Annotated in this window: 117 protein-coding genes and 1 other annotated feature (2 of these 118 cut by a window edge); of the genes, 94 read left to right on the top strand and 23 right to left on the bottom strand. The window is 45.1% G+C overall.

Features of this window, described 5'->3' with window-relative positions; genetic code table 11:
* Both ACRRQV_RS05800 and ACRRQV_RS05795 read left to right on the top strand, forming a co-directional pair.
* On the top strand, positions 1-972 hold the 3' portion of the coding sequence (locus tag ACRRQV_RS05800) for a TrkH family potassium uptake protein (RefSeq protein ID WP_432528620.1). Its footprint begins 378 nt before the window's first position; the window shows 972 of its 1,350 coding nt (coding positions 379-1,350); its start codon lies beyond the left edge, outside the window; it ends in the stop codon at positions 970-972.
* Positions 973-1,065: 93 nt separating this feature from the next.
* Complete coding sequence (locus ACRRQV_RS05795) at positions 1,066-1,509, top strand: MarR family winged helix-turn-helix transcriptional regulator (protein ID WP_432528618.1); 444 nt, start codon at positions 1,066-1,068, stop codon at positions 1,507-1,509.
* 46 nt (positions 1,510-1,555) lie between these two features.
* Here ACRRQV_RS05795 and ACRRQV_RS05790 read toward each other — a convergent pair whose 3' ends face one another.
* Positions 1,556-2,170 (bottom strand): CPBP family intramembrane glutamic endopeptidase, encoded by a 615-nt coding sequence (locus tag ACRRQV_RS05790; RefSeq protein WP_432528616.1) that lies wholly within the window; start codon positions 2,168-2,170, stop codon positions 1,556-1,558.
* Between the two features lie 225 nt (positions 2,171-2,395).
* Between ACRRQV_RS05790 and ACRRQV_RS05785 the strand changes: the two genes are divergently transcribed.
* From ACRRQV_RS05785 to ACRRQV_RS05765, 5 genes are all read left to right on the top strand, one after another.
* A complete protein-coding gene (locus ACRRQV_RS05785) occupies positions 2,396-2,584 on the top strand; it encodes a hypothetical protein (RefSeq protein WP_432528614.1) in 189 nt (62 codons plus the stop codon).
* A gap of 24 nt (positions 2,585-2,608) precedes the next feature.
* On the top strand, positions 2,609-3,544 hold the full coding sequence (locus ACRRQV_RS05780; RefSeq protein ID WP_432528612.1) for an AAA family ATPase: 936 nt from the start codon (positions 2,609-2,611) through the stop codon (positions 3,542-3,544).
* Positions 3,545-4,699, top strand: a complete 1,155-nt coding sequence (locus ACRRQV_RS05775; RefSeq protein ID WP_432528610.1) for a DUF58 domain-containing protein — start codon at positions 3,545-3,547, stop codon at positions 4,697-4,699.
* Positions 4,696-5,910 (top strand): hypothetical protein, encoded by a 1,215-nt coding sequence (locus ACRRQV_RS05770; RefSeq protein ID WP_432528608.1) that lies wholly within the window; start codon positions 4,696-4,698, stop codon positions 5,908-5,910. Before ACRRQV_RS05775 ends, ACRRQV_RS05770 begins: the two co-directional genes overlap by 4 nt.
* 314 nt (positions 5,911-6,224) lie before the next feature.
* A complete protein-coding gene (locus ACRRQV_RS05765) occupies positions 6,225-7,085 on the top strand; it encodes an NAD(P)-dependent oxidoreductase (RefSeq protein ID WP_432528606.1) in 861 nt (286 codons plus the stop codon).
* 59 nt (positions 7,086-7,144) lie between these two features.
* On the opposite strand, the gene ACRRQV_RS05760 is transcribed toward ACRRQV_RS05765, so the two are convergent.
* Positions 7,145-7,606: a YkyB family protein gene (locus ACRRQV_RS05760; protein ID WP_432528604.1), complete on the bottom strand. Its 462-nt coding sequence runs from the start codon at positions 7,604-7,606 to the stop codon at positions 7,145-7,147.
* A gap of 146 nt (positions 7,607-7,752) precedes the next feature.
* Between ACRRQV_RS05760 and fadH the strand changes: the two genes are divergently transcribed.
* From fadH to ACRRQV_RS05690, 14 genes are all read left to right on the top strand, one after another.
* Positions 7,753-8,520, top strand: coding sequence for a 2,4-dienoyl-CoA reductase (gene fadH / locus ACRRQV_RS05755; RefSeq protein ID WP_432528602.1), 768 nt, complete (start codon positions 7,753-7,755; stop codon positions 8,518-8,520).
* 105 nt (positions 8,521-8,625) lie between these two features.
* A complete protein-coding gene (gene cbpB / locus ACRRQV_RS05750) occupies positions 8,626-9,072 on the top strand; it encodes a cyclic-di-AMP-binding protein CbpB (RefSeq protein WP_432528600.1) in 447 nt (148 codons plus the stop codon).
* Positions 9,073-9,136: 64 nt separating this feature from the next.
* A complete protein-coding gene (locus tag ACRRQV_RS05745) occupies positions 9,137-10,615 on the top strand; it encodes an MDR family MFS transporter (RefSeq protein ID WP_432528598.1) in 1,479 nt (492 codons plus the stop codon).
* Positions 10,605-11,480: a LysR family transcriptional regulator gene (locus ACRRQV_RS05740; RefSeq protein WP_432528596.1), complete on the top strand. Its 876-nt coding sequence runs from the start codon at positions 10,605-10,607 to the stop codon at positions 11,478-11,480. The genes ACRRQV_RS05745 and ACRRQV_RS05740 overlap by 11 nt, the downstream gene beginning before the upstream one ends.
* 65 nt (positions 11,481-11,545) lie before the next feature.
* The gene (gene dapD / locus ACRRQV_RS05735; RefSeq protein WP_432528594.1) at positions 11,546-12,259 is read left to right on the top strand and encodes a 2,3,4,5-tetrahydropyridine-2,6-dicarboxylate N-acetyltransferase; all 714 of its coding nucleotides are present in this window, start codon (positions 11,546-11,548) and stop codon (positions 12,257-12,259) included.
* Between the two features lie 12 nt (positions 12,260-12,271).
* Positions 12,272-13,387 carry an N-acetyldiaminopimelate deacetylase gene (locus ACRRQV_RS05730; protein WP_432529472.1) on the top strand — a complete coding sequence of 372 codons (1,116 nt, stop codon included), beginning with the start codon at positions 12,272-12,274 and terminating at the stop codon, positions 13,385-13,387.
* 38 nt (positions 13,388-13,425) lie between these two features.
* The gene (locus tag ACRRQV_RS05725) at positions 13,426-15,852 is read left to right on the top strand and encodes a hypothetical protein (RefSeq protein ID WP_432528592.1); all 2,427 of its coding nucleotides are present in this window, start codon (positions 13,426-13,428) and stop codon (positions 15,850-15,852) included.
* On the top strand, positions 15,849-16,784 hold the full coding sequence (locus tag ACRRQV_RS05720) for an ABC transporter ATP-binding protein (protein ID WP_432528590.1): 936 nt from the start codon (positions 15,849-15,851) through the stop codon (positions 16,782-16,784). The genes ACRRQV_RS05725 and ACRRQV_RS05720 overlap by 4 nt, the downstream gene beginning before the upstream one ends.
* The gene (locus ACRRQV_RS05715) at positions 16,781-17,623 is read left to right on the top strand and encodes an ABC transporter permease (RefSeq protein WP_432528588.1); all 843 of its coding nucleotides are present in this window, start codon (positions 16,781-16,783) and stop codon (positions 17,621-17,623) included. Before ACRRQV_RS05720 ends, ACRRQV_RS05715 begins: the two co-directional genes overlap by 4 nt.
* 13 nt (positions 17,624-17,636) lie before the next feature.
* Entirely contained in the window at positions 17,637-18,977 is a 1,341-nt protein-coding gene (locus tag ACRRQV_RS05710) for a hypothetical protein (RefSeq protein WP_432528586.1), read from the top strand.
* Positions 18,978-18,991: 14 nt separating this feature from the next.
* On the top strand, positions 18,992-19,984 hold the full coding sequence (locus ACRRQV_RS05705) for an AAA family ATPase (RefSeq protein WP_432528584.1): 993 nt from the start codon (positions 18,992-18,994) through the stop codon (positions 19,982-19,984).
* Positions 19,981-20,841 carry a DUF58 domain-containing protein gene (locus ACRRQV_RS05700; protein WP_432528582.1) on the top strand — a complete coding sequence of 287 codons (861 nt, stop codon included), beginning with the start codon at positions 19,981-19,983 and terminating at the stop codon, positions 20,839-20,841. Before ACRRQV_RS05705 ends, ACRRQV_RS05700 begins: the two co-directional genes overlap by 4 nt.
* Positions 20,842-20,853: 12 nt before the next feature.
* A complete protein-coding gene (locus ACRRQV_RS05695) occupies positions 20,854-22,587 on the top strand; it encodes a vWA domain-containing protein (RefSeq protein WP_432528580.1) in 1,734 nt (577 codons plus the stop codon).
* The gene (locus tag ACRRQV_RS05690) at positions 22,568-25,138 is read left to right on the top strand and encodes a VWA domain-containing protein (RefSeq protein ID WP_432528578.1); all 2,571 of its coding nucleotides are present in this window, start codon (positions 22,568-22,570) and stop codon (positions 25,136-25,138) included. The genes ACRRQV_RS05695 and ACRRQV_RS05690 overlap by 20 nt, the downstream gene beginning before the upstream one ends.
* 30 nt (positions 25,139-25,168) lie before the next feature.
* Here ACRRQV_RS05690 and ACRRQV_RS05685 read toward each other — a convergent pair whose 3' ends face one another.
* The 6 genes from ACRRQV_RS05685 to ACRRQV_RS05660 all read right to left on the bottom strand — a co-directional run bounded on the left by ACRRQV_RS05685 (position 25,169) and on the right by ACRRQV_RS05660 (position 30,811).
* Positions 25,169-26,359, bottom strand: a complete 1,191-nt coding sequence (locus ACRRQV_RS05685) for an MFS transporter (RefSeq protein ID WP_432528576.1) — start codon at positions 26,357-26,359, stop codon at positions 25,169-25,171.
* A 107-nt stretch (positions 26,360-26,466) separates the two neighbouring features.
* Positions 26,467-27,546 carry an ABC transporter substrate-binding protein gene (locus ACRRQV_RS05680; protein ID WP_432528574.1) on the bottom strand — a complete coding sequence of 360 codons (1,080 nt, stop codon included), beginning with the start codon at positions 27,544-27,546 and terminating at the stop codon, positions 26,467-26,469.
* Positions 27,543-28,352: an ABC transporter permease gene (locus ACRRQV_RS05675; protein WP_432528572.1), complete on the bottom strand. Its 810-nt coding sequence runs from the start codon at positions 28,350-28,352 to the stop codon at positions 27,543-27,545. Before ACRRQV_RS05675 ends, ACRRQV_RS05680 begins: the two co-directional genes overlap by 4 nt.
* Positions 28,336-29,160, bottom strand: coding sequence for an ABC transporter permease (locus tag ACRRQV_RS05670; RefSeq protein ID WP_432528570.1), 825 nt, complete (start codon positions 29,158-29,160; stop codon positions 28,336-28,338). Before ACRRQV_RS05670 ends, ACRRQV_RS05675 begins: the two co-directional genes overlap by 17 nt.
* Positions 29,150-30,256 carry an ABC transporter ATP-binding protein gene (locus tag ACRRQV_RS05665; protein ID WP_432528568.1) on the bottom strand — a complete coding sequence of 369 codons (1,107 nt, stop codon included), beginning with the start codon at positions 30,254-30,256 and terminating at the stop codon, positions 29,150-29,152. Before ACRRQV_RS05665 ends, ACRRQV_RS05670 begins: the two co-directional genes overlap by 11 nt.
* Before the next feature lie 15 nt (positions 30,257-30,271).
* Positions 30,272-30,811, bottom strand: a complete 540-nt coding sequence (locus tag ACRRQV_RS05660; RefSeq protein WP_432528566.1) for a helix-turn-helix domain-containing protein — start codon at positions 30,809-30,811, stop codon at positions 30,272-30,274.
* 354 nt (positions 30,812-31,165) lie between these two features.
* Here ACRRQV_RS05660 and ACRRQV_RS05655 point away from each other — a divergent pair, with 354 nt between their 5' ends.
* The 3 genes from ACRRQV_RS05655 to ACRRQV_RS05645 all read left to right on the top strand — a co-directional run bounded on the left by ACRRQV_RS05655 (position 31,166) and on the right by ACRRQV_RS05645 (position 32,826).
* Entirely contained in the window at positions 31,166-31,399 is a 234-nt protein-coding gene (locus ACRRQV_RS05655) for a hypothetical protein (RefSeq protein WP_432528564.1), read from the top strand.
* A 79-nt stretch (positions 31,400-31,478) separates the two neighbouring features.
* Entirely contained in the window at positions 31,479-32,138 is a 660-nt protein-coding gene (locus tag ACRRQV_RS05650) for a potassium channel family protein (protein WP_432528562.1), read from the top strand.
* 103 nt (positions 32,139-32,241) lie between these two features.
* On the top strand, positions 32,242-32,826 hold the full coding sequence (locus ACRRQV_RS05645) for a hypothetical protein (RefSeq protein WP_432528560.1): 585 nt from the start codon (positions 32,242-32,244) through the stop codon (positions 32,824-32,826).
* Positions 32,827-32,908: 82 nt separating this feature from the next.
* Here the strand turns inward: ACRRQV_RS05645 and rnjA are convergent, their stop codons facing one another.
* Both rnjA and ACRRQV_RS05635 read right to left on the bottom strand, forming a co-directional pair.
* Positions 32,909-34,576, bottom strand: coding sequence for a ribonuclease J1 (rnjA, locus tag ACRRQV_RS05640; RefSeq protein WP_432528558.1), 1,668 nt, complete (start codon positions 34,574-34,576; stop codon positions 32,909-32,911).
* A 2-nt stretch (positions 34,577-34,578) separates the two neighbouring features.
* Positions 34,579-34,791, bottom strand: coding sequence for a DNA-dependent RNA polymerase subunit epsilon (locus ACRRQV_RS05635; RefSeq protein WP_432528556.1), 213 nt, complete (start codon positions 34,789-34,791; stop codon positions 34,579-34,581).
* Positions 34,792-35,067: 276 nt separating this feature from the next.
* On the opposite strand from ACRRQV_RS05635, the gene ACRRQV_RS05630 reads away from it, so the two are divergent.
* Positions 35,068-35,838 carry a Cof-type HAD-IIB family hydrolase gene (locus tag ACRRQV_RS05630; protein ID WP_432528554.1) on the top strand — a complete coding sequence of 257 codons (771 nt, stop codon included), beginning with the start codon at positions 35,068-35,070 and terminating at the stop codon, positions 35,836-35,838.
* 194 nt (positions 35,839-36,032) lie between these two features.
* On the opposite strand, the gene def is transcribed toward ACRRQV_RS05630, so the two are convergent.
* Positions 36,033-36,599, bottom strand: coding sequence for a peptide deformylase (gene def, locus ACRRQV_RS05625; RefSeq protein WP_432528552.1), 567 nt, complete (start codon positions 36,597-36,599; stop codon positions 36,033-36,035).
* A 142-nt stretch (positions 36,600-36,741) separates the two neighbouring features.
* Here def and ACRRQV_RS05620 point away from each other — a divergent pair, with 142 nt between their 5' ends.
* From ACRRQV_RS05620 to ACRRQV_RS05595, 6 genes are all read left to right on the top strand, one after another.
* A complete protein-coding gene (locus ACRRQV_RS05620; protein ID WP_432528550.1) occupies positions 36,742-37,383 on the top strand; it encodes a YkyA family protein in 642 nt (213 codons plus the stop codon).
* Positions 37,384-37,638: 255 nt separating this feature from the next.
* Positions 37,639-38,751, top strand: coding sequence for a pyruvate dehydrogenase (acetyl-transferring) E1 component subunit alpha (gene pdhA / locus ACRRQV_RS05615; protein WP_432528548.1), 1,113 nt, complete (start codon positions 37,639-37,641; stop codon positions 38,749-38,751).
* Positions 38,752-38,754: 3 nt separating this feature from the next.
* Positions 38,755-39,732 carry an alpha-ketoacid dehydrogenase subunit beta gene (locus tag ACRRQV_RS05610; protein ID WP_432528546.1) on the top strand — a complete coding sequence of 326 codons (978 nt, stop codon included), beginning with the start codon at positions 38,755-38,757 and terminating at the stop codon, positions 39,730-39,732.
* Positions 39,733-39,760: 28 nt separating this feature from the next.
* A complete protein-coding gene (locus tag ACRRQV_RS05605; protein ID WP_432528544.1) occupies positions 39,761-41,155 on the top strand; it encodes a dihydrolipoamide acetyltransferase family protein in 1,395 nt (464 codons plus the stop codon).
* Positions 41,156-41,159: 4 nt separating this feature from the next.
* The gene (gene lpdA / locus ACRRQV_RS05600; RefSeq protein WP_432528542.1) at positions 41,160-42,569 is read left to right on the top strand and encodes a dihydrolipoyl dehydrogenase; all 1,410 of its coding nucleotides are present in this window, start codon (positions 41,160-41,162) and stop codon (positions 42,567-42,569) included.
* A gap of 186 nt (positions 42,570-42,755) precedes the next feature.
* A complete protein-coding gene (locus ACRRQV_RS05595) occupies positions 42,756-43,580 on the top strand; it encodes a polysaccharide deacetylase family protein (protein ID WP_432528540.1) in 825 nt (274 codons plus the stop codon).
* Between the two features lie 44 nt (positions 43,581-43,624).
* Here ACRRQV_RS05595 and ACRRQV_RS05590 read toward each other — a convergent pair whose 3' ends face one another.
* On the bottom strand, positions 43,625-45,094 hold the full coding sequence (locus tag ACRRQV_RS05590; RefSeq protein WP_432528538.1) for an aminotransferase class I/II-fold pyridoxal phosphate-dependent enzyme: 1,470 nt from the start codon (positions 45,092-45,094) through the stop codon (positions 43,625-43,627).
* Positions 45,095-45,228: 134 nt separating this feature from the next.
* Between ACRRQV_RS05590 and ACRRQV_RS05585 the strand changes: the two genes are divergently transcribed.
* The gene (locus ACRRQV_RS05585) at positions 45,229-46,194 is read left to right on the top strand and encodes an NAD(P)H-dependent flavin oxidoreductase (protein ID WP_432528536.1); all 966 of its coding nucleotides are present in this window, start codon (positions 45,229-45,231) and stop codon (positions 46,192-46,194) included.
* A 16-nt stretch (positions 46,195-46,210) separates the two neighbouring features.
* A complete protein-coding gene (locus ACRRQV_RS05580; RefSeq protein WP_432528534.1) occupies positions 46,211-46,489 on the top strand; it encodes a UPF0223 family protein in 279 nt (92 codons plus the stop codon).
* 323 nt (positions 46,490-46,812) lie between these two features.
* Here the strand turns inward: ACRRQV_RS05580 and ACRRQV_RS05575 are convergent, their stop codons facing one another.
* Positions 46,813-47,433 (bottom strand): YktB family protein, encoded by a 621-nt coding sequence (locus ACRRQV_RS05575; RefSeq protein WP_432528532.1) that lies wholly within the window; start codon positions 47,431-47,433, stop codon positions 46,813-46,815.
* Positions 47,434-47,594: 161 nt separating this feature from the next.
* On the opposite strand from ACRRQV_RS05575, the gene ACRRQV_RS05570 reads away from it, so the two are divergent.
* Together ACRRQV_RS05570 and ACRRQV_RS05565 are read left to right on the top strand one after the other, a co-directional pair.
* On the top strand, positions 47,595-47,789 hold the full coding sequence (locus tag ACRRQV_RS05570; RefSeq protein WP_432528530.1) for a hypothetical protein: 195 nt from the start codon (positions 47,595-47,597) through the stop codon (positions 47,787-47,789).
* 92 nt (positions 47,790-47,881) lie between these two features.
* Positions 47,882-48,673: an inositol monophosphatase family protein gene (locus ACRRQV_RS05565; protein ID WP_432528528.1), complete on the top strand. Its 792-nt coding sequence runs from the start codon at positions 47,882-47,884 to the stop codon at positions 48,671-48,673.
* A gap of 309 nt (positions 48,674-48,982) precedes the next feature.
* On the opposite strand, the gene ACRRQV_RS05560 is transcribed toward ACRRQV_RS05565, so the two are convergent.
* Complete coding sequence (locus ACRRQV_RS05560) at positions 48,983-49,168, bottom strand: YlaF family protein (RefSeq protein WP_432528526.1); 186 nt, start codon at positions 49,166-49,168, stop codon at positions 48,983-48,985.
* Positions 49,169-49,278: 110 nt separating this feature from the next.
* Between ACRRQV_RS05560 and typA the strand changes: the two genes are divergently transcribed.
* Positions 49,279-51,126, top strand: a complete 1,848-nt coding sequence (typA, locus tag ACRRQV_RS05555; protein ID WP_432528524.1) for a translational GTPase TypA — start codon at positions 49,279-49,281, stop codon at positions 51,124-51,126.
* Positions 51,127-51,151: 25 nt separating this feature from the next.
* Positions 51,152-51,481, top strand: a complete 330-nt coding sequence (locus ACRRQV_RS05550; protein WP_432528522.1) for a YlaH-like family protein — start codon at positions 51,152-51,154, stop codon at positions 51,479-51,481.
* 452 nt (positions 51,482-51,933) lie between these two features.
* On the opposite strand, the gene ACRRQV_RS05545 is transcribed toward ACRRQV_RS05550, so the two are convergent.
* The 3 genes from ACRRQV_RS05545 to ACRRQV_RS05535 are packed head-to-tail and all read right to left on the bottom strand — an operon-like array spanning position 51,934 to position 53,105.
* Positions 51,934-52,383, bottom strand: coding sequence for a hypothetical protein (locus tag ACRRQV_RS05545; RefSeq protein ID WP_432528520.1), 450 nt, complete (start codon positions 52,381-52,383; stop codon positions 51,934-51,936).
* Positions 52,383-52,586 (bottom strand): YlaI family protein, encoded by a 204-nt coding sequence (locus ACRRQV_RS05540; protein WP_432528518.1) that lies wholly within the window; start codon positions 52,584-52,586, stop codon positions 52,383-52,385. Before ACRRQV_RS05540 ends, ACRRQV_RS05545 begins: the two co-directional genes overlap by 1 nt.
* A gap of 12 nt (positions 52,587-52,598) precedes the next feature.
* On the bottom strand, positions 52,599-53,105 hold the full coding sequence (locus tag ACRRQV_RS05535) for a peptidyl-prolyl cis-trans isomerase (RefSeq protein WP_432528516.1): 507 nt from the start codon (positions 53,103-53,105) through the stop codon (positions 52,599-52,601).
* Positions 53,106-53,272: 167 nt separating this feature from the next.
* Between ACRRQV_RS05535 and ACRRQV_RS05530 the strand changes: the two genes are divergently transcribed.
* The 3 genes from ACRRQV_RS05530 to pyc all read left to right on the top strand — a co-directional run bounded on the left by ACRRQV_RS05530 (position 53,273) and on the right by pyc (position 58,245).
* Positions 53,273-53,554 (top strand): DUF1507 family protein, encoded by a 282-nt coding sequence (locus tag ACRRQV_RS05530; protein ID WP_432528514.1) that lies wholly within the window; start codon positions 53,273-53,275, stop codon positions 53,552-53,554.
* A 68-nt stretch (positions 53,555-53,622) separates the two neighbouring features.
* Positions 53,623-54,789, top strand: a complete 1,167-nt coding sequence (locus ACRRQV_RS05525) for an FtsW/RodA/SpoVE family cell cycle protein (RefSeq protein WP_432528512.1) — start codon at positions 53,623-53,625, stop codon at positions 54,787-54,789.
* 15 nt (positions 54,790-54,804) lie between these two features.
* A complete protein-coding gene (gene pyc / locus ACRRQV_RS05520; protein WP_432528510.1) occupies positions 54,805-58,245 on the top strand; it encodes a pyruvate carboxylase in 3,441 nt (1,146 codons plus the stop codon).
* A 35-nt stretch (positions 58,246-58,280) separates the two neighbouring features.
* Here the strand turns inward: pyc and ACRRQV_RS05515 are convergent, their stop codons facing one another.
* On the bottom strand, positions 58,281-59,198 hold the full coding sequence (locus tag ACRRQV_RS05515) for a COX15/CtaA family protein (RefSeq protein WP_432528508.1): 918 nt from the start codon (positions 59,196-59,198) through the stop codon (positions 58,281-58,283).
* A gap of 349 nt (positions 59,199-59,547) precedes the next feature.
* Here ACRRQV_RS05515 and cyoE point away from each other — a divergent pair, with 349 nt between their 5' ends.
* The 8 genes from cyoE to ACRRQV_RS05475 all read left to right on the top strand — a co-directional run bounded on the left by cyoE (position 59,548) and on the right by ACRRQV_RS05475 (position 66,518).
* Positions 59,548-60,465 carry a heme o synthase gene (cyoE, locus tag ACRRQV_RS05510; protein WP_432528506.1) on the top strand — a complete coding sequence of 306 codons (918 nt, stop codon included), beginning with the start codon at positions 59,548-59,550 and terminating at the stop codon, positions 60,463-60,465.
* A 51-nt stretch (positions 60,466-60,516) separates the two neighbouring features.
* Entirely contained in the window at positions 60,517-61,614 is a 1,098-nt protein-coding gene (coxB, locus tag ACRRQV_RS05505) for a cytochrome c oxidase subunit II (RefSeq protein WP_432528504.1), read from the top strand.
* Positions 61,615-61,647: 33 nt separating this feature from the next.
* Complete coding sequence (ctaD, locus tag ACRRQV_RS05500) at positions 61,648-63,531, top strand: cytochrome c oxidase subunit I (RefSeq protein WP_432528502.1); 1,884 nt, start codon at positions 61,648-61,650, stop codon at positions 63,529-63,531.
* Entirely contained in the window at positions 63,518-64,144 is a 627-nt protein-coding gene (locus ACRRQV_RS05495) for a cytochrome (ubi)quinol oxidase subunit III (RefSeq protein ID WP_432528500.1), read from the top strand. Before ctaD ends, ACRRQV_RS05495 begins: the two co-directional genes overlap by 14 nt.
* Entirely contained in the window at positions 64,144-64,476 is a 333-nt protein-coding gene (gene ctaF / locus ACRRQV_RS05490; protein ID WP_432528498.1) for a cytochrome c oxidase subunit IVB, read from the top strand. The genes ACRRQV_RS05495 and ctaF overlap by 1 nt, the downstream gene beginning before the upstream one ends.
* A gap of 283 nt (positions 64,477-64,759) precedes the next feature.
* Positions 64,760-65,683: a cytochrome c oxidase assembly factor CtaG gene (ctaG, locus tag ACRRQV_RS05485; protein ID WP_432528496.1), complete on the top strand. Its 924-nt coding sequence runs from the start codon at positions 64,760-64,762 to the stop codon at positions 65,681-65,683.
* Between the two features lie 24 nt (positions 65,684-65,707).
* Positions 65,708-66,169: a DUF420 domain-containing protein gene (locus ACRRQV_RS05480; protein WP_432528494.1), complete on the top strand. Its 462-nt coding sequence runs from the start codon at positions 65,708-65,710 to the stop codon at positions 66,167-66,169.
* 154 nt (positions 66,170-66,323) lie between these two features.
* Positions 66,324-66,518 (top strand): hypothetical protein, encoded by a 195-nt coding sequence (locus tag ACRRQV_RS05475; protein ID WP_432528492.1) that lies wholly within the window; start codon positions 66,324-66,326, stop codon positions 66,516-66,518.
* Positions 66,519-66,554: 36 nt separating this feature from the next.
* Here the strand turns inward: ACRRQV_RS05475 and ACRRQV_RS05470 are convergent, their stop codons facing one another.
* Positions 66,555-66,920 carry a YugN family protein gene (locus ACRRQV_RS05470; RefSeq protein WP_432528490.1) on the bottom strand — a complete coding sequence of 122 codons (366 nt, stop codon included), beginning with the start codon at positions 66,918-66,920 and terminating at the stop codon, positions 66,555-66,557.
* 141 nt (positions 66,921-67,061) lie between these two features.
* Here ACRRQV_RS05470 and ACRRQV_RS05465 point away from each other — a divergent pair, with 141 nt between their 5' ends.
* The gene (locus ACRRQV_RS05465; protein ID WP_432528488.1) at positions 67,062-68,126 is read left to right on the top strand and encodes a CAP domain-containing protein; all 1,065 of its coding nucleotides are present in this window, start codon (positions 67,062-67,064) and stop codon (positions 68,124-68,126) included.
* A 3-nt stretch (positions 68,127-68,129) separates the two neighbouring features.
* Here ACRRQV_RS05465 and ACRRQV_RS05460 read toward each other — a convergent pair whose 3' ends face one another.
* Positions 68,130-68,615 (bottom strand): PaaI family thioesterase, encoded by a 486-nt coding sequence (locus tag ACRRQV_RS05460; protein ID WP_432528486.1) that lies wholly within the window; start codon positions 68,613-68,615, stop codon positions 68,130-68,132.
* Positions 68,616-68,689: 74 nt separating this feature from the next.
* Here ACRRQV_RS05460 and ACRRQV_RS05455 point away from each other — a divergent pair, with 74 nt between their 5' ends.
* A complete protein-coding gene (locus ACRRQV_RS05455) occupies positions 68,690-69,136 on the top strand; it encodes a YlbF family regulator (RefSeq protein ID WP_432528484.1) in 447 nt (148 codons plus the stop codon).
* 105 nt (positions 69,137-69,241) lie between these two features.
* On the opposite strand, the gene ACRRQV_RS05450 is transcribed toward ACRRQV_RS05455, so the two are convergent.
* Entirely contained in the window at positions 69,242-70,153 is a 912-nt protein-coding gene (locus ACRRQV_RS05450) for a glycerophosphodiester phosphodiesterase (protein ID WP_432528482.1), read from the bottom strand.
* 206 nt (positions 70,154-70,359) lie between these two features.
* On the opposite strand from ACRRQV_RS05450, the gene ACRRQV_RS05445 reads away from it, so the two are divergent.
* Positions 70,360-70,632, top strand: a complete 273-nt coding sequence (locus tag ACRRQV_RS05445; protein WP_432528480.1) for a YlbG family protein — start codon at positions 70,360-70,362, stop codon at positions 70,630-70,632.
* Here ACRRQV_RS05445 and ACRRQV_RS05440 read toward each other — a convergent pair whose 3' ends face one another.
* Positions 70,633-71,013, bottom strand: coding sequence for a DUF7147 family protein (locus tag ACRRQV_RS05440; protein WP_432528478.1), 381 nt, complete (start codon positions 71,011-71,013; stop codon positions 70,633-70,635).
* Positions 71,014-71,099: 86 nt separating this feature from the next.
* Here ACRRQV_RS05440 and rsmD point away from each other — a divergent pair, with 86 nt between their 5' ends.
* Genes rsmD through ACRRQV_RS05425 form a run of 3 tightly spaced genes read left to right on the top strand, consistent with a single transcriptional unit; the run spans position 71,100 to position 73,228 of the window.
* Complete coding sequence (rsmD, locus tag ACRRQV_RS05435) at positions 71,100-71,675, top strand: 16S rRNA (guanine(966)-N(2))-methyltransferase RsmD (RefSeq protein ID WP_432528476.1); 576 nt, start codon at positions 71,100-71,102, stop codon at positions 71,673-71,675.
* Positions 71,668-72,147 (top strand): pantetheine-phosphate adenylyltransferase, encoded by a 480-nt coding sequence (coaD, locus tag ACRRQV_RS05430; protein ID WP_432528474.1) that lies wholly within the window; start codon positions 71,668-71,670, stop codon positions 72,145-72,147. The genes rsmD and coaD overlap by 8 nt, the downstream gene beginning before the upstream one ends.
* Before the next feature lie 55 nt (positions 72,148-72,202).
* The gene (locus ACRRQV_RS05425; RefSeq protein ID WP_432528472.1) at positions 72,203-73,228 is read left to right on the top strand and encodes a SepM family pheromone-processing serine protease; all 1,026 of its coding nucleotides are present in this window, start codon (positions 72,203-72,205) and stop codon (positions 73,226-73,228) included.
* On the opposite strand, the gene ACRRQV_RS05420 is transcribed toward ACRRQV_RS05425, so the two are convergent.
* On the bottom strand, positions 73,201-74,415 hold the full coding sequence (locus tag ACRRQV_RS05420) for a nucleotidyltransferase (RefSeq protein WP_432528470.1): 1,215 nt from the start codon (positions 74,413-74,415) through the stop codon (positions 73,201-73,203). The genes ACRRQV_RS05425 and ACRRQV_RS05420 overlap by 28 nt on opposite strands.
* A gap of 126 nt (positions 74,416-74,541) precedes the next feature.
* On the opposite strand from ACRRQV_RS05420, the gene ACRRQV_RS05415 reads away from it, so the two are divergent.
* From ACRRQV_RS05415 to pyrE, 40 genes are all read left to right on the top strand, one after another.
* Entirely contained in the window at positions 74,542-75,075 is a 534-nt protein-coding gene (locus ACRRQV_RS05415) for a YceD family protein (RefSeq protein WP_432528468.1), read from the top strand.
* 24 nt (positions 75,076-75,099) lie between these two features.
* The gene (gene rpmF / locus ACRRQV_RS05410) at positions 75,100-75,273 is read left to right on the top strand and encodes a 50S ribosomal protein L32 (RefSeq protein ID WP_432528466.1); all 174 of its coding nucleotides are present in this window, start codon (positions 75,100-75,102) and stop codon (positions 75,271-75,273) included.
* A gap of 79 nt (positions 75,274-75,352) precedes the next feature.
* A complete protein-coding gene (locus ACRRQV_RS05405) occupies positions 75,353-76,111 on the top strand; it encodes an enoyl-CoA hydratase/isomerase family protein (protein ID WP_432528464.1) in 759 nt (252 codons plus the stop codon).
* Positions 76,112-76,273: 162 nt separating this feature from the next.
* Entirely contained in the window at positions 76,274-77,179 is a 906-nt protein-coding gene (locus ACRRQV_RS05400; protein ID WP_432528462.1) for a hypothetical protein, read from the top strand.
* Between the two features lie 240 nt (positions 77,180-77,419).
* A complete protein-coding gene (locus ACRRQV_RS05395) occupies positions 77,420-78,769 on the top strand; it encodes an acetyl-CoA carboxylase biotin carboxylase subunit (RefSeq protein WP_432528460.1) in 1,350 nt (449 codons plus the stop codon).
* Positions 78,766-78,981, top strand: coding sequence for an acetyl-CoA carboxylase biotin carboxyl carrier protein subunit (locus tag ACRRQV_RS05390; RefSeq protein ID WP_432528458.1), 216 nt, complete (start codon positions 78,766-78,768; stop codon positions 78,979-78,981). Before ACRRQV_RS05395 ends, ACRRQV_RS05390 begins: the two co-directional genes overlap by 4 nt.
* A gap of 30 nt (positions 78,982-79,011) precedes the next feature.
* Positions 79,012-80,562 carry an acyl-CoA carboxylase subunit beta gene (locus tag ACRRQV_RS05385; RefSeq protein ID WP_432528456.1) on the top strand — a complete coding sequence of 517 codons (1,551 nt, stop codon included), beginning with the start codon at positions 79,012-79,014 and terminating at the stop codon, positions 80,560-80,562.
* An 86-nt stretch (positions 80,563-80,648) separates the two neighbouring features.
* Positions 80,649-81,506: a 2-dehydropantoate 2-reductase gene (locus ACRRQV_RS05380; RefSeq protein WP_432528454.1), complete on the top strand. Its 858-nt coding sequence runs from the start codon at positions 80,649-80,651 to the stop codon at positions 81,504-81,506.
* A 3-nt stretch (positions 81,507-81,509) separates the two neighbouring features.
* The gene (locus ACRRQV_RS05375; RefSeq protein ID WP_432528452.1) at positions 81,510-81,899 is read left to right on the top strand and encodes a DUF3397 family protein; all 390 of its coding nucleotides are present in this window, start codon (positions 81,510-81,512) and stop codon (positions 81,897-81,899) included.
* A 164-nt stretch (positions 81,900-82,063) separates the two neighbouring features.
* A complete protein-coding gene (gene bshC, locus ACRRQV_RS05370) occupies positions 82,064-83,683 on the top strand; it encodes a bacillithiol biosynthesis cysteine-adding enzyme BshC (RefSeq protein WP_432528450.1) in 1,620 nt (539 codons plus the stop codon).
* Between the two features lie 146 nt (positions 83,684-83,829).
* On the top strand, positions 83,830-84,261 hold the full coding sequence (gene mraZ, locus ACRRQV_RS05365; RefSeq protein ID WP_432529470.1) for a division/cell wall cluster transcriptional repressor MraZ: 432 nt from the start codon (positions 83,830-83,832) through the stop codon (positions 84,259-84,261).
* Between the two features lie 22 nt (positions 84,262-84,283).
* A complete protein-coding gene (rsmH, locus tag ACRRQV_RS05360; protein WP_432528448.1) occupies positions 84,284-85,222 on the top strand; it encodes a 16S rRNA (cytosine(1402)-N(4))-methyltransferase RsmH in 939 nt (312 codons plus the stop codon).
* 12 nt (positions 85,223-85,234) lie between these two features.
* On the top strand, positions 85,235-85,594 hold the full coding sequence (gene ftsL / locus ACRRQV_RS05355) for a cell division protein FtsL (protein WP_432528446.1): 360 nt from the start codon (positions 85,235-85,237) through the stop codon (positions 85,592-85,594).
* Positions 85,591-87,945 (top strand): penicillin-binding protein, encoded by a 2,355-nt coding sequence (locus tag ACRRQV_RS05350; RefSeq protein WP_432528443.1) that lies wholly within the window; start codon positions 85,591-85,593, stop codon positions 87,943-87,945. The genes ftsL and ACRRQV_RS05350 overlap by 4 nt, the downstream gene beginning before the upstream one ends.
* 24 nt (positions 87,946-87,969) lie before the next feature.
* The gene (mraY, locus tag ACRRQV_RS05345) at positions 87,970-88,938 is read left to right on the top strand and encodes a phospho-N-acetylmuramoyl-pentapeptide-transferase (protein WP_432528441.1); all 969 of its coding nucleotides are present in this window, start codon (positions 87,970-87,972) and stop codon (positions 88,936-88,938) included.
* The gene (gene murD, locus ACRRQV_RS05340; RefSeq protein ID WP_432528439.1) at positions 88,939-90,303 is read left to right on the top strand and encodes a UDP-N-acetylmuramoyl-L-alanine--D-glutamate ligase; all 1,365 of its coding nucleotides are present in this window, start codon (positions 88,939-88,941) and stop codon (positions 90,301-90,303) included.
* A 19-nt stretch (positions 90,304-90,322) separates the two neighbouring features.
* Entirely contained in the window at positions 90,323-91,099 is a 777-nt protein-coding gene (locus tag ACRRQV_RS05335; RefSeq protein WP_432528437.1) for a cell division protein FtsQ/DivIB, read from the top strand.
* Positions 91,086-91,811: a DUF881 domain-containing protein gene (locus tag ACRRQV_RS05330; protein WP_432528435.1), complete on the top strand. Its 726-nt coding sequence runs from the start codon at positions 91,086-91,088 to the stop codon at positions 91,809-91,811. The genes ACRRQV_RS05335 and ACRRQV_RS05330 overlap by 14 nt, the downstream gene beginning before the upstream one ends.
* 16 nt (positions 91,812-91,827) lie before the next feature.
* Positions 91,828-92,544 carry a DUF881 domain-containing protein gene (locus ACRRQV_RS05325; protein WP_432528433.1) on the top strand — a complete coding sequence of 239 codons (717 nt, stop codon included), beginning with the start codon at positions 91,828-91,830 and terminating at the stop codon, positions 92,542-92,544.
* A 2-nt stretch (positions 92,545-92,546) separates the two neighbouring features.
* Positions 92,547-92,912 carry a small basic family protein gene (locus tag ACRRQV_RS05320; RefSeq protein WP_432528431.1) on the top strand — a complete coding sequence of 122 codons (366 nt, stop codon included), beginning with the start codon at positions 92,547-92,549 and terminating at the stop codon, positions 92,910-92,912.
* 102 nt (positions 92,913-93,014) lie between these two features.
* Positions 93,015-94,301, top strand: a complete 1,287-nt coding sequence (ftsA, locus tag ACRRQV_RS05315; RefSeq protein WP_432528429.1) for a cell division protein FtsA — start codon at positions 93,015-93,017, stop codon at positions 94,299-94,301.
* Between the two features lie 53 nt (positions 94,302-94,354).
* Positions 94,355-95,536, top strand: a complete 1,182-nt coding sequence (ftsZ, locus tag ACRRQV_RS05310; RefSeq protein WP_432528427.1) for a cell division protein FtsZ — start codon at positions 94,355-94,357, stop codon at positions 95,534-95,536.
* Positions 95,537-96,255: 719 nt separating this feature from the next.
* Complete coding sequence (locus ACRRQV_RS05305) at positions 96,256-96,897, top strand: YggS family pyridoxal phosphate-dependent enzyme (RefSeq protein ID WP_432528425.1); 642 nt, start codon at positions 96,256-96,258, stop codon at positions 96,895-96,897.
* Positions 96,894-97,370: a cell division protein SepF gene (locus tag ACRRQV_RS05300; protein WP_432528423.1), complete on the top strand. Its 477-nt coding sequence runs from the start codon at positions 96,894-96,896 to the stop codon at positions 97,368-97,370. Before ACRRQV_RS05305 ends, ACRRQV_RS05300 begins: the two co-directional genes overlap by 4 nt.
* A gap of 20 nt (positions 97,371-97,390) precedes the next feature.
* Positions 97,391-97,654, top strand: coding sequence for a YggT family protein (locus ACRRQV_RS05295; protein ID WP_432528421.1), 264 nt, complete (start codon positions 97,391-97,393; stop codon positions 97,652-97,654).
* A gap of 62 nt (positions 97,655-97,716) precedes the next feature.
* The gene (locus ACRRQV_RS05290) at positions 97,717-98,502 is read left to right on the top strand and encodes an RNA-binding protein (protein WP_432528419.1); all 786 of its coding nucleotides are present in this window, start codon (positions 97,717-97,719) and stop codon (positions 98,500-98,502) included.
* A gap of 95 nt (positions 98,503-98,597) precedes the next feature.
* Positions 98,598-99,110 (top strand): DivIVA domain-containing protein, encoded by a 513-nt coding sequence (locus tag ACRRQV_RS05285; RefSeq protein ID WP_432528417.1) that lies wholly within the window; start codon positions 98,598-98,600, stop codon positions 99,108-99,110.
* Between the two features lie 79 nt (positions 99,111-99,189).
* Positions 99,190-99,405, top strand: a binding site (T-box leader).
* Between the two features lie 45 nt (positions 99,406-99,450).
* On the top strand, positions 99,451-102,213 hold the full coding sequence (gene ileS, locus ACRRQV_RS05280) for an isoleucine--tRNA ligase (protein ID WP_432528415.1): 2,763 nt from the start codon (positions 99,451-99,453) through the stop codon (positions 102,211-102,213).
* Positions 102,214-102,670: 457 nt separating this feature from the next.
* Positions 102,671-103,147: a signal peptidase II gene (gene lspA, locus ACRRQV_RS05275; RefSeq protein WP_432528413.1), complete on the top strand. Its 477-nt coding sequence runs from the start codon at positions 102,671-102,673 to the stop codon at positions 103,145-103,147.
* Positions 103,147-104,058 (top strand): RluA family pseudouridine synthase, encoded by a 912-nt coding sequence (locus tag ACRRQV_RS05270; protein ID WP_432528411.1) that lies wholly within the window; start codon positions 103,147-103,149, stop codon positions 104,056-104,058. The genes lspA and ACRRQV_RS05270 overlap by 1 nt, the downstream gene beginning before the upstream one ends.
* A gap of 188 nt (positions 104,059-104,246) precedes the next feature.
* Entirely contained in the window at positions 104,247-104,786 is a 540-nt protein-coding gene (gene pyrR, locus ACRRQV_RS05265) for a bifunctional pyr operon transcriptional regulator/uracil phosphoribosyltransferase PyrR (protein ID WP_432528409.1), read from the top strand.
* A gap of 21 nt (positions 104,787-104,807) precedes the next feature.
* A complete protein-coding gene (locus ACRRQV_RS05260; RefSeq protein WP_432528407.1) occupies positions 104,808-106,094 on the top strand; it encodes a uracil-xanthine permease family protein in 1,287 nt (428 codons plus the stop codon).
* Positions 106,095-106,219: 125 nt separating this feature from the next.
* Positions 106,220-107,089 carry an aspartate carbamoyltransferase catalytic subunit gene (locus ACRRQV_RS05255; protein WP_432528405.1) on the top strand — a complete coding sequence of 290 codons (870 nt, stop codon included), beginning with the start codon at positions 106,220-106,222 and terminating at the stop codon, positions 107,087-107,089.
* Between the two features lie 2 nt (positions 107,090-107,091).
* Positions 107,092-108,369: a dihydroorotase gene (locus tag ACRRQV_RS05250; RefSeq protein WP_432528403.1), complete on the top strand. Its 1,278-nt coding sequence runs from the start codon at positions 107,092-107,094 to the stop codon at positions 108,367-108,369.
* Complete coding sequence (locus tag ACRRQV_RS05245) at positions 108,369-109,463, top strand: carbamoyl phosphate synthase small subunit (protein WP_432528401.1); 1,095 nt, start codon at positions 108,369-108,371, stop codon at positions 109,461-109,463. Before ACRRQV_RS05250 ends, ACRRQV_RS05245 begins: the two co-directional genes overlap by 1 nt.
* Entirely contained in the window at positions 109,456-112,644 is a 3,189-nt protein-coding gene (carB, locus tag ACRRQV_RS05240) for a carbamoyl-phosphate synthase large subunit (protein ID WP_432528399.1), read from the top strand. Before ACRRQV_RS05245 ends, carB begins: the two co-directional genes overlap by 8 nt.
* The gene (locus ACRRQV_RS05235; RefSeq protein WP_432528397.1) at positions 112,641-113,408 is read left to right on the top strand and encodes a dihydroorotate dehydrogenase electron transfer subunit; all 768 of its coding nucleotides are present in this window, start codon (positions 112,641-112,643) and stop codon (positions 113,406-113,408) included. Before carB ends, ACRRQV_RS05235 begins: the two co-directional genes overlap by 4 nt.
* Positions 113,405-114,319: a dihydroorotate dehydrogenase gene (locus ACRRQV_RS05230; RefSeq protein WP_432528395.1), complete on the top strand. Its 915-nt coding sequence runs from the start codon at positions 113,405-113,407 to the stop codon at positions 114,317-114,319. The genes ACRRQV_RS05235 and ACRRQV_RS05230 overlap by 4 nt, the downstream gene beginning before the upstream one ends.
* Positions 114,316-115,005 (top strand): orotidine-5'-phosphate decarboxylase, encoded by a 690-nt coding sequence (pyrF, locus tag ACRRQV_RS05225; protein ID WP_432528393.1) that lies wholly within the window; start codon positions 114,316-114,318, stop codon positions 115,003-115,005. Before ACRRQV_RS05230 ends, pyrF begins: the two co-directional genes overlap by 4 nt.
* Positions 115,002-115,343: the 5' portion of an orotate phosphoribosyltransferase gene (pyrE, locus tag ACRRQV_RS05220; RefSeq protein WP_432528391.1), read on the top strand. It continues 288 nt past the right edge of the window; the window shows 342 of its 630 coding nt (coding positions 1-342); the start codon lies at positions 115,002-115,004; its stop codon lies off the right edge, out of view. Before pyrF ends, pyrE begins: the two co-directional genes overlap by 4 nt.

Here is a 115,343-nt window from a genome sequence, read left to right as displayed (position 1 = left end):
ATGCTGATTCGCAACATCATCACCATTTTATTGGTGATAGAAGCGATTGGCGCACTCATCCTGACGCTTTATTTTACTCAGTATTACGACAGTTTTAGCGAAGCTTTGCTGCATGGGATTTTCAGTTCCGTTTCCGCTACAACCAATGGCGGGTTCGATATTACGGGGCAATCAATGGCACCGTATTTCAATGACTATTTTGTGCAAATAATGAACATGCTCTTAATTATTCTTGGGGCCATCGGATTTCCGGTGCTCATTGAATTGAAAGAATTTCTTTCCAACAAAAACAAAAGGTTTCGCTTTTCGTTGTTTACAAAAATTACAACTAGTACATTCGGCCTCTTACTGGCCGTTGGGACGTTGGGGATTTTTCTTCTTGAAGCCGCCAATTCGTTAAAAGGAATGAACTGGCATGAAAAACTTTTTGCATCCATGTTCCATTCTGTTTCCTCACGTTCAGGAGGCATGACTACCTTTGACATCACTACATTTAACGATGCCACGAGTGTCTTCTTAAGTGCATTAATGTTTATCGGAGCTTCTCCAAGTTCAGTAGGAGGCGGAATCCGGACAACGACATTTGCGATTGCCATTCTCTTTTTAATCAACTTCGCAAGAGGAAAAAACACGATCCAGATTTTCAAGCGAGAAATCCAGCTGATTGATGTGTTTCGGTCGTTTGCGGTGATCATTCTAGCAATTTTCATGGTGTTGGTGGCAACGATGGCTTTATTGATCACCGAGCCTCAAGCCACTTTAGTGGAAATTATTTTTGAAATCACGTCAGCATTCGGAACGTGCGGCATGAGCCTTGGCCTTACTGCTGATTTATCAACAGTTGGCAAAGTGATCATTATGATTCTTATGTTTATTGGTCGGGTAGGGCTAATTTCCTTCCTCTTCACAATTGGCGGAAAAACAGATCCAACGAATTTCCATTATCCGAAAGAACGCGTCATCATTGGCTGATCAAGAGTCCCGAGGAGATTTGCCGTGCCATTTTATCGGAATAAGACTATAATAAGAATATTGAAGGTTACCAAGTGGAAATGAGTGGTTGCAATGAATGAAGAAGTAAAACAATCCTTAAAGCTTTTTATTGTCCTGTCCCGAGCTCACAAAGCCATTTCAGAACAAACCAATCAGTTTTTTCAGGAGCACGGCGTAAATCCGACTGAATTTGCTGTTTTGGAACTGCTTTATCATAAAGGCAAACAACCGCTGCAAAAAATAGGCGGAAAAATCTTGCTGGCAAGCGGATCGATTACATATGTAATCGACAAATTGGAGAAACGCGGGTTTATTACACGAGTCAATTGCCCAACCGACCGGCGCGTGACATATGCAGAGATTTCTGAGCTTGGAAAAGAATTTATGGGCTCAATTTTTCCGGAGCATGAAAAGAAATTGCATGAACTGACTGGCGTGTTGTCGAATGAAGAAAAAGAACAAGCGATTGAATTGATGAAAAAACTTGGTCTTTCCATTAAAGACTTGTCTTATTAAAAAAAGGGCTAGCCGTAATTGGCTAGCCCTTTTCTATAGAGAGAAATTAAAGCGGCAAAGGCAAGACGAGAAACAGCAGGACGATCAACACTAAATGGGCAATAATGATAAGCGGCATACTGCGCTTCCATTCATAAAGTGTGCCAAGCACAATGCCCGCGAAGGCGCCGGCAAATCCACCTAGTACAAACTCGCCAAGCGACAAGGCCAGCCCGAACAAACTAGCCGAGAACAAAATTGCAAGAGAAGTGGGCGCGTATTGCTTTAATTGCTGCTGGACAAAACCGCGCCAAAAAATTTCTTCACCCGGCACGATAATAAGCATCAACAACAAGAAATGCCAAATCGAGGTTGGAGAAAAGGCGGAAAAAAATCGGGCAACGTTCTTCTCGTCAGCAATTGGGAAAATGGCCAAAAGTTGAAAACCAATAGCGATAGCCCCGTAGATCAACGCTCCAAATGTTAATCCGAACAAGACAGATTTCCAAGTTGCCATTTCATCAAAAATTTTGCTGAACATAATTGCAAGCGACATCAGCACAAGAATTGCAAAAGTATACATATACCAAAAGACAGCTGTGTTTTCAAATACCCAATTATATAGATAAAAAGCTAAAGGAATAAGCAAAAGGAGCTTATGGCTTTTTAAAAATCGCAACATGAAAAAATCCTCCTAAAAATTAAACCCAAGTTCTTGTATAAAAGAACTTTTTCAACAAGATGGCAGTCTTTTTCCATTGTTGTATAATGGAATTAAACATCTTATAAAAATCCTGCTGCATCACTCATGAGGAGCGATTTTTGTTTTTTAAAGCTGAATTCTATTCATCCTTTTACGATTATAACAGAATAGACAAGTTAAAATGAAGAGAAAGGGGAATAAGGCATGCCAGACTACGAAAAAATGCTGGATCAATTAAGACATGGAGAAATCGCCTTCATTCGGATAGAAAAAGAAGATTTTCTGGAGTTTCGAAAAGTATTGATCAGCCAAAGCGATTTCAAACATTTCCGCGGAGCAGCTTTTCATCATGGATTGACGATTTATACATATACAGAAGAACCATCAAAATAAGAACAGCAGAAAATGGAGGGACTCATGGGAACTTTAACAGACGTGAAAGCTCATTTGAACGAATTGATTGTGGGACGGGAAAAGGAAATTGACTTTATGCTTATTGCGTTATTGCAAGAAGGGCATGTCCTGCTTGAAAGCGTGCCTGGATCCGGGAAAACCTGGATGGCAAAAGCCTTTGCGGGCTCGTTTCAAGGCCTATTCAGACGTTTGCAATTCACACCGGACGTGTTGCCGTCCGATGTCACAGGCATCCGTTTTTTCAATCCAAAAACTCAAGAGTTTGAACTTCGTCCAGGGGCGGTCATGTCGAATTTGCTGTTGGCAGATGAAATCAACCGGGCGACGCCGCGGACCCAGTCCAGCTTGCTAGAAGCGATGGAAGAAAAACAAGCGACGATTGACGGCGAAACGCTGCAGTTGCCGAATCCGTTCATCGTCATTGCCACTCAAAATCCGGTAGAGTCCCAGCAAGGCACATTCCCTTTGCCAGCGGCACAATTGGACCGCTTTTTGTTTCGTTTGGAAATCGGCTATCCGGATTACGAAGAAGAAATGGCCATCATCCGCAATTTCCGAGACAACGTTTCCCATAAAAAAGAAATTCGGGCAATTGCTTCAATCGATGAAGTGCGTGAATGGTCTCGCGATGCAAAAAAAGTCTCCATCCATCCAGACATTGAAACGTATATTTTAGCGCTTGTGCGTGCGACGCGCGAGCATTCAATGATCGAACTCGGTTTAAGTTCCCGGGCTGCCCTTGCTTTGGTCCACGCGGCTCAAGGAAAAGCATTTGTGGATGGCCGGACTTTTGTTACGCCGGATGACGTCAAATACATATTTGAACCGGTAGCAGTCCACCGTGTTTTATTGACAGCTGAAGGCATGCTGGTTCAAGATGCTGCAGCGGTGCTTCGTGAAATTGCGGAATCCATTGCATCGCCGGTAGAGGCATTTTAAATGGAATGGCTGCGGCACGATTACGACATGAAAGGAACGAGAGGGCTTATGGGCTTGCTGTTGGTTTTCTTCGTGATTGCTTTAGCGATTTTGCAATTCGAAGCAGCAGCTGTGCTCGCCTTTATCGGCGTGATAGCGTTATTGCAATGGCTTTACTTTGAAAAAGTCGGAAATCAACTTGTTTTTCACAATTTCAAGAATCGCAAGCGTGTTTTAAACGGCGGAGACAGTTCATGGGATCTGCAGTTTGAAAACAGCGGTTTGCCAATTTGGGGAGGAACGTTGAAAATCACATTTCAAGATTCGGTCTTGCCGAAGGGAAATGAAGCGACCAATTTCACCGAAACCATTGAGCTGGACATTCCGTTTACGATCGGCTGGAAGCAATCAGTGCTGATTAAAGTGCCTTTGACCGGCAAACGGAGAGGCTTGTCGCGCATTTTAAAAATGGAACTGGTTGTTCCGCATCTATTTGCCGAAGGCAGCGCCGTTCTGGAATACAAGCCCATGGTTTTGCATGAACAGCTCGTCTATCCGAGGCTTCAAAAATTTCCGTTCCGTACGGTTCCAACACGACAAAAACCGGGGCATTTCGATTTAAAGCATTCGTTGTTCGACGATGTGTTCCAGCCGATTGGCACGCGGGATTACGTGCCGACCGATCAATTCAATCAAATCCATTGGAAAGCAAGTGCGCGCTTGCAGTCGTATCAAACGAAAGTTTATTCAAAAGTCACCAACGAATCGCTGCTATTTGCACTGGATGTCGCGAGCGGCTATTCGACGATTTACAATTTGGAAGACCGCATTGAAGAACTGGCGGCATACGTGGAACAGTGCTATAAGGAAAACGTGCCTTATGCGATCGCCATCAATATCCGTTCTGCCGGAAAAATGCCTTATTTTTACTTGGCAACGGCATCTGGTCAAATGCAGCGCCAAAAAGCGTTGGAACTGCTGTCGGTGGTGTCTAAAAACCATTCTGCTTTGCCGTTTCGTTCAATGCTGGCTCATATCGATATTCATTTGGAATTGCCTTTTACAACGTATTTATTGACGGATGAAGCGAAAGACATTCAGCGCTTTATCGGAAAATGGAGCCGACAAACCCATTTAAGCATTCTTAAAAGCCGGAACGGAGGGATCAGTGCATGACGTCCCGTTTCGTTTCAGCAGGAAACTATTTGCTTGATGTCTTAGTTCTTTCGTTATTGCTCGTCTTTATTGATGTAGAAACGGTTCTGCCATTTGCCTTTATGTGGATTGTGCTAAGCTTTATTGCTGGAGTCGCTTCATTCGCAGTTTTCATAAAACGTCCTTACGAACCAAAGTGGTCAGTGATTATTGCCGTTATTGTGATGGGTTCGGGTTTGGCTTTCGGAGTGGAAGTGTGGCAAGTAGGCATTTTTGCAGCCTTTACTATTTATCGGCTGCATATGAGGTTTTCAGTATCTGACAGCGATCAGGAATCCGATAAAATTTATTTATTGAAGTTCATGATGGTCTTTATCACTGTTCTTTTTATAAGTTTACTTAATCCATCGGGCGGTAAAACTTCAGTTATTTATGCCATTGCAATTTTTACCGTTTCGTTTTATGTGGCCATCCGTCTTTTGCAGCGCTACATTTCAGCTGCAGAGCAAGGAGCGAAGCTAAAACTGGTGTTCACAAGTTTAGCGGGCATCTTAGGGGGAGCAGCAGCTTCTAGCGCGTTGGTGTATTGGGTAGCGGATGATGCCCGGCATTTGGTTGGATCAGCCCTTGGAGGCATACTGAATATTGTTCTTTGGCCGTTTGCACAGCTCATGGACAAAGTGCTGGTTTTCTTAACTGGCCTTTCCACTGAGCAAGAAAAACAAGAAACGATGGACAAATTGCAAGTGGGAGAAGCGCCTGAGCAAACTGGCGGCTACCAGTCCACCACTCCGGATTTTCCAATTGAGTGGTTTGTGTGGAGTGGGTTGATCGTCGCAGCCGTCTTGCTGGTCATGTGGTTCCGCAAAAGCAAACTGGAAAAAGAAGAGCAGAAAAAACAAAGTCTAGTCGATATTCAACATTTTTCCGCCGCAACTGCCGAAAAGCCGAGCAAAAAAACGGCAATTCGGTATGAAGACGTGGATTTGCATCTTATTCGTGAAACGTTCCGTGACTTTGAGAAGCTTGCAGCCGAGTTGAACCAAGGCCGAAAAGAACACGAAACTGTCCGGGAATGGATTAGGCGGATGAAGTGGTCGGCATCGGACTCTTTTTATAAGACGTACGATTTGGTCCGCTATGGAAACAGCCAAGTTTCCCACTCACAAGCGGCACCCTTTTTAAATGAAATCCAAGAATTAAAAGAAAAATATTTGAAAAAAGATGTTTAAAGTGAATTTGAGAAGGGCATAGTATACTTGAACACAGCAACATTCTCATTTCCCCCTTTTGTGGTCGGTCCGTACAGCGGATCGGCTTCTTTTTTTTGCTTTTTTCAGTTGAGATGGTTCATTTTTTTAAAAAATAGAGAATCCCGTTCGTACATTTTTTGAAGAGAATGCTGCTGGCAACAGATTGTTTTTTGCAGACAAATGCTCAAAAAGCACAACGAAATAAGTTGCCTCATGAGTTCTTTTATTAATTGCAGTGAATTATCAGAAGATTTTTGATAAACTGAAGGTGAGAACATGAAGGAGGATTCCAAATGAAATTAGGATTTATTGGTACAGGAGTAATGGGCAATAGTTTGGTGAAGCATTTGCTAAATAACCATCACGAAGTTGCGATTTACACACGGACGGCAAAAAAAGCGGAAAACTTAGTGGAACTTGGAGCGAAGCTTGTCGAATCGCCCAAGCAAGTGGCGGAGCATGCGGACGTGATCTTTACGATGGTCGGCTATCCAAAAGATGTTGAAGAAGTTTATTTTGGCGAAGCGGGCTTGCTGCAGAACGCAAGAGAAAATGCAGTTCTCATAGATTTGACGACTTCCAAGCCAATGTTGGCACAGCGCATTGCAGAAGCCGCAACGGAAAAAGGGCTTCATGCTCTGGATGCACCGGTTTCAGGCGGAGACATCGGGGCGCAAAAAGGCACATTGTCGATTATGGTCGGCGGAGAAGAGCCGACGTTCATGAGCGTCTTGCCATTGCTGGAGCTGCTCGGCGAAAATATCATCTACCAAGGCCCAGCGGGATCCGGCCAACATACAAAAATGTGCAACCAAATCAACATCGCGTGCAATATGATCGGCGTATGTGAATCGCTAATTTACGCGAAAAGAGCCGGATTGGATCCGGAAACGGTGCTTCGCTCCATTTCTACAGGAGCTGCAGGTTCGTGGTCGCTGTCGAATTTAACACCTCGCATGATAGCAAATGATTTTCAGCCGGGCTTCTACATAAAACACTTTATTAAAGACATGAAAATTGCAGCCGAAGAGGCGGATGCATGGGGTTTGGATTTGCCTGGCCTGCGGTTATCGCTCAGCATGTATGAAAGTTTAGCTGAACAAGGCTTTAACGAAGACGGCACTCAAGCGTTGCTCAAATATTATGAAGCATAACAATAAACGCTAGGGCAAAAAAAGCCGGAAACCTTTTACGGTTTCCAGCTTTTCAATCATCAGTCGAAATAAGATTTTTTTGGTGAATAAAAACGGTCTAGTTGGCGAGGACTGTATGTTTTTGTTGCAGAACGTGTAATGGGTGCTGGTTTTTCTGGAAGCAATCCGGTTAAATCGCTTAAAATGTCCTTCGCCACTTTTAAATTCATGCGGCTTGGGGGATTGCGGTAAGACTCGTCTAAATGGCCTAAATGATCAAGGTGTTCGAAGTCTTCTTTTTTCGGCAGCATGTGAAAATAATAATCGCCGCATTTTACGAGGACAGAAGATTGTTGTTGGCTTTTCCGAGGATTTTTGCTGAAGTGAAGACCGATTTTCTGAGCACGATTTTGAAGAATCATCGTCAAAAGCGCTTCTTTTTTCAACGCATAAAGGTATTGGTTTTCGGGCGCGGTTTTGGCATGCCTATTTACTGTAAAAATTGCCTGCGCAATTTCCGTATCCGATTTCCTGTTGGTCATGAGCTCATTCCTTTCTAGATTAAATTTAGATTTTTCACTCCTTTATCATAGCAAAATTAGCGGGTCCTGTATACAAATCCAAAGGCAGAAAATTGCAATTGCGATTTTTAAAAATTTTTAACCATTACTCAAAGGGGGATTTTACGATGTTTACAGACAAAACAATTATTGTGACTGGCGGATCAAGCGGAATGGGATTACATATGGCCAAAAAATTTGCTTCAGAAGGAGCGAATGTTGTCATTACTGGCCGGGATATGGAAAAACTAAACGATGCGGTCGTTCAAATTCGGGGAGACCGCGGCCAAGTGGAAGTGTTCCAGATGGATGTCAGAGAACCCGAACACGCAAAAGCGATGGTCAAATTTGCGCATGATACGTTCGGCAGCGTGGATGGATTGGTCAATAACGCTGCCGGCAATTTTATTGTCCATGCGGAAAAACTTTCTCCTAACGGCTGGCGCTCTGTTATTGATATAGTCTTGAACGGCACCTTTTTTTGTTCACACGCTGTGGGGAATTATTGGATTGAAAATGGCAAAAAGGGGAATATTGTTAATATGTTGGCCACCTATGCGTGGAATGCAGGAGCAGGCGTTGCCCATTCAGCGGCAGCCAAAGCTGGCGTCATGTCGTTAACGCGCACATTGGCAGTGGAATGGGGCACTCAATACGGAATTCGTGTAAACGGCATTGCCCCAGGGCCGATTGAACGGACAGGCGGAGCCGATAAATTATGGGAATCAGAAAAAGCAGCCAAACGCACTTTAGAGTCGATTCCGCTAGGGCGTCTAGGGAAGCCGGAGGAAGTTGCGGAGCTTGCCGCGTTTATTATGTCGGATAAAGCTTCATATATGAATGGGGAAATCGTAACGTTAGATGGCGGCCAATGGCTCAATAAGTTTCCTTTCTAAGAAAATTTACACAGAGAATCGGTCGTTTCACTTACCATGTTGTGTTATGATGAAATGGAATAAGAGCTAGTTATTTTATCAAGGGCAACAGAAGGAGTAATGCACATGATTTCATTACCGAGCAGAGATTTTCTTGAAACTCGAATTGAAGACTACATCATTTCATCTGAAAAAGTTGCTCATGTTCAATTAGGCAATAGTGCTGAACATGCCTTGCTCGTATTAACCAAAACAGGCTATTCAGCGGTTCCTGTTCTCGATTTGAAATATCGGTTTTGTGGATTAATAAATGCCCAGCGGATAACCGAATCAATTTTAGGGATGAATCATATCGAATATGAGCGTTTACCGGAAATACGAGTGGAAGAAATCATGCAGACTGATCTTCCATTAATTCAAATCACCGACCGCTTCCAGAGAGCTTTAGACTTGTTGATCAACCAAAACTTCTTATGTGTTGTGGATGAAGACAGCATGTTTATGGGAATACTGACCCGGCGCGTCATCTTAAAACAATTGAAAAAACAAATTTACCAAATCAGAAATACTTAATAATGAATGACTGAAGGTCTCGTAAAAGAGGCCTTTTTTCTATCGGTGGAAAGCAGGGATTTTGATGAAAAAAACAAATCGGCCACTGGTCTTGGCTTCAGTCATGCTTGCCATGTTTATTGGTGCCGTGGAAGCTACGATTGTTTCAACCGCGATGCCGAGCATATCCGCGGACCTTGGCGGATTCTCCAAATACAGCTGGGTATTTTCTGCCTATTTGTTAATGAGTACGGTAACGGTTTTGCTTTATGGCAAGCTGTCGGATATTTTTGGCCGCAAACCGATTTTTGCGGCAGGTATTTTATTGTTTTTAATCGGATCGTTATTGTGCGGATTGGCCACTTCAATGGAAGAACTTATTTTGTATCGTTTTCTCCAAGGAATTGGGGCAGGGGCGGTCATGCCGATTGCCACAACAATCGTTGGAGATATTTATTCAGCAGAAGAGCGTGCAAAAATTCAGGGGTATTTGTCGAGCGTCTGGGGCATTTCTGCTGTGACCGGCCCCGCGATTGGTGGAGTGCTGGTAGCGACGATTGGATGGAAATACGTGTTTTGGGTGAACATTCCTTTAGGGATTTTAGCGCTTGCCGGCGTTATGCTGTTTTTGGTGGAGCCTGCAAAACAACAGAAGCCGTCGATCGATTACACAGGCGCCATTTTGTTGACGGCTGCTTTGACGAGTTTCCTTTATTTGCTGGTAGAAGGCGGAGTGGGCTTCGAGTGGATTTCATGGCAGTCGATTGTCTTGGCTATTGGTGCAGCCGCTGTGTTTGGCCTCTTTATCGCCGTTGAAAGAAACGTAAAAGATCCCATTATGCCATTTGGCATCTGGAAAAACAATGCGATTCTCTATGCTAATTTGGTGTCGCTGGCAACAGGCGTAATTGTCATCGGCGTTTCAAGTTATTTGCCTACATATGTGACAGGAGTCATGGAGCAGCCAGCTGCGATTGCCGGGTTTACACTAACGGCAATGTCGATCGGCTGGCCAGTAGCTGCGTTTTTCTCCGGACGTCTGCTCATTAAAATCGGCTATTTCCGCACGTCTCTGGCCGGCTGCGTTTTTCTTGTCATCGGCACAGGTTTGTTTGTCTTTATGCGGCCAGAGTTCGGCCCATGGTGGGCAGCCCTTTCCAGCTTTTTCGTCGGTGTTGGAATGGGACTGACGAGCACGGCATTTATTGTATCGATTCAAGCAGCGGTTTCTTATGAACAACGGGGATCGGCAACGGCTTCGTTTATGTTTATGCGGAATTTAGGCAGCACGATCGGCGTCGCACTTTTAGGAAGCATATTAAACTCGTCGCTTTTGCGCTATTTCCAGGACAACGGACAAAACTTGTCAGTTGATGCCATCAATGGGCTATTGACCGAAGAAAGCCGCTCTTCAATTACAGCGGATGCGCTGCATTTTCTGCAGCAAGGACTGTCCGAATCGTTATTGTTTGTTTACTGCGTCACTGCATTATTCGCAGTCATCAGCTTGGCCTTGATCTTTGGGCTGCCTCGCCAGAAAGGTGTTGAGAGCAATGGCAAATGAAGAAATGATCATCAAAGTATTAGCGGAAGAAGGAAATATGCGAAAAGCCTCCGAACGGCTTTTTCTTTCCCAGCCTGCGCTTTCCCAGCGTCTGCAATCGATTGAAAAAGAATGGGGAGAGCAATTGTTCATCCGTTCCCAAAAAGGGCTGACGCCGACTCCTGCCGGGGAATTGGTGATCACCTATTCCAATGAGGTGCTTCAGCGCAAGGAAGAAGTGTTTGAAGTGCTCCATACGTTAACGTCAAAAGTACATGGGACATTGAAAATTGCCTGTGCAACAATCATTGGCCAAAACTGGCTGCCGAAAGTGCTGAAAGATTTCGTCACTCTGTACCCGGAAGCGAAAATTCAATTGATAACCGGCTGGAGTTCCGAAATCGTCCGTGCTTTATACGAAGGCGAAGCGCATATCGGCATTGTGCGCGGCCATATTGACTGGAAAGGGCCGAAAATTCATTTGTTTAAAGACATCCTTTATTTAGTAGATAAAGAAATCAATTCGCTTGAAGAAGTGATGGAAACGGAGCGGCCGTTTATCCAGTTTAAAAGCGACTCTAATTATTACGAAGAAATCCAACAATGGTGGCAAAAGCATTTTGCCTCAAACCCCAAGCGCCAAATTACCGTAGACCAAATCGAAACGTGCAAACAAATGGCGGTCAACGGCATCGGCTATGCCATTTTGCCATCGATCACACTGAACGGGACGGAAGCGGTTTACACAGTCCCGCTTTCAAGCAACGCTGAAGAACTGGAATTGACGCGGGACACGTGGCTCATCGGCTATGAATCCGCTTTTCAGTTAAGGCAAGTGGAAGCGTTTGTTGATATTGTGAAAAAACATGCCGCTTTATTCAAGTGAAGTAATGAATTATTATGCGAATTCCGATATAATTACAGCATCACTTATAGAAAGAGGTTTATAGAATGAAACAAATGGATGCAAATGAAATTATTTCGTACATACAAAATGCCAAAAAGACAACACCCGTTAAAGTTTATGTAAAAGGCGAAGGCGTGGCCTCGCTGGATTTTGGAGCAAGCGCAAAAGTGTTCGGCGAAGGAAACCACGCAACGGTGTTCGGGGAATGGTCTGAAGTGCAGCCAGTTTTGGAAGCAAACGCTGGAACGATTGATGATTTTGTGGTGGAAAATGACCGCAGAAATTCGGCGATTCCGCTTTTGGATATGAAAAACATCAACAGCCGCATTGAACCAGGCGTAACCATCCGCGAAAATGTGGAAATCGGCAATAACTGCATCATCATGATGGGTGCCGTGATCAACATCGGCGCTGTAATCGGTGATGGCACGATGATCGATATGGGTGTTGTCCTTGGCGGACGTGCAACGGTCGGAAAAAATTGTCATATTGGTGCAGGTGCTGTACTGGCTGGCGTTATCGAACCGGCATCGGCTTTGCCGGTGATTGTGGAAGACGACGTCATGATCGGAGCCAACGCTGTGGTATTAGAAGGCGTCCGCATTGGAAAAGGCGCAGTGGTTGCGGCCGGCGCTGTTGTCATTGAAGACGTTCCGGAAAATTCGGTCGTTGGCGGCACGCCTGCACGGGTCTTAAAATTGATGGATGAAAAAACACGTGCGAAAACCGAAATCAAACACGAATTGCGCCAGCTGTAATTGGTGATTGAAATGGATTTAGTGAAAATCAGAAGAGACTTGCACCAAATTCCGGAAATCGGTTTTCAAGAAACGAAGACGCAGCGTTATTTATTGGAGATCCTCCGGTCATTGCCGCAAGACCGTTTAGAGATTGTGGAATGGCGTACGGGGATCGTGGTTAAAGTTTCAGGAGTGAATCCTAGGAAAACGGTCGCTTGGCGTACGGATATTGACGGACTGCCCATTGCGGAAGAAACCGGATTGCCTTTTCAATCCACCCATCCGGGATTCATGCACGCTTGCGGCCACGACATCCACATGTCAATAGCTCTCGGCCTTTTGGAAAAATTAATCGAAGAACCGATTGATGACGACGCCGTGATTTTGTTTCAGCCGGCCGAAGAAGGGCCGGGCGGCGCTTTGCCGTTTCGAGAATGGCTGAAAAGCGACAAGCCCGAATGGCTTCCAGATGTGATTTGCGCGCTGCACATTGCGCCGGAACTTTCAGTTGGAACAGTGGCGACAAAGCCTGGGCTGTTGTTTGCCAATACGTCAGAACTGTTTATTGATCTGCACGGCAAAGGCGGGCACGCGGCCTACCCGCACTTAACCGAAGATATGGCCATAGCTGCAGCATCGCTGCTCATACAACTTCAGACAATTGTCAGCCGGAATATCAATCCGATGGACAGTGCAGTCGTGACAGTCGGGAAAATGACGGCTGGGACTGTGCAAAACATTATTGCCGAAAATGCGCGTCTCGAAGGAACAATCCGGACGCTGAACCATGAATCCATGGCACAGGTCAAAAAACGCATTGAAGCTATTTGCCGGGCTGTTGAAGAAGCAAATCATTGCCGCATTACAATCGATTACGGCTCCGGATATTTGGAAGTGAACAACAACGCCGAACTTGCTGAAGGGTTTTTGGAATTTGCTGAAGCGTTCGATGGCATCCATGCCATTCGCAGCGAAGCCGCCATGACGGGAGAAGATTTTGGCTATTTCACAGAAGAAATTCCAGGGCTGATGTTTTGGGCTGGAGTCGGTTCCGAATTTAGCTTGCATCATGCCAAGCTTCAACCGGACGAAAGCATCTTAACTTTTATGCCGGAATTTATCCACCGCTATTTTAAACGTTTATAATAAAAGCAGGCAGCCAAAAGCTGTCTGCTTTTTTTTCTGTGAAGAAGGAACTAATTGCTCGGCGCAACGTACTAATTTATAGAGAGAAGAAATGGGGGATTTTTATGCTTAAACGCTTGTTGGCTCTTCTTGCAAGCGCGATGATCATCGGATTGTTTTTTCTGCCAAGCGTTTCCTTGGCAGCTCCGAACGTTACCATTGATTCAACGGCGGGACTTCAAAACAAGGTCAAGTACGATAAAGGCTTGCCGCTTCAATTCACTTTAACGAATAACGGTTCTGAATTCTCAGGAGATCTCGTGGTCAGTTATTCGGAAAGCTATAATTTGGGTGCGGGTTTATCCATACCGATTGACCTAGCTTCTGGCGAGACAAAGACAATACAAGTAGCTTCTTCCGGTTTGACGGACATGTCTTATACTGGAGCGCCATCCAATCAAAGCGTATTTTTATACGAAGGCGGATGGGAAGACGGGAAATCGATAAAATTCAACGGATCTAAAACGCTGAAGCCTGGCTTTTTTTCCCCTTCCACATTATTTATTGGCAGCTTGACTTCCAATTCCGACCGGCTGCAGCAATTAAAACAAGTGATGCCAAGCAATAGTGAAGGAACTGAAATTTTCCATTTGAACCAGATGAGCCAATTCGTGCTTCCGGATGAAGCGTTGGCGTGGGAGATGATCGACTATTTAGTCATTGATGAATACGCTTACAGTGATTTGCCGGAACCGGTTCAACAAGCGGTATTGCAGTGGGTTCAGCAAGGCGGACGTGTGATTGTCGGTTCTTCAGGAAATATGGCTGCAGAACTGGGCAACTTAAGCGAATTTTTGCCTTTGGAGCTCGGAAATGAAAAGGAACAGACGGTTCCAAATTTGGAACGAAAAATTCCAGCGTTTGAAGCAACGGCAAAAGACGGGGCATCTTTGCTGCTTGAAAACAATGGGCAAGTATTGGCAGCGAGCCAAACAATTGGTTCGGGATTGTTGATTCAAACGAGTTTTTCTCTGGGCGATGAAGCGGTCTCTTCCCAAAAAGGCTACGTGAACATGATGAGTTCTCTTTTTGCCGTCAAAGCCAACTCTTATGCAAACATGGGCGGCGAGTCGCTGCTGGACCGGATGACGTACGAGGTCGGAGACGTCAACGAATTATTTGAAAGCTTTGCAGTTTCGAAAAATCTAATCATCGGCATCATCATTCTTTATATTATTTTAATCATTCCCGTCCTTTATTTTGTTTTAAAGAAAAAAGACAAACGGGAATACGCATGGTTCATTATTCCGGCAATTGCACTTTTGACATCATTAGGCTTGTTTGCATTCGGAGCAAAAGACCGCATCGGCAATGCCCAAATTCAGCAAACCGGTTTTTTTGAAGCGGATGAAGATGGCGGATTGAACGGCTATTACATCAATTCGCTGTTGTCCAACCGAGGCGGCAATTACCAGTTTGCAGCACCTGCTTCTACGACGATGTCTTATCGAATGAAAAATGGCATGACCACAGAACAGCCTTACCAAGCGGCAATGATGGAAAGGCAAGCTGCCAAAAACCAACTGACGCTTAGGGATATGCGCTATTGGTCAGTTTCGTCTGTAACCGGGCAGTCGTACATTGAAAACACTGGAAATTTTGATATTCAATTAAAAGTTGAAAACCGCAAAATCGCTGGAACGATTCAAAACAATTTCCCGTTCGCACTAGAAGATGTTGCAGTTTGGACGGGTTCGCGGATGATTTCGTTAGGGGAAATCAGTCCGGGCGAAAAAATTAATGTGAATGAAACCGTTACTGCGGATATCTTAACGCCTGCAACGCAAGTTGGGCAAAGCTTCGCTTATCAGCCAATTCAAGATGCAAAAGCATTAAATGCTGCAAGACGGCAATCGCTTTTATCCATTTCGTATGGAGAACTTGAAAAAGGCGGGGAATCGCCTTATGTAGTGGGCTATACAGAAGATGCCATCGTGCCGATTACACTTGAAAACCAGCGGGCGTCTGTTTCTTCTGTGCATTTAATCGCTCAAAGCTTCCAGCCAGAAACGACATTAAACGGCAGCATTACGTTAAATGCGGACATGTTTAATGTGGAAGTCACCGGATCGAATCCATCTGCGTATATTGACCAAATGCCAGAAGATCCCTATCTTTATTATTTAGATGACGGGGACTATACAATAACGTACCAACTTGCAAATGCAATTGATGTGAAAAAATCGACATGGGAAGAACTGAATGTTCTTATCAATCAAACCAATGCGCCGTTTTCCATTTACAACGTGAAAACGAAAAAATACGAAGAAATTTCAGCAACGAGCTCATCTTTCAAAGAAGAATCTGGAAATTACATTTCTGCCGACGGCGTTATTACGTTAACGTTCAAAATGAATGCCGGGGCAATGGGCATGTCTGAAATCACTTTGCCGAAACTGAAGTTGAAGGGTAGTGTGTCTTCATGATTGAAACGGTAGGTTTGACCAAAAAGTACGGTTCTTTTTATGCGCTGCAGGATTTGAATTTAACAGTTGAGGCAGGAACGGTATTCGGCTTTGTCGGGGCTAACGGTGCTGGAAAATCGACCACGTTTTCGATTTTGGCGACGCTTCTTCAACCGACGGCCGGAGACGCTTTTGTCAATGGTTTGAGCGTCACAAACAATGCTCATGAAGTCCGAAAGCAAATCGGCTATATGCCGGACTTTTTTGGGGTATATGATCAGTTAAAGGCGGATGAATACCTGGACTTTTACGGAGCCAGTTACGGCATCAAACCGAAAGAGCGGGAAGTGCTCATTCCAAAGCTTTTAGAACTTGTCAATTTAGAGCATAAACGCTATGAATACGTGGACTTATTGTCACGGGGCATGAAACAGCGCCTTTGCCTGGCGAGGGCTTTGATCCACGATCCGAACATCCTGATTTTGGACGAGCCTGCTTCAGGCCTGGATCCGCGTGCGCGAGTGGAAATGCGGGATATTTTAAAAGAATTAAAATCAATGGGCAAGACGATTTTGATTTCCTCTCATATTTTGCCAGAACTTGCCGAAATGTGCGACACCATTGGAGTCATCGATTCAGGGAAATTGATTGCCCAAGGATCGGTTGCGGACATTCAAGCCCAGCTTCAAAGCGAAAAAGTGATGCGCGTCAAAATTGCGGGAGAAACTGCTGCAGCTCTTGCCTTTTTTGAAAACGATCCGTTTGTATCGAAGCTGCTAGAAGTGCCAGAAAAAAGTCTGATCCAATTTCTGTACAGAGGTTCAGAAGAAGACCAAATCAAGTTATTGCAAAAAGCGATAGCGTTCAACTTGCCAATCGTTTCATTTTCGGAAGAAGAAACGGATTTGGAAGACGTCTTCATGGCAATTACGAAAGGAGTGGACACGGTATGAGAACACTCCTTGAAAACCCGGTATTGGTAAAAGAACTGAAACTGCGCTTCCGCAGTTTGAAAAGTTTTACCGGCATCTTGTTTTATTTGATAGCCATGAGCATTTTTGTTTTCGGCTTCATCTTTTTAACGACGAGTTTCAGCGGAAATGCGTATTTCCGTCCAGATGAAAGCTTTATGCTGTTTAGCATGATGACTTATATTCAATTGGGGCTGATCGTTTTTATCACGCCGTCCCTAACTGCTGGGACCATCAGCACGGAACGGGAAAAGCAGACGCTGAATATCTTGCTGACGACGTCCCAAACATCGTTCCAGATTATTTTCGGCAAGATGACTTCGTCGATTGCGTTTTTGCTGCTAATGATCGTTTCAGGCTTGCCGATTTACAGCTTGGTGTTTCTGTACGGCGGGGTATCGCCGAGCCAACTTCTGACGATCTTTATGTTTTACATGCTGACGCTGCTGACGATTGGCAGTCTCGGGGTCATGTTTTCAACGTTGATCCGAAAAACGATTGTCGCGATTATTGTGACTTACAGCGCAATGATTTTCCTTGTAGCGGTCACAGGATTTTTCTTAATGATTTCGATGTCGATTTCGCAAATGGGGAGCGCAGCTGCCAGTCTTTCGCCTTTTGCTCATTTCTGGGCAAGCATCAATCCGGCGGTCGTCATGTTTACGCTGCTGCAGCCCGCATTTGATGAAGAAATCCAGTTGATGACATTAGTGCCTTTTCCGTTATGGGCCGGTTATGTGGTGTTTTATGCCCTGCTTACGGCCGGCGCGCTTTTCGTTGCGGTAAAACGCTTGCGCGTGAATATGAATAAATACAAATAAGGAGGGGAAATTCATGAATAGCCGCGATATATTGCGTTATGTCAATAAAACCAACAGGCTGATCAAACTGGTGCATGCCAGCAGTTCTTTCCAATTTGCCTTATTTCTCGGACTGGCGGCAACAGTTTTTGTACTGATTGTGTCGCGGCTGTTCATCCTTCCTTATTATGAATTTTATGCATATGGCGCTGGATTTCTGCTGGGGGCTGCCTTATTAGCATGGGAATTAAGCCGCTTGCCGAAACGCGAGCAGGCGGTCCGGGAACTAGACCGCTTTACGCCGCATAACCAACTGCTGACGGTTTGGCAGACGAAGGAAGAAAATCCCTTAACAAAAGAACTGATTAAGAAAACAGAAGAAAATGTACCATACAGTTATCAACTGTTAAAAAAAGAATCGAAAAATTGGCTGCAACCCCGTTGGCTAGCTGGTTCAGTGATTTGTGCAGCAGCGTTGTTGTTTTTGCTGCTGTTTCCAGGAACACTCCAGCATCAAGCGAAAGATATCGAAAAAGACCAGGAATTAATTGAGGAAATTGCTAAGAAAGCGGAAGCTGTGAAAAAACAGGCGAAAACCGAGCAAGTGAAAAAGGAAATGGAAGAATTGCAGGAAGCCGTCAAAGAAACCAAAACGGCAGAAGAAGCTTTGCGCGAACTGGTGAAAAAACAAAAAGAGCTGAACAAGCAGCAGGCGGAAGCAGGAGAAGCGGAAGCGCAAAAAGAATTGGGCAGTGCAGCCGAGCAGCTGGCGAAACAATCAGGCAAGACGCAGACCGCTTTAAGCAATATGGGCAAACCGGTGCCGTTCCCGCTTCAGCAAACAATTGCTAACAGCTCGTCTCCAAATTCAAAAACCGGTTCAAACGCTTCTGGCACCTCAGGAGCTCCAAGCGAAAGCGCGAATGGCCAAGCTTCAGGTGAAGGATCGGAATCTGAAAGCTCAGGAGAAGGAGAAGGGCAGAGCCAAGGCGAACAAGGACAAGGTAAAGGCCAAAGTCAGGGCGAAGGCCAGGGACAAGGCAAGGGCCAAGGACAAGGCCAAGGCCAAGGACAAGGTCAAGGACAAGGACAAGGAGCTGGAACGGGCCAAGGCAACCGGGAGTTATTGACGGTTCCAACACGTCTTGGAGGGTCTGGGCAAACCGAAGTTGATGGCGGAGAACTTGGAGAAGGCGAAGCAGCGGAAGAACAGGAAGGAGCGGTGCCGGCAGAACGGGGAACCGCCCGCCCTTATTCGGAAGTTGTTGGGACTTATTCGGATGCTTATTTTTCCAGCGCTGGCCGCATGCAGTTGCCGCCTGATTTGCAGAAAGTCGTAGAGCAGTATTTTACATCGATTGAATCTGAGGAATAGAAAGCAGGGAGATTATGACAGTGACACCAGACCAATTTACAAAAATGAGCAAGCGGCTGCAGGAAGTGCAAACCGAAATTGGCCGTTTTATCGTCGGCCAAGAAGAAGCGATCGAGTTTTCACTGTACGCAATCTTAGCTGACGGGCATGCGCTTCTTGAAGGCTTGCCCGGGCTCGGCAAAACGATGCTGATTCGGACGATTTCGGACGTTCTTGATTTGTCGTTTTCCCGCATTCAATTTACGCCCGATTTGATGCCATCTGACATTACCGGCACGAGCTTGATTGAACGGGATGCTGACGGCAAGCAGCAGTTTTCGTTTAGGGAAGGGCCGATTTTTCATCAAATGGTGCTGGCCGATGAAATCAACCGCGCCACTCCGAAAACGCAAAGTGCGCTGCTTGAAGCGATGGGCGAAAAAACCGTGACCATTCTTGGCGACACCAAACAAATGGCTCGGCCATTTTTTGTTTTGGCGACTCAAAACCCAATCGAAATGGAAGGGACGTACCCGTTGCCGGAAGCACAAATGGACCGTTTTTTATGCAAAATTCTTGTCATCTACCCTAACCGCAGTGAGCTGGCAGAAATCAGCAGGCGGACGACCGGATCTGAAACCATTCAACTTGAGAAGAAAATGGGTGCAGAAGCGCTCGTAGCAGCTCAACAATTGGTGAAATCAGTCATGATTGCGGAAGACATTTTAATGGTTGCCGTGGACATTATCCAAAACACCAGCCCGCAAGATTCGTCCATCCAACAAATCCAGCAATATGTCCAGTACGGCAGTGGACCGCGCGGCTTGCAAAGCTTGATCCGGCTGGCAAAAGCCCGTGCATTGCTGGAAGGCAGGTTCCATGTGTCGATCGGCGATTTGAAGCATGTGGCCAAACCGGTATTGCGGCACCGCATGCTGTTGAATTACGAAGGAGAAGCAGAGGGCCAAAACACGGATGCGTTGATAGATTTGGTGTTGAGTGAAGCCGGAAAAGGCGTATTGAAATGACCCAGCTTCAGTTGCCGGGAGATTGGATCAGCCGCCTCAGCCGTTTTTCCATCGGAACAAAAGCGAAAATCCGCGGCCATCATAAAGGATCCCACCGGTCAATGCGCTTTGGCGCTTCGCTGGATTTTTCGGATTTTCGGGAATATCACCCGGGAGATGATGTCCGGCACATTGACTGGAATGTTTTTGCCCGAACAGACCGCGTCTACATAAAACGATTTTTAGATGAACAGGAAATGCGTGTTCATTTGTTGATCGACAATTCGAAATCCATGAAAAACAAATGGCTTTTCGCAAAACAATTGGCGTTTTCCCTTGGAATCGTGGTGTTGTCTAGCGATGACCGGTTAACGGTTTCAGCTGGGCAAAAAGAAGTCGTGCCGTTTCGGAAAAAAGGAAAATCCGCTCGGAAGCTATTTGAGCATTTTGTTTCGGTTTTGCCGGAACCCGAAAATCGTTCATTTGCTAAATCGGCCAGTTTCTATGCGGCGAAAGACTCAACGGTGTTGTTTGTTTTATCCGACGGTTTAGAGCCGCTGGATGAATGGCAGCAGTTTTTCAAGCAAGCGCCGCGTTATGCGCATGACATTCGTTTTCTTCATCTTTCAACAGAGGAAGAACGAACACCCAATTTTTCTGGGGACGTCCGTTTTATCGACGATGAAACCGATGAAGACATCAACGTAACCATGACGCAAAATGCCTATTCCAGTTACATGGAAAGACGGGAATTGCACAATAAAGGACTAGAAGCGTTATGCCGAAAACACGGGGTGCAGTATCTTTCCATTCATATGGAAGAAGGCATACAGCATGTGCTGTTTCAGCAAATGGCGAGAAAAAAATGGATTGAATAAGGGGGAAGCGGCATGAGTTTTTCAGGATGGGGCTTAATATGGACTGCAATCATGCCGCTAGCCGTCATTTGGTATTATTTTTTCCGCAAAAAATACAAAGACCAGCGCGTATCATCAACGTTGTTTTGGCGGGAAATGATGAAAGAAATGCAAGCATCGCCGTATTTGAAAAAACTTCAGCATCATTTATTGTTTTATTTGCAATTGGCGGCTTTGCTGCTTTGCGTATTTGCCTTGCTTGGGCCGAAAGTCGATTCGGAAACGCTGGAAGGCAATGAGTTTATCTTTGTCGCCGATCTGTCCGCTACGATGTTGGCGGGTTCACCGTCGCATTTTGAACAGCAGCAGCAATTAATGAAAACTTTGGCTTCACAAGCGGGCGGCAAACCGGTGACGGTGGTCACGACCGGTGCCCGTCCGGAAGTAGCCTTGCGAAAAGAGCGCGATCTGGAAACCATTGAGCAAGTGATTGACGGTTTGGCCATTTCCTATGAAAAAGCGGAAATTGAAAAAACCTTGCTGTTTGCGGACACGCTTGTCGACAACAAATCGACGGTGATCCATGTGTTCACGGATGCGCTGGACCGGTCGCTTCTTGCTAATAAAACCGGTGCAGTCTATGAAGTCCATGGCTTTGAAGAGCCGATGCAAAATGTCTCCATCCGCCAGTTTGGGTTGGCAGAGACGGATAAAGGGCTGCGGGCGATCGTCCAAGTGGCCAATGAAAGTTCTGAACCGGCTACGGGAAAACTAGTGGTAACGGGCGGCGAAACGGAAAAAACAGCCGACATCCAATTGGCGGCAGGAGAAGAACTGTTGGTGCCCTTTGAAGAGCTGGCCGATGAAAAGTTGTGGCAAGCGCAGCTTCAAGTGGAAGATGAATACGCGGCCGACAATGAAATGGCAGCTTTTGTCCAGCAGACGGTAAATGCCGTCACCATTGACTCTGCTCTTCACGAACTGGTTGCAAATGGCTTCCGGTCGTTGAATATGGATGTGCGTTTAATGGAGTCGGGCCAACTGGCTCAAATCTCAGGCATGCCGATTGTAACAAACCAAACTGAATTGTTGGCGGGGGCAGAGCCGATTTTATTGATTGGCCGAAACGATGAAGCACCGCATGAAGTTTCTGGAGAAATTGCAACAGTGCCGCATGCCCTTTTTGCTTACGCCAATTTGGAAGAAGTGTTTGTTTCAGAAGTTTATCCGCCGTTTGAAGGGTATGAAACGGTGGCGTCCATCGGAGAAGAACCATTGATCCAAGTGGCGCCTGATGGAGACATTGTCGTATTAGTGGACATTCAGTCAACCGATTGGCCGCTGAACCCATCGTTCCCTTTGTTTTTATGGAGTGCAGCTGGCGAACTCGGCAGCACAGAAGCGTTTCTCGGCTTTTTCCAGCCGAACGAGCAGCGCTCCGTCGCTCTCGCTTCTGAAAGCGGAGAATGGGAAGTTTTTCGAAACGGTGAATACTTGTCTTCGTATTTGGAAGGCCAAGGAGCATTTACTGCACCGACCGAGCCGGGAGTTTACGATGTGGTAGGAGATGGTGCATCAATGACGCTGATCGTGCAGCTCAGCAACGAAGAAAAAACCTTATCAACCGGCTCGTCGTATAAATTAGGGCAAGCAGAAACGTCGGAAGAGACAGTCCAATTTTCACTTGTTCCATGGCTCGTCTTATTCGTTCTGGTTCTGGTTATCGCAGAATGGGAGGTGTACCGCCGTGGAATTGCGCGTAGATGAACCGCTATGGCTTTGGCTGTTAGTGCCGGTCCTTATTTATTTCGCTTGGACGATCCCTAAAAAACTCTCAGGCTCCAAGCAATTCCGTTGGGTCGCTATTCTGCGAATCTTCGTGGTTTTACTATTGGTCCTGGCAATGGCCAATCCGTTGCTTTACCGTGCAGATGCAGAAGAACAAGTCATTTTTCTGGTTGACCGGTCGGCTTCAATGGAAGGAATGGAAACGGAGATTGCGGCCGTTGTGGAAACCGCAATGGCCGCGAAAAAAAATCATCAATTGGCAGGCGTTTATACGTTTGCGGAAGATTTTCAAACCTTAGTGCCGCTGTCTGCTAAACAAGAGCCGCTGCCGCAAGACGTTGCTGCAAATAAAAACACACATACCAATATTGCACAGGCGCTGGAGCTCGCAGCCAATAGCGGAAATACCGATTTGGCTACACGGCTCGTCTTATTGACAGATGGAAATGAAACCCAGTCGTCTGTCTTAGAAAGTCTCGACCGCTTGGATTCCGAACGCATTCAAGTGGATGTGTACCCGGTCGAACAAGACAAGAGAACCGATGCCTCGATCAGCCGGTTTGAAACGCCGGCGCAGGCCTTTTTAGGCGAAGCACAAGCTTTTACTGTCGCTATTGACTCGGATGAAGGCGTTAAAGGGCAATTGATTTTCTCTTCTAATGATGAGGAATTCGACCGGAAAGAAATTGCGTTGTCGGCAGGACAGAATTTATTCGCCTATTCCTATCCGGCAGAAGCGAAAGGCTTGGCGAAATACGAAGTGAAGCTGGAAATTGAAGACGATGCCTATTTAGAAAACAATGCTTTGATCAGCATCACGGAAGTGGAAGGGACGCCGGAAGTTTTGGTAGTCCACGGCAATGATCCGAGTCCGATTCCCGGTTTATTAGACCAAGAAAACATTCAAATTACAGAAATGAAAGCTGAAGAGCTGCCCCACAACCTTTCGTCTATCTTGCCGTACGATTCGATTGTTTTTGACAACGTTTCCGGAACTTCGATCGGCGGCCAGCAAATGGCTGTCATCGAACAAGCAGTCAAACAGTTCGGCACCGGTTTCATGATGGTCGGAGGCGACCAAAGCTACGGGTTGGGCGGCTATTTTAAATCACCGATCGAACGGATTTTGCCAGTTGAAATGGAAGTTAAAGGCAAGCACGAATTGCCATCTCTTGGCTTGGTCATCGTCATGGACCGGTCGGGCAGTATGGCGGGTTCCAAATTGGAGTTGGCAAAAGAAGCTGCTGCACGGTCCGTGGAGCTTTTGAGAAAAGAAGACACTGTCGGAGTGATTGCGTTTGACGACCGTCCGTGGGAAATCGTACCGACCGAAAAACTGAATGACCCGAAAGATGCCGTGGACAAAATTTTGTCCGTTGCACCAGGCGGGGGAACGGAGATTTATCGGTCGCTTGAAGAAGCGTACTTGCAGCTGGAGGATTTAGAACTGCAGCGCAAACACATCATTTTGCTGACGGACGGCCAAGCTGCAACATCTAGCGACTATACGGCATTAATTGAGAATGGCAAAGAAAACAATGTAACGCTATCAACTGTGTCAATCGGACAAGATGCCGATAAAAACTTGTTGAAAACCCTAGCGGAAACCGGCAGCGGACGCTATTACGATGTAACCGATGAAACGACGATTCCGGCCATCTTATCGAGGGAGACGATGATGATGTCCCGGACGTACATTGTGGATAAACCGTTTTATCCTATTGTATATGACAGCCCGTGGAGTCCGCTGTTTGCCGAAGGCGTGCCTGAAATGAACACGTATATCGCGACAACTGCAAAAAGCACAGCTTCTGTTGAATTGGAAAGCGAAGAAGGCGATCCTGTGCTTGCGAGCTGGAATTATGGGCTCGGCAAAACAATTGCCTACACGTCCGGCAGCGGAGCATGGAGCGGCGGGTTCCAAAGTTGGGGAGAATGGCCGGCGTTTTGGAACCGAAATGTAGCCGAATTGCTGCCATCATTTGAAGAAATTCCATTTTCGGTAACGAAAAAAGAACAAGGGGTTTATACGGTAGAAGACCCCTCTCAAGCTTCGGCAATATTGAACGTGTCGGTTGTAAATGAACAAGGGGAAGAAGTGCCGCTCCAAACCGAATTGGTCGCTCCCGGGAAAGTGGACGTTATGCTTGATGCATCTCCCGGTTTGGTCTTTTTCAGTGTCTCCAATGAAACCGGAGCCGCTTATAAGACCGGGCTGACGATTCCTTACGGCGATGAATACCGGACACTTGGAGCAAACCGGCAGTTGTTGTCAACGATAGCTGAAAGAACGGACGGGGAAGTGCTGGAGACGCTGGATCTGTCATTCCGGGACATTCCCTATGAAAGCGGCACAAGGCAGCCGATCCAGCGCTACGTGCTGCTGGCGGCGATGATTCTTTTCTTCCTTGATATCACGCTTCGCCGCTTCGGCTTAAAACTGCCGATAAGAAAAAAACGCCAAGCTCCAAAAGAAGAGCTGGCACCGGAAACCGTATCCCAATTAATAAAAGCGAAAAAGAGAAGTTAATCTCTTTTTCGCTTTTTGTCGTTTATTATATTAAGTCCGGCTAAGTTGAAGCAATTGTTGTTTTTTCGCTGACCATGTAAAAGCAAGGAAGAAGCAGCCGAGCAAGATGACCGTTCCTGCGATGTATGGAAAGCTGATGTTGATATCAAACAAGATGCCTGCTAATGCTGGCCCAATCATATTGCCTAAACTCATATATGCGTTGTTCATGCCTGCAGCAAATCCTTGTTGATCGCCTGCAAGTTTGGAGATCAAGGTATTGATGGCTGGCCGAAGCAAGGCGGCTGAGGTAAAGAAGACAGCGGCGACGAGTAAAATGGTCCAGTACGTACTGACGAAAAGAACGGCAATCATCGTAATCGCCAAAATCATCAAATTGACCAAGATGACTTTCATTTCTCCATAGCGTTTAAACAAGCGATCGATGATGAACGTCTGGACTATTACGCCGGCAAAACCGCCCACGGTCATCAACACCGCAATGTCGGTTGGCGTGTAATTGTATTTATGGTCCACATACAGCGAAATAGTGGACTGGAAGTTGGCTAGGCCAAACGCAAATATCAACATGACAAGCAGCATGACAAAATACGGTGTGGCGGTAGAGCGCTTCATTTGCTGGAAGATGTTTTCACGTTTGTCCATGGCATTTGTAATGGTTGGTATGATATTCGGCAAAACAAAAAATGAAATAAGTGCTGCAATCAATGCAACGGAGGCGGCGACATAAAAAGGGAATTGTAGGCTGATGCCTGCTAAAAAGCCACCAATTCCTGGTCCTATGGTAAAGCCGAGCGACATGGAGGCGCCAAGCAAGCCCATTCCGCGGCCGCGTTCTTCATACGTGGTAATATCTGCGACAAATGCCATCATCGGTGGAATCAAAAAGGCAGATCCGAGTCCGCTGAAAAAACGGGCCAAATACAAAATCCACAGTTCGCTCGCCAATCCGAAGACGAGCTGCGACAATCCGAAAACGACCAATCCGAAAATGATGAGGTTTTTCCGTCCGTACTTATCCGACAACTGGCCCGACAGCGGTGAAAATAAAAACTGCGCCAAGGCGAAAGTGGCAATCAGCGTTCCAAGGGCTTGGCCAGCAACGCCAAACGTTTCCAGGTACGCGGGCATAATGGGAATGATCAAGCCAATTCCGCTCATTGCAATAAACATATTGAACATCAGCACATAAAGTGCAAAATTATTTGATTTAGCTGCCATCGGCAATCCTTCTTTCCCTATTGTTTCGTGTCTCTAAACTTTAGCATATCCAATCTCAAAACTATACCCGAAAACACATTAAAAAAACAAGCAGGAAAGCCTGCTTGTTAATTTTTCATATCCATTTTAAATTCCAGGAATAATTCGTTGTAAATCCCGAGCATTTCCGGGCCTAAGTTCTTGTAAACTTCCAAGCGCTCCCGCAATTCTTCATTTGGGTAAAAGCGTTCATCTCCGGTGAGTTCCGGGTCCATCAATTTAATAGCTGCTTGGTTGGGCGTGGAATAGCCGACATATTCAGCATTTTGCGCCGCCGCTTCTGCACCCAGCATGAAGTTGATGAACGCATGGGCGCCTTCTACATTTCCGGCTGTTTTTGGAATGATCATGTTATCGAACCAAAGATTCGAACCTTCTTCAGGTATGGAATAATCGATGTTTTCATTGACGTACATCATATCCGCTGCTTGCCCGGACCACGTCAAGGCAATGGCTGCTTCTTCGCGGCGCATCATTTCAACAATTTCATCGCCAATAACCGCTTTGACATTAGGACCGAGAGTTTTTAATTTATCGGTTGCTTGCCGCAGTTCGGCCATGTCGGTCGAATTCAGGGAATAGCCTAAGCTGTTCAAGCCCATGCCGATCGTTTCACGGGCGCTGTCGACCATGATGACTTCTTCTTTTAAGCTTGGGTCCCACAGGTCGTTCCAGCTTTCGAACGTTTGCCCGTCAAGCAATGTCGGGTTGAATGCGATGCCGACCGTTCCCCAAAAATAAGGGATGGAAAATTCGTTGCCGGGATCAAATGGCAAATCAAGGAAATACGGATCGATGTTTTTGAGATTTGGTATTTTCTCGTGGTCCATTGGAATGAGCAAGTCGTTTTCCTTCATTTTTTCAATGGCGTATTCGGAAGGCATCGCTACATCGTAAGAAGTTCCGCCTTGCTCGATTTTTGTCATCATCGCTTCATTCGAATCGAATGTTTCGTAAACGACTTTGATGTTGGTTTCTTCTTCAAATTGGCTAATCAATTCGGGATCGATGTATTCGCCCCAGTTATAGACGGTAATCGTCCCGCCGCCAGACGTTGTTGCCGAACTTTTTTCCAGCACTGATACGGCGTAAAACAACAATGCCGTAACAACTAAAATGGCTATACTCGCACGCACGATATCTTTCATAGGTCAGTTCCTCCTGTTTCAACAGGCGGGCGCGGGGTCCGCTGGTTGAAGAAGTAATAGCCGACAACCAAGCCGAGCGTCACGACGAAGATCAAAGCAGACAACGCATTGATGGTAAGCGTGATTCCTGCCCGTGCCATCGAGTAAATTTCCACGGACAAGGTGGAGAAGCCGTTTCCTGTAACAAAAAACGTGACCGCAAAATCGTCCAAGGAATACGTCAGCGCCAAGAAAAAGCCGGCGAAAATTCCCGGTTTGATATACGGGATAATGACGCGCGTTAGAATATCGCGTTTGGTGGCGCCTAAATCGGCAGCAGCGTCAATCAATGAGCTGCTCATTTCCTGCAATTTCGGCAAAACCATGATCACGACAATCGGAATGCTGAACGCAATATGCGAAATCAACACAGAAGCAAAGCCCAGTTTTACCCCGATCATCGTAAACAAAATCAAGAACGAAGCGCCGATGATAACATCCGGGCTGACGATCAAAATGGTATTGAGCGACAGGACCGCATTGCGCGTATTGCGGTTGCGGAGAAAGACAATGCCGATGGCACCGAGCACACCAATCGCTGTTGCAATCAATGACGACAGCAATGCCACAATGACCGTGTTCAGCAAGATGATGATCAGTCGCGTATCGCCAAATACTGCTGCGTAATGTTCCAGCGTGAATCCTTCAAAGCTCGACATCGTGCCGCCGCTGTTGAACGAGTAGAAAATCAAGTAAAAAATAGGAGCGTATAAAATGATAAAGACAAGCGCCAAATAGGCTTTTGCTGCTTTACTTAATTTTCCCATTGCCGGCGCCTCCTTTATCTTGCTGTCCTGTCAGCATCATGACGATGATCATAAATAAAATTAAGAATACGGCAATCGTCGAACCCATGCCCCAGTTTTGGGTAACCAAAAACTGCTGCTCAATCGCGGTTCCAAGCGTGATGACTTTATTCCCTGTAATTAGACGCGTAATGACAAACAGCGAGAGGGCAGGGATAAAGACCGCTTGAATGCCGGATTTGACGCCGTTTAGCGTCAACGGGAAAATGACGCGCCGGAACGTTACCCAAGCTGATGCCCCGAGGTCGCGCGATGCATCGATCAAACCGGGGTTCATTTTGTCCAAACTATTGAAAATCGGCAAAATCATAAACGGGATGAAAATATAAACTGCCACAAAGATGAAGCTGGCATCTGTGAACAAAATTTGCTGTTTGCCGATTCCGATTGCTTCCAGAAACTTATTGGCAGGGCCGTAAAGGCCGAATATCCCAATGAACGCATAAGCTTTCAACAGCAAATTGATCCAAGAGGGAATGATGATCAATAATAGCCAAAGCTGTTTGTGCTTCGTTTTGGTCAGCCAGTAAGCGGTCGGATAAGCAACCAGAATACAGACCAACGTGATCAAAAACGCGTACCAAAACGAAGAAATTGTCATTCGCAAATACACCGAAGAAAAGAAATTTTGGTAGTTGGAAAACGTGAAATTTCCGCTGATGTCAAAAAACGAGTAATAAACAACAAGTGCAATGGGCGCAATGACAAACAACGCAATCCAAAGATAATACGGAATCATGTAAAGCGGGCGGGATGCGTTATTTTTCATAGCTTCCAGCTCCGTATGATTCTAACCTGGCATCAAAGGCTTCTTCCGATTCATTCAAGCGCATAACATGAATGGCTTCCGGATCAAAATCCAAGCCGATTTTCTTGCCGACTTCCGCCTTTTTCGTAGAATGGACGAGCCATTCGTTGCCCACTTCATCAAGCGTCGAAATTTCAAAATGAACGCCTCTGAACAATTGCGTGTCCACCGTAACGGCCATTTTGCCTTGGGTGACATCGGTGATTTCCAAATCTTCCGGACGAATGACAATTTCCACATGTTCGTTTGGATTCAAGCCTTTATCGACGCATTCAAATTCCTGATTGGCAAAACGGACGCGGTAATCCGCGATCATTTCGCCGGCCACAATATTCGATTCGCCAATAAAATCGGCTACAAAGCGGTTGATCGGCTCGTCGTAAATGTCCATCGGCGTTCCGCTTTGCTGGATTTCGCCGGCATTCATAACGAAAATTTCATCCGACATCGCCAGCGCTTCTTCTTGGTCGTGGGTAACAAAAACGAAAGTTTTCCCAAGTCGCTGCTGAAGTTCGCGCAATTCGTATTGCATTTCAGTACGCAACTTCAAATCGAGTGCAGACAGCGGCTCATCAAGCAAAATTACTTCCGGGTCGTTGACGATGGCGCGGGCAATTGCCACACGCTGGCGTTGGCCGCCAGACATTTCATTAATTTCCCGGTTTTCATAGCCTTTCAAATTGACGAACTCCAACGCTTCTTTTACGCGGCGTTCAACTTCCGCTTTTTTCATTTTCTTGATGCGCAATCCAAAGGCGATGTTTTCAAACACATTCAAGTGGGGGAACAGCGCGTAGTCTTGGAACACCGTATTGACTTGGCGTTCGTTTGCCGGTACATTGTTCATTTTTTTGCCTTCGATGTAAATATCGCCGCTGGTCGGGGAGTGGAATCCTGCAATTAGACGCAAGATGGTCGTTTTGCCGCAACCGGACGGGCCAAGCAAAGTATAAAATTTCCCTTTTTCCAGTTCAAAACTGACGTTGTTTAATACATTGCCAGCTCCTTCATAAGTTTGTGTTACGTTATCAAATCGGATAATTGATTGTTGAGACATACGAACCCTCCTGCATTATAAGTAAGAATGAGTAGCTACGATCAGTAATTCAGATGTTCCATGGTGTTCATTGCTTATTCGATGGTGATCGGAAGCTGAATAGTACAGGGAATCTCCAATGTTGGCGATATAATCATTTTCTCCTAATGTCAGCCTAATCTTGCCTTCTAACACGTAAATGAACGTTTCCGCTAAAGAAGGTTCAAAAAGTTTGAACTGTCCTTTTTCCTGCAGCGTCAAATATACCGGTTCCATTTCTTTTTCGTTCGAAGTAGGAATGAGCCAGTCAATTTCGTAGCCGGCTTCTGCATCGGTATGGACAGTGTGATCCTCAGCCGAATAGACGATTTTTTCTTCTTCATCATCGTCAAAAAAATCTTTTGGCGTCGTGCCAAGAACTTCTAGCAATGAAAACAAAGTTTCAATAGACGGGGAATTCATGTCCCTTTCCAGTTGAGAAATAAAGCCTTTGCTCAAATCCGTGCGTTCACCCAATTCTTCTTGGGTCAATCCATTTTTTAAACGGAGCCTTTTGATTTTTGTTCCAATTTGCATCGGCCATCTCCTCGATTCGTTTAGTAATAATAAACTTCGAGAAAAAGAAGTTTAGTTAAAATAGACTTTTAGTTTACTATAAACATCTTTTATTATACAAAAATAAAATCGTATTACAAGTAAAAAAAATATCTTTCATCTCAGCTTCTTATCAATTGCTTTTTAGGGGGATGAGTCCTTATTATAGAGAAATGGTAAAAAAGTTTTAGGTACTTTACAAAAGCCAAATTGGATTGGTGTTATACTAGAGGTACAGACAAAAGCTCAACCTATACTCTGGGAGTGGATTACATGAACGGAAAAATGAATTTTTTTCTTGACCCTAAAAATCGCGTGGTCAAAAAAAATTCCATTATGAATTATAAACAAGATCAACAAGGTCTTTACTTGGTCGCAAACAAAAAGTTCATTAATTGGATGGAAGTCCATACGTATTGCCATAGCTGCCTGTCAGCTTTAACATTCGACGATGAATTTGATGCAAGCTATTGTGCTGTATGCAACGAATGGCGTGAAGAACCTTGCAGTGATGACAGCTGTGAATATTGCGAAAAACGGCCGAAGAAGCCATTAGATCCCCGCCGGTGAGCGGGGTTTTCTTTTTGTCGATAAACTGTCGGCGAAAGAGTAAAATACAAGTGAGAGCATAATGATTTGGGGGATAAAGATGAAAAAGGAATTTGTAGTAATCGGTTTAGGGCGGTTTGGTGGAAGCATTGTTCGGGAGCTGATTGAACAAGATGCAGATGTTATGGCAATTGATAAAGACTCGGAACGCGTCGACGAGTACGCCTCTATTGCGACGCAAGCGATTGTTGCTGATACGACCGATGAAGCGGTTCTTAAATCACTTGGCATTCGGAATTTTGAACACGTCATTGTTGCAATCGGTGAAAACATTCAGGCCAGCATTTTAACGACGCTTATGTTGAAAGACATTGGCGTAAAAGAAATTACCGTCAAAGCTCAAAATGATTACCACGCGAAAGTGCTGAGCAAAATCGGCGCTGACCACGTTGTGCATCCGGAACGGGACATGGGCATCCGGATTGCCCACAATATGTTGTCGAACAATGTACTGGATTACTTGGAATTGTCGGACGAACATTCCATCATGGAAATCCGCGCCAATGAAAAATTAGCCGGCTATACGCTCATTGAGCTGGACATCCGCGCCAAATACGGCATCAACATTGTCGCCATTAAGCGCGACGGCGACATTCTCGTATCTCCGCAGGCGGATATGAAAATTGCGTTTGGGGATGTGTTGATCATCATCGGCTCAGACGTGGACATTAACCGGTTTGAAAAGAAAGTGCTGAACTAAACGATCAAACGAAAATGAAAAGGGCAATCCCAGAAGTCAGCAGCAAAGACTTACCGGATCTGTCCTTTTTTGTGGAAATAAAGAAGGGAGAGGGGGCATGGCTGTGTTTTCCAACGACCAATTAAAAGAGCTGATCGAAGGCAAAACAATCGGGGATGCGTTTCCCTACAACACAAAAAATGAACAAGAAATTGAAGCGCACATCCGGCGGCTGGTTTTTCGCATCAAGCGTATTCCTCATTTGCAATGCGAAGCCGAGTGGGATCATTTTGGGAGCGGCTATGCCTCGTTTGTGGAATTGTTCTGCTGGCGGAAAGAGGACGTTGCTGTCCGCAAAGTAAACACCGATCGATGGGAAGAAGAAAGACAAGGAATTATCATTGATGTTTGCCGTCTTGCCCTTGCAGCCATCATGGGAGAAGATGTCAGGTACAAGGTGTTCCGGGACGGCGAAGAAATCGGCGGTGCATATGGCTCGTTGCTCGACGCGCCTAACCGGCTGCGCGTCAGCGAACACCTGCAGCCTGCAGCAGAACAAATCAAACTTGCATTAAACGAATTCCATTTGGAATTATTAGAGGCAGCAGCCATCAACAGGCTCCTGCCATTTCAAGCAAAGATCCCCACACTGTACCGCAATCCAAAAGATTATTTGACTATGGATGCCTTGTTTTATTGGGAAGATTGAAAGTGGAATTGCCATGAATGCCAGAAAATAATTTGATACAAAAAAGCCTCCGCATAGAAAATCTATGCGGAGGCTTTTGCAATTACACTTCCATAATGATCGGCAAGACCATTGGGCGGCGTTTTGTTTTTTCGTATAAGTACGGCCCCAGTACATCCGAGATATCGCTTTTCAGCTCAGACCATTCGGTGTTTTTGCCGTTGATTTTTTTGTTCAAGTGGCGGTTAAGCATTTGCTGGGCTTCGTAAATCATGGTGCCGGATTCGCGCATATAGACGAATCCGCGGGAAATGATATCCGGTCCTGAGACCATTTTGTTTTTCTCCATATCGACGCTGACCACAACAATGACCAAGCCTTCTTCAGATAAAACACGGCGGTCGCGAAGTACGATGTTGCCGATATCGCCAATGCCGCTTCCATCAATGTAGACATCTCCAGAAGGCACACGGCCTGCAACGGATGCTTCGTCTTGCCCTAAAGCAAGAACTTCGCCATTTTCCATGATAAACGTGTTTTCTTCTGGCACGTCGCAATCAATCGCAAGCTGCGAATGCATTTTTAACATCCGGAACTCGCCGTGGATTGGCATAAAGAACTTCGGTTTGATCAAACGAAGCATCAATTTCTGTTCTTCTTGAGACCCGTGTCCAGACGTATGGATGTTGTTAAGTGAGCCGTGAATAACATCAGCTCCGGCACGGAACAATAAATTGATCGTCCGGTTTACGCTGCTCGTATTGCCCGGAATCGGGGAAGATGAGAAGACCACTGTGTCATTTGGTTGGATTTGGATTTGGCGGTGCGTGCCGTTGGCGATCCGTGAAAGAGCTGCCATCGGTTCACCTTGAGATCCTGTGCACAGAATCAGCACTTCATTTGCCGGCAAACGGTTCAAAGTTTGCGTATCGACAAAAGCGTCTTCCGGTGCATTAATGTAGCCCAGTTCGCGGCCAATCGTAATGGCGTTGTCCATGCTGCGACCAAATACAGCGATTTTGCGTCCTTGCGCCACAGCTTCATCTGTTACTTGCTGCAAGCGGTAAATGTTAGAAGCGAATGTTGCAAAAATCAAGCGGCCGTCTACTTTTCTCATAATGTCGCGAATCGTTTCTCCAACTTTTCGTTCGGACATTGTGAAGTTGGGCACTTCCGCGTTGGTGCTGTCGGACAGCAAGCACAATACGCCTTCGCTGCCGATTTGAGCCATTTTCAATAAGTTGGCAGGTTCGCCGACCGGTGTAAAGTCGAATTTGAAGTCTCCAGTATGCACAATATTACCAGGGGGCGTTTTAACAACTACACCGAATGCATCTGGAATACTGTGTGTGGTTCGGAAAAAGCTGACTGCTGTTTTACGGAATTTGATGACATCGTCTTCTTCGATTTCAGTCATTTTCGTTTGGCGCAATAAGCCGTGTTCTTCTAATTTTTTGCGGAGCAATCCAAGGGCTAATTTTCCGCCGTATACTGGAATGTTGATTTTTTTCAATAAATACGGGATGCCGCCAATATGGTCTTCGTGGCCATGAGTGATAAATAGCCCTTTAATTTTGTCGACATTTTTAACTAAATACGTGTAATCCGGAATAACATAATCGATTCCGAGCAGATCGTCTTCCGGAAATTTGATGCCGGCGTCAATTAAGATGATTTCATCTTGGAATTGCACGCCATAGGTATTTTTGCCGATTTCGCCCAGTCCGCCGAGTGCGAATACAGCTGTTTGGTCATTTTTTACAAATTTCATATTTAGTTGATGCTCTCAACTTCATAATTTTGGCTCGCTTGTTCATATTCTAAATGGCTGCCTTCAAGCAGCTGAACAAGCTCGATGTTGTAATTGCGGTCCTTCAAGTGTTGACGCACTTCGCGCTCGGTAGAAGCTTCAACATAAAGGCTTTTTGTATTTTCGCGAACTGGTACCTCAAAACGGTTTTCTTGGTAATAAACTTTAAAAATCATAATATGCTCTCCTTTTTCCACGTTCAAATTAATTCACTTTCTTTATATTATCATGTCATTGTTTTAAAATAAAGAATAGCCCTTCTTATTTATCTAGAAGGGCTAAAAGGGTCACGCTATTTTCTTTTTGTTCATGATGCCATTGAGCTGTCTAAGAAGCTTTCTTTTTAAACGCTTCAACATGGCTAACCACTCCTTACGAAGATTATACTGTATATTCAGAAAAATGTAAAGAATGCACGATTTTTAATAAAAAAGTAGAATGGAGAATGCAAAATGGGAAAATTACTGCTGCTCGATATTGACGGCACACTGCTTGGATCCGATAAACGGCTGCCGGCTTCTGCGAAAGAAGCGCTTCAACAGGCAAAAGAAAACGGCCACGATCTGGCCATCGCAACAGGGCGCGGACCATTTATGATCAATAAATTAAAAAAGGAGTTAGGCATTGAATCGTTTATAACGTTTAATGGCCAATACGTGGTCCACAATAACAAAGCGATACATACCGAAGCGTTGGATCCGCAGAAACTTTCCGCTTTGGTGGAATACGCGGAACTTCGGGATCATCCACTGGTGTTCATGACCGAAGAAAAAATGGTTTCGTCAATCGACTATCATCCGGATATCGATGAAAGCATCAAAACCTTGAAATTTCCTCATCCCGAAATGATCAAAGATTTTCATTTGAATCATCAGATTTACCAGGCGTTGGTTTTTTGTGAAGAAAAAGAAGAGCCGCAATATTGGGAAGCTTTTCCGGATATGAATTTTGTCCGTTGGCACCGCGTATCATGCGATGTTTTGCCAAAAGGCGGGACAAAAGCGAGCGGAATTGACCATTTGATCCGGGCAACAGGCCACTCGATCGAAGACACGATTGCGTTTGGCGACGGATTGAATGATTTGCAGATGATGGCAAAAGCCGGATTCAGCGTAGCAATGGAGAACGGCCACGAAGAAACAAAAAAGAATGCTTCTTATGTAACAGACCATGTGGATAGAGATGGCTTAGCAAAAGCGTTCCGCCATTTGAAGTTGATATAAACGTTTAAAGTTAAAGTGAAGAAAGCTATTATTAAGCCGCTTCGGTCGCTTTGGGAAGTGCAAAGGCGATTTTGTCTCTGCATCGCTTCGCTAGCTTCGAGACATGAAAGGGCGCTGCTCTTGCGCAAGCAATCTATAAATAATATGTTGAACCTTTTTAGAAAAGATAATGAAGCAATAAAAAAACTCCGGGATTATTCTCCCGGAGCGCGATCGACTGCGATGGCATTTTCTATTTCAGCAAATGGATTTTGCGAATTGATGTGGTCAAAGAACATCACCCCGTTCAAATGGTCAAGTTCATGCTGGAATGCGATGGCCGGCAATCCTTTCAAACGTTTTTTATATTCCTTGCCCTCTATATCAAAAGCTTTCACCGTTACGCGTGCATAGCGGGGGACATAGCCCGGAATAGCCCGATCAACCGATAAACAGCCCTCGCCAGCTGACAAATAAGCTTTTTCAACCGAATGGCTGATGATTTTTGGGTTGATGGCGATCAAGCTAAGATCTTCTCCTGAATTTTTGTCGAAATGCAAAGCGAAAATGCGTTTTGGCGCGTTGACTTGGGGGGCGGCAATTCCGACTCCAGGACGCAATCCGTATTTTTCAATCATTGCTTCATCTTGGCTGTTGATGACATATTCCATCAATTCTTCAGCAAGTTTCCGATCTTCTTCGGAAAGCGGAAAAGAAACTTCTTCAGAACGCAATCGAAGCGTAGGATGGCCTTCGCGAATAATATCTTTCATTAGTATCAAGTTTGTTCATCCTTTCATTGGTCGTGCATTGTATTTTAGTATAACGCAATGGAATCATCGGAGAAAGAAAAATGCCGGGATTCCAGTTGTGTTTTTTGGGGTGACAGACTATAGTTAATTCATGTAATAAGGAGGGTTTTGAGTGAAAAGAACTATGGCAGCCGCCGTTTTTTCAGGCGTGTTCCTTTTAAGCGCGTGTTCGGGCCCAACAACGGGAGAGCAGTTAGACACCGTGCTAAAAGAGACGTTTGATGCAGAAAAAGATTATCGTGATACACAAAGTGAAATGGAAAAGCTAGAAAAAAACGAACAGCAGCTGTTTGAATCGATCATGGCTTTGACGCAAGAACAGCAAGAAGAAGTAAAAACCCAAGCAGAAGAAGCGATAACGTCAGCTGATGAGCGACTGGCGCTTCTTGAAACTGAAAAAAAATCAATGAGTTCGGCTGAAGAAGAGTTCAAAGAAATTGACACCGTCATGGAATCAGCAAAGGAAGAAGATGTGAAAACGGACTTGACCGCGCTGAAGACCAAAATGCAAGAACGCTTCGACGCCCATTCGGATTTTACGGCTGCTTACGAACAGTTGACCAATTTACAAAAAGAACTTTATGAAATGTTGCTTGACGAAGAAGCCGAGATGCAAGTGCTACAAGAAAAAACGGTGGAAGTCAACGAGCAAAATGCAAAGGTACAAGAAGCTGTTACAGTATTTAACGAAAAAACCGAACAGTTTAATGAATTGAAAAACAGCACAATTGAAAATTTCACAGAGAAGAAGTAAAGCGGCCTGCAAGCCGCTTTTTTCTGTGCTATAAAAGAGAATGATAAATGAGTCTGTAGTATAATACAGGGAAGAATATTGACTGATACAGATTTTATTTACAAAAATTTTCTTTCTATTGTAATTGCTTGGTAATATTGGGTTGTCAATGATTGACCGGAAAAATCAACTAACGTATACTGAGAAAGAATATGCAATTGTATTACTAAATGAATAGAATAATTTTAATACAGATAAAAAAGGAGAGTTGCTTTTATGGCTGAGAAAAAATCACAGCAATTCGATCCGTTGGAAACGCTTCACGCGATCGAAGAAAAGTTTGAAATGGTTCAAATTTTAAACGAAGAAGGCGAAATTGTAAACGAAGAGGCTGACCCGAAATTATCGGATGAAGATCTTCAAGAATTAATGACCCGTATGGTCTATACTCGGATCCTTGATCAGCGTTCGATTTCATTGAACCGCCAAGGGCGCCTTGGGTTCTATGCACCGACGGCAGGACAAGAAGCATCTCAATTGGCTTCTCATTTTGCGCTTGAAAAAGAAGATTTCATCTTGCCTGGATACCGCGATGTGCCGCAATTGATTTGGCACGGATGGCCGTTGCACCAAGCATTCTTGTTCTCCCGTGGACATTTCATGGGCAACCAGATGCCTGAAGGCTTGAATATTTTGCCTCCGCAAATCATTATTGGCGCACAATACATCCAAGCTGCAGGAGTTGCGCTTGGCATGCAAAAACGCGATAAAAAATCTGTTGCTATTACTTACACTGGAGATGGCGGTTCTTCACAAGGAGATTTCTACGAAGGCATCAACTTTGCAGGATCTTTCCGTGCACCGGCAATTTTCATCGTACAAAACAACCAGTACGCAATTTCAACGCCGCGTGAATTACAGACTTCTGCAAAAACCATTGCCCAAAAAGCAGTAGCTGCAGGAATCCCGGGAATATTGGTTGACGGCATGGATCCGCTTGCAGTATATGCAGCAACACGGGACGCTCGTGAACGCGCAGTTAACGGTGGAGGGCCGACATTGATCGAGACTCTTTGCTATCGCTACGGCCCGCACACAATGGCTGGAGATGACCCAACTCGCTACCGTACATCTGATATCGACAGCGAATGGGAAAAGAAAGATCCATTGGTTCGTTTCCGCAAATATCTGGAAGCAAAAGGCTTGTGGAACGAAGAAAAAGAAAATGCAGTAATTGAACGTGCTAAAGATGAAATCAAAGCGGCGATCAAAAAAGCCGATAGCGCACCAAAACAAACGGTGACGAATATGCTGGAAATCATGTACGAAGAAGTTCCGTTTAACGTGCAAGAACAGCTGGATATCTACAAAGCGAAGGAGTCGAAGTAAGCAATGGCACAAATGACAATGGTTCAAGCAATTACCGACGCTCTAAGATCAGAATTGCAAAACGATGAAAACGTTCTTGTTTTTGGAGAAGATGTCGGAAACAACGGCGGAGTTTTCCGTGCAACTGAAGGGCTGCAAAAAGAATTTGGCGAAAACCGCGTATTTGATACGCCGCTAGCAGAATCTGGCATTGGCGGCCTTGCCATCGGTTTGGCTTTGCAAGGTTTCCGTCCCGTACCTGAAATTCAATTTTTCGGCTTTGTATATGAAGTGATGGATTCTATTAACGGCCAAATGGCCCGCATGCGTTTCCGCAGCGGCGGCAGCTTGAATGCTCCTGTAACGATCCGTTCTCCTTTTGGCGGCGGAGTTCATACACCGGAAATGCACGCGGATTCATTAGAAAGTTTGATGACGTCTCAACCCGGTTTGAAAGTGGTTGTTCCATCAACTCCTTACGATGCCAAAGGGTTATTGATTTCTTCTATCCGCGACAACGACCCAGTTATCTTCCTTGAGCACTTGAAACTTTACCGTTCAGGACGCCAAGAAGTTCCAGAAGAATCATATACGATTCCTCTAGGCAAAGCGGATGTAAAACGCGAAGGAACAAATCTTACAATTGTTACTTACGGCGCGATGGTGCAAGAAAGCTTAAAGGCTGCAGAAGAGCTTGAAACTGAAGGCTATTCAGTTGAAGTCATCGATCTTCGCACAATCCAGCCATTGGATATTGAAACCATCATTGCTTCAGTAGAAAAAACAGGCCGTGCAATGGTCGTTCAAGAAGCACAAAAACAAGGCGGAATTGCAGCGAACGTCGTGGCTGAAATCACGGACCGTGCAATTTTGAGCTTGGAAGCGCCAGTACTGCGTGTAACAGCGCCAGACTCTATCTTCCCGTTCTCCCAAGCTGAACAAGTTTGGCTTCCGAATTCGAAGGATATAGTAGAAACAGCGAAAAAAGTGCTTACGTTCTAATAGTTGCGTCAAAGAAAGGGTGAAACTAATGGCTTTTGAATTTCGTTTGCCGGATATCGGAGAAGGTATCCATGAAGGTGAAATCGTAAAATGGTTCGTAAACGTTGGAGACACAATCGAAGAAGATGACATTCTTTTCGAAGTGCAAAACGACAAATCGGTGGTTGAAATGCCATCTCCTGTAACAGGGAAAATTTTGGAGATTTTAGTTGAAGAAGGAACAGTTGCGGTAGTGGGCGATATTTTGGTCCGCATCGAAGCTGAAGGTTCGGAAGACATCCAGTTCAAAGGAAGCCACGGCGGCCAAGAAGGCAATGTGCAGCAAGTAGAAGAAAAAACAGAAGAGCTGGTTCAGGCTAGCACAGGAGAATCGAGCCAAAAAATCGACAAAGCTCCTGTTAAAGAAGAACAGCCGGAAGTTGGCAACACGGGCGCTGGCGCACAGCCGCAAGTCCAAGCGGAAACAGATTCGAATGCCCGCGTTATCGCAATGCCTTCAGTCCGTAAATTTGCGCGCGACCAAAACGTCGACATCAAGCAAGTTTCGGGATCAGGCAATAACGGCCGCGTATTAAAAGAAGATGTTGAAGCATTCATGAACGGTGCCCAACAGCCTGCCGAGCAAGCTCCAGCTGAAGAAGTGAAAACAGAAGCTCCAGTTGCTGCCGAGCAACAAGAAGCGCCAAAAGCGGCTTCGCCGGCACCGGTACTTGAAGGCGAGTTTCCAGAAACACGTGAAAAAATGTCTGGAATCCGCAAAGCAATCGCTAAAGCAATGGTTCATTCCAAGCATACCGCTCCTCACGTAACGCTGATGGACGAAGTAGATGTGACTGAACTTGTAGCGCACCGCAAAAAGTTCAAAGACATTGCGGCTGAAAAACAAATCAAGCTGACTTACTTGCCTTACGTAGTGAAAGCGCTAGTTAGCACATTGCGTGAATTCCCGGCGCTTAATACATCGTTTGACGATGAAACAAGCGAAGTGGTTCAAAAACATTATTACAATATCGGCATCGCGGCAGATACAGACCGCGGATTATTGGTTCCAGTCGTCAAAAATGCTGACCGCAAATCTGTCTTCTCAGTTTCTGCTGAAATCAATGAACTTGCAGAAAAAGCACGTTCAGGCAAGTTATCTCCGAGTGAAATGAAAGGCGCGTCTTGCTCGATTACCAATATTGGGTCTGCTGGAGGCCAATGGTTCACGCCAGTTATCAACCATCCGGAAGTTGCGATTCTTGGAATCGGACGGATCGCTGAGAAGCCTGTAATTAAAAATGGTGAAATTGTAGCGGCTCCTGTGTTAGCATTATCATTGAGCTTCGATCACCGCATGATCGATGGAGCAACTGCCCAGCATGCATTGAATCACATTAAACGCTTGTTGAGCGAACCAGAATTATTATTAATGGAGGCGTAAACTTATGGTAGTAGGAGATTTTCCGATCGAAACAGATACGCTCGTCATCGGCTCAGGTCCTGGCGGATATGTAGCAGCAATCCGTGCGGCGCAAACTGGCCAAAAAGTAACAATCGTTGAAAAAGAATACATCGGAGGCGTCTGCCTGAATGTTGGATGTATCCCATCAAAAGCATTGATCTCAGTAGGCCACCGTTTTGAAGAAGCGAAGCATTCAGAAGATATGGGTGTAGTAGCTAACGAAGTTTCATTAAACTTTGAAAAAGCGCAGGCTTTCAAAGATGGCGTAGTCAAAAAATTGACTGGCGGTGTTGAGTCGCTTTTAAAAGGAAATAAAGTAGAAATCGTACGTGGAGAAGCTTATTTCGTTGATGATACATCAATCCGTGTGATCACTGAAAATGCTGCTCAAACTTACAAATTCAAAAACGCGATCATTGCTACTGGGTCACGCCCAGTTGAAATTCCAACGTTCAAATTCTCTAAACGCGTCATTAATTCAACAGGTGCATTGGCTCTTCAAGAAGTGCCAGGAAAACTTGTGGTAATCGGCGGCGGGTATATCGGAACTGAACTTGGAACAGCTTATGCCAACATGGGTTCTGAAGTAACGATCCTTGAAGGCGCTCCAGATATCCTTGCTGGATTTGAAAAACAAATGACGTCAATCGTTAAAAAAGGCTTGAAGAAAAAAGGCGTTGAAGTTATCACTAAAGCGTCTGCAAAAGGCGTACAAGAAACTGAAACTGGCGTTACCGTCACATACGAAGCAGGCGGAGAAGAAAAAACAATCGATGCCGACTACGTATTGGTTACTGTTGGACGCCGTCCGAACACAGATGAAATGGGACTTGAAGAAGTCGGCATTAAATTCGGCGAACGCGGCTTAATCGAAGTTGACAAGCAGTGCCGCACGAATATCCCGAACATCTTTGCAATCGGGGATGTGGTTGCCGGCCTTCAATTGGCTCATAAAGCATCTTACGAAGGAAAAGTTGCTGCAGAAGTTATTGCTGGTGAATCATCAGTAGTGGATTACTTGGCAATTCCAGCGGTTTGCTTCACAGATCCGGAACTTGCAAGCGTCGGTTTGACCGAAGAGCAGGCTAAAGCAGAAGGATTCGAAGCAAGTGCTGCGAAATTCCCATTCGGCGTCAACGGCCGTGCGCTTTCATTGAATGCAACCGAAGGTTTCGTGAAATTGGTTTCACGCAAAAGCGATGGCTTGCTTCTTGGAGCTCAAATCGTTGGAGCTGGCGCATCAGACATGATCGCTGAACTTGGTCTTGCAATCGAAGCAGGAATGACTGTGGAAGATATCGCAATGACAATCCACGCTCACCCAACATTGGCTGAAGTTACAATGGAAGCTGCTGAAGTAGCGCTTGGAGCACCAATTCACATTTTAAAATAATAACGAGTGCCGCAATTCGCGGTTTCTTTCAAAACAGCCTTGCCTGGCAAAACCAGGTTAGGCTGTTTTATTATTCTACAAATATCACCTGGTTTTTCCATACAGTTTATTTTATTGTATAATTTTTGAATAATAATGAAATTTTATGGTAAAATGATGGGCGAAAGGGCTACAGGTGATAACGATATGATATTGAAAAAAAGCTTAATTATCGCAGCCGGTCTGGCCTTGTTGACTGCGTGCAGCAATGAAGCCCAACCAGCAAAAGAAGAACCGGCCAAAGAAGAGGCAACCGTCGTTAAAGAAACGCCGGCTGAAACAGAAGAAGCGGCTGAAGCTCCGGAAGAACCAGCAGAAGTGGAAGAAAAAGCTGAAGAACCTCAGTACACATTAAACACGGCCAATTGGGGAGTCGAACCGATTGCGGATGCACCGGCTGAAGCGGTGTTGATTACCATTGACGATGCACCTGATAAACATGCACTTGAGATGGCGGCCAAATTAAAAGAACTGAATGTGCCAGCTATCTTTTTTGTGAATGGGCATTTTTTAGACACCGCTGAAGAAAAGGAGCGGTTAAAAACCATTCACGAAATGGGCTTTGCAATCGGCAACCACACTCAAACCCATGCGAATTTGCAAGGCATCAGTGAAGAGCAGCAAGAAGAAGAAATTTTGGCGGTCAGCAAAACGATCGAAGAAATAATCGGCGAAAAACCGAAATTCTTCCGCGCACCGAACGGCTCGAATACCGATTTCAGCAGAGCGTTAGTTGAAAAAGAAGGCATGCTGCTGATGAATTGGACGTACGGTTACGATTGGGAGAAGCAATATATGAATACCGCCGCGATCACTGATATTATGGTGAATACGGAATTTTTGCGAAATGGCGCAAACTTGTTGATGCATGACCGGGAATGGACTGCAGAGGCGCTTCCGGGCATTATAGAAGGCCTGAGCAAGAAAGGTTTTACATTTGTTGACCCGCTGGAAATCGAAGGTGTGGAATAAAAAAACGGTCCTGCAGCATGTTTTGCTGCAGGACCGTTAGCATTTTATCGGATGGCATGTTGTTCTTTAATGACTCGCAGCATTTTCAATGTATCGTCTTCAGGACCTTGGACTGGCAGGCCCGCGTCAATATTCATCTGAATGTAATTCAAGTTTTCTTGCGTGATGATTTCGCCGGGGATAAAAATCGGGATGCCGGGCGGATATACCATGATAAATTCAGCAGAAATTCGGCCAACAGCCTGATCGATTGAAATGATTTCAGTCGTCGCATAAAAAGCGTCGCGCGGCGACATGGCTAACCTTGGAATATCTGGAATTAACACAGTCGGCTCCACAATGGCTGCCTCAGAGTCGAATTGCTCGCTCATTCGCTGCAATGCATTAATTAGGAGGTTCAGTTCTTTCCGGGAATCACCAATTGTCACCAAGCACAAAATGTTGTACAAATCAGAGAGTTCCACTTCAATATTGGCTTTTTCTCGCAGCCATTCTTCTGCTTGATGTCCGGTGATGCCCAAGTCTTTGACGCTGATCAATAATTTGGTCGGATCCAAATCAAACGTTGCTGAAGTTTTCAACAGCTCTTTGCCGACGCAGCGCAAATGAGGAATTTTGTTGATGCGTTTGCGGGCATCTTGTGCAAGCCGGATCGTTTGGTCAATTAAATCAAAGCCATGAATCGCCAATTGCCGGCGTGCCGTATCAAGAGATGCTAGAATTGGATATGAAGTCGACGTTGTAGTAAGCATGGACAAAGTCGATTGTACCCGCTTCGGAGAAACCAATCCTTCGCGTACATTCAATACCGAACTTTGAGTCATCGAGCCGCCCAGTTTATGGACCGATGTTGCTGCCATATCAGCACCAGCCGACATAGCGGATACCGGCAAGGAATCGTGAAAATGGATGTGGACGCCATGCGCTTCGTCTACTAGTACTGGGATGTTCCGGCCATGCGCGATGTCTACAATGCGCTTCAAATCTGCTGCCACGCCGAAATACGTTGGGTTGATGACAAGAACCGCTTTAGCATCTGGGTATTCAACGAGCGCTTTTTCCACCGCTTCTGCAGAAATGCCATGGGAAATACCCAGGTCTGGATCCACTTCGGGATGGATGAAAATTGGAATAGCTCCGGCAAAAACAATTGCTGACATAATGGATTTATGAACATTTCGCGGCACCAAAATTTTATCGTTCGGGCCGACAACACTCAAAATCATGGTCATGATCGCGCCGCTTGTGCCTTGAACCGAGAAAAATGTATAATCAGCGCCAAAAGCTTGCGCTGCAAGTTCTTGTGCTTCTTTAATTGCGCCTTTCGGTGAATGAAGATCATCCAAAGGGGCAATGTTTATTAAATCGATAGACAAAATATTGTCGCCGACAAATTCCCGGAAAGCGGGATCGACGCCTTGGCCTTTTTTGTGGCCGGGAATATGAAATTGAATCGGGTGCCGGTTTCGGTGCTTTAACAAAGCATCGAATAACGGAGTTTCTAGTTGAGACAATGAGCACACCTCGCTTTATAAAAAATGAAAACAAAATGAATTATAGCACGATGCTACTCGCTATACTATAAAAATAAAAGGATTTTGTGAAACTGGGACGAATAGTTGAATGGATGAGAAAAGGAGAGGATAGAATGTTATTCAAAACAAGAGTCACTGATCTTTTAGGCATTCGTTACCCTATTGTTCAAGGGGGGCTTGCGTATTTGGCATATGCGGAGCTTGCAGCCGCTGTATCCAATGCTGGAGGGCTGGGGCAAATCACAGCTATGAGCTTGGCAACACCAGAACAGCTGCGGGATGAAATACGGAAAGTGCGGGAATTGACAGACCAGCCATTTGGCGTTAATTTTGCTATTGGGGAAAGAGGCCGCCCGTTCGCACATATGCTGGAAGTGGCGATCGAAGAAACTGTGCCGGTGGTGTCCATGACCGGCGGAAATCCAACACCCATTTTCGAACAATTAAAAGGCACGCCGATAAAAAAATTGGTTTTGGTTGCCGCAAGAAGGCAGGCAGAAAAGGCGGAACAATTGGGAGCAGATGCCGTCATGGTTGTCGGGCAAGAAGGCGGCGGCCACCTGGGACGTGACGACGTGGGCACAATGGTGCTGATCCCACAAGTCGTGGATGCGGTATCTATACCAGTCATTGCATCGGGCGGCATTGGCGATGGCCGTGGGTGGATGGCTGCCCACGCGCTTGGAGCTGAAGGAATTGAAATGGGCACGCGTTTTATCGCCACTAAAGAATGTGTCCATGCGTCGGATCTTTACAAAAAAGCGCTGATCGACAGTTCTGAAAGTGAAACGGTGGTTATTAAACGCAGCATCGGCGCTCCTGCACGAACGCTTTCAAATGGATGGACAGAAAAAATTCTTGAAATTGAGCGAGTTAGCCCTACTTACGAAGCGCTGCGCGATTTTATTAGTGGAGAAGCCAATAAAAAATTTATCTACGATGGCAATACTGAGGAAGGCTTTGGCTGGGCCGGCCAAATAACTGGATTGATCAAAGATGTGCCGAGCGTTCAAGAACTGATGGACCGTATGGTCAATGAAGCGATTGAAATCCGGAAAAAATGGGCAATTACACAATGAAAAGAGGGAACTTTAAATGGAATATTCTTATCCATTTTCGTTAGAATGGTCAACTGATGAAATTATTGATGTGGTGACTTTTTTTGAAGGCATCGAAATGGCCTATGAAAAAGGCATTGAACGAGAAAATCTATTTGCTCGGTACCGCAGATTCAAAGAAATCGTACCGGCCATGTCAGAGGAAAAAACCTATTTCCGCGAATTCGAAGAAGAAAGCGGCTATGCAAGTTTTCCAGTGATTAAGGAAATGAAAGCAAAAAGTAACGGCGACATCATTAAACTAGAGAAAAAATAAGACAAAGAGCTGTCCCATAACTAAAAAAGATAAAACCGGCAAAGAAAAGGAGTTCTTTTCTTTGCCGGTTTTTTAGCTAGCTGACGGGAATGGAAGCGGCGAAAACCATGTGCTCCTGTCTCTGCATCGCTTCGCTGCTTCGTCGCAAAGAATCGACCGAACTCCCTTCGGTCGATTCTTTCCTGCGGGAGCAGTGATGGAGCAAAGCGACAGTGCGACAGTGCCGAAATTCACTCGGGCGTTTCGCCCGAGTTAGTTCGCGCGAGCCCGCGGAAAGCGTCCGCTGGAATGGACGTCAGCCCCTTTTGGGACAGCCCCTTTTATTAATTTCGAGCCAGCACGTTATAGATCGGCAGCAATTCTTCAAAGGTTTGTTCAACCAACTCTTCAAATTCTTGTTCGTCCATTGTGACTGCCTGATCTCGCGGAAGGTGGCGGCCAATAACAAATTCGCCTTTTTTAACATCGCGGAGTCTTACAACCAATTTCTCGATTTCTTCTATCGGCAGCAATTCCAGCGAAGTGGCTTCCGGTTTCATGTGGTCGCCAGCGATGACAAAATCCTCGGGCAATGAACTCACCAGATTAGTCTGCAGCAGCCTCTCAGCCATTTGGCTTTTTCCGGGCGCTTCATAAATAACGGCCAAAATGATAAACACATGGCTTTCCCAAAGGCCGATTTGGAAGTGGGGCACCGCTTTATAGCCTCTTTTATAAGGAGCAAACGCCACCCAGCTATCGTTTGGCGGGTTGATGGTTCTCCGTAAATGCTTCGCCACATGCGGGAAAAATTCATCTCCGGTTTTGCTTGAGAAGAACGAAGAATACTCTTTTCCTAAAGCTTCAAATTTTGGCCTCACGTATTTGATGAGTGCTTCCATGCGCTCCTGCAAGCCAGGAGTTTCAAAAACCTCGAAATCTTGTTCTTTCCAAAAAGTCGTCAACTAAATTTCCTCCTTAATTTCACAATACAGGTTTCATTTTACCGGAGTTTGGGAAGAAAGAGTATAAATACACTTTTTTCATCAGCCACTGGAAAACCGTTTCTTATTCGTCTAATGAAATTTCAGAATTATGAAAAATAGAACGGAAAGGGGTGCTCAATATGAAACAAATGATTCAGATCATTCGTAAAGCAGACGTTGAGAAAGAATACATCAACGTGCTTAAATTAGAACTTGACTATGAACTTGCTTCTTTATTTGATGCGATGAAAGAAAAAGAAAGCCGCCAAATAGATAAAAGCAAAAAACGGCTTCATGAGATTCATGCTGAACTGGAGGCACTTCATGCGTTCTAATAGATACTTTATTTATAAAACATAAAGGCACCTACTGGCAAAAGACAGTATGTGCCTTTTTCGATATAATGGAAAGAAAGGGAGGTGCGCATATGGAATTGCATGCAATGGACTTGTACATAAAATCACTGATCAAAGAAGCGGGGCATCGCATCAGAAATTCATTTTCAACGGATTTGGTCATTGAAACAAAATCCGACGCGAATGATTTAGTAACTAATATGGATAAAGAAGTCGAGAAATTTTTTATTGAGCGCATCCGTCAAGATTTTCCAGGACACCGTGTTTTTGGAGAAGAAGGATTTGGAGACGTAATTAAGGATTTGAATGGGGTAGTGTGGCTGTTGGATCCAATAGACGGCACGATGAATTTTGTTCATCAGAAAAGCAATTTTGCCATTTCACTTGGAGTTTACGAAGACGGAATCGGCAAGCTTGGATACATATACGATGTTATGAACGATCGGCTATATCATGCAACTAAAGGGCAAGGCGCATATTGCAATGATGAAAAGCTTGCACCGTTGAGCGAAACTTCCGTGGCGACTTCAATTATTGGCATAAACGCAACATGGGCAGCTCCGAACAAATACATTGACCATGAAAAAATTATCCGTTTGCTGCGGGAAGTTCGAGGCACACGGTCGTATGGATCGGCAGCATTGGAACTTGCTTATGTGGCTTCCGGAAAAATTGACGCCTATGTCTCTATGAGGCTGTCACCCTGGGATATTGCAGGTGGCATGGTGATTGCGCAAGAAGTTGGTGCAATTGCGACAAATTTTATAGGGGAAGCGGCAAATTTACTCGTTCAAGACACCTTTGTGGCAGCTAACCCTTCTATTCATAAAACATTGTTAGCCGACTATATTCATCTGAAATAGGAAAACCCGTTGTTTTTCCGAAATTTGCGCCAGCAGCAAAAGGTCCATTCTTTTAACTAACGGTTAAGGCATTTCTTTTAAAAAAGAAATGCTTTTTTGGTTGCATCGGTTTCAATGATTTATTGACCAACTTTAGTATAGTTGGATGCAGCAGTGATGTTATTAAATAAGGATAGAAATAGAGAAATGAACGGCTTTGGACTTTCGGAAAGGCTGTTGAATGAGCCCAAAATAAAAAAAGCGCAAATGATTGCGCCTTTTTTGCTTCCCAATGAAGACTAATAACTTGCTGTCTGATGCAAGTTCCTTTTATAATAAGCCTGCTTCACGCATTTCTTTTTTCTTTTTAAAGCCCAATCCCATAATTGCGCACAAAGCCAAAATTGCAATGAGAATACCAGGTATGCTGCGAAGAGCGATTGCTGCCCCAATTCCTGCCATTGATAACAGTGCCGCAAGCGAATACAATACGAAGATCCATTTGATGTTTTTCAATCTTTTTTCCTCCTGCTGCATAATGCTGAAATAAAATCTTAGGGTTTTTTCCCTATATGTGCTATACTAGCACAGTTATAGACATGAAAAAAGAATATTGGAGTGAAAGTATGACTAACTTACGTAACGATTTAAGAAACATTGCTATTATTGCCCACGTTGACCATGGTAAAACAACTTTAGTGGATCAGCTGCTTCAGCAATCAGGTATTTTCCGTTCAAATGAACACGTAGAAGAACGCGCAATGGACTCGAATGACATTGAAAGAGAACGTGGAATTACGATTCTTGCGAAAAACACTGCGATTCAATATAAAGACGCAAAAATTAACATTTTGGATACTCCTGGACATGCCGATTTCGGTGGGGAAGTAGAACGCATCATGAAAATGGTTGATGGCGTTTTGCTAGTTGTCGACGCTTATGAAGGCTGTATGCCACAAACACGTTTTGTTTTGAAAAAAGCTTTGGAACAAAACTTGAAACCAATCGTAGTTGTAAACAAAATTGACCGCGATTTCGCACGCCCTGATGAAGTGGTTGACGAAGTCATCGAATTGTTTATCGAACTTGAAGCGAATGATGATCAATTGGAATTCCCGGTAATTTTTGCCTCAGGCATGAATGGAACTGCCAGCCTTTCATCTGATCCAGCCGACCAAGAAGAAAACATGCAGGTTATTTATGATGCGATCATGGAGCATGTACCAGCGCCTATCGATAACAGAGATGAGCCACTTCAATTCCAAGTAGCACTACTTGATTACAGTGACTACGTTGGACGTATCGGGATTGGCCGTGTATTCCGTGGAACGATTGAAGTAGGACAATCCGTTTCTTTGATGAAATTGGACGGTTCTGTTAAGAATTTCCGGGTTACAAAAATGCACGGATTTATGGGCCTTAAACGAGTTGAGATTGAAAAAGCTGAAGCTGGCGATTTGATTGCCATCTCTGGTATGGAAGATATCAACGTTGGGGAAACGGTTTGCCCATCAGACCACCCAGATGCTTTGCCGATTCTTCGAATTGACGAACCGACATTGCAAATGACGTTCTTAGTAAACAACAGCCCATTTGCCGGCAAAGAAGGAAAATGGATTACTTCTAGAAAAATCCAAGAACGTTTGGATGCGCAACTTCAAACTGACGTATCTCTTCGTGTAGATCCGACAGATTCACCAGATGCATGGGTAGTTTCTGGACGCGGGGAATTGCATTTGTCAATTTTGATTGAGAATATGCGCCGTGAAGGTTTCGAAATTCAAGTATCTAAACCGGAAGTTATCGTGAAAATGGTTGATGGTGTACGCTGTGAGCCAGTTGAACGTGTTCAAGTTGATGTTCCAGAAGAGTACACTGGCGCAATCATCGAGTCTCTTGGTGAGCGCAAAGGCGAAATGCTTGATATGGTCAACAACGGAAGCGGACAAGTTCGTTTGGTATTCAACGTGCCAGCACGAGGCTTGATCGGTTATACTACTGAATTCTTGACTCAAACACGTGGATACGGAATCATCAACCACACGTTCGACAGCTACCAGCCGGTTGCTTCAGGACGCGTTGGCGGACGCCGTCAAGGTGTATTGGTATCTATGGAGCGCGGTAAAGTTTCAACTTACGGCTTAATGGGCATCGAAGACCGTGGAACAGCATTCGTAGAAGTTGGCGCTGAAATTTATGAAGGCATGATTGTCGGCGAACATAACCGCGACAGCGACCTAACAGTTAACATAGTTAAGATCAAAGCTGCGACAAACATCCGTTCAGCAAACAAAGACCAAACAACTACAATGAAAAAAGCGCGTTTGATGAGCCTTGAAGAAGCACTTGAATATTTGGCTGATGATGAGTATTGTGAAATTACTCCACAAACCATCCGCCTACGCAAAAAAATCTTAGACAAAGCAGAACGTGAGCGCATGGCTAAGAAAAAGAAAGTTGCCATCGAAGAATAATAAGGAATGGAAGGATGTATAACCTATGGACGACCAAGCTTTTGTCTATGATAGGATGTATCCGTTAGCCCGGTTTTTATACGAAACAATGCCCAACTTCAGTACAGCAGGTTATGTGCTTTTTGCAGTCATCTTCTTGCTGTCGGCATTTGTTTATAAACTAGGGTTTGCCAAGAAATTGCCGTTACGTCAAAATGCAGTTATCGCTTTGTTTCTTCTGATCGGAGGATTAGGGCTGACATTTTTAGCTCTTTTCCTGCCGGTAGTTGAAGGCTTATGCATTGCTGCGATCATTTTGATTTTGTATAAAATCCGCCTATGGCGCGAAAAACGCGAAAACGCTGTTTCTCAATGAGAAACAGCGTTTTTGTTTGGAGAAAAATAGCCTCCTCATTGTCAATATTTTAGCCATTAAAATTGTAAATCGAATTAAAGAAATCGAGTTTTTGTACACCGCTTCGGACGCTTTGGGCATGGCTCCCGCCATGAGCCGAGAAGACCACTTGTCTCATTGCTCCGCCTAGCCCGTGGACGCGCCTAAGCTAAGAAATTTCTTACTACCAGAAGAGATGACCGGCATGCTGGATGCTGGCTATATTAGAGCTAACAGGCTAGAAGATATGGAGCAAAACAGCGAAGACGCCTGCGAGATAGCGAAGTGCCGAAATCCACTCGGGCGACTAGCCCGAGTTAGTTCGGCGCGAGCCCGCGGCAAGCGCAGCTGTTTTGCGGAATATCAGTAACCCAGGAAATTTAGTTCAACTTATATAAAAGGTTTATAAAGCAATACTGAAAAAAACGCGCACCTCATTGCGAGGGCGCGTTTTTTCGTTCAAACGTTTTGTAAAGAATCGGCAAAGCCAAAGCATAAGTCAAGTGGGCAAAAATCCAGTATAGAATGGCTTCCAAATTGGTTGCACTTGGAACTTGGTCTGTCACGGCAAGCAATGCCAACGGAAAATACAAGAGATACAGCGGCACACACATCAGCAAACTCACCATGACCAAAAAGCCAAAAGGATAAGCTCGACGCTTGGCCAAATAGACAAAAATAATGCCAAGTATCAGCGAAACAAACAAATGAAACGAAAAAGCCATTGGCTCAGACCAATCGATGGCGCCAATCACTGGCAAAAAATCCACATTTAATAACAATGTATAGATTTTTACTCCTGTCACCGATTGAATCCATCTCAGCAATAATCCAAGCAAAAGTCCGCTCCAAAATCCAATCCATATGCCTTTGATCACCTTCATTAGAAGTCATCCTCAATCTGGCGGGAGCTTCTATAAAAACGGAATGCCCCAGTGGCAAGCCGTTCCTTAGTGCGTTCTGTAATACGTTCATGGCATTTATCGCACATATGTGTGTGGATCGGCCGGTTGCGCAAGCGTTTCGCTTGGAGCGTATCATCATTAAGTTCTTCGATTGTGTCACAAATTACACATTGAACCCGCATCATTTATCGCTCCTATTCTACTCGAATGGCTGTAACATCCGTAATCGGATTTGCTTGGTTAGAGCCATCCGGCAGCAAGATGTGGACAGGGCCGTCTTCTTTTAATGGCTTTCCTTCTTGGCTGAATTTGAAAATCAACTCTTTTGCTTGTTCAAGCGGAAACGCATGCTCGCCATGAGCTGTTTCCACTACTACAGTAGAAGCCTGATCGCTCGGTTCTGCATTTTCTAAAAACGGTTTAAAAACCATGCCGAATGTGCCGACCATCATCTTGTTTTTTTCTTTCCGATTATAGGTCTTCTCAGAGTTTAACGTCGGAGGGACAGTGGCGCCTTCCATGATTTCTCTCGACCAATGTTCGCCCATGCCGCGCTTGTATTCTTCCAGTTCGTCGCGTTGAACTTTTTCTTCTGTAAAATACGTATCTAAGTCGATTTTGCGGTCATCAAAAATCCAAACAGTTGGATCTAACGTGATTTTAAATTTTACTTCACCTTTAAACGGTATAATAAATTCCATTACGAACCCTCCATCAAATAATCCATCTTTTATAAGTATACCTTTTTGTGTCAAATTCCCAAAGGGATTAATTCCAGAGAAGATATTGGCTTGCAATTTTATGTGTTAACATATACACTTTAAACAAGTCACTTTGGCATGAAATCTCATTAAATGGGGGAGTCCTCATGGAACATACAGAAGAACAAACATATCAGCTAAGGGCTTTAGAACTCCTCAGAGCAGATGCAGAAAAAATCGAGAAACTGATTAAAGTTCAGATGGACAATTTAACATTGCCCTCTTGTCCGCTATATGAAGAAGTGCTCGATACCCAAATGTTCGGCTTATCCCGAGAAATTGATTTTGCTGTGAAATTGGGCTTGATCGAACGGGAAAGCGGAAAAAATTTAATAGATACGCTGGAGAAAAAGCTTTCTATTCTTCTTGAAGCGTATACGAATAAATGACTCAAAACTCAAACGAACTTTGTTTGAGTTTTTTTACTAATCCTATCTATTAAAAGAGGTTAAATTTAATGAAACAGTACATCAAAAGATACGCAAAACATTTTGATTATCCGTTGTTTTTTACATATATCGCTTTGGCGCTATTCGGTTTAGTCATGATCTACAGTGCAAGTATGGCATGGTCTGTAAACTATTACGGCTGGGAGCCGGATCACTTTTACAAACAGCAAATGATCAATTTGCTGTTAGCGTTCCCGGTGTTTTTAGTAGCGGCAATTTTTCCATATAAACATTTCCAACGCATTGGCTTCTTGAAACTTATCGTAGCGGTTATTTTCATAGGCTTGATTTTGGTCCACTTTATCGGCTATGCCGGGGGAGGCGCGAAAAGTTGGATCAACCTTGGATTTGCCAGCATTCAGCCTTCGGAAATTGCTAAAGTTGGGATCATTCTTTATCTGGCTGGGGTATTTGCTAATAAAAACAAAAAAGGCAGCATCAATAATTTTAACCAATCCATTGCTCCGCCAGTCGTCGTTTTAACAGGCGTCCTGTTTTTCGTGTTTTTAGAGCCGGATTTGGGTTCCATGCTCATCATTGGAGCGGTCGGTCTTTGCGTCATGTTGGCCAGCGGCATACGCTTTAAATTGTATTTGAAATTGGCCTCTATCGTAATTGCCGGGGCGGCGTTGTTTATTTTACCGGTCGTGTTGTTTGCCCAAGATGTAATTTTTACTGAAAAACGCCTTGGCCGTTTGGAAGCTTTTTTCAATCCATTTTCCGATGAACTTGGCTTCGGCATGCAAATCGTCAACGGTTATTTGGCCATTGGTTCTGGCGGGTTAAGCGGGCTAGGCCTTGGACAATCGATTCAAAAACTTGGCTACCTTCCTGAACCGCATACCGATTTTATCATGTCGGTAATCGCTGAAGAGCTAGGAATATTTGGAGTTTTGTTCGTTTTAGGCGGATTGTGCTTTATCGTTTTGCGCGGTTTAACCATTGCCATGACGGCTAAAGATCCACTTGCCCGTATGCTTGCAGCAGGCGTGGCAAGCATGGTTGGCATTCAAACCTTTGTAAACTTAGGCGGCTTAACTGGCCTTATACCGCTCACTGGGGTAACACTTCCTTTTATCAGCTATGGCGGAACATCCGTAATTTTGTTATCTTTAGCTATGGGAGTGTTGATGAATGTTTCAATGTTCCATAAAGTTGAAAAAATGAAAAAGTAAAGGGTGTGCTGCGGAGTGAAGACGATCACTAAAATCTTAGTAGCAAATCGCGGAGAAATCGCAATTCGGATTTTTCGCGCTTGTACAGAACTGAATCTTCGGACAGTTGCGATTTATTCGCAAGAAGACAGTGGATCTTATCATCGGTATAAATCAGATGAATCCTATTTAGTTGGAAAAGGAAAAAAGCCCATCGATGCATATCTGGATATTGAAGATATTATCCGCATCGCCAAAGACACAGCAGTTGATGCAATTCATCCGGGCTACGGCTTTTTATCCGAAAATGTCCACTTTGCCCGCCGCTGCGAAGAAGAAGGAATCATTTTTATCGGTCCGACATCGCGCCATTTGGACATGTTCGGCGATAAAGTGAAAGCGCGTACACAAGCTATACAAGCCGGCATTCCCGTTATTCCAGGGACAGACGGGCCGGTTCAGTCGCTGGAAGAAGTGGAAGCATTTTGTGAAGCTGTAGGCTTTCCGGTTATGGTCAAGGCTTCTCTTGGAGGCGGCGGGCGCGGCATGCGCATCGTTAAATCTAAAGAAGAACTTGCTTCTTCGTACGAACGCGCAAAATCCGAAGCAAAAGCCGCTTTCGGTTCTGATGAAATGTATGTTGAGAAATTCGTTGAAAAGCCAAAGCACATTGAAGTTCAAATTTTAGGGGATGCGGCCGGCAATATCATTCACCTTTATGAACGCGATTGTTCGATTCAACGCCGCCACCAAAAAGTAGTGGAGATTGCACCATCCAACTCCATCAGCAACGAGCTGCGCAATGAAATTTGCGACGCTGCCGTTAAGTTGATGAAAAATATTGATTACATAAACGCTGGCACCGTGGAATTTTTAGTAGCCAACGATGAGTTTTATTTTATAGAAGTAAACCCGCGCATCCAAGTGGAACACACCATTACAGAAATGGTCACAGGAATCGATATTGTCCATGCGCAAATCAACATTGCAAGAGGGCACACGCTTCACAGCGAAGAAATCAACATTCCGCAGCAAGGGGATATTCCGTTGTTTGGCTTCGCCATTCAATCCCGAGTAACGACAGAAGATCCGTTAAACGACTTCATGCCTGATGCAGGGAAAATGATGGTATATCGTTCAGGCGGGGGCTTCGGCGTTCGTCTGGATGCCGGCAATGGCTTCCAGGGCGCTGTCATTACGCCATTCTACGATTCTTTGCTCGTGAAATGCTCGACTTGGGGCGTCACATTCAAAGAAGCAGCTGCGAAAATGGACCGCAACTTGCAGGAGTTCCGTATTCGCGGCATCAAAACCAATATCCCGTTTTTGGAAAATGTCGTAAAGCATCCAAACTTCATCAAAGGTGAATTTGATACAAGCTTTATCGATTCAACACCTGAACTGTTCATTTTCCCGGTGCGGAAAGACCGCGGCACTAAGCTGCTGAGTTATATCGGCAACGTTACGGTAAACGGCTTCCCAGGAATTGAAAAGAAAAAGAAACCAATCCACGCATCTCCGCGCAAACCGGAAATCGATTTGTCGGCTCCCGCTCCAAGCGGCACGAAGCAAATTTTGGATGAACGCGGCGCGGAAGGGTTAGCCAAATGGATCCACGAACAAAAAGATGTATTATTGACAGATACGACGTTCCGGGATGCCCACCAATCGTTGTTGGCAACGCGTCTGCGGTCGTACGATATGTTCGAAATCGCAAAAGAAACTGCCCGCATCCAGAAAGACTTGTTCTCACTGGAAATGTGGGGCGGTGCAACATTTGACGTTTCCTACAGGTTCTTGAAAGAAGATCCGTGGCACCGGTTGATCAAGCTGCGCAAAGAAATACCGAACGTTTTGTTCCAGATGCTGTTCCGAGGCGCCAATGCCGTTGGCTATAAAAATTACCCCGATAACGTCATCCGGGAATTCGTACGAAAATCAGCGGATGCGGGAATTGACGTATTCCGGATTTTCGATAGCTTAAACTGGATCAAAGGAATGGAAGTGGCGATTGATGAAGTCCGCCAGTCCGGCAAAGTAGCGGAAGCGGCCATTTGCTATGCGGGGGACATTTTAGATCCAAGCCGCGACAAATACACCGTCGACTACTATAAAAAAATGGCCAAAGAACTGGAAGCCTCAGGCGCCCATATACTGGCGATCAAAGATATGGCCGGCTTGCTTAAACCGGAAGCGGCGTACCGGCTAATTTCCGAATTAAAAGCTACGATTTCCTTGCCGATTCATTTGCATACGCATGATACTAGCGGAAACGGCATTTATTTGTACTCGAAAGCCATTGAAGCGGGCGTCGACATCGTCGATACTGCTCTCGGTTCGATGTCCGGGCTGACGTCGCAGCCAAGTGCAAACTCGCTGTATTATGCGATGAGCGGCGGGGAACGGGAAGTAAGAGCTGATATTCAACCCATGGAAAAACTGTCTCATTATTGGGAAGATGTCCGCAAATATTACAGCGATTTTGAAAGCGGCATGAACAGCCCGCATTCTGAAATTTACGTCCACGAAATGCCGGGCGGCCAATACAGCAACCTGCAGCAGCAAGCAAAAGCGGTAGGGCTTGGCATGCGCTGGGAAGAAGTAAAAGCGATGTATTCCCGCGTCAACTTGCTATTCGGAGACGTCGTAAAAGTGACGCCATCCTCGAAAGTGGTCGGAGACATGGCATTATTTATGGTCCAAAATGATTTAGACGAAAACACAGTATTGACTCGCGGGGAAACGATTGATTTCCCGGAATCGGTCATTGAGTTTTTTGAAGGCTATATTGGACAGCCATATGGCGGATTCCCTAAAGATTTGCAGAAAGTCGTATTAAAAGAACGCAAGCCTATTACAGTCCGTCCAGGCGAATTGCTGGAACCTGCAGATTTTGATGAAATTAAAAAATACCTTTTCGATAAATTGGAGCGTCCTGTTACAAGCCAGGAAATTTTGGCATACGCGCTTTATCCGAAAGTGTTTGACGAATACACAGCCACAACTACGACATTCGGCGACGTTTCGGTTTTGGATACGCTGACATTTCTTTATGGCATGCGCTTAGGCGAGGAGATCGAAGTGGAAATCGAAAAAGGCAAGACCTTGATGATCAAAATGGTATCCATCGGAGAACCGCAAAAAGACGGCAAGCGGACCATTTATTTTGAATTGAATGGCCAGTCGCGAGAAGTAAATATTCAGGATATGACAGTAGAATTGGACAGCTCAGCAAAAGTGAAAGCGGACACTACAAATGAATCCCACATTGCAGCCACCATGCCGGGAACGGTATTGAAGGTTGTTACAGAAAAAGGCGCCAAAGTAAAACGCGGCGACCACTTGCTGGTAACCGAAGCGATGAAAATGGAGACAACCGTTCAAGCGCCATTCGATGGCACCATCAAAGAAATTTACGTAGGGGCAAGCGAAGGCATCTCTACAGGAGACTTGCTCATTGAAATGGATCGGAATTAAATAAAAAAGCAGATGCCGAATGGGCATCTGCTTTTTTATTTTGAACTATTCGACATGCTTCTCGAAACGAGCAGCACCATATAGCACAACAATCCGAATAATAATGAAATCAGCAATGAATGAAGAAGAGCGATTGCCAGATTTAATTTCGTCAACACGACAAGCATGCCTGTCGTTGCCTGCAAAAGGACTAAGACGAAAGCTGTCAGCCAGCCACGGAAGATGACCCGCTGGTCCCGGTACTGTTTATATGCATGCCACAAAATATATCCTAGCCATAACACAATCAGCCCCGCTGCTGTACGGTGGCCCATTTGAACCCATTCGTACATATTATTCGGAAGCGCGAATTGATCATTTCGGCACAGCGGCCAATCCGCACAAATCAACCCCGATTCTGTGTGGCGCACTAGTGCACCGGTGTACACAACAATGTAGGAATACAATGCGACGCCGATTGTGTGGAATTTCAGCTTATTGCCAATTTGCACGCGTTCTGCGTCAAATTTGCGGTCCACTTCAAAAATTAATAAGGTTAATAACAAGACGGAGGCAAATGAAATCAAGGAAATCCCAAAGTGAAGAGCAAGGATAAAATCGCCTTGGCCCCATTTTACTTGTGCCGCTCCAATTAACGCTTGAAGGACCAAAAAGAAAATAGCCATAACGGCTAAAAATTTTGTTTCACGGATGTGTCCGTATTTTCTCCATGCCCATACGGCCAAAACAACGATTAAAATGCCCACGGTACCGGTAACGAGCCGGTGGGAGAATTCGATCAACACTTCGGCCGTAATTTCATCGGGTATTAATTGCCCGTTGCACCCCGGCCAGTGCCGCCCGCAGCCCATGCCACTGTCTGTTTTTGTAACCAATGCTCCGCCAAGAAGGATTAAGAGCATACCGATGGTCGCTGCTACTGCAAACCATTTTATATATTTACTTTGCTGCAAGTATGCCACCTACTTTTTTCTATATGAAACTTTTCTATACGTCTGTAACCTGCATACTAGATGATAGCGAAAGTTACCTTAAAACACAACGGAAAATCCGGAATACCCGAAACTTTCAAGATTTAGACATAATCCGCAAGCGCTTCACAAACTGTTCAAAAACAATTATTTTTCTATCTTAAAATAATGTGCTCGCTCATGTATGATAGGAAGAGCGTATTTCTGAGTTAAATAACAGAAAATCATGGCTTTTATCCCTAAATTGCAGTTAGCGGTAGAAAAATAACTGGAATTTAGATATAGTTATGGTTAGCGGAATATGCTTACAACTATGAAAGGAGGGGATAATATGTCAAACGGCCGGACATTGTCTGCGGAAGTTCATCAGACGCCGGAAACAACGACATTCCTACAAGATTTTTTAGCGCTAATTAAAATTGGAATCGTAAATTCAAATTTAATAACCGTTTTTACAGGATTGTGGTTAGCATTTCAGTTTTCCGGCAGGCATTTTCTGCAGGAGTTGGACATACTAGTCTATACGATTGTTGGTTCAGCTTTGATTATCGCAGGGTCTGCAGCGATGAATAACTACATTGACACAGATATCGATCCGTTGATGGCGAGCAAAAAGTCGCGACCGACTGTGACTGGGAGATTTAAGCCATCTGCTGTATTGGCACTTGCTATTTCTTTCATTGTTTTAGGCGAACTATTTTTGTTCTCTGCATCTGTATCAGCCGGCTTCTTTGGAATTGCAGGGATTTTGGCTTATGTCGTCCTCTATTCCATGTGGTCGAAACGAAGACATGTCAGCAATACGATTGTAGGGAGCATCTCAGGAGCAATTCCACCGCTTATCGGCTGGGCCGCAGTTGAGCCGGCACTTGGACTTGGGGCTTGGGCATTGTTCTTGATTATGTTCGTATGGCAGCCGCCGCATTTCTATGCGCTTGCAATGAAGCGCACAGAAGAATACCGTGCTGCGGGAATTCCTATGCTTCCGGTGGTGAAAGGTTTCCATCGGACGAAAAAATCTATGCTTGCATGGGTTATTATGCTGTTCCCTCTGCCATTCCTGTTAATGGATCTCGGAATAGGCTTTATCATTCTTGCTACGCTTTTAAATCTTGGTTGGCTGGTTTTAGCTATCCGCGGATTTAAAGTGAAGGATGATTTAAAATGGGCGAAGACCATGTTCATTTATTCTTTGAACTATATGACCATTCTTTTTGTTTCAATGATCATATTTGCAGTCTTTGTGTAACTTCCATTAATGCAGAACAAAATTTTTTACATGAGAGGGGTATGAAAAGCTATGATAAACGGGCTTAAAAAGTGGCGTCTTTTAACATTGATGGCCGCCTTGGTCTTCTTTCTTGCTGGTTGTGGGCGAGAAGAGATTTCAACATTAATACCGGCCGGTGGAGTAGCTCAAGATCAGTTTAACTTACTGATTTTATCTTCTGTGGTCATGTTGTTTGTTATAATTGTTGTAACAATCATTTATGTCTTGGCTATCATGAAATTCCGCCGTTCGAAACTTGGGGATGAAATGATTCCTGAACAAGTAGAAGGAAGCGCGAAACTTGAATTTTTATGGACAGCGGTTCCTATTGTCCTTATTATTATCATTGCGATTCCTACTGTTTACCAAACATTTGATTTGGCAGACACACGTACAATGGACGTGCAAGCTGAAGATGGCAGCATGACCAACTTGACGGTCAACGTAACAGCGAAGCTTTACTGGTGGGAATTTGAATACCCAGAACAAGGAATCGTAACTGCGCAGGAATTGGTCGTTCCGACTAACCAACGCGTTTACTTTAATGTCGTTTCTGCTGATGTTAAACACTCTTTCTGGATTCCTTCAATTGGCGGAAAAATTGACGCCAACCCTGAAAACACCAACACGTTCTATTTAACATTTGACCAAGAATCTTCTGAATTGGAAGATGGCGTTTTCTACGGAAAATGTGCTGAGCTTTGTGGACCATCGCACGCATTGATGGACTTCAAAGTGAAAACAATGAATGAAGAAGACTTCGATGCATGGGTAACAGCTATGCAAGAAGAAGAACCAGCTCCAGCTGAAGGCGATCTCGCTCAACAAGGCGAAGAACTATTCGGCGGTGACGGATTAGGTTGTATCGCATGCCACGCTGTTTCTGGTGTAGGTAAAGGCAACACAATGCAAGGACCAAACGTAGCTGCTTTCGGTGACCGCAACCGCGTAGCAGGTATTTTGGAACACGACGAAGAAAACTTGAAAAACTGGATCGCTGATCCACAAAAATTCAAGCCAGGCAATTTAATGCCAGATCCCAAAACGCTTAACGACGGAAAAGAATTGTCCGAGCAAGAGCTTGATGCACTTGCAGCGTATTTGATGGGCTTGAAAGTTGAAGAGTAAAAGAAGAACGCTTAAAAAAGGGAGGTATACATCGTGAGTTCTATTGCTCAAAAACGTGGCTTCGGTGCTACTGTATGGGATTACATAACTTCTGTAGACCATAAAAAAATCGCAATTCTGTATCTCCTGTCAGGTGGATTTTTCTTCCTAGTCGGCGGGATAGAAGCGATGATGATCCGGATCCAGTTAATGAAAGCCGGAAATGATTTTCTCAGTGCCGGAACATATAACGAAGTATTGACGATGCATGGTACAACAATGATTTTCTTGGCAGCCATGCCGCTATTACTTGGATTCATGAACGCTATTATGCCTTTGCAAATCGGCGCGCGTGACGTAGCTTTCCCATTCTTGAATTCACTTGGGTTTTGGCTATTCTTCTTTGGTGGGATCTTCCTTAACCTTTCTTGGTTCCTTGGAGGAGCTCCAGATGCAGGCTGGACAAACTATGCATCATTAGCCTTAGCGTCGGAATCCCACGGTATTGATTTTTATGCACTTGGTTTGACAATTTCTGGATTCGGTACATTGATTTCTGGGATTAACTTCCTGGTAACAATCATCAATATGCGCGCTCCAGGGATGACGTATATGAGAATGCCGCTATTTACATGGACAACTTTTGTTGCTTCGGCACTGATTTTATTGGCATTCCCGCCGCTTACAATTGCGATTTTCTTCATGGTTTTTGACCGTATGTTCGGTTCGCATTTCTTTGATGTACAATTTGGCGGAAACACAATTATCTGGGAGCATTTGTTCTGGATTTTTGGTCACCCAGAAGTTTACATCTTGATTTTGCCGGCTTTCGGTATCTTCTCTGAAATCTTTGCGATTTTCTCCCGCAAACGCCTATTCGGTTACACGGCATTGGTATTTGCGACAATCTTGATTGGTTTCTACGGCTTCATGGTTTGGGCTCACCACATGTTTACAGTTGGTCTTGGGCCAACAGCAAACGCGATTTTTGCTCTTGCAACTATGATTATCGCGGTGCCAACTGGGGTTAAAATCTTTAACTGGCTGCTTACGATTTGGGGAGGAAGCATCAGCTTCTCTACTCCGATGATGTACGCGATCGGATTTATTCCATCGTTTGTAGCAGGTGGGGTAACAGGGGTTATGCAAGCGATTGCGCCTCTAGATTATCAATTGCACGATTCTTACTTTATCGTTGCGCATTTCCATTACGTAATCGTTGGTGGGGTAGTACTGGCAATTCTTGCAGCGACTCATCTTTACTGGCCGAAAATGTTTGGAACTATGCTGAGCGAAAAATTAGGGAAAGTTACGTTCTGGTTATTCTTTATCGGATTCCATTTAACTTTCTTTATCCAGCATTTCTTAGGCCTTATGGGGATGCCTCGCCGCGTGTATACGTTCGGCGCTAACCAAGGATGGGACTTGTTCAACGCAATCAGTTCAGTAGGAGCTTTGTTCATGGCAGTAGGCGTTATCGTCTTGCTAGTGAACGTGATCTTGACTTCTGTGAAAAATGAGCGTGTCGGCAATGACCCTTGGGGAGACGGACGTACGCTTGAGTGGGCAATTCCTTCACCGCCGCCATTCTATAACTTTGCTCAAACTCCATTAGTTCGTGGTCTTGATACGTACTGGATCGAAAAAATGGAAGGCAATAAAGAAGGTATGATTTACGCAGAACCGCTTGGCGATATTCACATGCCGAACAACTCGTTTATTCCTGTTGTCATGTCATTTGGTTTGTTCGTGGCATCATTTGGAGCTCTTTACCATCCAGATGGCCACGCTTGGACAATTCCGGTTATCGTATTAGGCTTGTTAATTACTTTTGGATCAATGCTGCTTCGTTCAGTAAAAGACGATCTTGGATTCCATATCCATAAAGAAGATTTGATTAAGGATCAAGAAGGGGTGAGAACCGATGGATCTAAATAAAAAATACACCCCTCAATCTTGGCCGGATCATCCTGAAACAGCTACTATGGAAGGGAAAAATAAGTTTGTCGGGTTCTGGCTGCTTCTTGCAGCTGAGACAGTGACATTTGCTTCTCTCTTTGCCACTTATCTTGCATTAAAAGATAAAGGGCCAAGCGGGATGGACCATACAGCTGCCGACCTTTTTGAACTGCCTTTAGTATTTGCCATGACGATGATTCTATTAACTTCATCGTTAACTAGTGTTTATGCAATGTACCATATGAAAAACCATAACTTTAAAGCGATGCAGGCTTGGCTTGCAATTACAGTTTTGCTGGGTGCTTCTTTCCTCGGCTTAGAAATTTATGAATTTTATCACTATGTCCATGAAGGCTTCGGCTACACGCACAGTGCATTTAGTTCAGCATTCTATACACTTGTAGGAACGCACGGAGCTCACGTATTATTCGGCTTAAGCTGGTTTATCGCTTTGATGCTCCGCAACGCAAAACGTGGATTGAACACGTACAATGCGCCTAAGTTTTTCTTAGTTTCGTTATACTGGCATTTTATTGACGTAGTATGGGTATTTATCTTTACTGTAGTCTATTTGATGGGAGTGATCGGATAATGGCACATGATGTTCAAGATTATGTTAGATCACAAACAGAATATGAGTACGTAAAACGCAAAAGAGCACAAGAAATGCGTAGCATGCTCACTTCGTTTGCAATTATGATCTTCTTGACATTGATTGCATTTACGACAGTGGCAGCCGGTTTTTCTCCATACTTGATCGTGCCGATTATTCTCTTATTGGCGGCGATTCAAGTGGTGCTTCAGCTCTACCACTTTATGCACTTAAGCAATAAAGGAAGCGGACTGGTTGCATTCTTCATGTTTAGTGGAATGTTTGTTGCTTTCATCACACTTCTTACTTTTACTACGATCATTTGGTGGTAAAAGCCAAACGAAAACCCTTTGCTTTTTATAGCAAAGGGTTTTTTATTTGTGCGAAATTCGATTTGAGTCCACACTTTTCTTTGTCTAGCTCCAGCGCCTAGTCCCTCGGGGTCTTAAGTCAGCCCACTACGGAAATCTGGATTTCCTGCGTGATCTGTCTTAAGCCTGTCGGGACTGGACAGGCGCTTCCGCTTTTCTTTGGCAATTGTCATACTTCGTTCATTGATATACCTGGGTTCCCACTATATAATGGGGGTACCTAAGGAAAAGGAGGTACGTAGACATGCCAATAAGTATCTTCGGATTCCAGGCGTTGTGGAGTCCCGTTTATTTTGGAGTTCTCGTTCTTATAACGATTTTATATTTTTTGGTCTTAACGAAATGGCGAGGGAAGTTTAAAGACAGCGAACCGTTGAAGAAAAAGGAAGCGGCTCTTTTTGTTTCGGGGATGGTGCTGTTGTATGCAGTAAAAGGCGCACCGACCGATTTGCTTGGCCACATTCTGTTTAGTTTCCATATGGCGCAAATGGCAATTCTTCTTTTGCTGATTCCGCCGATGTTCATCATGGGAATTCCAGCATGGGCGTGGAGAGCGTTCATAAATCTGCCGGTAGTCAAACCATTATTCAACTTTTTCAGCAGACCGATGCTGGCAATTATTTTGTTCACAATGGTTTTCTCGTTCTACCACATCCCGCTGATTTTTGACTTTGTGAAACAAGGAGTCTTGATTCATGGCGTGGTCAACATTATCCTGTTTGTATCGGCCATATTTTATTGGTGGCCAGTCGTTAATAATTTGGAAGGCATGTATAAATTCCATGGCTTAAAAAAATTGGGTTATCTTTTTGGCTTGAGTGTGTCGTTAACACCGGCATGTGCGTTGATCATTTTTGGCGCAAATCCATTTTATGCAACGTATACGCAAGGGGAAGCTTGGCTGCAAGCGATGGCTTTGTGCGTACCGTCGGGAACTCTTTCTCAACTCGGGTTGTCTGGCCCAGAAATGTTTTCAAGCATGACGCCGCTAGAAGACCAGCGGACAGGCGGCATCGTCATGAAAGTATTGCAAGAACTTGTCTTCACACTCTTTTTATGGCTGGTCTTTTACGAATGGCTGCGCAATGAAAATGACAATGCAGACGAAATTACAGCAAAAGCTTTGCGCGACCGTGAATCGATGGCTTACCACAGACACAATGCGTAATGAATTTAAAGGGGATTTAAGCAGATGAATTTGCCACTATTACCGACCATTAGTACATTTTTTATCGTTTTAAGCGCTGTGTTTGTGGCCATTGGCTGGAATTTGATCCGCCGCCGCAAGATTGACGCGCATAAGAAAGCCATGCTTGCGGCAGGAGCCTCGGCATTGACGTTCTTTATCATCTATGCCTCCCGCACTGTTTTTATTGGCAATACGGCTTTTGGAGGCCCTGATGATATTAAAATCTTCTATACGGTCTTTTTGATTTTCCACATTATTTTAGCAACTGTAGGCGGTATATTAGGCGGCGTCAATATTTGGCTAGGCCTGACAAACCGTCTTGAAAAGCACCGGAAATTGGGGCCGCCTGCAAGCGTTATTTGGTTCTTCACCGCAATTACTGGTGTCATGGTCTATTCGCTGCTTTACGTAATTTACGAAGGCGGAGAAACCACGTCGGTATTCAAAGCCATTTTAGGTGGTTGAGTAAAAACGGGAATATTGAAAGCATTTGTAAAGTGTAGACATAATTCATTTATGAATTGTGTCTCTTTTTCTGGCTGCAGTTTACGCGCTTCAAAAACGGCCTTTCATGAATTCTCCTGAACATTAACGAATTTAATAAAAAAGGAGAGAGCATATGGAAACTTTCATCACGTATTCACCAATTCTCATCGTATTCTTTTTAGCTGCTCTCGCTGCTTTATTCATCGGGTTAATACTAAGGCAATTAAACAAATCCGAAAGTAAGAGTGTGGATAAAAAAAGAACTGAAGAAGTTGAAGATGCCCACAAAAGAAGTACAAATAGTGATAATGAAAATAAAAAAACATGAAAAAACCCGCAGTTCACAATGAACTGCGGGTTTTTATTATGCCTTTACTTCGAAAGATTGAACTTCCGCTTTAATCGTTTTTAAAATTTCAGCACAAGTTTTGATTAAGTGCTCTGGGAAATGCTCGTCTTCGCCATATTCTACACCGAATGGATAGTAGTATTTGCCAAGAGCAGGCTTCATCACTTTAAGAAGAGCATCATTTGAATCAATATCGCCTTCTACTGCATAAGCGAAGATGCGCAAATAATATGTACCTTCCCGAATAATGAATTTACGGTCGAAAGTTACTCGTTCGTAATCCCATTGGCCTTCTTTTGTTAAACCGTGCTTGGTCATGATGTGATCTAGTAATGTAAAGTCTACACGTATGTCTTCAAGTCCTGTATTCTCAAAATACATAGGATCTCCTCCTCTATACAAAGCTGACTAAATGCTCCTTTAATAATAGATCAAAATTACAGTTGTTGCAATGACAAGATTGTGTCAGAATACAGACGGCTGGTATAATTAAGCATAGAACTCATTTAAGGAGCTGTTCCATTGAAGGACTTGTTGCGCATTTTGTTTGTTCTATCAATTATTCTTCTCGTATTCTTTTATTTTGATAGTCCAATCAATGAGAATGAAACATTAGAAGCACCAAGAACAAAAGATCCGCTGCCGGCACATGATATTGTGGAAACCCCGCTTGATGTGCAGCGGCCAACAGAAGGGATTTCCACGTACATTGGCAATTCTTCCGACAGTTGGCTGAGGGATTATGGGAAGCCAGACAGAGTTGAACCCTCTGCTTTTGGCTACGAGTGGTGGGTTTATAACAGTTCTTATTCTAAATACGTCATGGCAGGCGTTAAAGACAATAAAATCGTACAAGCGTATACCGCAGGAACTGCTACTGACGCCGCGCCTTATGAAATCGGCCAGTCCTTGGATGATATATACCGTTTCACTATTTTTGAAAATGAAGTTACGGTTAAATACGATTCAAGCATTTATACGTTTAGCATGCGTGCAGAAGATTTAAACAAACAAGTGCTTGTTAGTTTCGAAGGGGTCTATGCCCAATTGTATTTGGACGAAGAAGAACGAAAACTAGAAGCGGTGCGTTTTATGGATGCAGAGACGCTTGTTCGGCATCGCCCTTATGACATGATGTATTCCGGTGAATTGCTGCCGATGGAGACGCCTTCTTCGAGCCTCCAGCAATCCATTGACGAAGCCAATGCGAAGCAAGTGGTGGACTTGACGAATGTTTACCGGCTCCACCATCAAAAAACCCCTTTAACGGTAAATTCAGCTATTGCTTCTATTGCTGAAATGCATAGCCAAAATATTGCAAAGCAAGACTTTACGGCGGAAGAATTGGAAATCAAAGATTTGAAAGATCGGCTGTCAGAAGCGAATATTTTATTCAAAGAAGCAGCGGAAAACACGGCCACCCAATATTTTGACGCGGCCGAAACCGTACACGCATGGATCAATTCTTCCGACCACCGGGATACGCTTTTGTCCAGTGAGTTTAATCAAATCGGCGTAGGTGTGTTCGGCAAGTATTATACGCAGGACTTTGTCTATCAAGAACCGGCAAACGCCCAAAATCCGTAACCCTTATTCCGGCTTAGGGACAATGAAAAATGAACCGGTGGCGGTGGCGATGTGTTTGCCGTTTTGTTGAAGGATGTTTCCTTCAACAACGATGGTATGTTTGCCTTGCCGAATGATTTTCGCGTCAGCGCTTAATACGTCTTCATCGGCAACCGTTAAATAGTGAATGGTCAAGTTGGTCGTCACAGCCCCAAAACCGGCCGGACATTTGCTGTTGGCCAACGTCCCCATTGCAGTATCAAGCAGCACAGCCAAAATGCCGCCATGCGGAATGTCGATATTATTGTGGATAAATGGAGTATTTGGCAATGAGACGGTGCACGAATCTCCATCGATGCTTCTGATCATGTTTAAGCCGGCGCTTAAATAGGTCGTGAATTCTCCGTTCTGCTTTTTCTCGAAATTTCTGATAAAATCGCCGAGAATTTTCAAATCTTCAGGTGTCCCGTTATCGATGATGCGCTGGAATTGTTCGGTTAAGTGGTTCATGGGGCCAATCCTTTCAAATTGTATTAAAAATTTTTGTTTTCTGCTATGATAATACCGTAAAGGAGGAGATCATCATGATTATGACCTATGACTGGTCTTTAATAGCAGACTCTGCTGATGAACTGAGTGAAATGATAATCGAATCGGAGCAAGCAAAGCTTTACCAGGAAGCTTATCGCGCCGTATATAATAATAAAGATTTGGCTAAAAAGATTTACGATTTCGCCAAACTAAAAGAACAATATGAAGAAGTGCAGCGGTTCGGGAAATACCACCCCGAGTACAGCCGGGTCATGAAGCAGATTCGCGTCGACAAAAGGCAATTGGATTTGAATGAGCAGATCGCTTCGTTGCGCCTTGCGGAAAACGAATTGCAGGATTTGATTGACCAAGTTAGTTTTATCATTGGGCGATCCGTTTCCGAAGCCGTAAAAATTCCATCAACCAATCCGTTTTTCTCTTCCGATTCCTCGTGCGGCGGAAGCTGCGGAACCGGTGGAGGCTGTTCATGTTCAGCGTAATATAGAAAAGCGAAAGCGCCTGTTTAGCTCTGACCGGCATAAGACAGACCGGCTGTTTAATAAAAAGCCATAAAAAAATGTGCAAGGAAATCCTTGCACATTTTTTTATTTGCCTTCAGCTTCCGCAATAATGCCGACAGCTAAATCAGGCTGGTCCGTGATGATTCCTTTCGCACCGGAAGCAAGAAGTTTTTCCATCGCAAGAGGCTCGTTGATTGTCCAGTAATGGACCGGAACATTCAAATTGTTTAAAAATGAAATGAACCGTGGTGAATCTAACCGAAACACAGAAGAGCGAATGGGGATTTGAAAAACATCTGCACGGGGATTGTATAAATGCCCCAATTGGCTATTATAAGCGGCATAAGCTTTTTTAATTTCATTCTCTCCAGCGCCAAGCGCCACACGGTTTTGTGCGTATAAGTTAAAGCGGTCGATTTGTTCGTCGTAAAAGCTGGTCACAACGACGCGGTCTTCTGCGCCGAGCGATTCGATCAAGCGCCATAACTTAGAAGGAATGAGGCTGCCTTCGTAAGTTTCAGGCGAATCTTTTATATCGATATTGACGTACATATGCGGGAAAGCTTCGAGAAGTTCTTTTAACAAAACCACACGTTCGCCCATTCCGCGATAAGAATAGCGGCCATCGGCATCCACAAAATGATAGCCAAGGTCAAATGTCCGCAGTTTGGCAAGAGACATTTCTGCGACTCTGCCGGCGCCGTCTGTTGTCCGGTCGATAAATTCATCATGGAATACAAGAATTTCTTCATCGTTTGTCAACCGTATATCAATTTCAAAACCGTGCACGCCCAATTCCGCAGATTTAGAGAAAGCGGCCATCGTGTTTTCCGGAGCTATTGCAGATCCGCCCCGGTGTGCTAGAACGATTGGAAAGTCATAGCTTAAAACTTTTTTTTCGGGCCTGATTTGCGGGTTTGAAAGGGCTTTTGATCCTGCCCAAGCAGCTGCGCTGACCGCAACCGCCGCCAACCCAATTTTTGTTTTTTTGCCCATCTTAGAAAGTACCCCCTTGAAATAGAACTAAAGACATTATAGCGAATATCGGCAGATTTTGTCATTTTTAAATAGTGCCACTTTTAGGCGGCATTGCACTAAGACCTTTTACAGCCAGCGCAAAAGACCCCGCCTGGCCAGGCTTACCAGGTTGCGGCATTTTTCTCTCCTATGGTATTCTAGAAGCTAAGAAAAGAGGGATAGTTATGCGTGACCGACAAGGCTTAATCGTCTATGTGCATCATTTAAAGCAAGCAAAATCGCTGCGCAAATATGGACATGTGCATTTTATTTCAAGGAAATTGAAATATGTCGTGCTGTATATGGATCAAGATGTGATTGAAAGCACAAAAGAAAAACTAATTAAACTGCCATATGTAAAACAAATTCTTGAATCACAGCGTCCGTTTTTGAAAACAGAATACGAAAACGCCAAACCGGACAAAGCGAAGGAATACGATTATAAAATTGGTTTGTGATTATTGCATAGGCGGGATAAAGTGATTAAGCCGTAAAATCGCAATCAAATGGCTAAAGTAAAATTGTTTTTCCACATAGATGGAAGAATGTTTAACATCCATTTTCTGCGGGGTATGGCCCAAAGTTTGAATGGCTTTTTCAAAAATCTCCAGCCGTTTTGAATTTAAGGGAATGCCTTCCCGGCATATGTAAATGGGCATGAAATTGCCTTCTGTGGCCGGCTTAAAAGCAGCTGCTACAGAAAGCACCGGCTTGCCGCTCGGATCTTTCGATTCAAAAATAAAGCCGTGCATAAACCGATTTGAATTTGAGTTGATTAATTCTTGGAGTTCGTATATGTCTCCATATCCTTCTCCTAGTTCAATAAAACGCTGTATCATGTTGTGGTACACGTCCTTTCCATTCTTTATTTTATCATTACAGGGAATGGAATTCCTAAGAAAATAGCTAATAAGAGGCGATTAAATTGCGGGTTGTAGCAGGAACAGTAAAAGGGCTGCCATTAAAGGCGGTTCCGGGCACGTCTACAAGGCCCACGACAGACAAAGTAAAAGAATCCATTTTTAATATGATCGGCCCATTTTTTGATGGCGGCAATGCGCTGGATTTGTTTGCCGGAAGCGGCGGATTGGGAATTGAAGCGCTGAGCAGGGGCATCGACCGGGTGATTTTCACGGATAAGGACCGGAAAGCGGTTGAAACTATCCGTTTTAATTTGGAAAAGACGCGGTTGAAAGAGCGGGCGGAAGTGTATTGCACCGACGCCGACCGAGCGCTGAAAGCCATGAAGAAAAAAGACATCAAAGCGCGGCTCTTGTTTTTGGACCCGCCCTATCATTTGGAAAAGTCCTACGAACTGATGGACAAAGCGGCAGAGCTTGGCATCATGACGACGGATTCGATTGTCGTCTGTGAACATGCCAGCGAAGTCGAATTAAAAGACCACACCAAATATTTCGATCGATTCAAAAAAGAGCTGTACGGAAGCACCATTATTTCAATTTACCGCTATCGTGAGGAAGAGGGAGCAGAATTTGAATAAAATCGCTGTAGTGCCAGGAAGTTTTGATCCAATAACGATGGGCCATTTGGATATCATCAAACGGGCATCTGCCGTTTTCGATGAAGTCAAAGTCGTGGTCATGAACAATTCGTCCAAAAATCCACTTTTCAACGTAGATGAGCGGGTAGCGCTGATTCGGGAAGTGACGGGTTCGATTTCCAATGTGGAAGTGGATTCGTTTTCCGGCTTGCTGATCGATTATTCGGTCGAAGTCAAAGCCAATGCCATTATTCGCGGTTTGCGCGCGGTTTCGGATTTTGAATACGAGATGCAAATTACATCGATGAACCGGTTTTTAAACGAAAATATTGAAACTTTGTTTATGGTTTCCAACAACCATTATTCGTTTTTAAGTTCCAGCATTGTCAAAGAAGTGGCAAAGTACCAAGGCAACATCACCGGGCTGGTGCCAGAAGCGGTAGAACGAGCACTAAAGTTGAAATTCCAATAAGTCACGGATTCGTGGCTTTTTGTTATTGGGCTGAAAATGAAAAGAGGAGAAGTGCATGAAAAACAAAAAATTGGTCTCATTGCTTGTGGTGGCGGCCCTGGCCGTTTTTTTGTCTACTTACCGGCTAGACCTTTATATAACCAAGCCGGGAGGCGCCTATGAACTTGCGCCTTTGGTTCAAGTAGAAGGCGGAGATGAAGACGATGAGGGAAGCTTAAGCCTGATGACGGTATCCATGCTGACTGCCACCCCAACGTTGTATGTGTATGCAAAATTTCAGGATGGCTATAAAATATTGCCGCCTGAACAAGTGCGCAGCCCCCATGAAAGCGATGAAGAATACAATATCCGCCAACTCAAATTAATGTCGGATTCGCAAATAAATGCCTTGCAGACGGCTTTTGAAAAAGCGGGAAAACCTTATGAAATCAGCAATGCCGGCGTTTTTGTCATGAATGTATTAGAAGGCGGGGCGGCAGACGGAATTCTTTCGCCGGGAGACCGCATTATCTCCATTGACGGCAAAAAATTCACAACGATGGATGAATTTGTGGGTTATTTGACTGGCCAAAAAGACGGGCAACAAGTCGAACTCGTATTTGAACGAAACGACAGGGATATTACTGAAACTGCCAAATTAGCACCGCTTCCAACAGAGCCGGAACGCATCGGCCTTGGCATTTCATTTGTAGAAGACAAAAAGATCAGCACTACGCCCGAAGTGGAAATTGATTCTGAAAAAATCGGCGGCCCTTCAGCCGGATTGATGTTTACGCTTGAAATTCTCAATCAGCTGCTTGATGAAGACATCACGAAAGGCTATGATGTTGCAGGAACAGGCACCATGGAGAATGGCGGGAAAGTGGGCAGAATCGGCGGCATTGACCAAAAAGTCATCGCGGCTGACAATGACGGCGTCGAAATTTTCTTTGCACCGGACGATGAAGCTGCACACGGAGCCGAAAGCAATTACGCACTGGCCAAAAAGACGGCAGAAAAAATAGGCACGGACATGAAAGTCGTGCCTGTGAAAACGGTAGATGATGCACTTGCTTATTTGGAGGAGCTGGATCCGAAATAAAGGGGCGGCGTGGTGAATTCTTTTTTCATCCCGCTTATTCCCAAACCAAGCATGTATATTGTGCTCGCATGAATATCGAGTTTTCCCATCGCATCAGCCAAGTCGGCAGCGCGGCTGATAAGGGGAAGGCCGATATTCTTTTTTTGTTGGTTTAAATAATGGCGACCTGCTTCGGTCATGCCGAGAAGCCGCAAATAAGATGGTGATTCAAACGAACGGAGCTGCTCCCAAGTGAAGCCGGTCAAAATATGGGTCATCATTCGCTGAATGCGGGTCCGCGTAAAACGCTTTGATTTTACATGGCCAATAAACCCTTCAAGCGTTTTATGGATTTTGGCCGCTTCAAAGATTAAATTCTCAATGCCTTCCGTCACTTCGGCAAATGCTTTTAAACCATCGGACCGTTCCCGCAAAATCGTAAAGCGCAAGAGCGGGTAAAAAGTTTCCCAGCTGCCGAAAGTTCCTGCGTCCGAATGAAAGCGAGTTAAGGCTTCAATGGAAGAGGTGGGCATAAAAGCCGCTAAGTCCTCGATGGAACCTTCTTCAAAAAAAGCTTTTCGGATGCCTGTCGCACTCGCGATGGTCACGCCTTCTTCAACTGGATCATGGTAGTTGGCCCCAATGCGCTGAATCGTCAACGGCTGAATGGCAGCCCCTCTTTTTTTTGCCGCTTCTATGTAATGAAAACCCAAAATGTTATTAGGCTGCGTCAAGTTGGCATACTCCTGTTTATTGCCTGTAAGAGCTGTATAAGCAAGGTTTAACGCCTTTGGATAGCTAATGCCTGTCTGAACCGCTTCGTGAATCATTTGCTCGTAAACGGCCCGCTGATCGTTTAGAAGCTCATGCGAGTTCAAAAATGGCTGGATGTGGCCTTGTTCACTGCCAAAACAGAACGATTCGCAGCCGATGGCATCTAAAAGCGCAATGCCGCCTTTTGCAAAATCGGCTGCTTGGGCAGTGGCATAGACATAAGGCAATTCAACTACCACATCAACGCCATTGGCCAACGCCATTTCTGTCCGCGTCCACTTGTCGGCAAATGCCGGTTCTCCCCGCTGCAAAAACTGGCCGCTCATGGCGGCGACGACAATATCGGCGCCGGAAGTTTCCCGGGCTTTGGCAGCGTGGTGCAAATGGCCGTTATGGAATGGGTTGTATTCGACGATAATGCCCGTTGCTTTCAATTAAACCACTCCTTTGTTAAACTTATGTTTAGTATATAGTTGCCGGGAATCGTCTGACAAGATTTTATCTTGACATCTTTTTCTGGACATTATATAATCAACTTTGTTGTCTTGAGGTGAATACTTATGAAAATGGCGATTCAACAGCTTCAAAAGCATCGCAAAGACGGAATGCCAATTGATGAATTCGTCCAGTTGGATGCAGTGAAAAAACGGAATAGCGATATTCGGGATGTTTCACCTATGCACGTCACAGGACATTGTACGATTGGTTCGCAACAAATTACGTGCAGCCTTCGACTCGAAGGCAAGTTGATCTTGCCTTGCGCACGAACTTGGGAAGACGTTGATTTTCCTATTGACATTGAATCGGTTGAAATCTTTTCTTGGTCTGAAAAAGACAGAGGAAGCAAAGACGATAATGTTCATTTTGTAGAAGCTGAAACAATTGATTTACAGCCAATACTTGAAGAACTAATTTTGTTGGAAATCCCGATACAAGTTTTCAAGGATGACGCCGATCAAGCCGTTATTAAAGGCGGCGAAGACTGGTCGTATTCAACTGATGAGCAAGTGGAAGCCGAGAAAGAAGCAGCACCGCCAAAACCGGATCCAAGACTTGCTGATTTAGCCAAGTATTTTGATCAGTCAGATGAATAGAATTATTGTAAGGAGGTGTCACCAATGGCTGTACCAGCTAGAAGAACGTCCAAAACCGTTAAAAGAAAACGCCGTACACATTTCAAATTGTCAGTGCCGGGCATGGTAGCTTGCCCAAGCTGTGGCGAATCGAAATTGGCTCACCACGTCTGCAAAGCATGTGGATCATACAAAGGGAAAGAAGTAGTAAGCAAGTAAAACAGTATTTGCTTCTAAAAGGCTATTGAGAGGCCATGGCTCTCGATAGCCTTTTTCTCTATCTATAAGGAGTGGTTGGATGTCCTATAAACTCGAAATCTCCGAAAAAATCATGACGTTTACGATCAATCGGCCTGATATTCGCAACGCCATCAACGATGAAGTGATGGAAGGGCTCGAAGAATTGATCTCGCAAGCCAAGGCGAGCGACATTCACCTGGTGGTCATCACAGCAGCCGGCAGCCAGGCCTTTTGTTCGGGCGGCGACTTATCGGTGTTTCACGAATTGAAGACAGAAGCTCAGGCTTATCCGATGTTAAGAAGAATGGGCGATGTCTTATATGGCATCAAGACCTTGCCTGTGCCCGTTATTGGCATCATTAACGGTGCAGCGGTGGGCGGAGGCTGTGAAATAGCCACAGCATGTGATTACCGGCTTGTCCAAGCGCATGCAAAATGCGGATTTATTCAAGGAACGCTCGCCATCACGAGTGGATGGGGCGGCGGCACGTATTTGTTCGAAACGCTGCAGCATGACCGCGCACTCCGAATGCTGACCGAAGCACGCGTTTATTCGGCAGAGGAACTCAAAGAAAACGGCTGGGCGACCGAAGTGGTGCGTTCAGAAGAAGACATACATACTTTTATCACGTCTATGCAAAAAGTTAGGCCGGAAGTGCACATGGCCTACAAATCCATGGCGATCCGCAAATGGCGAGAAACTGATCTAAAAGGCCGGGTTGAAGCCGAGATCAAACGCTGTTCGGAGTTATGGGCAGAAGATGCTCATCACGAAGCAGTAGATGGGTTTTTGAATAAAGGAAAGAAAAGCGAATAAAAGGCATTAGCGAAATCCCATGGACATTCGGTCCGTGGGATTTTTTTGTGTTTTCAATTTACTTTTCGTGCTGAATGGTGTTTCATTAAAGGAATAAGGCAAATAGATTAGTATAATAAATAATGTAGTTCGAACTATTCAGATGGGAAATGGGGAATTAGGTTGAAGAAAAAGGTTAATGCACTGGCGAAAAAAGCGGCAGTTGCAGGTCTTGTTACGGCAATAGCGATAAGCGGTGGAGCAGGAAGCGCGGTCGCCAACAGCACAGCAATTCATCCATTAGAGAAAATCCATCCTGTAAAGCAATGCACTAAATACCCGGAAAAAGTAATGAGAGTTATTCGCATTAGTTTAGGCGCTGATGCGAAATCAACGAAAGTGGATGCGGTGATACAAGACATGCCGAAAGCGCAAGTGATGGACCGCTATTTGTCGTCATTTGGCAAAAAGCTTAATGGAAGCGAAGTGCGCCAAGCAGTGGAAGAAATCTTTGAGATCGATCTCAATTTTATTTCGAAAAAAAATTATGGCAGCAAGTTGGCCATTTACCCAACCTCCATTATGGAAAGCTTGCGTCTTTCATTCAAAGAAAAGCCTGCTTCGACAAAACAAGACGCCCGCATCATGAAGCTTTCGAAAAACGAAGTAATGGACCGATATATAAAACAACATCATTATCGTTTAACGGGGACAGAAAGCCGTGTGTTGATCAATCAAATATTCGGCGTAAACTTAGATGGAATTTCCACTCTAGAGCATTCGCAGCTAGCCATCAGTTCGAAAGGACAATGGATTTTAAAAAGCGATACGGATTTATTTATTTTAGAATCCAGTTTGGATGATGTAGGTGTGTCCGTATACGCCACCAACTATTTTGAAAAAGTGACAGGAAGCAGCAAGTTGCCCGAGTCCTTAATAAGCAAACTAACGAACATGGGTTTTACTTATAACGAAAAAACCAAGCTTCTTAATTACAAGAATCCAACTAATGAATCAGTCCCGGACGCATTTAAGGGGCAAGTTTTAGGAATAATCGTCGGCACAATAAACGCGGAATATAAAAAATAACAACAACCTCAGGGCATCAAGTGACAAGCTTGATGCTTTTTATTTTTTAATAGGGAATTTATTTTATCGTATGAAAGCATTTCTTCGTGTAAAAGGAGGAGCTCGAGTAAACCGCGAGCAGCGCAAGTAATTCCACACGAGCTCCTACTAAAGAAAGAAAAAAATTTAGCCAATAGTTGAAATCGCTTACAAAATTCGTATATGCTAGAGGAGGGAGAAAAACAGGGGGGTACTTCATAGATGAAAAAAATCCTGATTGCAAACCGCGGCGAAATTGCACGGCGCATTATCCGTACATGCAGCCGCCTTGGAATTGAAACCGTTGCCATCCACTCAGAGGCTGATGGGGATCTGCCTTATACACGTGAAGCAACGGAAGCAGTATTGATCGGGCCAAATCCGGTCGTCCAATCTTATTTACAAATGGATAAAATTATTGAAGAAGCAAAAAAACGCAATGCCGAGGCGATTCATCCCGGTTACGGGCTGTTGTCCGAAAACGCTGAATTTGCCCGCAAAGTGGAACAAGCAGGACTCGTTTTTATCGGTCCGCAAAGCGACATCATTGAAAAAATGGGCGATAAAATTGAATCGCGCAAAACAATGATCGAAGCCGGCGTCCCGGTTGTTCCTGGGACAGAAGAAGGCACAAAAACACTTGAAGAAGCATTAGAAGCAGCGGAAGGGATCGGGTATCCCGTCATGTTGAAAGCGAGCAGCGGCGGCGGTGGAATCGGAATGGTCCGCTGTGAAAATGAGCAAGCGCTCAGTCAACAGTTTGTGTCTGTTAAAAACCGGGCGAAAGCCTATTTTGGCGATGATGTCGTGTTTTTGGAGAAATACATTGCGGATGCACGGCATATCGAAGTTCAAATATTTGGAGACCACCAAGGCAACATCATTCATTTATATGAACGAAATTGTTCGGTGCAGCGGCGCAACCAAAAAGTCATAGAAGAATCGCCGTCTCCGCATTTGCCGCAAGATGCGCGTGAGCGTTTGTGCGACGCTGCGATCCAAGCAGCAAAAGCGGTCAATTACACGAATGCCGGAACCGTAGAATTCATCGTCGATCAAAACAACGATTTTTACTTTTTAGAAATGAACACGCGGCTTCAAGTCGAGCACCCGGTAACGGAACAAGTGACCGGCTTGGATTTGGTGGAATGGCAGCTGAAAGTGGCTGCTGGCGAATCGCTGCCTGCGCAAGAAAGCATCGAGTCGAAAGGACATGCGATTGAGTACCGCATTTACGCGGAAGACCCAAAAACGTTCTTCCCGTCGCCCGGCAAGCTTGAGAAAATTGAATGGGGCAAAGATGCACGCATCGAAAGCGGCTACGAAGAAGGAAATGTGGTCACGCCTTTTTACGATCCGATGATTTCAAAAGTTATCATTACGGGAAGCGATCGCATCGAAGCGCTGACAAAATCACAGAATTTTTTCAATCATGCTACAATAATAGGCGTAAAAACGAACATTCCACTGTTCAAGGAATTTGTGGAATCGCAAGAATTTGTATCCGGCGACTACGCAACTGCGGTATTGCCGGCATGGATGGATAAAACAAAGGAGGAAAAAAGAGTATGAAAGAACTTAAAGCATCAATGGCAGGAACGGTATTAAACGTATTAGTGGCAGAAGGCGATGTCGTGACAGCTGGACAAGCTGTCATTACGATCGAATCGATGAAAATGGAAATCCCGGTTGAAGCGGAAGTCGGCGGAACTGTCGATAAAATCCATGTGGAAGTCGGCGGTTTTGTGAACGAAGAAGAAACATTGCTGACGCTTGGGGAATAATCACGCAGTGAATGCAAAGGGGATATCAACATGACGAAAACGACTGAAACGACCGGCTATAATGAGCGCCTGGAACAAAAATTGGCGACGATTTTTGCCGGCGGCCATCCAAAATACCACGAAAAAATGAAAGAAAGCAATAAATTATTTGTTCGTGACCGTTTGAGATTGTTGTTTGATGATGAAAACTACGTAGAAGACGGCCGTTTTGCCAATGTTGAAGCTGGAGACCTTCCGGCGGATGGTGTAATAACAGCTATTGGCAAAGTCAATGGCCAGACCGTTTGCGTAATGGCCAACGACTCGACGGTAAAAGCCGGGTCTTGGGGCTCACGCACGGTTGAAAAAATCATCCGCATCCAAGAAACGGCCGAAAAAATGCAAGTGCCGATGCTGTATCTGGTCGATTCAGCTGGCGCCCGGATTACCGATCAGTTGGATATGTTCCCGAACCGCAGAGGCGCGGGACGGATTTTCCACAATCAAGTAAGAATGTCCGGAATGGTTCCGCAAGTTTGTTTGCTATTTGGCCCTTCTGCAGCAGGCGGCGCATACATACCGGCGTTTTGCGATATCGTCATCATGGTTGAAGGCAATGCTTCGATGTATTTGGGTTCTCCTCGCATGGCGGAAAAAGTTATCGGTGAAAAAGTGACGCTTGAAGAAATGGGCGGCGCCCGCATGCACTGTACTGTCAGCGGCGTCGGCGATGTCTTGGTGTCGACAGAAGAAGAAGCGATTTCTGAAGCTCGCCGCTACTTGACGAACTTCCCAGCTAATTTTGCAGCTAAACCGGAAAGAATTGCTGGCAAAGCAGCAAAAGCGGGACGTACGCTTGAAGCCATCATTCCGGAAAATCAAAACGCGCCATTCGATATGTACGAATTGATTGACCAATTGGTTGATGAAGGCAGCTTTTTTGATATCAAAAAATTATTTGCCGGCGAATTGATCACAGGAATCGCCCGGATCGACGGCCAAGTGGTCGGAATTCTGGCAAACCAACCGAAAGTAAAGGGCGGTGTATTGTTTGGGGATTCCGCCGACAAAGGCGCGAAGTTCATCAACTTATGCGACGCGTTCTCGATTCCGTTATTGTTCCTTGCTGACGTTCCGGGCTTTATGATTGGAACGAAAGTGGAACGCGCGGGCATTATCCGCCACGGTGCGAAATTTATCGCAGCAATGAGTTCTGCTACAGTGCCGAAAATTTCCGTCATCGTGCGAAAAGCATACGGTGCAGGACTTTATGCTATGGCTGGCCCAGCTTTTGAGCCGGACGTATGCATCGCGCTCCCAACGGCTCAAATCGCCGTTATGGGACCGGAAGCGGCAGTCAATGCCGTGTATTCCAATAAAATCGAAGCGATCGAAGATCCAAAAGAGCGCTTGAAATATGTTCAGGAAAAACATCAAGAATACAAAGAAGAAATCGATATTTACAAATTGGCTTCTGAAATGATCATTGATGAAATCGTAGCACCCCACGAACTCCGAAGCGTGTTGGCCCAACGCCTGGAATTTTACGAAACAAAAGATTTGCCGATGCCATATCGTAAACATGCCGTTAATCCGGTATAATTGTTTGTAGTAAAAGAAGTCTGCCTTTAAAGGGCAGGCTTCTTTTTTAAGAAACAGTTTAGCGGTGATAGTAAAGGAGTGGTTTTATGAAGTTTGCGGTTATAGGAGCGGGAGCCGTTGGTTTGTTGACCGCTTGTTTGTTAAACGAAGCAGGCCATGACGTGCAAGTAATTGCGCGGAGACAAGAACAAGCAGAAGCAATCAATGGACAAGGCATTTTAAAAGACAAGAAGGTGTTTTACGTGCCGGCGTCTGTCGGCTTGGAAACGATTCCTCCGGAGGCTTACGTAATCATAGCCGTCAAGTTCGATGCAATAGAAAGCTTGCTGCCTGTTTTGCAAAAACACGCGTTGGACAATCCGCTCGTCTTTTTGCAAAACGGCATGTTGCATCTTCAAGCGGTAAAAAAGCTGCCCCAAGCAAACATTGCAGCTGGCAGCGTAGAACACGGCGCTTTGAAGATCAACGACCGCGAAATTCGGCATACCGGAAATGGCATGTATAAATTGGCGTTGTTAAAAGGCGATCCTGAAATGTTTCTGCCGTTGACAAATATTAACGGCTTGAGCGCAGAGTGGCACAAAGATGCCGATCAGCTTTTATTCCGCAAAGTGCTGCTTAATTGTTTGATCAACCCGTTAACTGCATTAACCGGCTTGAAAAACGGGGGATTGCTGACGAATCTGCATGCCTACGAAATGTTGACGAACTTGTACACCGAGCTGTACAAAGCGTTCCCGGAAATCGAAACGCTGTTGCCGTTTGAACAAGTAACGGCTCTTTGTGCATCCACTGCCCAAAATACATCGTCGATGCTCGCGGATAAACTCGCTGGCCGTAAAATGGAATTAGACACGATTATTTTATACACACTCAAACGCTCACCGATAGAACTGCCGGTGCTGCGGACCCTTTATCAGTTATTAAAATCAAGCGAGGTTTAAGTCATGATCATTCTTCAGACCATCGGCACCGTTTTTATTTTTGCACCGTTTATCGCTTTTGTTTTAGTTTTTCTCGTGGCGCGGAAACTGCTCGGCCGGAAAGCGTTTGAATTGGCCGCAGACCTGACCACTTTATTGCTGTTTTTTTCGGTCCCGATCTTGATTCATACCCTATGGAACGTTGAAACAGGGGCCATTGTTTGTTTTATTGCCCTGCTGCTTGCCATTGTATTTTTGATTATGGAATGGAAACGGTCAAAAGAGTTGTTGATCCTAGGGTTTTTCCGCAAAATGTGGCGGATGTATTTTTTGCTTTTATCATTTTCCACTGTCAGCATTTGGATGGTGGGGCTTGTCTACACGGTCAGTCGTTTTTTAATGTCCAGTTATTGATTCCGTCAAACCTTTTTGCCTAGACCAACTCGCCATGGCAGATGGCATAATAGCCGAAAGGTGAAAAACGCAGTCGTATTTCTATTTGAGCTTAATGTTTTTTCAAGTTTGCCCTTCTCTGCTATAGTAAAAGTGAATGTAAAGGGAAAAGGGGATTTTTTTTCATGAGGCTAGAAGAACAATATGCGATTCCACCAAGCAAGTTGATGCAACACTACATAAATGGCGAGCATACGATTCGCCGTTATTTTACACATGAACCGTCTATGGAAGCGTTGGCGGAGCGGCTGGAAACGCTTCGCAACCACGGAGCAGACAGAGAAAAACTTGCCGGCATTTTGCGGAATTACATGGGTGCCCGCGAAATTTCTCCAGCAGCGGAAGCTCATTTGGCTGACTTGGAAAATGGAGCGCCAGTTGTGGTGACCGGCCAACAAGCCGGCCTTTTGACCGGGCCTCTTTATACGGTTCATAAGGCGATTTCTGTCATTGTTTTAGCGAGACAAGCGTCCGAACAGCTGGGAACAAAAGTGGTCCCTATTTTTTGGATTGCAGGAGAAGACCACGATTTAGCGGAAATCAGCCATATGTACCGGGAAGTCAATCACCGCATAGATAAATTGAATTTTCCTCATACTGAATATGGCAAACACTCTGCTTCGACGGCCATTTTAAATAAAGAAAAAATGCATGGCTATTTGAATGAGTATTTCCGCAGTTTGCCGGAAACGGAACATTCCAAAAAGCTTCACGAACTAGCCTTTGGTTTTTTGGAAGAATCGCAAACATATACGGATTATTTTGCGGCGTTTCTCAATTACTTTTTTAAAGAAGAAGGCCTTTTGTATATCGATGCCGCGGATTCCAAGCTTCGGCAATACGAATCCTCTTACTTTGTGAAAATGATCGAACGTTCCGAAGCGATTGCGGAAAAAGTGTACACAGCTGAACAAGCGCTTGTGACGGATGGCTACAGTGCCGTAATAGGGGCAGAAGCCCAAGCGGCGAACTTGTTTGTCACCGTAAATGGTGAACGGATTTTGCTGCAGCGCGAAGACGATCTGTTTGTTGGCAACAACGGAGCTGTGTCGTTTTCTTTTGATGAATTGATGGAAGTTGCAAAAACTGCCCCTGAACGGTTGAGCAATAACGTTGTGACGCGGCCGCTTATGCAAGAACTGGTTTTTCCGGTTTTGACATTTGTCGGTGGCCCCGGAGAAATTGCTTACTGGGCCGCGTTGAAAGGCGCGTTCACTGTTATGGGAATGGAAATGCCGGTGATTATGCCTCGCCTAAGCATGACGCTCGTCAATCGGCAAGTTCAAAGTTTGCTTGAAAAATACAAACTTACTTTTGGCGATGTTGTGAACGGCCGTGAAATTGCGGTGCTGCGGAATGAGCTCTTGGAATCTGTGCGTGAACAGGAAGCCGAGTCGCTCGTTGACCAGCTGCAAAAAACGCTGCAAAAAGAGTACCAAAAAATTGATGAACAGTTTTCGAAAGTAAGCAAAGGACTGGCCCCTCTCGTGGAGAAGAACCTGCAGATCCACTTGAAGCAATTGAGTTTTTTAAAGCATAAACTTCAAGATGAAGTGCTGCTGCAAAACAGCACCCAGTTTAACCATTACGCATTAATTGAAAACGAACTTTTGCCAAACTACGGTTTCCAAGAGCGAATATTTACGCCTTTCCCTTACATGAACGAGTACGGAATCGACTTAGTGAAGGATCTTTTGCAACTGCCGATTCAATATGACAAAAATCACAAAATCATCTATTTTTAACCATTAAAGTCTGCCTCGGCAGGCTTTTTTTGTCTCAAGAAGATATTATGAGATAAAATTCTGTAACATTCATGAAATATTTCAAAAACAAGTGGTGGGAAGTGGGGGATTGTGGTACATTAATTACATTAAGTGGGGTGAAGGGAATGTTCATGGGAGAATATCAACATAGTGTTGATGCTAAAGGTCGATTAATTATACCGGCAAAATTCCGTGAACTACTTGGCGATAACTTTGTTATCACCCGAGGCCTGGATCAATGCTTATTTGGCTACACAATGGATGAATGGACGAAGATCGAAGAAAAGCTGAAAGAGCTTCCGGTCACTAAGAAAGACGCACGTGCATTTACACGGTTCTTTTTCTCGGGCGCCACAGAAGTGGAGCTTGATAAACAAGGGCGCGTCAACATTCCATCAACATTGCTTTCATATGCGCAACTTGAAAAAGAATGCATCGTCCTAGGAGTATCCAATCGTTTTGAAATATGGGCAAAAGATTCATGGGAAAAATATTTTGCTGATTCCGAGGATTCATTTAATGACATTGCAGAGAATTTGGTAGACTTTGATTTTTAAAAAATTGAACGGGGGGAATGGATTGTTCAACCACACCACGGTTTTACTCCAAGAAACTGTCGATGGACTGAACATTCGTCCTGATGGCATTTATGTGGACTGCACGCTAGGCGGAGCAGGGCATAGTGAATATTTGGTACAGCAGCTTTCGGATGAAGGCCATCTTTTTTGTTTTGACCAAGACGCAACAGCGCTTGCGCATGCGAAAGAGAAACTGCAAAAGTACGTACATAAAATCACCTTTATCCACGCAAACTTTAAGTATTTAAAAGAAGAACTTGCTGCGCGGGGAATTGAAAAAGTGGACGGCATCTTGTACGACCTGGGAGTTTCTTCTCCTCAACTGGATACCCCGGAAAGAGGATTCAGCTACCACAACGATGCGCCTCTCGATATGAGGATGGATCAATCAGCCGACTTAAGTGCTTATCATATTGTCAATGAATGGGCTTTTGAAGACCTCGTTAGAATTTTTTACCGTTACGGAGAAGAAAAATTTTCTAAGCAGATTGCCCGGAAAATTGAAGCAGCTAGAGAAAAACAGCCAATCGAAACGACAGGTCAATTAGTTGAGTGCATCAAAGATGGAATTCCTGCATTCGCAAGACGGACAGGCGGACATCCAGCTAAACGGGTGTTTCAGGCAATCCGCATTGCAGTAAACGATGAATTAGGCGCAGCTGAAACTTCTTTGCAAGATGCCATTGAATTGTTGGCAGCAGGAGGACGCATCAGTGTGATCACGTTTCATTCGCTAGAAGACCGGCTTTGCAAGACGATATTTAAAGAAGCCTCTTCGCTGCCGGATTTGCCGCCGAATATGCCGATGATTCCAGAAGGCATGGAACCAATTTTAAAATTAATCACGCGTAAACCAATTCTTCCTTCTGAAGAAGAATTAGAACAAAACAATCGCTCGCGATCAGCTAAGTTGCGCATCGCGGAAAAAATCAAAAAGTAAGGACGTGTACAAATGGCGTTGAATGCAGTAAAAGAAACTTACATACAACAGCCGGCCGTTCCTCATATTCCGGATCGGCAGCCGGTTATAAAAAAACGTGTAATAACGAAAGGTGAAAAAGTATTGTATTTATCTTTCCTAGCCGTTTTTGTATTGTGTGCAATTTTGATTCTTCAAAACCAAGCCGCTATACAAGCATCGACTCAAGATATTCAAACGATTGAACAAAAAATCGATGAAAAAGCGAAGCAAAATTCTGATCTTGCTGTACAAGTGAGTGAACTTTCTAAATATGAGCGCATTATGGCAATAGCGAAAGAAGCTGGCCTAAAATTAGATGGGCGTAATATAAAGGTAGTGTCACCGCAATGAAAAAAAAGTTTCGATTTCAATGGGGAGCCTTTCTGCTGTTTTTAGTTTTTGCAGGGCTCTTTTTCCTTTTGTTGGCTAGAATTGTGACAATTCAAGTAACAGGGCAAGTCGAAGGCCAGGAACTTGCAGCGAAAGCAGCGGCTAAATACAGCCAAGAAGAAGTGCTGAAAGCGGAAAGAGGAAAAATCCTCGACCGCAACGGCGATACAATTGCCGAAGATACGTTGACTTATAAGATCGTAGCAGTGCTTGATGAATCCGCTACCCAAAAAGCGAGCGATCCTCGCCATGTAGTGGACATTGACCAAACTGCGGCGCTCTTGTCGGAGCATTTAGGAGCGCCAAAAGAAAAAATCATGGGGATTTTGGAAAACGGCGTTAAAAAGGATTTATACCAAGTGGAATTCGGGTCAGCTGGACGGGAAATAAGCCATACGAAAATGAAAGAAATGGAAAAAGAAGACCTCCCAGGTATTTTGTTTGTCCGTGATTTAAAGCGACTTTATCCAAATGGCGCTTTTGCTTCGCATTTAATCGGATTTGCTATGAAAGAAGAGCTTGATGATGGGCAAATGGTAACAAAAGGGAAAATGGGTCTTGAAGCGATTCATGATGAGGTGTTAACTGGAAAGAACGGCAAAATGGAGTTTAACACCGATAAATGGGGCTATTTGCTGCCAAATAGCGAGTCGGCTGTAACGCCGGCTGTTGATGGCTCAAACGTCCATTTGACGCTGGATAAGACTTTGCAAAACTTTTTGGAAGAAGCGATGACTAGTGTGCAAAAAAAATATTCGCCTAAGCGAATGATTGCGGTCATTGCCGATCCGAAAACAGGGGAAATATTGGGGATGTCTCAACGGCCGACATTCGATCCGAATACACGAGTTGGCCTTTCTGACAACTGGTTGAACGAAAGCATCGAATTGACGATAGAACCAGGGTCTCCAATGAAAATGTTTACGGTGGCATCCGCCATCGAAGAAGGAAAATGGGATCCGAATGCTTATTACCAATCGGGAAGATATCAATTCGGCCCTGATTCCATCGGCGACCATAACGGCGGACGAGGATGGGGCTCCATTACATTTTTGGAAGGAATTCAACGCTCCTCTAACGTATCCATGGCTTATTTATTGGAACGCATTGGGCCTGAGAATTTCCTGAAGTATATCGATGCATTCGGATTCGGAAAAAAAACAGGCATCGATTTGCCGAACGAAGCTTCTGGTAAAATTTTAAGTGACTATAAAAGCAACATTGTGACTCTGACTTATGGTCAAGGTTCGACTGTGACTCCAATTCAAATGATTCAAGCCGCATCAGCGATTGCTAATGACGGCATCATGATGAAGCCATACGTCATCGACCAAATTAAAAACCCGGACACCGGCGAAGTGACGGTGCAAAGCAAACCGGAGCAGGCGGGACAACCGATTTCTGCAGCAACTGCGAAGCAAGTGCGTGAAATCCTGGCTTCGACGGTAACGTCGGAACACGGAACGGCTCAAGGTTTTGCGCTTCAAGATTATACTGTTGCTGGCAAAACCGGAACAGCACAAATTCCAGGGGCGGACGGCCGCTATATGACCGGTAAAAACAATTATTTGTTTTCTTTTTTAGGCATGGCGCCGGCAGAAGATCCGAAACTGCTTGTTTACATCGGCATCCAGCAGCCGCAATTGCCTGCGGATGAGATCGGTTCAGTGCCGGTTTCAAGAATTTTTACTTCCGTTATGGAAAATGGCTTGAAGTACATGAACATCAAGCCGGCAGGAACAAAAACGTCCACTTTAATAAAGTTGGAAAATTACGAAGGCCAATCTTCTAAGGAACTTGCGGCGGCTATGGCGAAAAAAGGTGTAAATACTGTCATTACAGGTACTTCTGGACAAATAATGGATCAATACCCGGCAGCAGGAGAAACAGTTTTAGAAGGCGGCACCGTGATTTTAAAAACTGCCGGGCAAAGCGTCCTGCCTGATTTTACGGGCTGGTCGAAACGGCAGCTCTTAGCTTATCAATCGCTGAGCGGACTTTCTTTGGAAATCGCCGGACAAGGATTTGCGGTCAGCCAAAGTTTGTCCAAAGGATCAAAAGTGGCTGGAAACGAACCGGTCGTAGTTCAGCTTCAGACACCGGAAGATTCATATAAAAACAAAATGGCGGACGGTCCAGAAGGCATACCGGAAGAAGGCGCAGATTCCACTGAAGGAACGGCTGAGACAACAACAGAAGAACCGATTCAAGAAGAAACTATTCAAGAAGAAAATAGCCAAGAAGAAGTAGAAAACGAAGCAATCGAAGAAGAAATCACAGAAGAAGAAATAATAGAGGACACCTCAGGTTGATCTCGTGTTAAAAGGAGCTTTTTTATGAACGTGGATATGTTGCTAGGTTTGGGACTTGCTTTAGTGTTGACTGTAATTTTAATGCCGCTTTTCATTCCTTTGTTGAAAAGAATGAAATTCGGCCAAAGCATTCGTGAAGAAGGGCCGCAGTCCCATATGAAAAAAACAGGCACCCCGACGATGGGCGGCCTCGTGTTTTTAATCTCAATTATCGCAACAACAATCATTGTTGCAATGATCGCTGACTTGCTGACATCGGAAGTTTGGGTACTTCTTCTTGTTTTGCTCGGATTTGGATTGATCGGATTTTTGGATGATTTCATCAAAGTGGTGTTAAAAAGAAACTTAGGATTAACATCGCTTCAAAAATTGGTGGCGCAAATCGTCATCTCCGTCATTTCCTTTTTCTTGCTCAGCGGTGTGGATTTTGACACAGCTTTAATCATTCCGTTCACGTCAATTTCAATTGAATTGTCCGGTTTGTATGTGCTGTTCATCATTTTTTGGCTCGTTGGCTTTTCCAATGCCGTTAATTTAACGGACGGATTGGATGGGTTGGTTGCGGGTACTGCTTCCATAGCGTTTATCGCATTTGGCGTACTTGCGCTTCATCAGGACGAAATGGGCATTGCGCTGTTTACGTTCTCCGTTGCCGGCGCATTGCTAGGATTTTTGGTTTTCAACAAATACCCGGCAAAAGTTTTTATGGGAGACACGGGTTCTTTAGCTCTTGGCGGTGCTCTCGCCATGGTGTCGATTTTGCTGAAGCAGGAATTTTTGCTGCTCGTAATCGGCATTGTGTTCGTAATCGAAACCTTATCCGTTATTTTGCAAGTAGGAAGTTTTAAATTAAGAAAGAAACGCATTTTCAAAATGAGCCCGATTCATCATCACTTTGAATTGGTCGGGTGGTCTGAGTGGAAAGTCGTTACTGTATTTTGGCTTGTTGGCCTTGTGGCTGCATTGATAGTGGTTTTGTTGGAGGTAATGTAAATGAAAGAATTAAAGCATGTTTATCAGAAAAAAATACTTGTGCTCGGATTAGCAAAAAGCGGGTTTACAGCTGCGCGATTGCTGCATAAATTAGGCGCTTTTGTAACGGTCAATGATTCGAAGCCATTCGAAGAAAATCCGGAAGCGCAAGAATTATTAAACATGGGTGTGACGGTCATTTGCGGCCGCCATCCAGAAGATCTGTTAGATGAAGGCTTTGAAATCGTTGTAAAAAATCCGGGAATCCCTTATACGAACGTCATTATTCGTTCGGCGGTAGAAAAAGGAATCCCGGTTTGGACCGAAATTGAGCTTGCTTATTTGATTAGTGAAGCACCATTCATCGGAATCACTGGATCAAATGGCAAAACAACGACAACAACGCTTTTGTTCCATATGCTGAACCAAGATGAAAAAAATCCGTTAATAGCCGGGAATATCGGAACCGTGGCGAGCGGTGTAGCGGAAAAGGCGACTTCAGAAAACGTTATCGTGACTGAACTTTCTTCTTTTCAATTGAAAGGAACCGTTTCGTTCCGGCCGCGAATTGCGATCATTACCAATTTATACGAAGCGCATATTGATTACCATGGCACAGTTGAAGATTACAGAGAATCAAAAATGAAAATTGTGCAAAATCAAACCGAAGACGATTATTTCATTTATAACGCCGATCAGCCTTCGCTTGTTGAATATGCTAAAACGTGCAAAGCACAGCTAGTTCCGTTTACGCTAAAGGGCAGAACTGTACATAGCATCAGTGCAGATGGCGAATTCATTTATTGGCAAGGAGAACCCATCATTGAACGATCCAAAATCATGCTGGGCGGCCAGCATAATTTGGAAAACATTTTGGCAGCTACTGCAGCCGCCTTGTTGTGGGGAGGCACGGTGGAAACTATTTCCCGCGTGCTGACGTCCTTTACTGGGGTAAAACATCGTTCCCAGTTTATCGTCAACTGGAAAGGCCGCAAGTTCTATAACGATTCAAAAGCGACAAATGCATTGGCGACGAAAAGCGCTCTTGAAGCGTTCCCAGGAAGCATCGTCTTATTGGCGGGCGGACTGGAACGCAACCATTCGCTTGAAGAACTTCGCCCTTATATGGACCGTGTGAAAGCACTCGTTGCTTTCGGTGAAACCGCTGACCGTTTTGCCGGTTTTGCAGAAGAATGCGGTGTATCAAATATTGCCAAAGTCAACACGATGCACGAAGCGGTAAAACAAGCGATCAGCCATTCAGCAAGCGGTGATACCATTTTGCTGTCGCCTGCCTGTGCAAGCTGGGACCAATACGATAGTTTTGAAATTCGGGGAGATGCTTTCATCGATGCAGTCAAGCACTTGACGGAAGCGAATGATTAAAAGATAAGGAGCAGCAATTATGGACAAAGTGATTGATATCGAAGAACGTATACCGACGCTTCGTGAGCGGCGGAAAAAAAGAACCAATCGCAAGTTCGTGGCTCTGCTTTTCATTTTTCTCGTATTACTTGCTATTCTTCTCTATACTCAAACGAAATACAGCAAAATTCAAGACATCAACATCACCGGTGCTGGAATGTATGACGTCCAGGACTATCAGGATGCGAGCGGACTTGAGCCCGGCCAATCCATGTGGTCGTTCGATGAAGAAAAAGTCGAAAAGAAATTGGCCAGTTTGGAATGGGTGGAACAGGCTTCTGTTGAAAAGAAGTGGTTGACGGGTGTGGAAATTAAAATCGATGAATACAAAAAAATCGGTTATTTGGACCAAAACAACAATTACCAACTGATCCTATCAAATGGTTTTGCAGTAGAAAAACCAGTTGCAGCAATTAATGGACCGATTTTCACCAATTTTGAAGATGAAAAAACGAGAGAAAAACTGGTTTCCCAGTTAACAAAAGTGGATTCAGAAGTGTTTAATTTGATTTCACAAGTGATTTTGTCTTCAGAAGAAACCAATACGTCTTATGTCACGTTGTATATGAACGATGGAAACGAAGTGCGAGGCGTTTTGAGCACTCTCTCAGAAAAGCTGAATTACTATCCATCGGTTATTGCGCAATTGAAAAACGATCAAAAAGGCGTAATTGATATGGAAGTAGGAATTTTCTTCCGTTCGTTTGCTGATGTGTACGGTCCGCCGAAGAAAGGTGACGAAGATGAAGAATCCTAAACGGCATAACCGTTCGAAATTCAGTAAATCCATCATCTTCTCACTTGTTTTCCTAGTTTTAGGTTTTATGATGGCCTACTCTTATAGCTTGTCCAACTCAAAAGAAAGTTCCGGCGATTTTACCGGTGGCGCTTTTTTTGAGCAGGAAGAGCGGTATCGAAAAGAATTGATCGACCAGCAAGAACGCAATAAAACACTGCGCGGAGAAATAGAGGAAAAGCAAGAAGCTGTTCAAGAATTTGAGCAATCGTTTTCAGATGGCGAAAGCAAAAATTCCGATTATGCACAAGAAGCGGAAGAGCTTCGGCGAGTGTTGGGGCTGTTGCCGGTTGAAGGCAAAGGTTTGGCAGTGACCCTTCAAGACGGAGAGTACGATCCAGAATCGGTGAATCCTAATGATTACATCGTCCATGAAAGCCACATATTCCAAGTTATTAATGAATTGTATATATCGGGCGCTGAAGCCATTTCAATAAATGGACAGCGTATTCATGGAAATTCGAACATTGTCTGTACAGGTCCGGTTATAACGGTTGACGGCGTACAGCATCCCGCACCGTTTACGATTGCCGCTATTGGAAAAACAGATGTGTTGGCTGCATCCATCCAGCTAAGCGGCGGGGTAATGGATCAGCTGGTAAACGATAATGTGGTGGTAACGCTTGATGAAGGCCAAGTCATCTCAATGCCTGCATTTTTGACAGAATCATGATTGAGGGGGGAGTTGCATGAGAAAGAAAATCTTTTCCCGGTTCTCGATTATATTATTTGTCATCGGATTGATGATGGCCGTCCAATATAATACGTTAAATGAACCGGATTCGCGGGATACCCGTGATGTATGGGATGTAAGACAAGAACTTTCGCAGGAAAAGCAGCTCCACTCTGAGTTATTATCGGAGATTGGCACGCTGGATGATACGCTGCGGAAGTACGAAGATGCATCGAGCGAAAGCCCGGAGCAAGCAATGAAAGAAACAGTAGAAGATTTGAGAGGGCTGGCCGGATTGACGGAAATCAGCGGCCCGGGAATTGAAGTGACGATTGAACCGTCGCCCGAAGCTGTAGCATTCGGAAGGAATATTGAAGGCATATCACCGGACTTGTTGATCCGCTTCGTCAACAGCATCAACACGTTCAATAATTTGGACATGTCGATCGATGGCAAGCGGGTAGTCAACACAACCGCAATAAGAGACATCAATGGCCAAACAACCGTAAATGCAAAAACGGTTCAGACGCCGCCTTTCAAAGTCAAAATCGTTTCAGCGACAATGGAAGAAACCGAAAAAATCTATAATTTCATTTTGTCATCGCCGTTAATGGATGATTTTTACATTGATGATTTGTCGGTGACGGTTTCAGAACCGCAAGAAAATATAACGGTCGAAGCGTACGACGGCGAAATTGAAAGCCGGTATTTGAAAGAAGCAGAGGGGGAATAACGATGTGGCTGTCTATTCTAGGATTAATATTAGGGATTTCACTCGGCCTTCTGACGGACATGCAAATACCTCCAGAATATGCCAACTACTTATCGATTGCCGTATTGGCATCGCTCGATACACTGTTCGGCGGCATACGGGCCCATTTACAGCAAGTTTATGACGACGGCGTGTTTGTTTCAGGATTTTTCTTTAATATAGTGCTAGCGGCCGGCCTTGCTTTTCTTGGCGTCCATTTAGGCATCGATTTGTATTTAGCCGCGATTTTCGCTTTTGGCGTCCGGTTGTTCCAAAATATTGCCGTGATTCGCAGGATTTTATTAACGAAATGGGCAGACAGGAAAGAAACCCGGGAATCGCTTAACTAAATTGAAGGAAAATTTATAAAGTTACACCATTATACTTAGACAAGGTGTAGAATTTACAATAGAATGTAAGTAATTGCAGTTTAATTAAGGAGGTGCTTCGGATTGAGTCAATCAGAATTATACGTAAGTTTAGATATCGGTTCGTCATCCGTTAAAGTTTTAATCGGAGAAATGGCTAACAAGTCGTTGCATGTCATCGGCGTCGGAAATGTTAAATCCAATGGAATCAAAAAAGGTGCGATTGTTGATATAGATGCGACGGTGCAGTCTATCAAAAAAGCTGTCGACCAAGCAGAACGAATGATCGGCAAATCGATTCAAGAAGTAGTATTAGGCATCCCCGCCAACAAAATCATGCTTCAGCCTGTAAAAGGGGTTGTTGCGGTGAACAGCGAAAACCGGGAAATTACAGATGAAGATTTGGACCGCGTCATTGAAGCAGCACAAGTCATGTCAATTCCTCCAGAACGTGAAGTCGTGAACTTGATTCCCGAACAATACATTGTCGACCATTTGGATGAAATCAAAGATCCACGGGGTATGATTGGGATTCGCCTTGAAATGGATGGTACAATGGTGACAACATCTAAAACGATGTTGCATAATGTGCTAAGATGCGTCGAAAAAGCGGGGCTTCAAATACGTGAAATTTACGTACAGCCTTTAGCGGCCGGATTTTATGCATTAACTGAAGATGAAAAAAATCACGGCACGGCTTGCATCGACATGGGCGGCGGTTCTACTTCGATTTCCGTTTTCCAAAACGGGCATTTAACTGCGTCATCGGTGATTCCGGTTGGCGGCGACCATGTTACAAAAGATTTGTCCATCGTCCTTAAAACTCCAACAGACCAAGCAGAGCGGATTAAAGTGGAATATGGGCATGCGTTTTATGACAATGCATCCGAAGATGAAATGTTTGAAGTTCCAGTCATCGGTTCAGACACCAGAGAGCAATACAGCCAGAAATACATATCTGAAATAATCGGAGTTCGCCTGGAAGAACTTTTCGAATTGATTTTAGATGAGCTTTACCGGCTTGGTGTCCAAGACCTCCCAGGAGGCGTCGTTTTGACAGGTGGAATGGCTAAGTTAGAAGGATTGTCTGAGCTTGCCCGCAACATCTTACAGACTCGTGTCCGTTTGTTCACGCCAGAATTCATCGGCGTGCGCGAACCTCAGTACACGACTGCAGTCGGCCTTATTCAATATGCTTATATGGAAGATGTGTTCTACGGAAGCATTGGAAGCGGAGCAGCGTTGGCCGATTCGGCGAAAATTGAACAAGAACCGCAGCAGAAAGTTCAAAAACAGCCGAAGCAGCCAAAACAAAATGGTGAAGGTGTCGTAACCAAAGCGAAGAAAATGTTTGATAGATTCTTTGAATAAAATGAACGTTGCAGCTTGCTTTCAAAAGTAATGCAATTTTAGGAGGAAAAAGAATGTTGGAATTTGATACTTCAGTTGACTCACTGGCAGTAATTAAAGTTATTGGCGTAGGTGGCGGCGGTAACAACGCAGTAAACCGCATGATTGAACACGGTGTCCAAGGCGTAGAATTTATCGCCGTAAATACGGATGCTCAAGCATTAAATTTGTCGAAAGCAGAAATCCGCCTTCAAATCGGGGGCAAATTGACTCGCGGCCTTGGCGCAGGAGCAAATCCTGAAGTCGGGAAAAAAGCGGCAGAAGAAAGCAAAGAACAAATTGAAGAAGCGCTGCGCGGAGCAGATATGGTGTTTGTAACTGCCGGCATGGGCGGCGGTACAGGTACAGGTGCAGCTCCAGTTATTGCAGCCATCGCAAAAGATTTAGGCGCATTGACTGTTGGGGTTGTTACTCGTCCATTCACGTTTGAAGGACGCAAACGCTCTACTCAAGCAATTGGCGGGATTGGCACAATGAAAGAATCCGTCGACACGTTGATTGTAATTCCGAATGACCGATTGCTAGAAATCGTTGATAAAAGCACGCCGATGCTTGAAGCATTCCGTGAAGCAGATAATGTTTTGCGCCAAGGGGTTCAAGGGATTTCAGATTTGATCGCAGTTCCTGGATTGATCAACTTGGACTTTGCTGACGTGAAAACAATCATGTCCAATAAAGGTTCAGCTTTAATGGGAATCGGTGTTTCTTCAGGTGAAAACCGCGCTTCAGAAGCAGCGAAAAAAGCGGTCTCAAGCCCGTTGCTTGAAGTTTCTGTAGACGGCGCGAAAGGCGTTTTAATGAACATTACAGGCGGATCCAACTTAAGCTTGTATGAAGTGCAAGAAGCAGCAGATATTGTTGCGTCCGCTTCAGATGAAGAAGTAAATATGATTTTCGGTTCGGTTATCAACGATAACTTGAAAGACGAAATCGTGGTAACGGTTATCGCAACAGGGTTTAACGAAGAACAAATTCAGCCGAGAACACCGCGTGGATCTGGATTAAACTCAAGCCGAGTGCAATCGATTCAGCAGCAGTCTCCGCCATCTCTTCGTGAAGCACGCCGTGAAGAACAGCGCCGCGAAGAGCAAGTTCCTTCTTACCAACAAGAACCACAACAGCCGGTTCGCCAAGAAAAACAACAGGATGATGCTTTAGACATCCCGACGTTCCTTCGCAACCGCAGAAGACGCTAATCCAAAAGCTGCCATAATGGCAGCTTTTTTTATGGAGAAAACTTATATGGGTTTTTAATCTATATAAGTTGAACTAAAGAAGTATCCTTTTATACCTCGCTAGGATCGTTTTGGTAGGGCAAAGAAGATTGTCTCTGCATCGCTCCGCTAGCTTCTAGACAAGAAAGAGCGCTGCTCCTGTTCAAGCTCGTCGGGGCTGTCCCAAAAGAGGCTGACGTCCATTCCAGCGGACGCTTTCCGCGGGCTCGTGCCGAACTAACTCGGGCGAAACGCCCGAGTGGATTTCGGCACTGTCGCTCTGTCGCTTTGCTCCATCACTGCTCCCGCAGGAAAGAATCGACCGAAGGGAGTTCGGTCGATTCTTTGCGACGAAGCAGCGAAGCGATGCAGGAGCACATGGTTTTCGCCGCTTCCACTTCCGTCAGCTAGCTAAAAAACCGGCAAAGAAAAAGCACTCCTTTTCTTTGCCGGTTTTATCTTTTTTAGTTATGGGACAGCCCAAGCTGTTTTGCGGAATATCAGACACCTATTAATAATTAACTTCACCTTATATATCAACTCTTTTACGCGATTTGTAAAAAAATCGCCGTTTTCTTGGTGGAGAAAGCGTTGAGACTAGGGGGACAATTGATATATTAAGCTTTACTTGATACAATAAGTTGAACATCTAGAGAAAAGTAGTGAATGCATTGAAACCCATAAAACCAGTTTATGAAAAAATGAAAAATGAAATAGAAAACATACGGCACGGCATTGAAATTATTGCGGTGACCAAGCAAGTCGGCATTGAGCGGACTGAAGAAGCCATCGCGGCCGGCATCCATCATCTTGGTGAAAATCGCCCAGAAGGATTGGCTGCAAAATACGAAGCGATTACTGATAAAGCTATTTGGCATTTTATTGGAACTTTGCAAACGCGGAAAGTAAAAGAAGTGATCAACCAAATTGATTTTTTGCATTCGCTGGATCGAATGAGTTTGGCAAAAGAAATTCAAAAACGGGCAGAGCGTCCCGTTAATTGCTTTGTCCAAGTGAATGTATCAAAAGAAGAATCCAAAAGTGGAGTTGCATCGGAGGAAGCGTTGGAATTTATCGAAGCTCTTAGTGAGTTTGATAAAATCCAGGTGGTGGGCTTAATGACGATGGCACCGAATACGACAGATGAAACGGCCATTCGCCAAACTTTCAAAGGATTGAAATCCCTTCAGGTCGAAGTTGCAGCAAAAAACTGGAACCATGCCCCCTGCACCGAATGTTCAATGGGCATGTCAAATGATTATTTGATTGCTGCACAAGAAGGTGCAACATTTGTACGGATAGGCACAGCATTAGTAGGAACGGAAAGCGAGGCACAGCAATGAGCATAAAAAATAAATTCAAAAACTTCTTTTACTTGGAAGAATATGAAGATGAGCAGCCACAGCAGCCGCAGCAGCAAGCTCCCGCGCCACGGTACGAAAAACCGAATACGGTACAAGAAATAAGAAAAACGCCTAAAGAACGCCGCCAAGCCCCTGTGGAAACAGCTGCTGTTCCCAATTTGGTGAGTTTGCAAAGTGCCGCAAAATCCTCTAAAGTTCACTTGGCTGAACCAAGAGTTTATGCGGAAGCCCAAGATATAGCTGAACATTTAAAAAGCAAACGTGCGGTTGTGGTAAACCTTCAACGAATTGATAAGGACCAAGGGCTGCGCATTATTGATTTTTTAAGTGGAACGGTTTACGCATTAGGCGGAGACATTCAACGCATTGGAACTGACATCTTCCTTTGCGTGCCGGATACTGTAGAAGTGGATGGCGCCATTTCGGATTTTTATTACGATGATCAACATTAGAAGAGGTGGAAAAAAACTAAATGGATGATATATTACGATTGATTTTAGTGGCTATCAATATTTATTCGTATCTTATAATCGCTAGCATTTTAATGAGTTGGCTTCCCAATGCAAAAGAGTCGGGCATTGGCCAAATGCTTTCAAAAGTTACCGATCCGTATTTAGACATTTTCAGAAAAATTATTCCGCCTTTAGGAATGATCGATTTTTCTCCAATTATTGCCATTTTAGCTTTACGCCTTGCGAGCAATGGCCTGATTGTATTGTTTAACTATTTCGTCTGATAACCTCACATCACGTGGGGTTTTTTGCTTTAACTAATTAAAACATTAAAGGAGGCAGCCAAATGGAGTCCTTGCTTCAGCATTTTAGAAAAGACGAACAGCAATTTATCGAACAAGTTTCAGGATGGATCGTGGACGTTGAAGATCGCTATTCACCAAAGTTGACTGATTTTCTTGATCCTCGCGAACGTTTTATCGTTCAATCGGTATTGGGTTCAAGCGATATTCTGATGGCGGCTTCCGGAACATTCGAGGGAGCGGAAAGGCAGCGTGTTTTGTTGTATCCGTCATACTACGAACCGCAGTCCGAAGATTTTCAAATTACATTGTTTGAACTGAAATATCCAGTACGGTTTGTCACCTTAAAGCATCCTGATATTTTAGGTTCGTTAATGTCAGTCGGCCTTGGACGAGGGAAATTCGGGGATATCCGCATCGAAGGAGAACGCATCCAGTTTGCTGTTGCGGATGAAGTCAGCCAGTACTTGCAGACGAATTTCACTGCAGCAGCAAAAGTCAAAGTCCAATTAAAAGAGGTGGAAGACCCTTCCAATCTTTTGACAACCACAGAAGAATGGGTGGAAGAATCGTTTACGGTCAGTTCCATGCGGCTCGATACGGTCATCAGCTCTGTCTATAACATTTCCCGGCAAAAAGCGGCGGCTCTTGTCCACGGCGGCAAAGTGAAAGTCAACTGGACGGTTATGGAGCATCCGTCGTTTGAACTTCATGAATCGGATATGATTTCTTCAAGAGGCTTCGGGCGCGTCAAAGTCGGAGAAATCGAAGGGCGGACGAAAAAAGACAAAATCCGTCTGCAAATCGGCCGTTTGGACACGAGCAAATAAGCGATTTTGATAAAATGTAAAATTATACTGAAATTTAAGCTGTTCATCTGTATAATGTAGAGAAACGACGATATGTTAAGGAGAGGTGCACGGTAATGCCATTATCCCCGCTGGATATACATAACAAAGAATTTGGCCGCGCGTTTCGCGGATACCAGGAAGACGAAGTAAACGAATTCCTGGACCAAATCATCAAAGATTATGAATTGCTTCTGAAAGAAAAGAAAGAGCTTGAAGAACGTTTGAAGCAGACCGACGAGCGCGTTGGACACTTTACAACGATTGAAACGACGCTGCAAAAGTCGATCATCGTTGCCCAAGAAGCTGCCGAAGAAGTTCGCCGCAATGCCCAGAAAGAAGCAAAATTGATCGTACGTGAAGCTGAGAAAAATGGCGACCGCATTGTCAACGAATCGCTGACTAAAGCGCGGCGTATTGCAATGGAAATCGAAGAATTGAAGAAACAATCCAAAGTGTTCCGCAACCGTTTCAAAATGATCGTCGAAGCCCAGCTGGACTTGATCGACACAGACGATTGGGACACATTGATGGAATACGACGTGGACACTACCAATTTGGACAAGCTGGAAGACGAGAAAAGAGACTAACCTTCTTGACTCAGGAACTTTCAACTTCTATAATTACTAAATACTAAGAATAGTTCAGCCCTGCGCCGAGCTATCCATATACAAAGCGTTGACAGAGACAGTACTCCTTATAATTCGACAAAGCGAGCCGGGGACAGTGAGAGCCTGGTGAAGAATGTAGAGAGGAAAATCACTCTTGAGCTGGATTGGGGAAACGAAGTACCCAATTCCGTCTACACCACGATACGGTGGATCGAGTGGCAGCGTTAAGCTGCAACAAGGGTGGTACCGCGAGTTCAAGCTTCTCGTCCCTTTACCAGGGATGGGGGGCTTTTTATTATGCCTTTAGGAGGAAAAAACGATGGAATACAAAGACACGTTATTAATGCCGAAAACAGATTTTCCAATGCGCGGCAATTTGCCGAACCGGGAACCGGAAATGCAAAAGAAATGGGAAGAAATGGACATTTATTCAAAGGTGCTGGACCGCACAAAAGGCCGCCCTCATTTCATCCTTCACGACGGACCGCCTTATGCCAATGGCGATCTTCATATGGGCCATGCATTAAATAAAGTACTAAAAGACATGATTGTCCGTTCGCGTTCGATGATGGGCTTCCATGCTCCTTACGTTCCAGGCTGGGACACGCATGGTTTGCCGATTGAACAAGCGTTGACCAATAAAGGCGTCAACCGCAAAGAAATGTCGCTTGCCGAATTCCGCAAGCTTTGTGCGGAATATGCTTATGAACAAATCGATAACCAACGCGCGCAATTCAAGCGCATTGGGGTTCGCGGCGATTGGGAAAATCCATATATCACGTTGAAATCTGCATACGAAGCACGCCAAATCCAAGTATTCGGAAGCATGGCGCATAAAGGCTATATCTATAAAGGGTTAAAGCCGGTTTATTGGTCCCCTTCAAGCGAATCTTCATTGGCTGAAGCGGAAATCGAATACCAGGACAAAAAATCTCCTTCTATCTATGTTTCATTTAAAGTAGTTGACGGCAAAGGCGTGTTGGCTGAAGGCACGAAAATCGTCATCTGGACAACAACGCCTTGGACCATTCCGGCAAACCTTGGAATTACAGCCCATGAAGAATTAACTTATGTAGAAGTTTCCGTAAACGGTTCGCTATTTGTGGTCGCTCAAGCGCTGCTTGAAGATGTCGCAAAAGAATTGGAATGGGCAGATTATGAAGTTGTCCGCGAATTGAAAGGCGCGGCATTCGAACACATTTTAACACAGCATCCTTTATATGACCGTACGTCGCTCGTTATGCTCGGTGAACACGTTACAACTGATTCCGGTACCGGATTTGTTCATACGGCGCCAGGCCACGGGGAAGATGACTTTTTAGTCGGCAAGAAATACGGTTTAGACGTTCTTTGTCCGGTTGATGAACGCGGCGTAATGACAGCAGAAGCACCTGGATTTGAAGGGCTGTTTTATGATAAAGCCAATAAATCGATCACGGAAGCACTGGACGCTGCAGGAGCTCTTGAGCATTTGGCGTTTATCACGCACTCGTATCCGCATGACTGGCGGACGAAAAAACCGGTTATTTACCGGGCAACGGCTCAATGGTTTGTTTCCATCGAAGCATTCCGCGACCAAATCTTGAAAGCGATCAATGAAACGACATTCACGCCAGCATGGGGAGAAACACGCTTGTTCAATATGCTGCGCGACCGTGGCGATTGGAATATTTCTCGTCAACGCGTTTGGGGTGTTCCAATTCCGGTCTTTTATGCAGAAAATGGCGATCCGATTATTACGGACGAAACCATTGCTCACATTTCCGATTTGTTCCGTGAAAACGGTTCAAACGTCTGGTTTGAGCGCACAGCTGCTGAATTGCTGCCGCCTGGCTTTACGCATCCGAGCAGCCCGAACGGCATTTTCACAAAAGAAACAGACATCATGGATGTTTGGTTTGATTCTGGATCTTCTCACCAAGGCGTGCTTGACGAGCGGGAAGATTTGTCGTACCCGGCTGATTTGTACTTAGAAGGATCGGATCAATACCGCGGCTGGTTCAACTCATCGTTGATCACGAGTGTTGCAATCAACGGCATTGCGCCTTATAAAGGCATCTTAAGCCACGGCTTTACGCTTGATGGCAACGGCCGCAAAATGAGCAAGTCGCTCGGCAACGTCATCGTGCCAGCTAAAGTAATGAACCAAATGGGAGCGGATATCCTGCGATTATGGGTAGCTTCTGTGGATTACACAGCAGACGTCCGCGTTTCAGATGATAACTTCAAGCAAGTATCGGAAGTATACCGCAAAATCCGCAACACGCTGAAATTCCTTCACGGAAACTTGGCTGACTTTGATGAAAAAGAACATCGTGTAGCATTTGAAGATATGCGCGAAATGGATCAATACATGGCCATGAAGCTGCAAAAAATGATCGAAGCGGTTCGCAAAGGCTATGAAACATATGAATTTTCTTCCATCTACCATGCGTTGAACGGTTTCTGTGCAAACGATTTGAGCTCGTTCTATTTGGATGTAGCGAAAGATGTCGTTTATATCGAAGCGGTAGATCATCCGCATCGCCGTGCAATGCAGACAGTCATGTTCGATTCATTGATGGCCATCTTGAAATTGGCTGCGCCGATCATACCGCATACAGCTGATGAAATGTGGGGCTATTTGAACTTCGTAACGGAAGAAAGTGTACAGTTGACTGACTTCCCAGAAGTGCAAACTAATATAGCATTCGATGACCTTGACCAGAAATGGACACAGTTCATGACAATCCGCGATGACGTGTTAAAAGCGTTGGAAGAAGCTCGGGCTGCGAAAACAATCGGCAAATCGTTAGAAGCAAAAGTCACGGTTTACGGCAGTGAAGAAGTGAAAACCTTGCTTGCTTCAGTTGACGATAACGTTGGGCAGTTGTTCATCGTTTCCCAATACGAATTCGGCGGCGCGAAAGAATCGGCTCCGGAACAAGCACTTGAATTAAATCAAGTTGCAGTCCTTGTGGAAAAAGCGGAAGGCGAAAAATGCGAACGCTGCTGGACGATTTCACAAGAAATCGGCCAGAACGAAACGCACCCGACACTTTGCCCACGATGTGCATCTGTAGTCGAAACACAATTCGCTTAAAATTTCTAGCCCCCGAAAAACCGATAGTCCGGTTTTTCGGGGGTTTTCTTTTTGATTGAAGGTGAATTTATATCCTATTAAACTAGCTATACAAGTTGAATTTAATTACTAATAGAGATGGCTGTTTTGCTCCATATCTTAGATAACACTGCAGAAACGGATAGAGCTTTCTGTTCTCAATAAGCTTGCCTAGCGCCGGCGCGTCCAGGGGCTAGGCGGAGCAATGAGACGAGTGTCTTCTCGGCTCATTGTGGGAGCCAAAGAGGGACCCAAAGGATTTGGGGACCTCTTTTGCGACGAGCTTGTGCAGGAGCAATCGTCTTTGCCTTACCCAAAGCGACCGAAGCGGTTTGTAGAAAGTAAACTCTTATAAAAGCGAAGCAACTCGCAACGGCGCTTACGCTTTCAACTCTTCTGTGGTAAAATAGACTGACTGATGAATTGACGGAGGAAACGCATGTTTATTTATTATGGAATTGCTGCGCTGATCATTGCTTTAGATCAGTGGACAAAGTGGTTGGTTTTGAAAAATATGGAATTGGGTGAACGCATCATTTTGGCGGATCCGTATCTTGCTTGGCTGTCGCACCGTAACCGGGGCGCTGCTTGGGGAATGCTTGAAGGGCAGATGTGGCTGTTTGCAATTATCACAATTGCTGTAATTGGAGCCATTCTGTATTATTTCCATAAGCATGCAAAAGGCAAGCCGTTGTTCCAATTAAGCTTGATGGTGCTGCTTGGCGGTGCGGTCGGGAATTTCATTGACCGGATGTTGCGTGGGGAAGTAGTGGATTTTGTGGATGTGCTGATCCCAGTCATCAACTACGAGTTCCCGATTTTCAACGTCGCTGATGCCGCTTTGACGGTGGGTGTCGTTCTCATGATCATATTTATCATAATTGACGAAAAACAAGAAAAGAAAAAGGTGTCTTAATGGAAGAACTAACAATAGAAATTACCGAAGAAATGGCCGGCGAACGCGTCGATAAAGCTGTTTCTTCAATCGACGAAGACTGGTCGCGCTCCCAGATCCAAAATTGGGTAAAAGAAGGCGCTGTAAAAGTAAATGGAGAAACGGTTAAACCAAACTACAAAGTGCGGTTGGACGATGTCATCATTGTAACGCCGCCATTGCTTGAAGAACTTGATGTAGTTGCAGAAGATTTGTTTTTGGATATCGTTTATGAAGATCAAGACGTATTGGTCGTCAACAAACCAAAAGGGATGGTTGTCCATCCAGCTCCTGGCCATTCTACTGGCACGCTTGTCAACGGCTTGATGTACCACTGCAAAGATCTTTCAGGGATCAATGGCGTGGTGCGTCCAGGGATTGTCCACCGGATTGATAAAGATACGTCCGGGCTTTTGATGGTAGCGAAAAATGATGCTGCTCATACATCGCTTGTAGACCAATTGGTGAAAAAGACTGTAACGAGAAAATATGTAGCGTTGGTCCATGGCCATATTCCGCATGACAAAGGGACAATTGATGCGCCGATTGCACGAGATGCAAAAGAGCGCCAAAATATGGCCATTGTCGATAAAGGCAAACATGCCGTGACGCATTTCCGGGTTTTAGAGCGCTTTGGTAATTTCACACTTGTTGAATGCCGTCTTGAAACTGGCCGCACTCATCAAATCCGTGTTCACATGAAGTATATCGGCTTCCCGCTAGTAGGAGATCCGAAGTACGGACCGAAGAAAACAATGGATATTGGCGGGCAAGCTCTGCATGCAGAAGTGATTGGTTTTAACCACCCGAGAACAGGTGAATACATGGAGTTTTCAGCTGAGCCGCCGCAAGAATATGCGGATCTTTTGGAGTCGCTTCGAAAGAAAGATTGACAAACGGCGAAAGCTATCGCTATACTAAACCTAACGAATCGAATACATCTTCACCTTTAATACAGTCCAGAGAGGCTGAGAAGGTATTTACGCAAAGCCGGAAGTCTGTCTTCCGTGTCTAATTTACTGCGAATATAACCTCTTGCCCTCCGGCAAGAGGTTTTTTATTTTGAGAAGGAGTGGAACCCATGGTAGAAAAAGCAGATATTTTGGATGACAAGGCAGTCGCACGGGCAATTACCCGGATCGCCCATGAAATCATCGAACGCAATAAAGGAATTGACGAGTGCATTTTGGTCGGCATTAAAACGAGAGGCGCATTTATCGCAAAACGCCTTGCTGAACGAATTGAAAAAATCGAAGGCAAGCCGATCATGACCGGGGAACTCGACATCACGCTTTACCGGGACGATTTAAGTGTCAAAACGAAAAACCAGGAACCGCTCGTGCAGCAAGTAGACATTGCCCATAACATCTCCAACAGAAAAGTGGTCTTGGTTGATGATGTGCTTTACACAGGCCGAACCGTCCGGGCAGCAATGGACGCCGTTATGGACCTTGGCCGGCCAGCGCAAATTCAATTGGCGGTCTTGATCGACCGGGGGCATCGGGAACTGCCGATACGCGCCGATTACGTCGGAAAAAATATTCCGACTTCAAGCGACGAACGCATCGTTGTCCAAATGCTAGAAAGCGACGGCAAAGACCGAGTCGCAATCCACGAATAGAGAGAATGGGGAGATCAGAAAGTGAATGAAGCCGTTTTAGATGTACAAGACAAACCAAAAGCCGTGCAATGGATCTCGCTGAGTTTGCAGCATATGTTTGCGATGTTCGGCGCGACCATCTTAGTTCCTCAATTAGTAGGATTAAGCCCGGCAATCGCACTGCTTACAAGCGGCATAGCAACGATCATCTTCATTTTAATTACCCAATTTAAAGTGCCGGCTTATCTCGGCTCCTCGTTTGCATTTATTGTACCGATAACCATCGCTACCGAAACGGGAGGCATCGGATCAGCCATGATCGGCGCCATGTTCGTTTCGTTCGTGTACGCCATCGTCTCTCTCATCATTTGGAAAACAGGCTACCAATGGCTCATGCGATTGTTGCCGCCAATTGTCGTTGGACCAGTCATCATCGTCATCGGGCTGGCGCTGTCTGGTACTGCGGTCGATATGGCCATGAACATCACGGTAAACGAAGTAAAACAATACAGCTTGATTCATTTTTCAGCTGCACTTGTCACCTTGCTTACGGCCATCATTTGCACAATCTATTTTAAAAACATCATCTCTTTGATGCCGGTGTTGATCGGGATTTTAGTCGGCTACGCTTATTCAGCAGCTGTTGGCATCATTAATTTTACTCCCATACGCGAAGCGAAATGGATTGCTTCACCCGACTTCTTAATTCCGGGCGTCGACTATTCGTTCCAAGTTACCCCGACTTTGCTGTTCGTTATGGTGCCGATTGCCATCGTCACGATTTCGGAACACATCGGCCACCAGCTGGTGCTTGGTAAAGTCGTCAACCGCAACTACATAAAAGATCCGGGGCTGCACCGTTCGATACTTGGGGACGGCATCGGAACTTTCATTTCCTCTCTTGTCGGAGGGCCGCCAAAAACGACATATGGTGAAAATATCGGCGTTTTGGCCATCACACGAGTTTACAGCATTTACGTCATCATCGGCGCTGCCATATTCGCCATCATCTTCTCGTTTGCCGGCAAATTAATGGCAGCGATTGCGACAATTCCAACAGCTGTACTCGGCGGAATTTCAATCTTGCTTTTCGGAATCATCGCATCTTCCGGACTTCGGATGCTTGTAGACAACAACATCAACTTTGGCGACAAACGCAATTTGGTCATTGCCTCTGTCATCTTGGTCATCGGAATCGGCGGCGCAAAAATCGAATTCAGTGAGACGTTCCAAGTGGGCGGCATGGCCCTCGCAGCAATCGTCGGCGTCGTGCTGAACTTAGTCCTGCCTGGACGCAATAAAGAAGAGTTAGACGACGGAACTAAATAATACACCTTTTAATGAATTGTCCAGAGAGGCATGGAAAGGGTTTGAATAAGGGTGCAGTATGCCCTTATTCCTTCACACCTTCCAGCACTCGGAAGGTGTTTTTTTACGGAAAGGATGGGATGAAGTTGCCGAATTTGCTATCGATGAACGACTTGGATAATCAAACAATCTTGCACTTGTTAAATCGTGCAAAGGCGTTTCAGGAAAGTGAAAAAGAAGAGTTGACGGGCACGGTCGTCAATTTGTTTTTTGAACCGAGCACTCGGACGAAAATGAGCTTTGAAATGGCGGAGCATAAAATGGGGCTGGCGGTGTTGCCGTTCGACACTTCATTTTCTAGTGTGTTAAAAGGGGAAACTTTGTATGACACGGTGCGGACGCTTGAAGCGATCGGAGTGGACGCGGTGGTCATTCGGCACGAAGACGAAGCGTATTACAAAGAGCTGGAAAACTGTGGGCTGGCCGTCATCAACGGCGGCGACGGTTCGGGGCAGCACCCGACACAAAGCTTACTGGATTTATTCACCATAGAGCAAGAGTTTGGGACGTTCGAAGGCATTAGGGTCACAATTGTTGGAGACATTGCCCATAGCCGGGTGGCGAAGTCAAATGCCGCTGCGCTGGAAAAATTGGGAGCGGTCGTTTCGTTTGTCTGCCCCGAAGAATGGAGCGGGGAATTCAAATCTTCAAGCAATATTGATGAATTTATTGAAGAAACGGATGTTTTGATGCTGCTGCGGGTGCAGCATGAACGGCACGCGGTATCGGCGCTGTTTTCGAAAGACGCCTACCACGAAACGTTTGGGTTGACAGAAGCACGCGAGCGGCGAATGAAAGATTCCGCAATCATTATGCACCCGGCGCCGATCAACCGCGGTGTGGAAATCGCTGACAGCTTAGTGGAATGCGAACGGTCACGGATTTTCAAACAAATGGCTAACGGCGTTCATGTCCGCATGGCCGTACTCGAATATGCATTGAAAGGGAGAGATTGAGAATGAGTTTATTCATCAAAAATGTCAACATGCTTCAAAACGGAGAATTGGCTCCTACTAACATACGGGTTGCAAACGGGCAAATCGAAGAAATTGGCAACCAACTCTCTCCGAATGGAGAACAAGAAATTGACGGCAAAGGCCGGATGATCGCACCGGGGTTTGTGGATGTTCACGTGCATTTGCGTGAACCGGGCGGCGAGCAAAAAGAAACGATTGAAAGTGGGACGAAATCGGCGGCAAAAGGCGGCTACACGACAATCTGCGCCATGCCAAACACGCGTCCGGTGCCGGATACGAAAGAAAATCTGCAGCATGTCAACTCGTTAATCGAAAAAAATGCGCTCGTCCGGGTTTTGCCGTACGCTTCCATCACGATACGGGAAGCAGGAAAAGAACGAACAAATTTGAAGGAGCTGAAAGAAAACGGCGCGTTTGCGTTTACTGATGACGGCGTCGGCATTCAACAGGCAGGCATGATGTACGAAACGATGCGAGATGCAGCAAAAATCGGCATGGCGGTCATCGCGCATTGCGAAGACAATACGCTAATTTATGACGGCGTCATGCATGAAGGCAAACGAAGCGCAGAACTTGGGCTGAAAGGCATTCCTTCCATTGCAGAATCGGTGCACATTGCACGCGATATATTGTTGGCAGAAGCTGCCGGTGCGCATTACCATGTGTGCCACGTCAGCACAAAAGAATCGGTCCGGGTGATACGTGATGCTAAACGAGCAGGCGTACGAGTCACTGCAGAAGTATGTCCACACCATTTGCTCTTATGCGACGAAGATATTCCAGGAGACGATGCTAATTATAAGATGAATCCACCGCTGCGTGCGAAAGAAGATGTTGCGGCGCTGCACGAAGGATTGCTTGACGGCACAATTGATTTTATCGTTACCGATCACGCGCCGCATACGCTGGAAGAAAAAACTAACGGCATGGCGAAAGCGCCGTTTGGCATCGTCGGTTTTGAAACTGCGTTTCCGCTTTTGTACACACATTTTGTTGAAACCGGAACATGGACGCTCGAGCAATTGATTGGCTGGATGGCGCAAAAGCCATGCGAAACGTTCGGGTTGCCTTACGGAAAGCTGGAAACAGGGCAAACAGCGGATTTGGTGCTGCTGGATTTGGACAAAGAACAGGAAATCAATGTTGACAACTTTTTATCAAAAGGAAAAAACACACCGTTCGGCGGCTGGAACTGCAAAGGCTGGCCGGTCATGACGATTTTTGGTGGACAAATTGTATGGCAGGAGGAGACGAATTAATGAAACGTTATTTGATCTTAGAAGACGGAACGGTATTTGAGGGAATGGCATTTGGCAGCGACGATGCATCAGTGGGTGAAATCGTCTTTAATACAAGCATGACGGGCTATCAGGAAATCTTATCGGATCAATCCTACTGCGGACAAATAATCACCATGACATATCCGTTAATCGGCAACTACGGCATCAATAGCGATGACTTTGAATCTATTACACCGGCTGCGAAAGGATTGGTAGTGCGTGAACTGGCTGAGTTCCCTTCCAACTTCAGAAGCAATTCGACACTGGATGAATTGTTCAAAGCAAAAAACATTCCGGGAATTGCAGAAATTGATACGCGCAAGTTGACACGCTTGATCCGTTCCAAAGGGGCCATCAAAGGCATTTTGACGGCAGCTGGGGAAGATGTGGACGTTGAAGAAATCGTCCAGGAATTACAAAGCATTCATTTGCCGAAAGACCAAGTAGCGCAAGTATCGACAGCGCGCCCATATCCAAGTCCAGGACGCGGGAAACGCGTCATCTTGATCGATTACGGCATGAAGCATGGCATTTTGCGCGAATTAAACAACCGCGATTGCGACGTCATTGTGGTTCCGTATAACACAACGTCACAGGAAATTTTAGCTTGGGGTCCAGATGGCGTAATGTTGTCGAACGGTCCTGGAGACCCGAAAGATGTAGAAGAATGTGTCGAAGTGGTCCGTGAACTGTTAGGGAAAGTGCCGGTGTTCGGCATTTGCCTTGGGCACCAATTGTTTGCACGCGCATGTGGAGCAGATACGTACAAATTGAAATTCGGCCATCGCGGCGGCAATCACCCGGTTACAGACTTGACGACGGGACGTGTAGAAATTACTTCGCAAAACCACGGCTACTCGGTCGATGAAAAGACGCTTGAAGGAACACGTTTAGCGGTAACCCATACGGCATTAAATGATAGCACGATCGAAGGGCTGACCCATTTAGACTACCCGGCTTTCACGGTCCAATACCATCCGGAATCCTCACCAGGACCCGAAGATTCGAACTATTTGTTTGACCGTTTTATTGACATGATGAGCGCAACTCGAAAGGAGCAGCAATATGCCTAAAAGACAAGATATTCAAACCATACTCGTGATCGGATCAGGGCCGATCGTTATCGGACAAGCTGCCGAATTTGATTATGCAGGGACGCAAGCGTGCCTAGCGTTAAAAGAAGAAGGCTACCGTGTTGTGTTAATCAACTCAAACCCGGCGACGATCATGACGGATACAGAAATCGCCGATAAAGTGTACATCGAACCGATCACGCTGGAATTTGTCAGCCGCATTCTCCGTAAAGAACGGCCGGATGCGCTGCTGCCGACGCTTGGTGGGCAGACAGGTCTCAATATGGCAATCGAACTGCACGAATCAGGAATCTTAGATGAATTGGATATCGAAATTCTTGGCACAAAATTGGAGGCAATCCACAAAGCGGAAGACCGCGATTTGTTCCGGACGTTGATGAACGAACTAGGAGAACCGGTGCCCGATTCAGACATCATCCACAATATGGACGAAGCAAAAGCATTTGTAGCGCGAATTGGCTATCCGGTCATCGTCCGCCCGGCATTTACACTTGGGGGAACCGGCGGAGGCATTTGCCATAATGACGACGACTTGTTGGAAACTGTCACGAGCGGGTTGAAATACAGCCCGGTGACGCAGTGCCTTCTTGAAAAATCGATTGCTGGCTTTAAGGAAATCGAATACGAAGTGATGCGCGATGCCAACGACACGGCAATCGTTGTCTGCAATATGGAAAACATCGATCCAGTCGGCATCCATACGGGCGATTCGATTGTTGTGGCGCCTAGCCAAACAATGTCTGACCGCGAGTATCAGATGTTGCGCAATGTCTCATTAAAAATCATTCGAGCGTTGAAAATCGAAGGCGGCTGCAACGTGCAGTTGGCACTTGATCCGAACAGTTTCCAATACTACATCATTGAAGTCAATCCGAGAGTCAGCCGTTCATCCGCTCTTGCTTCAAAAGCGACGGGCTATCCGATTGCAAAGCTAGCGGCAAAAATTGCGGTGGGGCTGACACTCGACGAAATGATCAATCCGGTAACTGGACGAACGTACGCTGCGTTCGAACCAGCGCTTGACTATGTAGTCGCGAAAATTCCACGCTGGCCGTTCGATAAATTCGAGTCGGCAAAACGAAATTTGGGGACGCAAATGAAAGCGACCGGCGAAGTAATGGCGATGGGCCGCAGTTTTGAAGAAGCAATATTGAAAGCCGTGCGCTCACTCGAAACTGGCCAATACCATTTGGATTTGAAACATGGAGAATCGATGAGCGACGAATGGATTGAAAAACGGATCCGCCGTGCAGGGGATGAGCGGTTGTTCTTCATCGGGGAAGCGCTGCGCCGCGGCGTTACGATTGAAACGATCCACGACTGGAGCCAAATCGATTTATTCTTCTTGATGAAGTTCCAAAACATCGTATCGTATGAAATGGATTTACAGGCGAACCCATACGACTTCGCAACAGCTAAAAAAGCAAAGCGCATGGGCTTTGCCGACCGGACCATTGCAAAACTGTGGAACACGACAGAACAAGAAGTCTACAACTGGCGCAAAGAACAAAAACTGATACCCGTCTACAAAATGGTCGATACGTGCGCCGCTGAATTCGAATCTGAAACGCCTTATTTCTACGGCACGTATGAAGATGAAAATGAATCGGTCAAGACAGAAAAAGAAAGTGTCATCGTACTGGGATCCGGTCCGATCCGCATCGGCCAAGGCGTTGAATTCGATTACGCAACGGTGCATTCGGTATGGGCAATCAAAGAAGCAGGATATGAAGCAATCATTATCAACAATAACCCGGAGACAGTTTCAACAGATTTCTCAATCTCCGATAAATTGTATTTTGAACCGCTGACGATTGAAGACGTTATGCATATTGTGGACTTGGAGCAGCCAAAAGGGGTTGTCGTCCAGTTCGGCGGACAAACAGCGATCAACTTGGCAGACAAGCTGGAGCAAAACGGAGTGAAAATACTTGGCACATCGTTAGAAGACATTGACCGCGCGGAAAACCGCAATAAATTTGAAGCGGCTTTGCATGAAATCGGCATTCCGCAGCCGCTTGGAAAAACAGCGGTAAATGCGGAAGAAGCGGTAACCATTGCAAACGAAATCGGCTATCCGGTATTGGTTCGACCGTCGTATGTCTTAGGTGGCCGCGCGATGGAAATTGTCTACAACGAAAAAGACTTGAACTACTATATGGAGCACGCAGTGGAAGCGAGCCCGGAACACCCGGTATTGGTCGACCGCTACTTAACCGGGATTGAGCTCGAAGTGGATGCAATCTGCGACGGTGAAAACGTCTTAATTCCTGGCATCATGGAACATATCGAGCGGGCAGGGGTGCATTCAGGAGATTCCATCGCAGTTTATCCGACGCAAAACATTTCACAAGAGCAGCTCGATCAATTAGTCGATTATACGACGCGCCTAGCAAAAGGCTTGAATATCATTGGCTTGTTGAACATTCAATACGTCATTTCAAAAGGTGAGATTTTCGTTATCGAAGTCAACCCAAGGTCAAGCCGGACGGTGCCGTTTATGAGCAAAATCACGAATATTCCAATGGCCAATATTGCCACAAAAGCGATTCTTGGAAAAAGCATCATTGACCAAGGCTATACGCCTGGGCTTGCGCCGCTGTCAAAAGGCGTCTATGTCAAAGTGCCGGTGTTCTCGTTTGCGAAACTGAGAAGAGTGGACATCACGCTTGGGCCAGAAATGAAATCAACCGGCGAAGTGATGGGCAAAGACATCACACTTGAAAAAGCGCTGTATAAAGGCTTGGCAGCTGCCGGTATGGAAGTAAAAGACCACGGCTGTGTGCTCATGACCATTTCCGACAAAGACAAAGAAGAAGCAATTGGCTTAGCGAAGCGTTTTAAATCAATCGGCTATCACATCATGGCGACTGAAGGCACAGCAAACATCTTTGAAAAAGCAGGCGTCCGAGTAACCACTATCGGGAAAATTGGAGCAGAAGGCAAAACATTGCTCGATGTAATTCAAAATGGGGAAGCGCAAATCATCATTAATACGTTGACCAAAGGCAAACAACCAGAACGAGACGGCTTCCGAATCCGCCGGGAATCGGTCGAAAACGGCATTCCGTGCATGACCTCTCTAGATACAGCTGAAGCGATGCTGCGCGTCATCGAATCGATGACGTTCTCCGCTGAAGAAATGGGCGCTGGCCTATGATCAAACAAGAGCGTATGCAAGTCATCAACCAGAGAAAAATCGCCCATCATATTTTTGAACTGACCGTTCAAGGGGAACTAACAGCTGAAATGGCATCTCCGGGGCAATTCGTCCACGTGCGGGTAGCGGACAGCTTTGAGCCGCTCTTGCGCCGTCCCATTTCGGTCGCCGCTATCCATCCAGAGCTTAAGCAATTTACGATGATTTATCGGGCAGAAGGCAGAGGCACGACGCTTCTTGCCGAGAAAAAAGCAGGCGACGGGCTGGATGTTTTAGGCCCGCTCGGCAAAGGCTTTCCGGTTGAAGAGGCTGAGAAAAAAGCCTATTTGATCGGCGGAGGAATCGGGGTGCCGCCGCTTTATGAACTGGCAAAACAGCTAAATGAAAAAGGCATTGAAACGGTCCATATTTTAGGGTTTGAAAGCAAGCAAGCAGTATTCTATGAAGAAAAATTCAAAGAGCTCGGCGACACGCATATTGCTACCGTCGACGGTTCTCACGGCACTCAAGGCTTTGTTACCCATATTTTAAATGAATTGCCGAAGGACTTTGACACCTACTATTCTTGCGGGCCGACGCCGATGCTCGAAGCCGTTCAATGGGCGTACCCTGAGAAAAAAGGATTCCTCTCTTATGAACAGCGGATGGGCTGCGGCATCGGCGCCTGTTTTGCCTGCGTCTGCCGCACGACAAAAAGTGAAACGGATTACATCAAAGTTTGTTCGGATGGCCCGGTATTTCCAGCAGGAGTAGTGATTGCATGACAAATTTAACGGTAACTCTTCCAGGATTGAAATTAAAAAACCCGATCATGCCGGCATCCGGCTGCTTCGGGTTCGGCAAAGAATATGCCCAGCTGTATGATTTGTCACAGCTTGGCGCCATCATGATCAAAGCGGCGACGGTCGAAATGCGGCTGGGCAATCCGACGCCGCGCGTAGCAGAAACAGCTTCTGGCATGCTGAACGCCATCGGGCTGCAAAACCCAGGTCTTGAAAAAGTGGCGGGATCGGAACTTCCGTGGCTTGAACAGTTTGATGTGCCAATCATTGCCAATGTGGCGGGGACGACTACTGAGGACTATGTCGAAGTGGCGCGGGAAATCTCCAAGTCGCCGAACGTCCATGCGCTGGAAATCAACATTTCGTGCCCGAACGTAAAACAAGGCGGCATTACTTTCGGGACAGATCCAAATATTGCAAGAGAGTTGACGAGCGCCGTAAAAGACGTGTCATCCGTACCGGTATACATTAAACTGTCGCCAAACGTCACCGATATTGTGTCGATCGCCAAAGCGGTGGAGGAAGGCGGAGCGGATGGGCTGACGATGATCAACACGCTTCTTGGCATGCGGCTTGATCAAAAAACAGGGCGTCCCATCATCGCCAACATTACCGGCGGATTGTCCGGCCCTGCCATCAAGCCGGTCGCCCTGCGCATGGTGTATGAAGTCCGCAAGCAAACCGACTTGCCGATTATTGGCATGGGCGGGGTTGCGACAGTGGAAGATGCGATTGACTTTATGTCAGCCGGCGCCAATGCAGTAGCGGTTGGAACCGCCAATTTCGTCAATCCGTTCGTATGTCCGGAAATTATCGGCCAGCTGCCTGAAAAGCTCCACAACCTTGGACTTGATTCGGTAGAAGAACTTGTCGGAAGGAGCCACCGTCTGTGAATAAACCGATTATTGCACTGGATTTTGCATCAAGAAACGAAGTGGAAGCCTTCCTCGCTAATTTTAATGAACCGCTATTCGTCAAAATTGGCATGGAGCTTTATTATCAAGAAGGGCCGGAATTAGTCCGATACATTAAATCGTTGGGCCATGCCGTTTTCTTGGACTTAAAGCTTCACGACATTCCAAATACAGTGGAGTCGGCGATGCGCGGGCTTGCAAAGCTTGGCGTTGATATGGTTAATGTCCATGCGGCGGGCGGCTTGGAAATGATGAAAGCCGCCAAACGCGGACTTGGGAATAATGGAACGAAATTGATCGCCGTAACCCAATTGACGTCGACAAGCGAAGAAGCGATGCACAGCGACCAGCTGATTGCGGCGAGCCTGGAAGAATCGGTGTTGCATTACGCAAAGCGCGCGCATGTTGCGGGCCTTGACGGTGTGGTTTGTTCCGTACATGAGGCAAGAGCAATTGGAGAAGCATGCGGTGAAGAATTTTTGCGCGTCACACCGGGAATCCGGCCGGCAAATGTCAGTGCCGATGACCAAAAGCGCGTGGCGACGCCGAAAGAAGCTCGGAAGAACGGGTCAACCCACATTGTTGTTGGTAGAGCAATTACGAAAGCGACTGACCCGGCTGTAAGTTATGGACAAATTAATAATGAATGGAGCGATGCGGTATGAGAAGAGAAATTGCGCGTCAATTATTGAGCATCGGGGCAGTGGAACTTCGCCCGCAACAACCGTTTACGTGGGCGTCAGGCGTAAAGTCGCCGATTTATTGCGATAATCGCTTGACAATGTCGTACCCAAACGTGCGAAAAGAAATCGCCAAAGGCTTATCCGAATTGATCCACCAGCATTATCCGGAATGTGAAGCGGTGGCAGGCACAGCGACAGCCGGCATTCCACACGCTGCATGGGTCAGCGATTTGCTGGACTTGCCAATGGTTTATGTGCGATCAAAAGCGAAAGAACACGGGCAGGGCAATATGATTGAAGGTAAAGTGGTGGCGGGGCAA

The sequence above is a fragment of the Planococcus sp. YIM B11945 genome, from assembly GCF_050864155.1.
GTDB lineage: Bacteria > Bacillota > Bacilli > Bacillales_A > Planococcaceae > Planococcus.
The sequence above is the reverse complement of the archived record's forward strand: the minus strand, read 5'-3'. Positions and strand labels throughout refer to the sequence as shown.

Bases quoted from the DNA above. Each gene is read 5' to 3' on its own strand.
- ACRRQV_RS05325 (WP_432528433.1), top strand. From the start codon at position 91,828: ATGAGAAAGAAAATCTTTTCCCGGTTCTCGATTATATTATTTGTCATC.
- ACRRQV_RS05305 (WP_432528425.1), top strand. From the start codon at position 96,256: ATGAAAAATGAAATAGAAAACATACGGCACGGCATTGAAATTATTGCG.
- ACRRQV_RS05385 (WP_432528456.1), top strand. From the start codon at position 79,012: ATGACGAAAACGACTGAAACGACCGGCTATAATGAGCGCCTGGAACAA.
- ACRRQV_RS05685 (WP_432528576.1), bottom strand. From the start codon at position 26,359: ATGGCAGCTAAATCAAATAATTTTGCACTTTATGTGCTGATGTTCAAT.
- murD (WP_432528439.1), top strand. From the start codon at position 88,939: ATGAAAGAATTAAAGCATGTTTATCAGAAAAAAATACTTGTGCTCGGA.
- ACRRQV_RS05570 (WP_432528530.1), top strand. From the start codon at position 47,595: ATGAAACAAATGATTCAGATCATTCGTAAAGCAGACGTTGAGAAAGAA.
- bshC (WP_432528450.1), top strand. From the start codon at position 82,064: ATGAGGCTAGAAGAACAATATGCGATTCCACCAAGCAAGTTGATGCAA.
- ACRRQV_RS05655 (WP_432528564.1), top strand. From the start codon at position 31,166: ATGAATTATAAACAAGATCAACAAGGTCTTTACTTGGTCGCAAACAAA.
- ACRRQV_RS05330 (WP_432528435.1), top strand. From the start codon at position 91,086: ATGAAGAATCCTAAACGGCATAACCGTTCGAAATTCAGTAAATCCATC.
- ACRRQV_RS05375 (WP_432528452.1), top strand. From the start codon at position 81,510: ATGATCATTCTTCAGACCATCGGCACCGTTTTTATTTTTGCACCGTTT.
- pdhA (WP_432528548.1), top strand. From the start codon at position 37,639: ATGGCTGAGAAAAAATCACAGCAATTCGATCCGTTGGAAACGCTTCAC.
- ACRRQV_RS05650 (WP_432528562.1), top strand. From the start codon at position 31,479: ATGAAAAAGGAATTTGTAGTAATCGGTTTAGGGCGGTTTGGTGGAAGC.
- ACRRQV_RS05705 (WP_432528584.1), top strand. From the start codon at position 18,992: ATGACAGTGACACCAGACCAATTTACAAAAATGAGCAAGCGGCTGCAG.
- ACRRQV_RS05545 (WP_432528520.1), bottom strand. From the start codon at position 52,383: ATGAAGGTGATCAAAGGCATATGGATTGGATTTTGGAGCGGACTTTTG.
- ACRRQV_RS05770 (WP_432528608.1), top strand. From the start codon at position 4,696: ATGACGTCCCGTTTCGTTTCAGCAGGAAACTATTTGCTTGATGTCTTA.
- ACRRQV_RS05350 (WP_432528443.1), top strand. From the start codon at position 85,591: ATGAAAAAAAAGTTTCGATTTCAATGGGGAGCCTTTCTGCTGTTTTTA.
- typA (WP_432528524.1), top strand. From the start codon at position 49,279: ATGACTAACTTACGTAACGATTTAAGAAACATTGCTATTATTGCCCAC.
- ACRRQV_RS05415 (WP_432528468.1), top strand. From the start codon at position 74,542: ATGAAAATGGCGATTCAACAGCTTCAAAAGCATCGCAAAGACGGAATG.
- ACRRQV_RS05680 (WP_432528574.1), bottom strand. From the start codon at position 27,546: ATGAAAGATATCGTGCGTGCGAGTATAGCCATTTTAGTTGTTACGGCA.
- ACRRQV_RS05790 (WP_432528616.1), bottom strand. From the start codon at position 2,170: ATGTTGCGATTTTTAAAAAGCCATAAGCTCCTTTTGCTTATTCCTTTA.
- ACRRQV_RS05700 (WP_432528582.1), top strand. From the start codon at position 19,981: ATGACCCAGCTTCAGTTGCCGGGAGATTGGATCAGCCGCCTCAGCCGT.
- ACRRQV_RS05425 (WP_432528472.1), top strand. From the start codon at position 72,203: ATGAAAAACAAAAAATTGGTCTCATTGCTTGTGGTGGCGGCCCTGGCC.
- ACRRQV_RS05585 (WP_432528536.1), top strand. From the start codon at position 45,229: ATGTTATTCAAAACAAGAGTCACTGATCTTTTAGGCATTCGTTACCCT.
- cbpB (WP_432528600.1), top strand. From the start codon at position 8,626: ATGATTTCATTACCGAGCAGAGATTTTCTTGAAACTCGAATTGAAGAC.
- ACRRQV_RS05455 (WP_432528484.1), top strand. From the start codon at position 68,690: ATGATTATGACCTATGACTGGTCTTTAATAGCAGACTCTGCTGATGAA.
- ACRRQV_RS05550 (WP_432528522.1), top strand. From the start codon at position 51,152: ATGGACGACCAAGCTTTTGTCTATGATAGGATGTATCCGTTAGCCCGG.
- mraY (WP_432528441.1), top strand. From the start codon at position 87,970: ATGAACGTGGATATGTTGCTAGGTTTGGGACTTGCTTTAGTGTTGACT.
- ACRRQV_RS05295 (WP_432528421.1), top strand. From the start codon at position 97,391: ATGGATGATATATTACGATTGATTTTAGTGGCTATCAATATTTATTCG.
- ACRRQV_RS05380 (WP_432528454.1), top strand. From the start codon at position 80,649: ATGAAGTTTGCGGTTATAGGAGCGGGAGCCGTTGGTTTGTTGACCGCT.
- ACRRQV_RS05580 (WP_432528534.1), top strand. From the start codon at position 46,211: ATGGAATATTCTTATCCATTTTCGTTAGAATGGTCAACTGATGAAATT.
- dapD (WP_432528594.1), top strand. From the start codon at position 11,546: ATGAAACAAATGGATGCAAATGAAATTATTTCGTACATACAAAATGCC.
- ACRRQV_RS05230 (WP_432528395.1), top strand. From the start codon at position 113,405: ATGACAAATTTAACGGTAACTCTTCCAGGATTGAAATTAAAAAACCCG.
- ACRRQV_RS05300 (WP_432528423.1), top strand. From the start codon at position 96,894: ATGAGCATAAAAAATAAATTCAAAAACTTCTTTTACTTGGAAGAATAT.
- ACRRQV_RS05760 (WP_432528604.1), bottom strand. From the start codon at position 7,606: ATGACCAACAGGAAATCGGATACGGAAATTGCGCAGGCAATTTTTACA.
- lspA (WP_432528413.1), top strand. From the start codon at position 102,671: ATGTTTATTTATTATGGAATTGCTGCGCTGATCATTGCTTTAGATCAG.
- ACRRQV_RS05535 (WP_432528516.1), bottom strand. From the start codon at position 53,105: ATGGAATTTATTATACCGTTTAAAGGTGAAGTAAAATTTAAAATCACG.
- ACRRQV_RS05530 (WP_432528514.1), top strand. From the start codon at position 53,273: ATGGAACATACAGAAGAACAAACATATCAGCTAAGGGCTTTAGAACTC.
- ACRRQV_RS05660 (WP_432528566.1), bottom strand. From the start codon at position 30,811: ATGCAAATTGGAACAAAAATCAAAAGGCTCCGTTTAAAAAATGGATTG.
- ACRRQV_RS05390 (WP_432528458.1), top strand. From the start codon at position 78,766: ATGAAAGAACTTAAAGCATCAATGGCAGGAACGGTATTAAACGTATTA.
- ctaG (WP_432528496.1), top strand. From the start codon at position 64,760: ATGCCAATAAGTATCTTCGGATTCCAGGCGTTGTGGAGTCCCGTTTAT.
- ACRRQV_RS05670 (WP_432528570.1), bottom strand. From the start codon at position 29,160: ATGAAAAATAACGCATCCCGCCCGCTTTACATGATTCCGTATTATCTT.
- ACRRQV_RS05630 (WP_432528554.1), top strand. From the start codon at position 35,068: ATGGGAAAATTACTGCTGCTCGATATTGACGGCACACTGCTTGGATCC.
- ACRRQV_RS05480 (WP_432528494.1), top strand. From the start codon at position 65,708: ATGAATTTGCCACTATTACCGACCATTAGTACATTTTTTATCGTTTTA.
- ACRRQV_RS05540 (WP_432528518.1), bottom strand. From the start codon at position 52,586: ATGCGGGTTCAATGTGTAATTTGTGACACAATCGAAGAACTTAATGAT.
- cyoE (WP_432528506.1), top strand. From the start codon at position 59,548: ATGTCAAACGGCCGGACATTGTCTGCGGAAGTTCATCAGACGCCGGAA.
- ACRRQV_RS05285 (WP_432528417.1), top strand. From the start codon at position 98,598: ATGCCATTATCCCCGCTGGATATACATAACAAAGAATTTGGCCGCGCG.
- fadH (WP_432528602.1), top strand. From the start codon at position 7,753: ATGTTTACAGACAAAACAATTATTGTGACTGGCGGATCAAGCGGAATG.
- carB (WP_432528399.1), top strand. From the start codon at position 109,456: ATGCCTAAAAGACAAGATATTCAAACCATACTCGTGATCGGATCAGGG.
- ACRRQV_RS05675 (WP_432528572.1), bottom strand. From the start codon at position 28,352: ATGGGAAAATTAAGTAAAGCAGCAAAAGCCTATTTGGCGCTTGTCTTT.
- ACRRQV_RS05270 (WP_432528411.1), top strand. From the start codon at position 103,147: ATGGAAGAACTAACAATAGAAATTACCGAAGAAATGGCCGGCGAACGC.
- ACRRQV_RS05745 (WP_432528598.1), top strand. From the start codon at position 9,137: ATGAAAAAAACAAATCGGCCACTGGTCTTGGCTTCAGTCATGCTTGCC.
- ACRRQV_RS05795 (WP_432528618.1), top strand. From the start codon at position 1,066: ATGAATGAAGAAGTAAAACAATCCTTAAAGCTTTTTATTGTCCTGTCC.
- ftsZ (WP_432528427.1), top strand. From the start codon at position 94,355: ATGTTGGAATTTGATACTTCAGTTGACTCACTGGCAGTAATTAAAGTT.
- ACRRQV_RS05635 (WP_432528556.1), bottom strand. From the start codon at position 34,791: ATGATTTTTAAAGTTTATTACCAAGAAAACCGTTTTGAGGTACCAGTT.
- ACRRQV_RS05720 (WP_432528590.1), top strand. From the start codon at position 15,849: ATGATTGAAACGGTAGGTTTGACCAAAAAGTACGGTTCTTTTTATGCG.
- ACRRQV_RS05440 (WP_432528478.1), bottom strand. From the start codon at position 71,013: ATGATACAGCGTTTTATTGAACTAGGAGAAGGATATGGAGACATATAC.
- ACRRQV_RS05470 (WP_432528490.1), bottom strand. From the start codon at position 66,920: ATGTATTTTGAGAATACAGGACTTGAAGACATACGTGTAGACTTTACA.
- mraZ (WP_432529470.1), top strand. From the start codon at position 83,830: ATGTTCATGGGAGAATATCAACATAGTGTTGATGCTAAAGGTCGATTA.
- coxB (WP_432528504.1), top strand. From the start codon at position 60,517: ATGATAAACGGGCTTAAAAAGTGGCGTCTTTTAACATTGATGGCCGCC.
- pyrR (WP_432528409.1), top strand. From the start codon at position 104,247: ATGGTAGAAAAAGCAGATATTTTGGATGACAAGGCAGTCGCACGGGCA.
- ACRRQV_RS05595 (WP_432528540.1), top strand. From the start codon at position 42,756: ATGATATTGAAAAAAAGCTTAATTATCGCAGCCGGTCTGGCCTTGTTG.
- ACRRQV_RS05665 (WP_432528568.1), bottom strand. From the start codon at position 30,256: ATGTCTCAACAATCAATTATCCGATTTGATAACGTAACACAAACTTAT.
- ACRRQV_RS05775 (WP_432528610.1), top strand. From the start codon at position 3,545: ATGGAATGGCTGCGGCACGATTACGACATGAAAGGAACGAGAGGGCTT.
- ACRRQV_RS05695 (WP_432528580.1), top strand. From the start codon at position 20,854: ATGAGTTTTTCAGGATGGGGCTTAATATGGACTGCAATCATGCCGCTA.
- rnjA (WP_432528558.1), bottom strand. From the start codon at position 34,576: ATGAAATTTGTAAAAAATGACCAAACAGCTGTATTCGCACTCGGCGGA.
- ctaF (WP_432528498.1), top strand. From the start codon at position 64,144: ATGGCACATGATGTTCAAGATTATGTTAGATCACAAACAGAATATGAG.
- ACRRQV_RS05765 (WP_432528606.1), top strand. From the start codon at position 6,225: ATGAAATTAGGATTTATTGGTACAGGAGTAATGGGCAATAGTTTGGTG.
- ACRRQV_RS05605 (WP_432528544.1), top strand. From the start codon at position 39,761: ATGGCTTTTGAATTTCGTTTGCCGGATATCGGAGAAGGTATCCATGAA.
- ACRRQV_RS05710 (WP_432528586.1), top strand. From the start codon at position 17,637: ATGAATAGCCGCGATATATTGCGTTATGTCAATAAAACCAACAGGCTG.
- ACRRQV_RS05290 (WP_432528419.1), top strand. From the start codon at position 97,717: ATGGAGTCCTTGCTTCAGCATTTTAGAAAAGACGAACAGCAATTTATC.
- ACRRQV_RS05740 (WP_432528596.1), top strand. From the start codon at position 10,605: ATGGCAAATGAAGAAATGATCATCAAAGTATTAGCGGAAGAAGGAAAT.
- ACRRQV_RS05475 (WP_432528492.1), top strand. From the start codon at position 66,324: ATGGAAACTTTCATCACGTATTCACCAATTCTCATCGTATTCTTTTTA.
- ACRRQV_RS05715 (WP_432528588.1), top strand. From the start codon at position 16,781: ATGAGAACACTCCTTGAAAACCCGGTATTGGTAAAAGAACTGAAACTG.
- ACRRQV_RS05395 (WP_432528460.1), top strand. From the start codon at position 77,420: ATGAAAAAAATCCTGATTGCAAACCGCGGCGAAATTGCACGGCGCATT.
- ACRRQV_RS05405 (WP_432528464.1), top strand. From the start codon at position 75,353: ATGTCCTATAAACTCGAAATCTCCGAAAAAATCATGACGTTTACGATC.
- ACRRQV_RS05235 (WP_432528397.1), top strand. From the start codon at position 112,641: ATGATCAAACAAGAGCGTATGCAAGTCATCAACCAGAGAAAAATCGCC.
- ACRRQV_RS05730 (WP_432529472.1), top strand. From the start codon at position 12,272: ATGGATTTAGTGAAAATCAGAAGAGACTTGCACCAAATTCCGGAAATC.
- ACRRQV_RS05245 (WP_432528401.1), top strand. From the start codon at position 108,369: ATGAAACGTTATTTGATCTTAGAAGACGGAACGGTATTTGAGGGAATG.
- ftsL (WP_432528446.1), top strand. From the start codon at position 85,235: ATGGCGTTGAATGCAGTAAAAGAAACTTACATACAACAGCCGGCCGTT.
- lpdA (WP_432528542.1), top strand. From the start codon at position 41,160: ATGGTAGTAGGAGATTTTCCGATCGAAACAGATACGCTCGTCATCGGC.
- ACRRQV_RS05450 (WP_432528482.1), bottom strand. From the start codon at position 70,153: ATGGGCAAAAAAACAAAAATTGGGTTGGCGGCGGTTGCGGTCAGCGCA.
- ACRRQV_RS05445 (WP_432528480.1), top strand. From the start codon at position 70,360: ATGCGTGACCGACAAGGCTTAATCGTCTATGTGCATCATTTAAAGCAA.
- ACRRQV_RS05335 (WP_432528437.1), top strand. From the start codon at position 90,323: ATGGACAAAGTGATTGATATCGAAGAACGTATACCGACGCTTCGTGAG.
- ACRRQV_RS05785 (WP_432528614.1), top strand. From the start codon at position 2,396: ATGCCAGACTACGAAAAAATGCTGGATCAATTAAGACATGGAGAAATC.
- ACRRQV_RS05460 (WP_432528486.1), bottom strand. From the start codon at position 68,615: ATGAACCACTTAACCGAACAATTCCAGCGCATCATCGATAACGGGACA.
- ileS (WP_432528415.1), top strand. From the start codon at position 99,451: ATGGAATACAAAGACACGTTATTAATGCCGAAAACAGATTTTCCAATG.
- ACRRQV_RS05565 (WP_432528528.1), top strand. From the start codon at position 47,882: ATGGAATTGCATGCAATGGACTTGTACATAAAATCACTGATCAAAGAA.
- ACRRQV_RS05495 (WP_432528500.1), top strand. From the start codon at position 63,518: ATGGATCTAAATAAAAAATACACCCCTCAATCTTGGCCGGATCATCCT.
- ACRRQV_RS05780 (WP_432528612.1), top strand. From the start codon at position 2,609: ATGGGAACTTTAACAGACGTGAAAGCTCATTTGAACGAATTGATTGTG.
- ACRRQV_RS05250 (WP_432528403.1), top strand. From the start codon at position 107,092: ATGAGTTTATTCATCAAAAATGTCAACATGCTTCAAAACGGAGAATTG.
- ACRRQV_RS05610 (WP_432528546.1), top strand. From the start codon at position 38,755: ATGGCACAAATGACAATGGTTCAAGCAATTACCGACGCTCTAAGATCA.
- rpmF (WP_432528466.1), top strand. From the start codon at position 75,100: ATGGCTGTACCAGCTAGAAGAACGTCCAAAACCGTTAAAAGAAAACGC.
- ACRRQV_RS05525 (WP_432528512.1), top strand. From the start codon at position 53,623: ATGAAACAGTACATCAAAAGATACGCAAAACATTTTGATTATCCGTTG.
- ACRRQV_RS05320 (WP_432528431.1), top strand. From the start codon at position 92,547: ATGTGGCTGTCTATTCTAGGATTAATATTAGGGATTTCACTCGGCCTT.